The following is a 113766-nucleotide window of genomic DNA, read 5'->3' on the forward strand; positions in this document are numbered from 1 at the left end:
GGGCCGGTCGTTTGGTGCGGTGTCTGAGAAGACGATGAAAGGGCTGTATCCGCGTCTCATCGGATTCTCATGCGGGCTGAACATCGCATGAGACTTCGTCGGATTGAAAGACCTGCCCTGCTGGGGCGATCCGAGTCCGAACGGCCGCTCTGAGCTGGCACCATGTGAATCGCATAAGCGGTTCGCCGTGGCTGTTCGAATATCCAAGGATCGTCTCGGCCGCGAGAAATGCCGCTACGTTCTCCGGTGACGGCGAAATCCGGTGCGGACATTCTCTCTGTTCATCGAAACCGCGCCGGTGGTTATCCCGAGGAGGAAACAATGCGTGCAAAAGTGGCCGCCGGACTGCTGACCGCCACCGTCGGCGCCTGCGTGCTCGTCCCGACGGCGTCGGCGTTCGCGGCGCCCGGCGCGCCGGGCGCTCCGCGACCCGCGCCCACCACGATCCCGAAGCAGGACACCACGCAGGCCTCGAAGCAGGCCTCGAAGCAGGCCCCCACGCGGGCTCCGAAGCGCGACGACGGCGAGAAGGGCTCCCGGTCCGCGGCCACTTCGCTGACCATCACCGCCCTCACGGGTGAGACGGCGAATCGGTCCCGGCGCGCGCGGGCCGCCAAGCAGTTGACGCTCTCGGGTTCGCTGACCTCCGGCCGCTCGGGCCTGGCCGCCCAGACCGTCGCCGTCTACTTCCGCAAGGCCGGATCCGCCCGCTACACGTACGTCGCCTCGGCACGTACGGGGTCACGCGGGCAGTACAGCGTGAAGGTGGACAAGTGGGGCGCGGGCACCTGGAAGGCCGCGTTCGCCGGCACGTCCGGCAAGCGGCAGAGCTCGGCCACGGTGAACGTGGCCTGACGTCCACGGCATGACCGGGCGCGTTCCAGGAAGCGGGAACGCGCCCACGTCCGGAACGACGGGCGTCGTCGCCGGTCCCCGGCCTTGACCCTGACGCGACAGGAGGCTCGACGATCAGGGCATGAGCGAGTACATCAGCCCCGTTCCCACGCCCGCGCTCGACGCGGCCGCACCCGACGTCTACCGCGACTACTACGGCATGCCGATGTTCGTCACCATTCCCACCCACGACCTCGCGGCGTCGGAGGATTTCTGGACCCGCGGGCTCGGCTTCGTCGACCTGTTCTCCATACCGGACCGACTGATCCACCTGCGACGCTGGGCCTTCCAGGATGTCCTGCTCGTACCGGCGGAACGCGTGGGCGAGGTCCCGGCGATGAGCGTCAGCTTCGCCTGCGTCCTCGGCCAGCTCGACCAGATCGCCGCACGCTGCGAAGAACTCGTGCCGGGATGCACCAGCGGCCCGAGGGAGATGCCGTGGAACTCCATCGAGCTGACGGTCGTCACGCCGGAGAACGCCCGGGTCGTGATGACGGCCGCTCAGCCGCTCGATCCGCACAGTGCCCGAGCGGACGAGCTGCGGGCGGTTGGCATCGAGATCCCAGGCGACTGATCACTCCGTACGGTCGCCGGGCCTTGGGCGGGGTCGGCGATACTGGACCGGTGACAACCGGCGCCCGCGAAGGGGAACCGGCCGCCGGCGGGCCGGCCGGGGCCGGCGAACTCACCGTCGGCCGGGCGGCCGCGCTCGTCGGGGTCAGCGTGAAGACCCTCCACCACTGGGACGCGATCGGTCTCGTCCGGCCGAGCGGGCGCACCTGGGCGGGATATCGGGTGTACTCGGGCGACGACGTCGCACGGATCCACCGCGTCCTCGTCTACCGGGAGCTCGGGTTCCCGCTCGCCGAGATCGGCCGGATCCTCGACGAGCCGGGCGCCGGCACCCGCGACCACCTGCGCCGGCAGCGTGCGCTGCTCGTCGAGCGCATCTCCCGCCTGCGGAAGATGGTCGGCGCGGTCGACCGCATGCTGGGAGCGTCGAGCACCGGCATGCGGCTGACCCCGGAGGAGCAGGTCGAGATCTTCGGTGACGACTGGCAGCCCGCCTGGACCGACGAGGCCGAGGACCGCTGGGGCGACAGCGCCCAGTGGACCCAGTACGTCGAGCGGGCCGGTGTGATGACACCGGAGGACTGGAAGAAGGTCGCGGCCGAGACCGACGCACTGAACGCCGACTTCGCGGCCGCGAAGCACGCCGGCGTCACGCCCGGATCGGCCGGCGCGAACGCCCTCGCGGAGCGGCATCGCGCGTTGATGTCGACCTATTTCGACTGCTCGCATTCGATGCACGCCTGCATCGGGCGGATGTTCGCCGCCGACTCCCGGTTCGCGGGCCACTACGACGCGATCACGCCGGGCCTGGCCCTCTGGCTGCGCGATGTGATCTGCGCGAACGCCGCGGCCCACGGCATCGACCCGGAATCCGCGACCTGGCGCTAGCCACGGGCGTCATCTGTGGGTCCCCTCGTTCCTGTCACAGCTCGCCGCGCTGTCCTGTCAGAGGGGGTGACCACCGGCGGCGGCAAACAGTGCGGGAGGAGTGCCTGACAGGTGAAAGCCGAGATCCCCTGATGCGGGCGTTCCTCCACACGGTGGCGGTGTCGGCCGGCTGCTTCCTGGCCCTCGCACCAGCCCTGCTGCCCCCCGCGCGTTCCGCCAGGAGGTGGCCGCACATCGTGGTTGCTCTGCGGCGAAGTCGCGCTACGGCCTTGAGCTGCGCCGATGAGGCTCCCGCTGAATGTCCGCCCGGCGCGGTGTCCGGGGGTGTTGTCACGTATCGGGGCGCTGTCTTGTCTGAGCTGGTGCACGACCGGGTGGAGCCGGTCACCGTTTCGTGAAGGACACCGATGAGCACCGATCACGCTCACGCGCACCACCTCGAGAACCCCGACAAGAGCGGGCCGGCCCCGAAGATCGACGTCGTCGGCACCGTGCCCGGAGCGCCTCCTGCGCCCGAGGGGGCCGAGGCGATGACGATCCTGGTCACGCTGCCGCCGAACAGCCCCGGCGCGCCGCCCCACCGGCACTCCGGGCCCGCGTTCGGGTTCGTGATCAAGGGGGCCGTCGACTTCGAGCTCGAAGGCGAGCCCGCGCGGGTCGTCCGGGCCGGTGAGACGTTCTGGGAGCCGGGTGGGGACGTGATCCACTACCAGGACGGCAACCACCTCGCCGACGAGGAGTCGGCGTTCGTGGTGACGATGTTCTGCGCGCCCGGGCAGCCGATGCTGACCGTGGTCAGCCCGGAGGAGCTGGAAGAGCGGCGGGATCGTCGGGCGCCGCGGTCATGACCAAGGTCGCGCTGACCGCGCTCGTCCGTGACCTGCTCACACGCGCCCGTACGACGGACAACGGTCGCAGCGCCACCACCGTCCACGGCGGGCACGACCGTTCGCTGCGGCAGACCGTGATGGCGTTGCGGCAGGGCGAGCACATCCACGAACACGAGCATCCCGGCGAGGTCACGGTGCACGTGCTGCACGGACGGGTGCGGCTTGTCGCCGGGCCCGACTCGTGGGACGGGCTGCCCGGCGATCTGCTCGTCATGCCCCAACGCCGCCATCGCGTGGAGGCCGTACAGGACTGCGCGTTCCTGTTCACCACCGCGCGTTGAAGCGCGGAAAGGCGGGAACGGTTCCGGTTCCCGCCTTTCCGCGGTGCCCGAGGTCATCACACGCGCACTGCCGATGTCTCAAGATACGATTTCGCCGCCGAGGACGGCATGCATCGGTAGATTCCCGCGAAGGTGACGCCGTGACCGAAACCGCGCCACTGCGGGGACGTCATCACGGGCTGGCGGAGCTGGACGCGCCGGTGGATCGTGCCCGTGCCGGTCACAGCCGCGCGCTGGTCGTCGCCGGAGAGGCCGGCGTCGGCAAGACCTCGCTCCCGCCCGCACGCCGAGGCGCGCGGTTGTTCACGCGCCCGCACCGCCGGATACCACCTGCGCAAGGTCGTCGCGAAGCTCGGCATCAGGGGGCGCCGAGCTGAGGACCGCGCTCGCCGAGATCTGACCGCGCTGAACGCTCACGAGCGCGACTCCGGAGGCACGTATTCGAACGTGGGGCCGGCCGTGGTGCCGTCCGCGTCGGGCACCGGCAGCAGGGCGTCGGCCTGGGCCTTGAGCGCGTACATCGTGCCGACGGCGGCCCCGAGCAGTTTCGGTTCGCCGTTGAAGGCGAGCTCCAGCTGGTTCAACAGCGTGCAGTAGATGCGGTTGAACTCGTCCTGCGCGGTACGGACAGGGCTGCCAGGGACGTGATCGGACAGCCGCGGGTTGGGCCGCATCGGGTGCACGGCGGCGAAGTCCACCGAGATCGGCTCGCCTGTCGGCCCCGACTGCGGGGTGTCACCGCGCCGGTAGCGCCGGCCGAGCTGGAGCTCCCGGAAGCGGTAATAGTGGGCGACCTCGTCCCTGTCGGGATGGAACACGTCCTGGTCGCCGTCCCAGACCTCGCCCCGGGCCGTGCCCTCGCCCTGCTCGACGATCTCGTCCAGCGCCCCCACCGCCGACTCCAGGTCCTCCACCGCGAACAGCGACCCCGCGGTGTGCCGGAAGTGGGCGCCGTTCACCTGGCGGGCGGGATCGCCGCAGAAGACCTCCCGCTCGCCGAGCCGCTCGCACAGGTGACGAAGTCCCTGCCCGATCGCGTCGTAGAACTGCCCGATCGTCTCGTAGCCGTCGCCTTCCGCGGGTGCGCCGGGCGGGGCCGGCCGTTCCAGGCGCAGGAACATCTCCAGGGCCTCCGGGCCGAACGGGAGCAGCGACAGCTCCAGGTCGCTGTGGGGCAGCCGCCGCGGGTACGGCGGCAGCATTTCCGGCATGTCGAGGCGCGGCCGCCCGCCGACGGCGTTGAGCAGGTTCGCGGCCAGTGCCAGGTGCAGCATCTCCTCGGCGAAGACGCTGCCCACCACCTCCACGGCCTCCGGGTTGCTCTCGGCCTTCAGGGAGTACAGCGCGCACAGGTACGGCGGCAAGGTGGCGTGTTCCAGCTCCACCGCCCACTGCAGGTGCTCACGCAAACTGTCGAGAGAGTCGATCGGTGCAGGTCCGGGGACAGCGAGGGTTCCCCGTGGTTCCAAGTCGTTCGTCACAGTCCTACCTCACGTGTTCGTGCGTCCGTGTTAAGACCGGACAGCCGTCGGACCTGTGACAGCCGCCGGGAATTCCTCCGCGATCCGCGGGCTGCGCGTCCCGCGCGGTCAGGCGATGAGGATCGCGGGCAGGGGAGCGCCACACCCGCGCGGCGCGGGTGCCGCGGAGCGGGTTGAGCATCATGAAGTCGTGCAGCGTGCCGTTGTAACGGACGCTGGTGGTGGGAACGCCCGCCTCGGTGAGCTTGCGGGCGTAGGCCTCGCCCTCGTCGCGCAGCACGTCGTTCTCGTCGATGACCACGAATGCGGGCGGCAGGCCGGCCAGGTCGTCGAGGGTGGCGCGCAGCGGGGAGGCGGTGATTTCGGCGCGCCGGGCGGGATCGGTGGTGTAGGCGTCCCAGAACCAGGCCGTCGCCTTGGCCGTCAGGTAGGGGCCCTCCTGTTGACGGGCGGTGCGACATTTCGTACGTTCCGCTTAGGCCGTCCAGGGGAGGGGTTGCGGTGACCACCGAACCGGATGCCAACGGGACCGCTCCTACCAGTGGGCCTGCGAGTGGGCCGGATGCCTGGCCGGATATCGTGCCGGGTCCCCTCGCCACGCCGTCGCCGGAGTTCGCCCGCAGACGTGAGTCGGGGCCGCTGGAGCCGGCGACCATGCCCAGTGGCGACCGTGTCCTGATGGCCGTCCGCTACGAGGACGTCCGCGCCCTGCTGGCCTCGCCCGCGTCCAGCCGCAATCTGCGCCTTCCCGGGTTGCCGCGGTTCGTGAGCGGCGTCGGCATCGACGACGACCCGGACGCGCTGATCAATCAGGATCCGCCGGAGCACACGCGCTACCGCCGGATCATGCAGGGCACCTTCACCCCCCGCCGGATCGAACCGTGGCGTCCCCGGATCGCGAGGATCGCCGAGGAGCTCCTCGACGGCCTGGGCGACCGCTTCGACCTCGTACGGGGGTACGCGCTGCCGCTACCGGGCCGCGTCATCTGCGAGATGCTCGGCGTGCCGACGGACCACTACGAGCAGTTCGTCCGGTGGACGGACATGTTCCTGACCACCTCCACGGCCACCGAGCAGGCGCGTTACGAGGGCTACACCGACTTCATGGCCTATGCCGCCGAACTCGTCGCCCGGCATCGCCGCTCGCCCGGCGGGGACCTCATCGACCTGCTCATCGAGGCCAGGGACGCCGGCGACCGGTTGTCGGAGGGCGAGCTCGTCAACACCGTCTTCTCTTTGATCACGGCCGGTTACGAGACGACGGCCTCGATGATCGCCCGTGGGGTGTTCCGGTTGCTCCTCCACCCGGGCCAGTGGGACGAGCTGGTCGCGGATCCGGCCCTGACGGCCACCGCCGCCGAGGAGGTCCTGCGCTTCGACGGGCCGCCCGCCAATGCCTTCATGCGCCGGATCACCGAGGACACCGACCTGCCCGGCGGCTCGCTGAGCGCGGGGACGGTCGTCATGCCGAACCTGAACGCGGCCAACCACGACCCGCGGGCCTTTCCCGAGCCCGGCCGGTTCGACATCCACCGTTTCACCGGCCATCCCCCCAACCCCCATGTGGCGTTCGGTTACGGCCCGCACCGCTGCCTGGCCGCCAGTCTCGGCAGGGTCGAGCTCACCGAGGCGATCAGAGCCCTGGTCACCCGCCGGCCCGCCCTCCGCCTGACCACCTCGCCCGAGTCGGTGACCTGGACCGACGGCCTGGTCCTGCGGCCGGTCGCCCTGCACGTCACCTCGGCGGCGGCGACCGCCTGACCAGGGACGCCGCAGTCACGGGACGCGGCAGTCACGGACGCGGCAGTCGCCGCACCCGTGCGGCCTCCCGGGTGAGGTGGTCGCGCTCCGGCACGCTGGTGGCGGCGCGGGCGGCCTCGGCGTAAAGCTCGGCGGCGTGCTCGAGGTCACCGGCGCGTTCACGCAGATACGCCGTGACCGCGGCGTAGCGGGGCAGGGCGGGATCCACGCCGGCCAGCGCCGCCAGCCCGGCCCGCGGTCCGTCGGCCTCGCCGACCGCCACCGCGCGGTTGAGGCGCACCACCGGGTTGCCGGTGAGGAGCAGCAGTTCGTCGTACCACTCCACGATCTGCACCCAGTCGGTCTCGGAGGCGCTCCCGGCGTCCGCGTGCAGGGCGGCGATCGCGGCCTGCGCCTGGTATTCGCCCAGCCGGTCGCGGGCCAGCGCGGCCTGCAGGATCGCCACTCCCTCGGTGATCAGGCCGGTGTCCCAGCGAGACCGGTCCTGCTCGGCGAGCGGCACCAGACGGCCTCCCGGGCCGGTACGCGACGCGCGGCGCGCATGGTGCAGCAGCATGAGCGCGAGCAGCCCAGCGACCTCGGGCTCGCCGGTCAACGCGACGAGCTGGCGGGTGAGGCGGATCGCCTCGGCCGCCAGGTCGACGTTTCCGCCGTACCCCTCGTTGAAGACGAGGTAGAGCACGCGCAGCACCGTCCCGAGATCGCCGGGTTGGTCGAGCGGCAGCCCGGAGATCCGCCGCTTGGCCCGGCTGATCCGCTGCGCCATGGTCGCCTCGGGGACGAGGTACGCCGTCGCGATCTGCCGCGTGGTCAGGCCGCCGACCGCGCGCAGTGTCAGCGCGACGGCCGAGCTCTGCGGCAGGGCGGGGTGCGCGCACAGGAAGTAGAGCCGCAGGGTGTCGTCCGCGGCGGGCGCCGGACCGGCGGGGGGCTCGGCCTCCACGGCGAGCTCCCGCCCCCGCCGCGACGCCTCGGCACGGGCGGCGTCGAGGAACCTGCGCCACGCGACCGCGACGAGCCACGCCTTCGGGTCGCGCGGCGGGTCGTCCGGCCAGGTGTCCAACGCCCGGAGCAGGGCCTCCTGCACGGCGTCCTCGGCCGACGCGAAGTCGGCTCCGCGCCGGGCGAGGACACCGATGACCGCGGGCACGAGCTCCCGCAGCAGCGACTCGTTCACTCGGTGACCGTGGGCGGCTCGGTGAGGAACGGCCGGACCTCGAGCCACTCGTGGATCGGCTCGCCGCCGGGCCCGGGAGCCGAGGACAGCTCCCCGGCCAGCTCGAGCGCGCGATCCCACGAGTCCACGTCGATGATCATCCAGCCCGCGATGAGGTCCTTGGTCTCGGCGAACGGACCGTCGGTCACCGGAGGGCGGCCCTCGCCGTCATACCGCACGAACGTGCCCTCGGGCGCGAGCGCCTGTTCGCCGACGAACTCACCCGTCTCCTCCAGACGGGCCGCGAAGTCGCGCATGAACTGGATGTGCGCGTCGACCTCCTCCGGCGTCCACTGGTCCAACGACCCGTAGTCGACGACGGGGGCCGGGCCGCCTCGGTAGTGCTTCAGCAGCAGGTACTTCATGCTGGTTCTCCCTTTCGTCGCGCGGCCCGTGGTGGCCGCTCGTGTCCCTGGGACGGAGCCGGCTCCGCGTTCTCGACACCCGCGACGAACTTTCTCAGGCGATTTTCGGCGGGATCGCCGTAGGGGAGGCCGCCGAGACTCAGGCCGTGACCCCCGTGCCCGCGAGCAGCGCGGTGCTGATCTGCCTGCGGGACCCGATGCCGAGCTTTGTGAAGACCTTGCGCAGGTGCCACTCGACGGTGTGCGGGCTGATGAAGAGCTGAGCGCCGATCTCGGGGTTCGTCAGCCCGTCACCGGCCAAACGCGCTATTTGTGCCTCCTGAGCGGTAAGAGTGGCACGTGCCTCGACGCTGCGCTTGCGTACCGTCTCGCCGGTGGCCTGAAGCTCTCGCCGGGCGCGTTCCGCGAACGCCTCGATCCCCATCTGGCTGAGCGCCTCGTACGCGACGGCCAGGTGCTCGCGCGCGTCGACGCGGCGGTTCTCCCGGCGCAGCCACTCGCCGTAGAGCAGCCGGGCGCGGGCGTACGTCACCCGGACCCTGGTGCGGCCGAGCCGCTCGATCGCCTCGCGGTACCCGGCTTCGGCGGCGGGTCCGTCGCTCACCTGGGCACGCACGGCCGCCGACATGCCGAGGGCGTAGTCGGTGCCACTGGCCTGTGCGAGCTCGTCGAGTCGCCGGGCCATTTCGGCGGCGCGTGCCCGCCTTCCGCTCCGGGCGGCGGCCTCGGCGAGCTCGACCATGGACCTGATGGACAGTCCGAGTTCCTGGGGATTCCCGTAGCCTTGCTCGGCCGCGACGTACGCCTCCTCGTAACGGCCGAGGCCGTTGTACAGCACCGCGCGCGCCCACTGGGTGGCGGTCAGCACCTTTCCCTCGCCCTGGAGGACCGTGTCGCGGACGACCGCGTCGATGGCCTGGCGTGCCGCGGCTTCCCGTCCCCTCCACGGCTCGATCACCATGGCCACATACTGGGGGATGAAGCGGCTGCCCGTCGCCTCACCGATCGCCGCGGCCTCGGCGGCCAGCGAATCCGCGACGGCCAGCTCGCCGGCCAGCACCCGAGCCGACACGTGCAGCAAGATGGCCGACGGCAGCACCGACAGCGCTCCCGTCTCGCGGGCCAGGTCGACCAGCCTGGCCGAGAGCGCCAAGTAGCTGTCGAACTCCCAGATGTTGAAGGCCATGCGGCTGGCGAGCGGGAGCCAGCCCAGGCCCTCTTCCCGGGAGACGTCTTCGGCGCGGAACGCGTCCAGGGCCTGCCGCACCATCGGCACGCCTGCCGCGAAACCCTCAGCGGTCATCAGGGCCAAGCCGTTCACGAGCAGATCGTTGCGCGCCGGCGGGGGTCCCAGCGGTGCGGCGAGCGCCGCCTTGGCGACATCCGGTAACTGAACGCCGCTCGGCAGGCGCCCGGCGGTCATGGCCGCGTACAGCGCGTCACGATAGGTCTCGCGAGCCAGCCCGGCGTCCAGCGGCTCCAGCCGCTTGGCGGCTCTGAGCAGCAGGGGCAGGGCGGGGCCGGCGCTTCTGGCCGCGAACACGATCTGACCGCGCAGCAGGTCGGCCTGGGCGCGTTCGCGTGGGTTCAGGGGGCTGAGCTCCGCGGCGTCCAGCAGTTCGAGCGCGGCGTCGAACCCACCGGCCTGATGCTTGGCCCGTGCCGCCGCCAGCGCCCTGGCGCCGCGGCGGGCGGGATCTGGGGTCAGCTCGGCCGCCCGTTCCAGGAACGCGGCCGCCGCGGCGACTCCGCCGCGTGCCTGCGCCCGGTCGGCGCAGCGCTCCAGCTCGGCGGCCACCGTCTCGTCGGGGACGGTCGTGGCGTTGGCGAAATGCCACGCTCGACGATCGGGATCCGTTTGAGGATCTGTCGCGTCGGCCAGCGCGCGGTGCACGTTCTGCCGATCCTCCGGGGCCAGGCGGTAGGCCGCCGAGCGCATGAGCGGATGGCGAAAACGCACCCGGGTCCCGATGGTGATCAGTCCCGCCGCTTCGGCCGGCGATGCGGCGGACGCCTGGATTCCCAGCAGCTCCGCCGCTCGCGTCAGCAACGTCACATCGCCGACCGGCTCGGCCGCCGCGAGGAGCAGCAGCTGCTGCGCCTCGGCCGGCAACGACTGCATCCGCCGCAGGAAGCTCTGCTCGATCCGGCTCGCCAGCGGCCGCGCGTCGGGCCGCCCGAACCCACCCGCCAGCTCCGCCGCCGTCAACCCCCTCGGCAGCTCGAGCAGGGCCAGCGGGTTTCCCTGCGTCTCGGCGACGATCCGGTCGCGGACCCGCTCGTCGAGACGCCCGGGGATCACGGAGTCCAGCAGGGCGCGGGCGTCGCTGTCGCTCAACCGTCCCACTTCGAGGTGCGGCAGCCCTCTCAGCTCTCGTTCGAGGTGGTGCTCGCGCACCGCGAGCACCAGCCCGATCGGCTCCGCGAGCAGGCGTCGTGCGACGAAGGCGAGGGTCTGCGCGGAGACTTCGTCCAGCCACTGCGCGTCATCGACGAGGCAGACCAGTGGCCCTTTCCCGGCCACGTCGGCGAGCAGGTTGAGCAGCGCGAGCCCGACCAGGAAGCGATCGGGCGGAGGTCCCGCGCTCAGGCCGAACACCGTACCGAGCGCGTCGCGTTGAGGGCCCGGAAGGTGACCGAGGTGATCGAGGAACGGGGCGCACAGCTGGTGCAGGCCGCCGAAGGCCAGCTCCATCTCGGACTCGACGCCCACCGCTCTGACCGTCCGGCAGCCGGACGCGCTGCCCCGCGCGTACTCGAGCAGGGCCGTCTTGCCGATGCCTGCCTCGCCGTGCAGGACCAGGACCGAGCTGTGGCCGGCCTGCACCGTCGCCACGAGCTGGTCCAGCGTCTCGCACTCGATCTGCCGCCCGCGAAGCGGCGACTCGGAACCTCTGCTCGCCATGGGCACCGCCCCGCCGACCCTTCACCCGTTGACCGTCGACTGCCGAACGTCGGAGGCCACCGGCGCTACACCTCGGATCGCCGCGCGGCCTACCTTTCCGCTGTCAACCCGGCAATCAACGCCGGTCTGGTCATTATCGGCTGTAAGGGTGATCTTGCCTATAACGACCAGGGCCACGATCCCGGTGCGAAGCCGCGCCCCCGCACCCGGGGCACCCCCTGACATCCGGGGCCAGGGTATGGACCACGCTCTTTCCGGGGCGCGATGAGGGGGTCTCGGAGGCGACCGTGAGCACAGCGGCATCACCGGATGCCGTGAGTGAACGGAGCCGAGATCGTGACCATGAACCTGTTGGAGTCGCAGGGAGACCACGCGAACCCGATCGATGACGGGCCGATCAAAAGAGGGGACGGAGCCGCGTCGGCGTTCGCCGGCGTCGCGCCCCGGCTGTTCGCGATCGGCCTGCGCGTCCTGCACGACGTGGGCGAGGCCGAGGACGTGGTGCAGGAGACGTGGCTGCGATGGGCCCGCACCGACCGCTCGATCGTCGCCGACCCTCCCGCGTTCCTCGCGCTGACCACCACCAGGCTCGCCATCAACATCGCCCAGTCCGCCCGCAGGCGCCGCGAGACCTCCACGGGTTCCTGGCTGCCCGAGACGAGGGACCCCTCCGCCGGCCCCGAGACGGCAGCCGAACGGCACGAGGCGGTCGACACCGCGATCCGGATGCTTCTGGAGAGGCTGACCCCCGCCGAACGAGCGGTCTACCTGCTGCGCATGGCCTTCGACTACCCCTACCGCAGGATCTCCGAGGTCCTGCACCTGAGCGAAGACCACGCGCGGCAACTCGTGCGACGCGCCCGCGACCACCTCGCCACCGAGCGGCGCAACCCGGTCAGCGCCGTCGGGCACCGGCGCCTCGTACGGACGTTCCTCGCCGCCGCGCAGACCGGCGACCTCGCCGAACTGGAAGAACTGCTCGCCGCCGCGACCGCGGCGACGGAGCGTCGAGGGCGCGGCCGACGATGACGCCCGCGGCCGGGCACGCAGCCCGGCGCGCGACGGGGGCCCTCTACTGGGCGGGATCGCCGGACCGGGGGCCGTCTTCCAGCACCTCGACCGCGTCGAGCAGACCTCGCAGGCCGATCGCTTCGCGCTCGACGTCCGTCGGATCGAACAGCCAGTCGGTGACCGGCAGGCCGACGCCCTCCTCCGGGTGGCTGGACTCGACCCGGATCACCTCCGCCTCGATGTCGATCTCGAGCTCGTGCAGGAATTCGTTGTCGTTGCCCGGAGCGGTCATCGTTCCTCTCTCCGTGTCTCGTGGATCACTCGGCGTCTCGTGGAGCACTCGGCGTCGTGTGGCCGGCTCGGCCGGGGCGGCCTGCTCGGTGTGCGACCAGGACGGCGGCGCGGCGGCCCGGGCGGTCCGCTCGAGGGACCCGCCCGGGTGCCGCCTGCCGCGCCGCCGCTACTTCGTGGTCACGGTCATCGCGTGCGCACCTGTGAACGGCGTCGGTCTACTTGCCGCCGCCGGCGCGGCCGAGCCAGTCGTGGTAGCGGATCGTGCCGAGGGTGGCGTCGTCGTCGATCGGAACCAGCGACCGCTCGCTCAGCTCACTGCCGAAGTAACGCGCGTGCGGGTCGGTGACCACCTCGCGCGGGTCGCCCCAGGCGGCCAGCGCCTGCCGGAAGAACTCGTCCATCCGGAACTGCTCGGGCCCGGCGATCTCGACCCTGCCGTTCAGCGGCGACCCCACCGCGGCCCGGCCGACCGCCTGGGCGACGTCGTCGCCCGCGATGGGCTGGAAGAGCACCGGCGGCATGTGCACCTTGCCGTCCACCGTGGCATCGTCGGCGATGCCGCGGGCGAACTCGAAGAACTGGGTCGAGTGCACGAGCGAGAACGGGATCCCCGACTTCTCGATCAGCTGCTCCTGGGCGATCTTCGCGGCGAAGTAGCCGTTGTCCGGCATCCGCTCAGTTCCCACGATCGACACCGCGACGTGGTGACCCACCCCCGCCGCCGCCTCCGCCGCGAGCAGGTTGCCCGTGGAGGTCTCGAAGAACCTCAGCACCGCGGTCCTCTCGAACGACGGTGAGTTCGACACGTCGACCACCACCTGCGCACCGGCCAGCACCTCGGCCAGTCCCTCGCCGGTCAGCGTGTTGACGCCGGTGTTCGGCGAGGCCGCCACCGCCTCGTGGCCGTGCTCGCCCAGCCTCTTCACCAGCTTCGACCCGATCAGGCCGGTGCCGCCGATTACCACGATCTTCATCGCGCTCTCTTTCTGTCCGCCGGGCCACCTGGCTGCCACCCGGTCGTCAGCTAAGACCGGACAGCCTCCCGGCGTGTGACGGGTGCCGCGACGTTCTTCTCAATTCGGGTCATGGCCACGCGTTCCAGAGCTGCCCCCGATGGCCGCCGTCCAGATGGTGACGGCGACCAGAAGGACGCAGACGGCCGCGATCGCGCCGACCACGGCGGCCACGCCGATCCAGGGCGCCGCGAGCGGCAGCACCAGGACGATGAGCACGCACGCCGGCACCGCGGCGGGCGACATGACCGACTCTGCGACGACGAGCACGTGCACCGACCACAGCAGGGCCAGATACGCCGCCACCGGAACGGCGACCGCGTAGCCGAGCGCCGTCGGCGACGCCACAACGTCGTGCCCGCTCGTCTCCACCGCCACCTCGAGCCCGGCGCCGAGGGCGGCGAGAGCGGCGAAAATGCCGTAGTGGCCGTATCCCCACAGATAGGACCGATGGCGGCGGTCGGTGAGACCGTCCCCCGCAGGTCCGAGGAAGTACAGCCACCAAAGAGCGAACAGCAGGATGAGACCGGCGGCGGCGATCACGACGAAGCGGCCGCCGACAGCGTCCGCATCGAGTGCTCTTCCGACTCCCCTGCTCGCGGCCAGCACGCTCTCGCCGAGCAGGATGATCGTGAACAGGCCGTAGCGCTCGGCGATGTGATGCGGGTGCCAGTTGGTGGCCATGGCCCGCTCCGCCCACCACGGCACCGCGAGCTCCAGGGCGGCCAGGCAGACGAAGAACGGCAGGCCGAAGGAGGAGGGCAGGATTCCCGTCTCCACCAGGGCGAGCCGCGACAGCCAGCCCATCTGCAGAAGGGTGATGCCCCCGGCGTAGCGGAGCGCGGTGCGGCGCCTCACCGGGTCTTCGAGACCGGCCCGCAGCCATTGGGCGACGAGGCCGAGCCTCATGACGAGGTAGCCCAGGGTGATGACCCGATAGTCGGAGTGGCTCGCCGCGGCGGGGACGCCGGCGGCGAGGACCAGCACACCGGCCATCTGCACCATGGTCAGCAGCCGGTAGGCGACATCGTCGGTGTCGTAGGACGAGGCGAACCACGTGAAGTTCATCCACGCCCACCAGATCGCGAAGAACACCTGGAGGAACGGCACCAGCCCGGCCAGGCCGTGACCGTCGGCGATGTCGTGCGCGAACTGCGCGGTGACGGCCGCGACCGCGACCACGAAGGTGAGATCGAACAGAAGTTCGAGCTGGCTCGACACGCGGTGCGGCTCGTCGATGGCGCGTGCGTTCATCCGGATTCGGATCCGGATCGTGGTGCCTGCTGGGGGCAAGGTCTGCTCCTGTCACCTCGCGACGTACGGTCGTCTCGAAGACAGGGCGACGTGCCGAACTGTGACACCTCCTGTGACACCTCGGCGCGGACCGGGCGCCGCTCGGGGGCGGCGCCGTTCGTGCGGCCGGGGCGCTGTTCCGTCAGCGCGCGAGCCACTCCCGATAGGTGGTTTCGGCGATGACGGCGCCGTCCTTGGCGACGAGGGCGTGGCCGGAGGCGGCCGCGTACATGCCGGCGCCGTCGTCGGTGAGGACGGCGCGATGGTCGCCACGGGCGGCGAGGGTGATCCTGCCCAGCTCGTCGAGCGCGAAGACCTCGGGGCCGGCGATGTCCAGGGTGCCGCGCAGCGGGACGCCCACGCTGACATCGGCCACGGCCCGGGCGACGTCGTCCGCGGCGATGGGCTGCATGAGGGTGGCGGGCAGGCGGACCGTGTCCTCGTCGGAGGTCCAGGACAACACCGTGTCGATGAACTCGAAGAACTGGGTGGAACGCACGATCGAGTACGGAACGGGGCCGGCCTTGAGGATGTCCTCCTGCAGCACCTTCGCCCGGTAGTAGACCGACCCGGGCACCAGGTCGGCGCCCACGATCGACAATATGACCGCATGGCCGACGCCGGCCGCCTCGGCTCCGGTCAGCAGGTTGTCCATCGTCTCCCGGAAGAAGGCGGGCGAGGCCTCGTCGAAGGTCCGCGGCTTCGTCACGTTGACGACGACGTCGGCCCCCGTCAGCGCCTCCGGCAGGCCCCTGCCGCTGAGCAGGTCCAGGCCGGTGGACGTCGAGTGCGGCACCGCCTCGTGCCCGCGGGTGCTCAAGATCTTGACGACCCGGGATCCGATGAGGCCGGTCCCGCCGATGACAGCGATCTTCATCTTCTGACCTTCCCGGCTGCCACGACGATACGCGCCGGCCCCTCCTCCGGACCCGGCGCTATCGGCACTTCAGCCAGGCCACGATGGGCAGGCTCACTCCATCCGGTGTCCTGACCCATCGGTAGCCCGCCTCGACCCTGGCACCCGTGGGTCGTGGGCTGTTCGTCCGGTCGTCCCAGAGACACGAGGGGCGACCGCCCACCGTGGGCTGACCGGCGTCCGTCCACACCACGTTGTCATAAAAGCTTGCGCTTATTCCGTTGTCTGCCTGGAAAGCTCCCTTCCTGCCCTCTGCCATGAGGAACGCGTGACCCTCGGCCACGCGGAGCGGCACGGCGCCGAAAGGCAGGCGGGTCGCGATGAAACCGCCGACGAAGAGGGCGGCGAGAACGACAACGGCAAGCCACGCTCGGCTCAGCGAGACGGTTTTTGCCAGCGGGGGGAGGGACATGGCCGGACTGTATCGCGGCAATCACCCCGATATGTCTGTGCTTTTGTGCGCGGCGGCTATGCGTGAGGCGCCGGACTGCGCCGGCGCGGAGGCCCGCGGCCGGGAAGTCGACGGCCGCTTCCATCTCGGATCCCACGGATGCCGCCGTCACCGCGCCCCAAGTCGCGGCGCGCGACAGGACGCGGACGCTTGGTAATTGATTGATGACAGTGAGTGATGTCATGGTGCTTCCATCTCGATCAACTCTCTTGGAGAAAAACCATGCTTGCTCACCGTCTGCTCGCCGTCGCCGTCGTCTCCGCCGCAGTGGGTGCGGTCACCACCGTGCCCGCCATGGCCTCCGCCGGCCGGCACACCGGCGACCCCGCCCGGGTCGGTCCCCCGGCGTGCGTCGACGTCAGCAACAATCGCGGCAACGGTACGCAGATGTACCTGTGGGAGTGCCAGAACAACAACGCCAACCAGAAGTTCGTCTTCCAGGACGGCCTCATCAAGGTGGAAGACACCATCGGTAAGGCCCAGGAGATGTGTCTGGACGCCTCCAACGGCCGCGCCAACGGCACCCGCGTGTACCAGTGGCAGTGCCTGGGGAACGCCAACCAGCTCTGGGTCCTCCAGAGGGGTCAGATCATCCTCAAGTCCACCCTCAACACGGGCAACCGCATCTGTCTGGACGTCACCAACAGCCGCGCCAACCTCGCGCCGGTGTACCTGTGGCAGTGCGTGCCCAACAACAACCAGAAATTCGTGATCGACGACGGCCAGATCGTGGTCAAGGACACCCTCTCCTGACCTGGCCGCACCCGGCGCCCTCCGGCATGCCGAAGGGCGCCGGCGGCGGGCGGGATGGCGTCCGCCCGGCCGGAGGACGTGCCGGCCCGCCGGGTGACGCCGTCCGACCGCCGACGCGGGTCCGGGATCGGACCCCGCTCGCCCAAGGGCGGGCGGGGCCCGATTCCGGACCACTCGTCACCTGCACGGTCGGCAGGCACCACGACGAGGTGTTTCACCGGCGGAGCCGGACACTCCGTACGGGCGCCTCAGCGGGCCGTGAGAGTCCAGAGGTGGTCGGCGGTGCCGTTGTCCTCCCACTGGAGGACCTGGGCGCCGGAGGACTTGCTCATGCCGTTCACGCCGAGCAGCAGGCCACTGTTGTAGTTGCGGATCTTGTAGTGACCGGCCCCGTCGGATATGAACGACCACAGGTGATCGGCGGTGCCGCTGTCGCCCCAGATCAGGGCCGTCCCGCCGTTGCCGGTGCTCATGTTGGTGATGCCGAGGACCAGGCCGCTAGCCCTGTTGACGATCTTGTAGAGGCCGGAGCCGGCGTCGACGAGGGTCCAGGTCTGGGTGTTGCCGGACGAGGGCGTGGCCTGGTCGACCAGGGTGCCCTGGGCGGTGCCGGAATTCTGCGTGTCCAGGGCGAGGCCGCTGTTCACGTTCTTGATCTGGTAGGACCCGGCCAGCGAGGTGCCGGGGTTGCCGCTGCCCGGAGTGACGACCAGGTGGTATCCGTAGGTGGCGTTCATCGCCGGGATGGGCACGGTGACGGAGCCGTTGTTCACGGTGTAGTTCGACTCGGCCAGCGTGCTGGGGCCGGAGACGGCCACCGTACGCCCGGGCGAGGGGGTGTACTCGACCTTCACGTGGACGGTTCCGCCGAAGGAGCCGAGCCCGTTGATCGCCACGGCGCTGTCGCCGGAGCCGCCTCCGACGATGACGCTGAGCTGGTTGCCCGCGCTGTTCATGGCCGCGGCGCCGTCGATGCCGGTCTGCGCGGGCGGGGTGGTCGTGACCATGTTGCCGCTCATGTCGCCGTACCACTTGTAGAGCCAGTAGGCGCCGTTGGGGGAGCCGCCCCGGCCGGTGAGCAGGTCGCCGAGCGTGCCGGACTGGTTCCAGAACGCCAGCTCCGCGTCGCGGACGCCCAGCCGCTCGAACTTGGCGATGTAACCGACGAGGGCGCCGGGGACGCCGACCTCGGACGGAGCGGCGTACTCCTCGATGGCGATCGGGCGCGGGCTGATGCCGTACTTCTTCTCGAGGTTGACGACCGTGGCGATGTCACCGGCGATCTTCGACGACCTGATCAGCTCGTGCCAGGCGATGATGTCGGGGACGGTGTTGGTCGCGACCGCGTTCCGCAGGAAGTTGTCCATGTCGCTGATGTTGTCCGAGAAGCTCGGCCCCTGGATCGGGGTCGTCGGGTCCTTGGCCCGCACCTCTCGGTAGGTCCTGGTCCAGAAGTCCTCGTACGTGCCGTTGGACGACTTCCAGGTGTTGTCCGACTCGTTCCACAGCTCGTAGGCGGCCAGGTTGGTGATGCCTGACGCCTTCGTCTGCGCGATCTGCTGGTCGACCAGGCTGAACCAGTTGCTCCAGCTGAACTGGTACGGCCAGCCCGCGTAGACGTCGGACAGCCGGTTCACGACCTTCGCGCCGGCCCTGGCCGCTTTCGGGGCGACGGTCAGGATGTCACCCGTCGGCTGCTGCTTGCCGCCCTGCGGCTTCTGGACGAAGGTGTTCGGCTTGATGGCCTGGGCGAGGTTGTCCGCCGGCGCCGACGCGTCCGCCAGGCCGTACAGCGAGCCGCTGGCCACATGCGTCACCGGGCGGAAAGGCTGGTTCGCGCTGACCACCAGGGTGGTCGAGGCACTCGCGGCGGCGTGGGCGGGAGCGGCGGCGATGGTGGCGCCGGCTGCGGTCACCGCGAGCGAGGTGAGCAGGGCTGCGGCCTGCCCGGCTCTGGTTTTGGTCGTCTTCACTGCGCTCTCCTGAGGAGTGGTTGGGGGGTGGTCGTGTGGGGAGCGGACCACAGGGGTCGGCGGCCGGTGACGAGGGTGGCTCGACGCCGACCGCCGACCGCCGATCGCCGGCGGCCGCGTCCACGGGTACCGGCCGGGTAACCATGGCCTCAGTCCTCGACCGCGCCGGTCGCGGAGAGGACGGCAGATTCGCGGGACATGGAATTCCCCAGATCGGTGCCTGTGCGGCGGTCACGACGACGCAGCGCACAATCCGAGTTGAGCAACTATGCGCAAACGTTTTTCAAGCCGGAAACGTACGGTGAACCTGTCTGGGCGTCAAGACTGCCAGCCAGGTGAGTTCTCATCCGCACATGATTGGCCAAGACGAGAAAGCGGTGGGATCATGGCCGCAGCGGGGATGAAGAGCAAAGGATTGCGTGTGTCGGAGTCGGGCCGTACGGTCACCAAGGCGAGGGCCACGCTCAGCGACGTCGCCGCACTGGCCGGCGTCAGCGTGGGCACGGCGTCGAAGGCCCTCAGCGGAACCGGGCGTATGCGTCCAGAAACGCGCCAGCGGGTCCTCGACGCCGTCCAGACTCTCGATTTCCGCCCCAACCAGCAGGCGCAGAGCCTGCAAACCGGCCGCAGTTGGACGGTGGGTCTGATGACCACCGACGGCATCGGCCGGTTCAGCATCCCGGTCCTGCTCGGCGCGGAGGACGCGCTGGGTGCCGGCAAGATCTCCGTGCTGCTGTGCGACACCCGTGGCGACCTGATCCGCGAGCAGCACCACCTGCGGAACCTGATGGACCGCCGCGTCGACGGGATCATCGTGACCGGCCGGCGGACGGACCCTCGCCCCCCGCTCGGCGGTGTCCACGACGGCGTGCCGGTGGTCTACGCCCTCTCTCCCTCGACCGACTCCGGCGACATCTCGGTGGTGTCGGATGACGTGCAGGGGTGCCGGCTGGCCGTCGACCACCTGCTGGCCACCGGGCACACCCGCATCGCGCACGTCACGGGACCGGCCCACCACGCCGCCGCCACCGATCGGGCGCGCATCACCGAGCAGTTCCTCGCGGACGCCTCACTTCGGCTGGTCACCGGCAAGCCCCACTTCGGCGACTGGAGCGAGGCCTGGGGGCGGCGTGTCGCGGAGATGGTGCTGCGTATGGCGCCGGACACCGATGCCTTCTTCTGCGGCAACGATCAGATCGCCCGCGGCGTCACCGACACGCTTCGCGAACGCGGCGTTCCGGTCCCCGAGCAGGTCGCCGTCATCGGCTACGACAACTGGGACACCATGACCCTCGCCGCCCGTCCACCCCTCACCACGATCGACAGCAACCTGACCGAGATCGGCCGCGTCGCCGCCCTGCGCCTCCTGGAGGCCATCGACGACAACCCCGCACCCGGTGTCCACAGGGTCCCCTGCAGGCTGGTCATCCGCGACTCCGCCTGAGCCCGCAAAGGACCTGCGGCGGATTCCGCTGGCGGAAGCGGGGGTGAGAGCTCCACGAAACCCGCGTTCCGGCACAACTGTCCCCCAATCCGGTCAAGCACAGTCGGGTCAGGCACAGTCCGGCCAGGCCCCACGGCACGCGGTCCGCTGATGGGCGTCACGAGTCGGCGAGGCGCGAGGCTCCGGCCGCCGCACCGGGGCGGGGCGAAGTTTCTTCAGAGAGCAGGGGCGACGCGTTTGAGGTAGGCGGTGACGGGGCTGGTTTCGGCGCGTTCGACGCCGTCCAAAGAGCCGATCCGGTCACTGAGGTAGGCGTAGAGGGCGTCCTCGTCCCGGCACACGGCGATGGCGATCAGGTTGTGCGGGCCGGTGATGGCGCCCACGAACGCCGCCTCGGCGTCCCGGGACAGGTCCCGGGCGACGGCGGCGAGCCGGGCGGGTGTGACGGTCAGCCAGAGCAGGCATTGCACGGTGTAGCCGAACAGCCCGGGGTCCGTCTCGACGGTGAACCGGACCGCTCCGGACCGGCACAGTTCGTCCAGGCGGCGCCGGACGGCGGACTCGGACCAGCCGACGTGGCGGGCGAGCCGTGGATAGGCGGCCCGGCCGTCGACGGCCAGAGCGGGCAGCAGGAGACGGTCGAGGTCGTGCGGGCCGACCGGAGCGGCGCCATCGGCAGGTGCGGGCGGCCGTAGCGCGACGATCTGTTCCGCGGTGAGAGCCGAGGTCCGGCCGCGCCAGCAGTCGTCCATCAGGTGGCGCAGCAGCCGATAAGCCGCCACATCACGGATGCGCGGGTGGCGGGTCAACTCCTGGAGCGGTGCCGGCCCGGGAGTGCGGAGGACGAACACGATCTCGGTCCCGCTCGACACAACGGTCACCCAGGCGGTCTCCGGACGACGTGCCAATGCCTGGGCGAGGTCCGCGGAGTCGGACGGCACGACGCGAAGGCGCACCAGCCACTCGCCATGACCGGTCCTGCTGCTGGCGACGACCCCGGAGACCCGGGCGGCACCGGTAGCGCGCAGCCGCGCGAAGCGCCGGGCCACGGTGCGGTCGGAGACTTCGAGGACTTCGGCGATCTTGCTGAACGAAGCGCGCCCGTCGAGTTGGAGTGCATGGAGCAGTTTCAGGTCGAGCGAATCGAGCGTGACCGAATCCACCTATTCAGGGTATCCCGGTGTCGGATCACGGCGTCGTATTCGTTCCTGAGGGACGGCAGACAGCGGCCGACGCAGGATGGCCGCATGAAAGGTGACATCCACGGTTTCCACCACGTCGGAATTCTGACCCGCGACCTGGAGCGGCTGGAGCAGGCCTACATTTCGTGTGGCTTCACCCTGAGCCCGCGTTCCCGGCACCTGCTGAGTGAGCGTCCCGGTGACGAGCCGGTGCCCGGGTGCACGGCCAACCGGTGCGTCCTGTTCGGCGGAGGTTACATCGAACTGCTGGGCATCGTGGACGAGACCGCGCCCGACCCCTGGCATACCAGGGAGATCGCCGACCAGTACGAGGGGTTCCGGCTCCTGAACTTCGATACGGACGACGCCGAGATTGCCGGCCTGCGGCTGACCGGCACCGGATTGCGGACCTCAGGCGTCCTGGACCTGAAGCGCGAAGTCGACACCGAGGACGGCCCCCGCACCGTACGTGCCCGCGCCCTGCACCTCGATCCCCGTACGACCTCCGAGGGATATCTCGGCATCGCCCAGCACCTCACCCGTCAGTACGTGCACCAGCCGCGCTACCTCGTCCACCCCAACGGGGCCCGGAGCCTGGACGCGGTGCTGATCGTGGCCGGTGATTCTGAGTTCGATGTGATCAGGGACCGGTATGTACGCCTGCTCAGGGCCGAGCCCCGGCAGCAGGGCTCAATGACCGTGCTGGAACTGCCGGCCGGCCGGCTGGAGATCGTCCGGGCATCGGACGCGGGCGAGGTGCTACCCGGGGAGCCCGCACCGGCTCTGTCCTACCTGGCCGCCGTGACCGTCCGGGTCGAGGACGTCACCGCAGCCCGTAAGACCGTCGAAGACGGCGGTATCACGACCCGGACGACCGGCGGAGGGTTCCTCGTGTCCGCACATGACGCCTCCGGCGCCACCGTCTTCTTCACCGCCTAGCGATCGCCGCGACGGCCGCCGCCCGGTCGGCGGCCCATCACTCGCCCCATTCGGGTCCCGCCGAGCGGCCGGCTCTGCCAAGTCATCGGCTCGGTCACACGACGACTCACCGACAGAAAGCACGATCATGCTCGTAAGCCTCATGTTTCTCCTCGCCCCCTGGCTGGGGTTTCGTCTGTTGGGCCTGCTCGGCCTCACCCGTTTCGCCACTTGGCGGATCAGCGCGGCGCACGCGCTGGCTGTGATGCTCGTGCTCACCGGAAGCGCGCACTTCGTCCCCGACACCGTTACGGTGATGCCGAGTCATGCGGACCTGACAGCCATGGTTCCGCCCTTCGTGCCGTTCCCGGATTTGATGGTCTACGCGACCGGTGTGCTCGAATTGCTCGGCGCCCTGGGGTTGGTCGTCACCGCGACCCGCTCCGCCGCAGGCGTCTGCCTTGCGCTGCTGTTCGTTGTGCTTGTTCCGGCGAACGTCTACGCCGCGATCGAGGGCGTACCGCTGAACGGCGATCCGGCCACACCCTTGTGGCTCAGAATCCCGGAGCAGATTGTCTACATCACGATCGCTCTCTGGGCGACCAGGCCCGTCGGGACCACCGAGGATCACCGCGCGGTGACGCCGCCCCTGTGGCCCTCACAGACGAGTGGCGAGTGAAAACGCCAGTGGCATGTCGTGAGGCAAGCTGATGACGTGAGTGTCCATGTGCCCCCGGACGATGTCGGAGCCCCCCGGGCGCAGGCCGGTCCCAATCCGCAGCACCTGTTGACGACCTTGCTCGGCGAGTACCTCGACTCCTCGGATGCGGGCCTTCCCTCGATGGCGGTGGTCGCGATGCTCGGGGAATTCGGCATCAGCGAGCCCAGCGCGCGGGCCGCGTTGTCCCGCCTGACCAAGCGTGGCCTGATCGCCGTGCGGGGATCCGGACGGCCGCCCGTGTATCACCTCACGCCTCAGGCGATCGCCAGGCATCGCTCCCGCATGGATCACTTCCTGAGCTTCGGCGCACGCCCACCGCAATGGACCGGCGACTGGGTGACCGTCTCCTTCTCGATCCCCCAATCCGGTCACGCACAGTCGGGTCAGGCACAGTCCGGTCAGGCCCCACGGCACGCGGTCCGCAAGGCGCTGGGCTCGCTGGGTTTCGCGCGGCTGTACGACAGCGTGTGGATCCGGCCGGGAACCGACTCCGGCCCGGTGACCCAGGCGCTGCACGCCATCCTGGACGACGTCGACGGTGGTCGATGGTCGGTGATGCACACCCGGTTCGACGAGGAGGCCGGCCCGCACGGTCCGGCCGCCGCCTACGATCTGGCCGGCCTCGCCTCGGCCTACGAGGATTTCATCGCGCAGTACTCGGACCTGCGTACGGCCGTCCGCAACGGGCAGATCGACGCGACGGGGGCGCTGGTGGCCAGGACCTCCGTCATGGATTCCTGGCGGAAGTTTCCGGACATCGACCCGAACCTTCCCGAGCATCTCCTGCCGGCACCGTGGCCCCGCCAGGCTGCCAGGGAGCTCATGCTGGAGATCCATTCCGCTCTCGGCTCGCTCGCCGAGGCGCGGCTCATCCAGGTTGTGACGCCGTACTGGCCGGACGCCGCCTCCTGGATCACCCACTTCCAGGCATCGGAGAATTCAATATCGGCCCCGGCCGGCGGGGACGGCTAAAAGAAACTTTCACGCCCCCGAACGGCTGCCCGGCCGACGGGGCGCGTTTCGTGACCGCCGTGGCGTGACGGATTCCCGCCTGGCCGCCGCCCGCCGGGACTCCGCCGGAGCGTCAGCCGGCCAGGCGCTGTGACCTGCGCCGGAGCCGCCTGCACCGGTCCGTCCTCCCGGCGCTGGGCAGGGGAACGCCGACACCGGCCCGGAGGTTGACCGGCCACCCCCGGATTCGAGTGCGTCAGTGGCGTTTCCGGTCTGCGCGCGCACCACCTGACGTGCCGAGTGCGGTCGCTTGACACTTTGTATTACCGCAGTGATAGTAACTGCACGCTGTTCCCCATCGGCTCGTTCCGCCCGACACAGGCGCAAACTCGCGGTCGATGGTCCGCCATATCGATCTGCAAATCCGGTTGGCGCCGATGAGCCTGACCGCGGTGGACGTTGTCGTGCCATTGGCGGGATCCATCGGCGTGCGCCGCGCATGCCACATCCGACATAGAGCGCCGTTGTGACACCTCGGAGGGCGAAATGAGAAAACGCTCGTTCATCAGCGCAGTGCTGGCGGCCGCGGTCGCCCCACTCTGCGCCGGAATAGTGGCGCTCACCATGACGCCGGCCGCCGCGGCGGCCGGCGGCTCGGGCCCCTATCCGGCCGATTACGAGACCTCCACCAGCCTGCCCAATCACACCATCTACCGGCCCGGGACCCTCCCGTCCGAGAAGCTCCCCATTTTCGTCTGGGGCAACGGCGGCTGTTCCGCGAACGGGACGGGGCAGTTGAACTTCCTCCGCGAGATCGCCTCGCACGGGTTCCTGGTCATCGCCAGCGGCAGCCCGAACGGCTCCGGTTCGACGACGTCCCAAATGCTCACGCAGTCCATGGACTGGGCGGTCGCGGAGAACAGCCGCCAGGGCAGCAAATACAACGGCAGGCTCGACACCAGCAAGATCGCCGTGGGGGGCTGGTCATGCGGAGGGCTGGAGGCCTACGCCGTCTCCAACGACTCACGTGTCACCACGACCACCATCTTCAGCAGCGGGTTGCTGAACGACTCCGACGACTACCAGCTCCGCCGGCTGACGAAGCCGATCGCCTACTTCATCGGCGGGCCCAGCGACATCGCCTACCCGAACGCCATCGACGACTGGGGCAAGTTGCCGGCGGGGCTGCCCGCGTTCATGGGCAATCTGAACGTCGGACACGGCGGCACCTACGACCAGACCAACGGCGGCGAGTTCGGCCGCGTGGCGGTGCTGTACCTCAAGTGGCGGCTCAAGGGCGACACGACGGCCGGCGCCAACTTCGTCGGCCCCAACTGCGGCCTGTGCAACACCCAGTGGCAGGTGCAGCAGAAAAACCTCACGCTCGACGGTGGTACCTCGTCCCCGTCCCCCAGCCCGTCTCCCGGTGGCCCGTCACCCAGCCCGACCGTGACCCCGACCTCTGGTGGTGGCAGCGGGCCGATCAGGGGAACGGCCTCCGGCCGCTGCCTGGACGTGACCGGGGCGAGCACCGCGGACGGCACCCAGGTGCAGCTGTGGGACTGCAACGGCCAGACCAACCAGACCTGGACGTCCACCTCCGCCGGTGAAATCCGGGTGTACGGCAACAAGTGCCTGGACGCGGCCGGCACCGGCAACGGCGCCAAGATCCAGGCTTACGGCTGCTGGGGCGGCGACAACCAGAAGTGGCGCGTCAACTCCGACGGCACCATCCAAGGTGTCCAGTCCGGACTGTGCCTCGACGCCGTCGGACAGGGCACCGGCAACGGCACCAAGATCCAGCTGTACTCCTGCCACGGCGGCACCAACCAGAAGTGGGCCTGGACCAGATAGCCCGCACCTGTGGCCTGCGGCGCGGAACACCTCGCCGCAGGCCACGACCCGGCATCGCTGCCGCTCTCAAGAGACGGGGAGCGGCAGCAGATGACAATGGCGGTGTCGAAGCGCACCGCGCAGGCTTACCGCGGAGCTCGTGCGATCATCTGGGACGTGCCTACCGATCTGCGCAGCCGATGGAATCACAACACGCATTACCATCACCTGGCTTTGCAGGCCGTGGCGCCCGGAGCGAAGACGGCTCTGGACGTAGGCACAGGCGACGGTCTGCTGGCGGCCGATCTACGCGAGCTGGTGCCACAGGTGACTGCCATCGATCTGGATCCTGCAGTCCTCGACCGGGCTCGCGCCACAGGGGCGGACGTGGACTGGGTCGTGGGCGACGTCATGAGCACTCCCGCATTTTCATCCCCGAGCTCGATGACGAATGCGTTGGCCATGCGGGTGCGACGCTGCATCAGACTGCTCCCACCGTTCTCACCCACGCCGAGTCGTTGATCGCGTTGGACCAACTGGCCGTGGCCCCGCTGGGGGCGCCGTGGAGTCGCGACTGCCTTACTGGAGGCTGTTCGAGCCGCGGGGCGGGAGGCCGCATCCTGGCCGCCGAGCGTGATCAGTCGGAGGATGTGCTTGTGAAGAGACAACCGCAGATCCTGGCATGTTCGGGGGTGCTGTATCCCCCTGAAGGCTTCCGGCATCCAGGCGTTCAGATTTGGCAGGCGATGCAGTTGGCAGGCGTACGCAAGCCGCGAATGTGCCTTATCGCCACGGCTGTCGGGGACTCACGAGAGCACATCGATAGTTGGTACGTGCGGGGGAGTTCATTCGGAGACGCGGACCTGACTCATCTTCAGTTGTTCACTCAGCCGAACGTCCCCGACGTACGGTCCCATCTTCTGTCCCAAGATGTGATCTTCGTAGCCGGGGGCAGTGTGGTGAATCTGCTGGCGGTGTGGCGGGCTCACGGCCTCGATGCGATCCTGCGAGAGTGCTGGGAGGCGGGTGTGGTGCTGGCCGGTCAGAGCGCGGGCAGCCTGTGTTGGCACCTGGGCGGAGTGACCGACTCCTTCGGGGACGACCTGGATCCCATCGATGACGGTTTGGGCTTCCTGCCGTTCAGCAACGGCGTCCACGACGATTTGGGCGACCAGCCCAGGCGGTCTCGTTTCCGCCGGCTCATCGGCGAAGGCGTTCTCCCCGCCGGTTACGCAACTGAAGACGGCGTCGCTCTCCACTATGTGGGCACCCGGCTTCATGATGTCCTCAGCGTCCTTCCCGGCCGGAACGCATGGTTCGTCGAGGCCGACGGTGAAGGAAAGCACCGGGAAACAGCCATTCCCGCACGTTGCTGGCTCCCCTGAACACAGGGTGCGTCAAATCTGAGGCGTGCCTCACCGCGTGGACGGGTGGATAGGGCGAGGTCTGCGCACGGGACGGTCCGGGCCTCTGACGGCCGGGGCCGGCCCCCAGACATCCCATGCGCTCAGATGTCAAGCTGCAATCTCGATGTCTTCTTCGGTTCGCCTCCCGCGCGATGCGACCACGCGGTTGCTTCGTCGTATTTGGCGCCTGTTTTCAGGCAACCGTGGAGGATTCCCACCAGCCGGTTGGCGAGTTGGCGGAGAGCCGCATGATGACCGACCTCGTGTGCGTGAGATGTATGCGCGGCCAGCTGTTCGCCCGGACACCTCAGCGCTCCTCTCCGGGTTCGCCGTCGCCCTGTTGCTAGCGGTCGCGAGATCGGTTCTTCTTGAGGTGGCGCCAGAAGATCTTGAAGTGATGCCACCAGATGTAGGCGGCGGCGGTGCCGCCGATTACTCCCCCCACGAAGTCGTCGCCGGCCAGGAGATCGTGAAGGCAAACGAACAAGACAACTGGGCCGCCGATGAGAATGAACCATCCCGTCCATGCGTCATCACAGCGGCCCTGCTTGTGCCCGGATTCGTCGGAGGGGTCGGCCACAACAGCAATCTAGCTGGCGCTGATTGACTGTGCACTGGCCGCCGAGCCGTCCAGGTCAGGCTGTCGGCATGTGGGCCGTGCTCAGGACGTCGGCACGCGAGGATGACCCGCGGCGTCGCCTCTCAAGGTTGTACAGACTTTTCGTCGGACCCGCATGCCAGAATCCCCATGATCTGTCTCTAGAGAGAACGGGATTTTCATGAGCGGCTACGACTGGCTCGATGACGATGCGTTCTGCGCGACATTCGTCCGCGGCCTTACCCCGCACGAGGCGCTGGCCCGCCTTGGCATTGACGTATTCGACGGCGATGACGAGGAAGGCGAAATCGAGGAGGGCCTCATCTCTGCCCGGTCAGCCGAGGGTGGCACCATTCTGAGCGAAGACAACGGCTACGCCGGCACGCTGGACGAGGTGCTGCGATCCTTGTCGGCCGGGACGGTTACGGCGAGCGTCTTCGTCAACGTGAACAGGCTCGCGTCCTTCGAGCATTACGCCGACGGCCGTAGGATCCTGTCCTTCGATCCGCTGTTTCCCGGCGACGAGGACGGCATCCCGGAGGACTACCTGGCCGACCGGCTCGAGTTCGGGCTGGTTGGTGACGAGTCGGAGGGCGGGCTTGCCGCTGCGCTGCTGCTGGCCGAGCGCATCACCGAGGTGCGGCCTAACGCGTCGAGTGACATCGTGGCCGCTCACGGCGTTCTCGAGTACTGAGCCGCTTCCGCCCTGTTTCCACGGCGAACACAAGGTGCACGATATGCCCGTGACCGGAGGATCTCGGTTGCCGCCGGGGCCCTTCGCTGTGCTCGGGAGGGCTCGGAATCAATCCGGAAGCTGCCGGGATCCGCCTGGCGACCTGTGGAAACGTGGTCAAGATCATCCGGATATGTTCCGGGAGTGGTCGCCTGGGGCTGCATCCGGCGGCGTACGGCTGCGCATGCGATCAGGGCGTGATCAAGCGCAGAAGCCCAGCTCAGAGGGCATCTGGGCTGGATGGAGGAGCGCGCCCTGAGGGATTCGAACCCCCGACCGTCGGATCAGAAGTAGATCGCCGTTCCTCGCCCCCATGGCGGTTTGACTTGCGGCAGGTCTCTCGCTTCCACCCGGCTGAGGGCAGATCATTCCGAGTATGTTCCGGATCTTGCCGGATACACCTACGCGTAGAAGCCTCGCCCGTACTCCTCCCGAGACTTTCCGTAGCCCGATGTGACGTCAAAACTGCTCGCGTTCCCAGGACGGTCCCGCAATGTTCGGCGGCGTAGTCACCCAGCCCTTGACGCAATGCCAAGTGGCGGGCCACTCATGAGGAGGACGCGCCAGGATCTCGCAGACCTCGCGCGCCAGTTCGGTCGGGCTGCGGCCGCGCCAGGGAGTGGCGACGAAGATCTGGTAGTCATCCTCGCTCTCAAGCCAGACCTCGAACAGATCAGGATCTCGGGGGACGGCTCTCTTGGCGCTGAGGCCGTAAGTCAGCAGTCGGTCATGGTCAATGGTCGTCAGGACCAGCCGCCCCGCGGTGCGCATCGGGGTCTCCCACGAATGATCCGCGGCGACCCGCGCGACCTCCAGCTCGTACTGAGTGGCCGAGAAGCAGGCGCCTCGGTCCGCGGGCACCTCTCTCGACCATTCCCAGCGCACCAGGTCCCCATCACGGGTGATGGTGACGTCCGTACCCCCGCAGTCGTAGACGCCGCATGCGCCGCAACGAGCGATCGCGACAGTGTGCGACCGGGCATCGGCCAGCAGTCGATCGGCCGGGACCAGAACGTCGTACGGATCCATTCCCAGCCCCGCCCCGGCGGAGGTCATCTCCGCTCCGTTGACGTAGACCTGCAGCTGGAATGATTCGCTGCCTGGCCTGCTGGACGCGGGCGCGACCGCCAAACGGAGAAGGTCGACGCCCAGTTCTCGGCCGCTCCCGTTCACACCACTCATGATCCTCCATCACGACGGCCTGACCGTCCGCTTTCAGCGATAACCCCTGGGGAGACGGCTCGCGGCAGGACTGGGAGGAGCGGAAATCGACTGGCCCCGGCTTCAGCGTCAAGTCATCGAGCCGTTGCGGGACGGGCGCAAAGCAGCTTACGAGCGATACGACTGGCCAGCCGATTCGCTTGCCGAGACGCTGACTGTATCAGCTCGGGGATACATCGTTATCGAAGGCGTCTCGGTCACCCGTGAAGAGCTACGCGGTGCATACGACCTGCGCGTATGGGTGGAGGCTCCCTATGAGGTGCGGCTGGTACGCGGCACCGAGCGCGACGCGAGCGCACGGGATATATGGGAGAAGGAGTGGACCCGCCGACGCCGACAATGCGAGACGTTCCTATCCCGCCGGAACTGGTGAAGATCCTGCGCCCCCACCTGGAGACCTTCGGGATGGCGAAGGACGGCCGGCTGTTCCGGACGAGGACAGACGGCGTGATCTCGGGCTCGGCGTACGCGAAGATCTGGGAGGAGGCCCGTAGCTAGGGAAGCAGTTGGTAAGGACGAGGCTCGGGAAGAGTGCGCCGCGGTATTCCTCGTCAAGGCGGTGCACCAGCCGCCCGAGATCACGACGATCTGCGGGCGGCAGCCGACGCAGTGCGAGTTCCAGGGCGTCGCGCGCCGCTGCGGGATCACAGCATGGACACTGATATGGCGAGAGATACAGGTTGCGGCCCCGGCGTCGCAGGAAGCTCTTGTATTGATCAAGGGATTGAGCCACGAAGTCCGTCCCCAGCCCTTGGGCCTCCAGCCGCGCGATCGCCGCGAGAGTCCGGCTGGATATACCGGGAATCTGACGAGCCGATCGCTCCCGTCTCGGGACTGCTGCCTGGTGGAAGCTGGCGAAATCTGCCGGACGACCTGTGGAAACGTGGTCAAGATCATCCGAATATGTTCCGGGAGTGGTCGCCTGGGGCTGCATCCGGCGGCGTACGGCTGCGCATGCGATCAGGGCGTGATCAAGCGCAGAAACCCAGCTCAGAGGGCATCTGGGCTGGTGAGAGGAGCGCGCCCTGAGGGATTCGAACCCCCGACCGTCGGATTAGAAGCGGAATGCCGACTGCCACGCCCACTGCACCTCCGACCTGCACCGCAACCTGTCGGCAACCGATCGACCAGCGGCTCCATCCCGCGCATATCCCGCAACGGTGCCCAGCCCCCGTTACCCGGTGGGCCGGGGTCTGGCGAAGCCCCCAGCGGTAACGGCGGCTGGCGGGTGTGGCCAGACCCAGGCCGCTGCGGACCGCTGGATTGTAGGGAGGTCGCCGTGGCCATTGCGCCGACTGTGGTGAGCGCGGGCGCCGGGTGAGGTGGTCAGGGCCGCAGGTCGGCCGTCGGATGCGCGTTTGCTATCCCCTGGGCGCTCACGAGCGCTGCATGGAAGTGCACATCTTGTCAACATCCCACTTGGGAGCGAGAGTTACGGTGTCGGGTTCGTCATTGAGGGAAGAGGCGGTTGGAGTGCCAGATAAGCTACGTAAATCGTCCAACCAATTCCGGTGGCTGTGGGTATGGCTAGCATTGATCATTGGCCTTGCATCGGGCTCGTCCGCGACTGTTCTTTTATGGGGCAAAGGCACGGCTGACCACAAAGACGCCATCGACTTGGGCTGGAAGATTGCGGCGGCCGCACTAGCAATTCTTGCCACCTTTATTACTGTGCAGCGCCTACGTCTAGGACAACAGGAGCATCTCCACAAGGTCGATGTAGATCAAGCCGTCGGACATGACGCCGCTGAGCGCAGAATCACCGATCTGTATGCGAAAGCCGCGGAACACATCGGCCACGAAAAGGCAGCCGTTAGGTTGGCCGGCATGTACGCATTAGAGCGCATCGCCCAGAATTACCAAGAGCACAGACAAACCATTGTTGACGTGATCTGTGCATATCTGCGCATGCCGTACACTCCGCCACCAGGAACCAGCGTGCGATCGGTGGCAGAACGGATCTCCCCTTCCCTGGCAAAAGTAAGTAAGAACACTCAAGAGAGTGGCCAGGAAGAAGTAATCGAGGTTGTGCAGGAGCTTCAAGTCCGACTAGCTGCACAAGACATACTCTGCCGACACCTTAGATGCGAAGACTCGGAGACCTCCAATAATTCCAACTTCTGGAAGGGGATGCGAGTAAATCTAATCGGCGCATACCTAGAAGATCTGGATTTTGAGAATTGCCGACCCGAGTCAATCGAATGCAACAATGCAACCTTTGCTGGCGTCACAAACTTCAATGGAGCGCAATTTGAGGGCGACGCCGACTTTTATGATGCAGTTTTCCATAGTGCCACATGGTTTGGGGCCGCACGATTTTGCGGTACGGCTGGCTTTGGAGGAGCCAAGTTTATGCACACGGCATCTTTCATGCCAAGCACATTCTTTAAAGATGCAGTATTTACGGAGGTTGAGTTTCGAGGCGATACAGTATTTGCGAAGACGCTGTTTAGGGGCGATGCCATTTTTGCTGGCGCCACTTTCGCTCCCCATACCCAATTCGTGGTTGTGAATTTCACTAAAGGTGCAACCTTTGAAGATGCGAAAGTTGACAAGTCTGCTACATTTGAAGGAATTTCGATTTCCGGAGAATCGCAACAGATATGGCCTCTAGGATGGCGCCTCGAACCCTATCCCGACGGGCGTGATGAGCAGCACCTTGTCTATTACTCGCAGCAGAAGGAGGTCGACAGCATGTCCAATCCCTACTGAAACTCCGGTCTTGCTGTAGCCCGACGATGTGCGAACTTGGTCGAGGAATACCCGGCGGAAGGTTAGTTTTCCCTCCAGAAGGTATTTCTTGCAGATCGCGCGGTGTCCGCCGCAGCGCACCCAAACGCCAGCCGCTCAGAGTCTTCTTACATCCCTACTCGCTTCTGACCGAGACTGGCGCACCACACGACAAGACGACAGCGCGGTTGCGGCGTTGACATCTAACCGTCACCTTGGCTTCAACCTCAGCCGGGCATCTCGGTGGGCCGGGACTGAGGAACGAAGTCCCGGACCTTCGATCGCCCCTAATCAGGTGCGGAGACCGGCTATAGCAGGGCGATCGTAAGGGCCGCATGAGACGGCGGCGAGGACCTCAGATATGGGCCAGTGGGAACAGATGGTGCGTGCGCCTGGCGTGGCTTGGAGCCGCCGGCGGCCGGGACCGGCCCCCAGGCCGCACGCCCGGCCGCCGAGCGGGCGTAGGGCCGCGAGGCGGCGCGAAGCGCCGCTCTTGATATCTATGAGTGTAATTCGGCAACACCTAGGCCCGATACTTGCCCTGTCCCGGAACATACTTGACAAGTGCCGTGTTCGGTCTTGCTCAGCCTCGGTACTCGGTAGCAAGGCCGGATGGAGAAAGGCCGCGCGGCAGCACTCTTATCGCCCGTACAGCTACGGATGAGAAGGCGTAGCTAGGCCACAGTCATCCATGGCTGAGTCACGACTCCACAGAAACATTGTGATCAACGCCGAGTTGGCGGAGTCCTTCGTTAACCACCAGGTCGAGAGTCTGACGCGAGATCCCTCCAGCAGCGTCGGTAGTGATGGTGAAGTTGATCTCAAGAGTCGCTCCTTGAGCCGCGAGTGGCAGCACGGCGACCTTGAGCACGTCTCGCGCTTTGTCTGCTGGCACGTGGTTTACCTGGATGGTCAACCGCGTCGGATCAGCAGAGGCTGGCGGAGGGGAAGGAGCCGGCCCAGTGTCCGATCCTGGGCTACCAATGGCAGGCCCGCCCTCTACTGGAGGCTCGTTCACGGTAGGAGGGGCTGGGGGAGGCGATACCGGCGGCTCGGGGGCCCGCTGTTCGAGGAGTGTCTTGGCCACAGTGGCTCGGATGAGCCAGGTTCCTGGCTGGAACTGGACCTCAGTGGGATCTACGTGGGTGCCGAACTTAATGATCGAGTCGTCGGCGTCCCATGCCGATCCTGATGCTAAGGCGAAGACCTTCTGCTGGACACCGTTGATGAGACAGGTCCGCAGAACCTCTGTCGAAGCGATTTTGGGCAGGCGCGGGTACCTGTGAAATGCGTCAAGAAGCTTTGAGATCTCGACAATCTTTTGGTCGGCAGGCACGAGCGCGAAGCGTTCGGAGAGTAGGGCGGCAGGTGCTAGCCCATCGAGAAGCCTGTCGGTGGCTTTTAAGTGTTCAGTTACCCTGGCTGGGATCGTGTCATTCACCTTGGCTGGGCCGAGGTCAATGTGGTCGACGACGACCCCTCCGCTTCCATTTGTATCTGCGGCGAGTACTAATACGTGCCGGTAGGCCATCACCAACTGTGACGGGAGCCGGTCCTCGTACTTCTTGATGCGCGATAACAGGTCCTCGCGCTGTTCCTCGTTGAACCTCTTGAGTCGGTGCTTGTCCTCACGCAGGTCTATCATCGCTGCTAATGTGCGCGCTGTGGCACGGGCTTTGGATAGCGCATTGCCGTCGGCAGCGATGAGGACGCTAGCGTTCTTGTTAGTGCGCCCCGCTGGGCCGCGCTGGGTCAGGACCGTTTGGGCGTGTGCCTTAGTTGTTTCGGTGGCACCGATGCCAATGGTGTGCTCGTAGTCGAGGACGCCCAGAAAGAGGCGGCCTTCATCGGGGAGGTCAGAGCTCTCATCGACATGGAGCTCTACTCGCCAGGGGGCCTGGCTAGGGGCCACTCTTGATAAGGCGCGGTTGAGAAGTTCGACTATCGGCTCTTCGCCGATTGCTCCTTCCCGTTCGACGATGACCTTGTTGAGATTGGGATCAGTTGTGAATCGGTATCGGCCCCCTTCGTAGCGCATATACCACGCGGCGTTCTTGAAGGCGTCGCGCACGTCCTCGATTACACCTCGCGACAGGCCAGGCCGTCCGACTCCGAGTAGCATCTGGGGCGCGGACGCGCCAACAACTCGGTCGGCGCCAAACGAGTTGAGGAAAGCAGTGGTGCCTAGTCCCACGGCAATGCGGTTTGCGGCGACCTCACCACCACGCCGCTTGTCCTCCTGGACGGCCCGCGAGTCATCCCGGATGAGGTCGGCGTTCAGGGCAGCCTTGTAGGACTCACCAGCGAAACGAATCACCTCGGCGCGGACCCCAGCGTCGCGCAGCGGGACATCGCCGGGATGGATGAGTGGGGCTTTGTGCTTGGCCTGGGCGAGCGCCTTGACCGTGTGCGCGAGGGAGCGCAGGGCACCCCGTGTGCGTTGGAAACCGGAGAGCGATCCCCAGCGATTCGTGAGGATATCGATCAATTCTGGATGGAACGGGTAGGCCGCTTCGATCCGGTCTCGATATTCCGCATCTCGGAAGGTCGAGGGAAGCACATCGCCGAGCTGCTCATAGTAAGCGCCATAGGCATCGGCCACTGCACGGCGATCCTTGGGGTCACCGACGGTGTCGAACAGCCGCGTGTGCAGGATCGGGAAGATGTCGTCTCCCTCGACTGGGGTGACGATGCTTTCGGTACGGCCCACCACCTTGGAAAGACGCTCCTGCATTTCCTGGCCGGCAACAGTCGCGTAATCCTCCATACGAGATGAGGTCAGCGTTGCTAAGAGGCAGGCACCCTTCACGTTGGACGCCGCGGTAGCGAGTTCCTTGATGACCGTTAGTGTGGTGGCCGCCAGCGACCCTTCGTGGCTGCGAGCTTCAAGCGCCTTGTTGAGGTACTCCAGCGTCTCGTCCATAAGGATCAAGCACGGTGAGTAGCGCTCAAGAAGTTCGACCATCTGCGCGGTGGACGTGCCACGAAGTCCCTCATCCTGTGCCTTAATAAGCGCGAACCCATCAGCGCCGCCAAGCTGCCAAGCCAAATGCCCAAGGAACGAGTGGACAACGGTGCCATCGGGCATAGTCTCAGGATCAACAAGCATCGCGGAGCCATCGAGGACCACTGTCTGGGCCTTCGGCAGTGTCCCCGTCTTGAGCAAGGCCGCGAGGCCACGGGCGAGCTTGGTGTGCGCAACCTTGTCGGGTGAGTGAAACAGGTGATAGGCCGCGAGCAATGTGTGCGTCTTTCCGCCGCCGAACTCCGTCTGCATCCGATGAACGGCTGCCGCCGAGGGGTCGCCGCCGAGGCGGTTGCCGATCTCGACTAGGGCCGCCCGCAGGTTGGCAGTGAGAAACGTCTTGGCCGCGAATAGCGCTGGATCAAGGTAGTCGATAGGGCCCTTGCCTCGCGCAACAAGCCCAAGGTCCGCCGCGAACAGGGATTCGTCGAACGATCCGTCAGCGATATCTCCATGAGGTACTGCGACGTTCAGCCAGCTCTTCAGGTTCGCCATGATGATCTCCGTTCAGAACAGCTGATTGTCGGAAGGCCCGACATGCTTGGCCGCCGCTTCCGACAAACCCTCGCGATTGCCCCCCAATCCGAGTAATAAGGTACGTTCTCGATCGCCTTCTGGGAGGGCCTGCGTGATCGCCGAGACCATCGCCCAGAAGCCGGGTTCGTTGCCGGCCCCGGTAGCACTCAAGAGCTCCACGAGTTCATTGCGACGTCCTTGATCGTGAAGTTGGGCAGCCAGATGAAGCACATCCACCAACGCTGGAGATGGGCCAAGCACAATCTTCTTGCGCTCGTCCGGGCCAGCCAGGCGGTAGCTGACGTCCTTACCGGCACCCTGCTTCTGGACGAGACCGTTGGGACGGGTGAGCTCTTCGAGATCGATCTCAAAGGCGCGGCAGAGCATGTACGCCTCGTCAGCTGGAATGGCAATGCCGTCGTAGGCCCAGCGCCAGGTCAGATAAAACAGCGAGCGGCTGTCGAGCGCTACGAGCGACTCACCGCCAAGAAGCCGCCGCATGGCATGCCGGGCCACCGCTTGACGTGCGAGCACCATGAGCTGGTCGACATCGACCTCCTCGCCAGACAGGCGCACCACGCGGGAATACCGAGCGAACACCTCGAAGGCGGGGCCAACTGCCGAGACGAAATAGTCAGCCCCGGAGAGCTGCATCTCCTCGAATGTCGCCAGGCGCTGTTCCAGACGGGCTTCGAGCTCACGGACGACGTCGTCGTAGAACCCTTCCTGGCGCGTACCGGCCTTGCGACATACGAGCACGACGGAGGATCCCAGGACGGACCCAACATTGGCCGTCGTCCGCCCTTCCCGCTCGGACTGCATCGGCCATGACGTCGTAACGACAAGCCCTGCACCACGGAGGGCTTTAAGAAGTCGCTCCCATGCTTCGACATCAGTGTGCGCGAAAACGATAGATACGATGCCGTCGTCCTTGACGACGCGGGCGACCTCATTGAGCGCGTTCTGGAGACGCCGCTCAAACTCTTCGTGTGAGATGTACTCAGGCGATTTCTTGTCTGCCCGGTTCTCGATGATCTCGGCCTGCTTAGGCGTCAGGGGGGTCAGGAACAGATCTGGATAAAGATGTCCGATGCTCCGCTTGAGCCAGACATAGAAGAAATCGGACAGGTCGCCATACTGGAAGGCGTCATAGTAGGGCGGATCGATGATGACCGCGTCGAACTCTCCATCCCGGAATGGTAGATCTTGGGCGTTGGCCCGCTGCACACGGGATGGGTTGCCCAGGGTTGCATTGGCGCAGTGGACGAGTGCCTTAAGAATCCAATCAATGGCACCATCCCAGTTGCTTGGTCCGTCGGCCATCGGATCGATCTCTGTGAAATCCCAAGCCATTCGAATGGATTGCTGGGGAAAGGTGCTCCTGGGAGCTTCCACTGTAGGTCGCCACGAGGTAAATGAGGAGTTGTAGTCAGCGACTCGGTCCACTGCTAGGCCAAGGTATGTCGTAAGGGCCTTAGCGCGGTTGGCGGCCATTCCCTCGTTGAGCATCTCCTGGTGTGCCTTGCGAACGGTCTGTGCCAGGACCGCCGAGGTGTAGCACTGTCTGGGGGTGTACATCGCCGCCCAGGTATCAATGCCGTAGGTCAGAGGCCGGAGTGTCCTGTATTGCGACTTGACCACGAGCTCATCAGGGACAGCGGTTGTGCCCTCGGGATACTCATCAAGTTCCTCAAGAAGAAAAGTTGCCTTGTCTACAGCATCGATCTCTTCCTTAGTTGGCTCGCGATAAGAACGGTCCCCGTTACGGATCTCCATGATGGCGTAGAGATAGCGCCCGAAGCCGTTCTCCCGGGCATAGCTTCGCAGTTCTTTGTCGGGCCACGACGCCGGGCAGACAGGGCAGGACACGGTGACGGTGGAGCCGCGGCTCGTCTTCGTCCCCTTGGACCAGTCGGTGCCGTCCTCTGGTGCTCCATCTGCCAAACGCAGCTCGACGCGGTCGGGCAGCACGTCGTAATCCACGCGAACCTTGCGACGTGATGAGTCAGCCAACTTCCGGGACGAGATGATAGGGATGATTCGCCCACAGTTTAAGTCTGGGCACGGGATGGTACGCGCCCAAAAGTAAGCCGCTACACGCGCGCCATCGCCGCCCGTACGAGGGAAAACAGTGGCGAGCCGTTGATCCGCCTTCTTCTTCACCCATTCGGCCCAGCGAGTGAGGTCGTCGACAAAGGGGCGTGCCCCATGTTCGTCGACGTCACCGTACAGAGCCGGGTACTCAAGGACACAACGCTGAATCAGATGGGCCACGGGGTTGATGTCGGTGGCGGTGACGTCACACCCGAGCCGAGAGGCTTCAAGCGGGATAGCACCACCCCCAGCGAAACAATCCAGGACTTTGGGGCGCGCAACCGGCCATGCCTTATTGAGAGCCTCACGAAGGGGTGCCATACGCCCACGATCTTGGTTGGCCGCCTCGAATGAGGCGGTGTGTGCGATGGCATGGAGCAGGCCCTTTCGCTCCACCTCGTCATCGGGATCGGGAACGAGACTGGCGAAGACAACTGTCCGTGACATGGCGAGCGGACGACGTGCCCACCACAGGTGCATCGTCGAGATATTGCCGTGTCGAAGATGCTTCTCTCGTCCGGACTGCGCGTTGACCTCGACAAGAGGAAGCTTCTCCTCGATGAGTGCACGTTTCATTCGCTCTCCGATGCGTCGATCACAGGTTGGGGGGCTACACCGAAGCGCACGTCAAGATGAGGCTTGATGCTCCCGCTGAGGGTCTTGGCGGGGTTCTGCACGCGGTAGAGCCGCGGGTTCTCGCTTGCGCAGTCGAGGACGACGTAGAGCCAGTAGTCGTCACCAAGCTCGACCGCCTTGGCATACTCCGACCACGTGAGTACGACGTCCCCCACGCCGCCGCGCCCCTTGACCTCAATGCAGCGACGCTGGATCCCGCGTACGGAGAGCACGTCGAAGCCGACGTTGTCGGCCTCCACGGACTTGATCAGGACAGCGCCGTTCGCATGCTCGTGCGCCATCGTGATCTGGACCGCGATCTGTTCGACTTCCTCATTGCTCATGCCGCGGTCTGGAGTCGTCGAGGCTCCACTCTCATCCGTCTGGTGCGGCGTGATCAAGCATGTAGCGACCACTCGGACAGGCCCACGGCGCACGGTGCGCCCCCGGAGAGCCTCGGCTAGGCGCCGATCGCGCCGCTCCTGGGTCTGGGCTTTGGCGATTTCAGCCTTTCGGAGCCTGCCTTCGGCTCCGATCACACCGCGTTCGACGTCGTCCTCAATGCTGAGGATCTCCTGATCTTGACGTGCTAGGACCGCCTGAAATGATCTGGTGAGGAAATCGTCCTGCACGGCTGCGACCTGGTCGCGCTCCGCCTTCGCCTGCTGGTATCGGTGCTCGAAAAGGTTCCTGCGTGCCCATGCCACAAGACCGTCAGATCCTTCTGGAGCGGGCTCATTCCCTGTTAGGGCTGTCTTGTTGGCGGTGACAAGATCGTAGAGAAACTGCCGGGAAACGTCATAGCCAGACGCTGTCTCAGTAATCGTCGCTAAGGCCCTGTGGACAAGCTCACCATTGCCATCAACCGCGTCGCCGGTGATGACATGTAGCAACGTTGCCTCGCGAGCGTCAGGATCTTGGAAGACACAGCCGCGGTCGAGATCGTGTTCGGTTCGCTCGATAACGAAGTCAACGAGCGCATCGAAGAGCGGATGACCGGGGCCGCACAGCTCAGCTTGGGGGGCGCCCTGATCTCCGTTCGCACCTGGAGGGCGCATGGCAATGGACTTCTCAAACGTGAGACGCGCGTACTCGGGAGCCACGCGCCGGGTGGCGTTCCCGACTCGAGAGCGGGCGACCAGCATGTCCGGCGTGCGGGTCACACGCAGCGTTCCGGGATCCAAGCGCTCCGCGACCTGTCCGCCGGCATAGGTAATTGCGTCGCGGAAGAAGCGCTCCAGGTAGTGAGGGGGCAGACGACGCTCTTCAGCACGGTTCGCTCGATCGCGTTCTGCCTGCCAGTCGATGTGCTCGGTGGCCAGCGCTCGGTCCAGGAGCTCCCGAGCGCGGGCGACTGTGGCTGGATCGAACTCATCAGGGTCGGATCCGAAAGCGTTGACGGCGTCGGCCATGGAGACAGATCCTGCGATCACGTCTTCCAGAAGATCGCGAAGGCGGTATCCGTCGAAGATCTCGCCGATCACATCGAACACCGGGTCGCCTAGCGACTGGCCCATGCGCTCCAGCTTGCGCAGCAGCGTGGCGAGGACTGCGCCTTCTCGCGTGTTGCTCGCGACCAGGTTGAAGATGTGAACATCCTGGGTCTGGCCGATCCGGTGGATGCGGCCCATGCGTTGTTCGAGCCGGTTTGGGTTCCACGGGATGTCGTAGTTGACCATCAGGTGGCAGAACTGGAGGTTGATGCCTTCGCCTGCCGCCTCGGTTGCGATCATGATCTGTGCGCGCTCGCGGAAACGGCGCTCGGCCTCGATCCGTTCGGGAAGCTTGAGACCGCCGTGGATGACTGCCACGTCGAAGTCTCCTGAGAGCTTCTCGACCAGATAGTCGAGCGTGTCCTTGTGCTCAGTGAAGATCAGCAGTTTCTTGGATGGGTCGTCGCGCAGGCCCTGCTCGGTGACAACATCGAGAAGTTCGTTGAGTTTGCGCTCCACGCCACTTGCTTCGGTCTGCTGCGCCTGGATCAGCAATGGCTCCAGGGCTTCAAGCTCCATCCGCAATTCGGTCTCGGTTTGTGGAAGCCACTCCTCCAGAGCGCGCTCCTCAAGGGCCCACCGTTCATCTTCGGTGAGGTCTCCGGACTCCTCGGTCCCGTTGGCAAGTACGGAATCACGGAAGTCGCGGCGTCCACGCAGGTACTGCGCAGGGTCCTCCAGCGCTTTCTCCAGGCGGTCGACACGGCGCTGTAGGGTGCGGCTGATGGCACGCACCGATGACGCCAGCCGGCGCTGCATTGTCGTGAGGGCGAATCCGGCGGTGGAGCTGCCATTGCCCTCACCCCGGATTTCGGCAAGTTCTCTGGAGACGAAGTTGGTGACCGCGCGATAGAGGTCCCACTCTGCGCCCTTGAGGTCGTAGGCGACGGTGTGCGGGTGGCGCGGCTTGAACAGACGCTCGCCTCGCAGGTCGACCATCTGCTCCTTGGAGGTCTTGGAATAGTGGCGAGGGCTGAGCTCAATACGTTTGGGGCACCGGTCTCCGTACGCGTCGGAGTCGAGCAGACGAAGAAGTCCCCACAGCGATTCGTTGCGACCAGAGTGAGGGGTGGCGGTCAGGAGGACGAGCCTGTGCGCGCGGTCGGCAATCTGCTCGGCCGCCTTGTACCGCTCTGACTTCTTCGAGATCAACCCTTTAGCGTCCACCTGCAGGGTGAACCCGTGGGCCTCGTCAATCACAGCGAGGTCCCAGTCCTTCTCGGCTGCAACGAAAGCCGACAAGACCTCCTCGGAGCGCATAAAATCCCGCGAGACGATGACAAAATCGTGAACGTCCCATGGGTTCTGCGTTGGGGCGGAATCGAACACCGCCCGGTCGAAGAGGACCGCATCGATCTGGAATCGCTCCGCCAATTCGCGCTGCCACTGGGGACGCAGGTTGGCGGGAGTGATGATGAGGACGCGGTCTGCCGCCCGGCGAAGCTGAAGCTCCTTGATGTAGAGCCCCGTCATGATCGTTTTACCTGCGCCCGGATCGTCACCGAGCAGGAATCGAAGGCGGGGCTGCTCAAGGAAGTGTCCATAGACCGCCTCCAGCTGATGTGGAAGCGGCGTGATGTTCGAGACTGCAAGAGCCGCCATGTCGTGTTGGAACCCGATTCGGATACGGCGGGCTTCGACTCCAAGGCGAAAGGAGTTGGGGTCTGCATCGAACGAACGAGCGTCCCCGGCGTCCACGAGCTGGACGTCATGAAGCTCATCCTCGGCAAGGGTGACCTCACCGAGAACGCCCTCCACGTCGCGGTACACGAAGTCCCAAAACGGGCCGGGCTTGACTTGCACCAAGGTCACAGGAGTGATGTGACCGGGAAATCGAACACGTGCGTCGGCACGAAGTCGGGCTGGATCGTGCACGCCAGGTGACCCCACACATGCTCCCTGAGGGCCTAGTCAGACAAAACGTGAGCCGCCGGGGGCCGGTCTGCGTGACGATGGCACGCTCCAACCAGCTTCGGCCCGGCGGCCTCTTTGAGGCAGTTCAAAACAGTGTTATCGCATCCTTTCCCATTTGGAACACAGGTTCAACACAGTTGCATATCATAAGCCACCTTGTCCGGAAATGGTCTTTCGGGCTTCCGTAAATGCTGCCCAGGCTGCCCGGAATCCCAAGGAAGGCGCCGTCAGGCCACCTTGAAGGTGATGGGCGACGGCATCAAACAAACGAAATATTGGCCCACTGTCAGACTTGGCTCTGCCTATCCAAATAGGACTTCAATTCCTATATCTATGCAAATCTCCTACGCGAGGTAGTAGGAGAGGTGGGCATCCCTCCTCCGGACGTGCTGAAGATCGACACGCTAGCTGCCAGAGGTCCTGTCTGATCCGTCGGCGGTGCCGTCGATGTTCCCGTGTACGTCGGTGATGTTGGGCGGTAGCTTCGCTGTGTGGCTACCAACGAAGAGCGGTCGCGGTGGGTCGTGCATGGTGAGCGGCTGATCTACGACAACGAGTGGATCCGGCTGGGCCTGGTCGACGTCGAGATCCCTGATGGGGAGCGCTTCGAGCATCACGCGGTGCATCTGGGCCGGGCCGCCATGACGGTGCTGGTAGATGACGAACAGCGCGTGCTGATGATGTGGCGCCACCGCTTCCTCTTTGATAGGTGGGGCTGGGAGCTGCCCGGGGGCCTGGTGGAGGTCGGTGAAGACCCGAAGGACACTGCCGTCCGTGAGGTGGAAGAAGAGACCGGTTACCGGCCTAAGGAGATCGAGCACCTGATCACGTTTCAGCCGATGGTCGGCATGGTCGACTCAGAGCACCTCGTGTTCCTCGGCCGTGGCGCTGAACTCGTCGGTGAGCCGGTCGGCGAGGTGGAGGCCGATCGGCTGGAGTGGATCCCGATGAAGGAGATCCCGGACATGATCGCCCGTGGAGACGTTTGGAACTCCGGGGTGTTGATCGGGCTGTTGTACGCGCGGGAGCGCCTCAACGGGCCGCGCGGGTAGCCGCCCTGGTCAGTTCAGCGATGCGTCGCGCGTGTCGGCGAGACCCGATCATCGTGGCGAGTTGCTCGGCTCGGTAGAGGTGTGGTTGCGCGGCGTCCGGCTGCCCCATGGCCAAAAGGGCGTGGGCAAGGTCGCAGCGCAATCCGGCCTCGGCCCGGTTGTAGGTCCCGTCCATGCCTGCGAGGGCTGAACGTAGGTCCTCAATGGTCTCGGGGTCACCGAAGCGGACGAGGCAGTTGCCGCGCCACCGTGCGAGGTGGTGACGGTTGAGGGAGACGTACGGCAGGGTCGGATCGGCGTCCCCTTCGGGGAGCAGTGCGGCGGCCTGGTCGAGAGCGGTCCGGCAGGTTGTCTCGTCCCCCAGCATGGCGGCGGCCTCTGCTTCAGCGGCTGCAAGCCACGTGCGTAGATGGCCGGGGACGCGGCGATCATACGAGGCCCGGGTGTGCTGCAGTAGTTCGGTGGCCTCTGCCGGCCTTCCAAGATCAACGAGAACGTATGCCTGCTGGCCGCAGGCATAGGCGAGTAGCGCCGGGTCTTCGGCTTCGCGTGCTGCGGCTATTGCACGCTCGTGGTAGTCCCAGGCGTCTTTCAGGGCACAGGTGTCGATGGCCTGCCATCCGGCGAGAGCCGCGGTTTCGGACAGCACATGCGCCAATTTCGCCCGTATGCCGGGTCGTATGGCGTGATGGTGGGCGCGCTCTATTTGGGAGATCTGGGCGCGCATTTTGTCGGCGATGGCGGCGCTGCCAAGTCGGCGATCGAGCAGGCGCAGGTTGTTGGTGTCGGTACTGAGGATCATCGCCATGGCGGCGTCGATGGCGGCGGCGGCCTCGATGCGGGCGGTGAGTTCCTCGGTCTGCTCCTGGTGCTCGTCGCCGCGGTTGCCGGTGGGTGAGGCGATGTCGAGTGGGGCCAGGCCGAGCAGCATGCGTGCGTGGTCGGGTAGGCCGAGGCCGGCGGCGATGCGCTCATAGACCTCAAGGTCGGTGACCTGGCGCTGCCCGCGCATGAGCTGACTGATCCGGCCCTGGGCGATGCCGGTGGCGGCACTGAGGCGGATCTGACTGGCACCTGCGTACTTGACGGCGAGGTTGAAAACCCCTGCCATGTCACGTTTCTTGAGGATTTCCCTGCTTTCGTCTCGGTCCCATACCCATTCGGGTAGCTGGATCGGCTCGAAAGCGTTCCCGTGCATTCCGGCCTCCGGTTGTTCGCCCAGGCTGGTGGTGCATGGCTCGTGCTGAGAACTCTATATCTCCCGGTGATATATCCCGTGGGAATAGGACTGGAATCGTCTGCGATCCATTCTTTCCGGCATGACCACACCAGTTGAGTGCACCGCGTGCGACGGTCGCGGCTGGAAGATCGTCACCCGGCGCGGGCAGGTCGCGGCCGTGTCGCTGGGCCTGGCGACCTCGTCTCGGGAGGACTGCCTGTACTGCGACGGCGGCCAGGTGCCCGTGGAGATGTTCGAGTGGGAAGTCTTCCTCACAGACAACGGGACCGACGAACTCGGGCCGTGCGGCACCAGCGCCGGACAGGCCACCTCGATGGACGAGCTGCGCAAGGCGCTGCGCCGGATGGACCCCGCCCGGCAGCCGTGGGGGAGGATCACGCACCGGGTCTACGACTTCGGCACCGTGCCGGACGACTGGTCCCGCCGGATCATCTTCCGGGCCACCCTCGACGCGGCCGGACAGGTCCGCTTCGAACGGACCGACCGGTGAGCAACCGCACCCCGGCATGGGGCGGGCCGTGCCCATCCCCGCATCTCCCGCCGTTGCGGAACGGGGCCACGCCGCTCGTCTGGCACAAGCCGGGGCGGTTCGCCTGGTCGCGGGTGCTGGCCTGGACGTGCCACGAGCACCGCAACACCTGGTATGAGCTGTGCGCGGCTGGCGGCTTGGCCTACATCCGCCGGTTTAAGGGAGATGTGTTGAAGCCGGAGGTAGCGCACACCCACGCCTGGCGGGAGGCCGAGGCGCGGGCGGTGTGGCTGGCGCTGCTGTCCGGGCGAGCTCAATAGCCTTCCCGCTGGTGGCTGAGGTCCTGACAGGCCTGTACTTAGCCGCTACTGTGCTTATGCAGACAAGTGGAAAAGTGATTGGGCGCTTAACATGAGCATGGACTTCGCCCCGCCGAAGTACGCCCAGGTGATGACGGCGATTCAGCAGCGTATCCGGGACGGGGAGTACGCGCCCGGTGACATGCTGCCCTCGGAGACGCAACTCGTCCGGGAGTTCGGCGTCGGCCGCACCACCGTTGTGCGGGCGCTTCAGACCCTTGCCATGCAAGGCTGGATCGAACGCGAACACGGCCGCGGCTCGTTCGTGAAGGGCCGCCCGGAAAGCCCCGCCGAGCGGGTACGGCCCGGCCTGTCGACGGTCGAGCATCCCGAGAGCGCCGAGAACATCGTCAGCGTTGCCCGGGTGCCGGCCCCCCGGCACGTCGCCAAGCTGATGGGCGTCGACGAGCGAACCCCCGTGATCGCCCGCCACCGTGTGATGCGTCAGGGCGACCGGGTCTCGGCGGCGGAAACGCTGTGGTTCCCCCTGGAAGTCGCCCTCGGCACCGACCTGGACAAGCCCGATCCGCTGCGCCATGGGATCCGTCAGCACCTCCAAGCGGTCAAGCATCTTCGGGTCGACCACGTCACCGAACGCCTGACCGCACGGAAGCCGACCAAGGAGGAAGCCGACCTCCTCGGCTCCTCGTCCCCGGTTCTCGGCGTGCTGGCCACTGTGCACGACCCGGGCGGGACGGTACTCCTCGTGATGAGCGTGGCCTTGCCTGGTGATCTTCATGAGCTAGAAGATGTCTATCCCGTGACATAGACCGACTTCGGGAGGTGCCGTGAAGACTGTGTCCTCTGCCGTGGGTGAGAAGCCGATCATCAAGCGGCCGTTCTGGCGCAGTCGAAAAGGGGCTTATGTCTTTGTGTCGGCGCTGATGATCCTTCTGCCTGCGGTTGGGCTGTTCTTTCTGGTGAAGATCCCTCAGTGGGCGGACGACGCGAAGCTGGCCGCCCTGGTGGACCGGTTCGAGAGCTATCCGCTTCCTCCGAAGACGGAGCGACTGGACTATAGCGAACCCGATGCTTCGATCGCCCTTCGCGGGAATGGCAATCATTGCGACTATCGCGCCAGATGGACATTCAGGACCCAGCTCACCGGCCCTGAGCTCGCCGAGTACTACGAGCACGCCAGGATCGAGGGGGTCGAGAAGAGGGCGCCGAGCATCACGGTCTGGCTCGCGGAGCCGTCCAAGCGATCGGCTTACCCGGGCGAGTCGGTAGCGATCGTGGAACTCTACGACGGGACCAGCGCAGGGCTCGACCTTCGCTGCACCTGAGCGTCGGGCTAGTCCAATGGATACCTAAGTCTTACCGCGCTCGTTTCACTCGGTTACTTGTGCGGACGAGTGGATAAGACTTACAGTGGAACTCAATCGGACAAGTGGACGAGCGTATGAGCTGCTCGTCCCGAGAGTAAGGATCACTTCTCATGGCCATTGCAGGACCCATCCCGATCGCCTTCGAGCACGTCTTCCCGCACGGCTGCTACCTGGTGGGGGAGGTGGAGCAGGTCAAGGACTTCACCGCCTCGACCGGCGGGCGCACCGTCTACGCCAAGGACAAGACCACCGGGGAACTGGTCTGGCAGGTCGCCGTCATGGACGCCGACCGGGCCGCCAAGATCGCCCAGAAGACGGTCGCGGTGAAGATCATCGCCCCGGTGCAGCCGGTCCCGCCGACCCCCACGCCCGGCCTGCCCATCACGCCGGTCGAGTTCGAGGGGATGACGGTCACCCCGTACGTCCACCAGACCACCGGACGCCTGGCCTACTCCCTGCGAGCGAGGGCGATGCGCGCTCCCCGCACCGCGACCGCCTCGACCAAGCAGACCGGCGCGGCCGGTAAGGAGGTGGCGGCCTGATGCTCCGCAACCCCTACACCTACGTCACGCTCTCGCTCAGCCCCGGCAACCCGGCCAACGTCGGCATCTCGTTCTACTCGCCCGAGCTGCGGGCCGGGGCATCGGTGCTGGACTCCGGGCGGCCCTACTTCGCCATCACCAGCCCGAGCGTGGACGTGACCGTCTCGACCACCGCGGCCGGGCCGGTCACCCCTAGGGACGTCGAGATCGCCCGGCAGATTTGCCAGGCCGCCTCGCGCTACCTGGCCGACTGTGAGCGCCTCGTCGAGCAGCAGCCGGCCGACTCCGATCAGCTCGCCCTTCCGGTCGGCGACTCGGCGGCCTGACACGCAAGCGGGGCCGCTGGAAGCGGCAACTTCCGGCGGCCCCTCGGATCTCCCACGCACGCCAATGCTTGAGAGGACTCCAGCCTAATGCTGAGAAGACTGCCCGGAGACGAGGCGCGTAACCTCGTCTCCACCACCCCCGACACGGCCGTCGTCTTCCGCCCGGCCGTCATGCAAACCCCCGCCATCGTCACCATCGTGATCTGGCTGGCCCGCCTGCTACGCGGGCTGATCCGAACCCTGTGGCGGCACCCGATCGCCTGCACCGCCGCCGTGTCCCCAGCCGTGGTCACCCTGACCTACGGCTGGCGCATGGCCGTGGTCCTGGCCGGGTTCCTGCCCGCGATGGGCCTGTCATGGGCGCCGCTGGAGCGGGACTCCTTCCTGCGCGTGATCGGCTGGCCGCTGCTCGCCTGGTGGCGCCTGGTCTGGGTCTACCGGCGGCACTGGCAACCCGTAATGATCGTCTCCGGCCTCGGCCGTCACCTGCGCGGCCGGGCTACCTGCCCCGCCTAGTCAAGGTGCGGTGTACCTCCTGGGCCGACCTGGTCACCGTGAAGATGCTCAACGGGCAGGCGGTCAAGGACTGGACCGACCGGGCCGACCACCTCGCCCACGGCTTCGGCGCCCGGAGCTGCCGGGTGTCGATCGCCCGCGCCGGTCGCCTGGTGCTGACCCTGCCCCGGCACGACCCCCTCGCCGAGCCGTTGCCGGCCGTCCCCATCCCCGAGACACCTTCGGTGGGGCCGGTCGAGATCGGCCGGTGCGAGGACGGCACGCCGTACCGGCTCAAGGTCCACGGCACGCATGTGCTGATCGCGGGCGCGACCGGGGCCGGTAAGGGCTCCTACCTGTGGTCGGCGATCCGCGGCCTGCTCCCGGCGATGCGGGCGGGCCTGGTGCAGGTCTGGGCGCTCGATCCCAAGCGGATGGAGCTGTCCTTCGGCCGGGCACTGTTTGGTGCCCGCTACGCGGCGACACCTGCTGAGTGCGCCGACCTGCTTGAGGCGGCTGTAACCGTGATGCAGGAGCGAGCCGACCGGTTCGGCGGCAACCAGCGCTCCCACACACCTACCGTGGCGGACCCCTTCGTCCTGGTCGTCGTCGACGAGGTCGCCTTCCTGACCGCCTACCAGTCAGACAAAGGACTCCGCGAGCGAACCAAAGCGGCCCTCGCCACGCTCACCACCCAAGGCCGCGCGGTCGGCGTCGGCGTCATGGCCGCACTCCAAGACCCGCGCAAGGAGGTCATGAACATCCGCAACCTGTTCCCCGACAAGATCGCACTCCGGCTCGACGAGTCCGAACAGGTGGACATGGTCCTCGGCGACGGCGCACGCGACCGGGGCGCACTCGCCGATCACATCTCACCGATCCCCGAACTCGGCGCGGGCATCGGCTACGTCCGGCTCGAAACCTCACCCGACCCGATCCGCGTCCGCGCGGCCTACGTCTCCGATGAGGACATCCGCGCCATGGCCGCCACCTTCTCCACCGGCAGGGCGGGGGCGCATGCCCGTGGTTGAAATCTCTCATCTCCTGGACGAGCTCACCTGCGCGGCCTGCGGCACCCGCAACGCGCTGTGGCTCTACCCCATCCGGGGCGTCGTCGAGTGCCGCGAGTGCGGCGAGAAGGCAACCGTGATCGTCGAGCCCTCCGGCGGTGACCAATGACAGTCACCAGCGACAGGGCCACCCCGCGCGCCGTCCGCATGGCGATGCCACTGGCCCGGGACGTCGTCGAGGAGATCGCCAAACAGTACGGCGTGTGCATCCGTCCGGTTCCGCTCCGGCGGCAGGACATCCTCACCGGGCAGGCTGAGGTCATCGACGTGCCGTGCGGGGCAACGTTGGAGAGCAAGTGCCCGCCGTGCGCCAAGCGCAACCGGCAACTCCGTAGGGCGCAGTGCCGGGAGGGCTGGCACCTCGACCACGAGCCGGTCAACCTGCCGGACAACGCTGATGAGTATCAGCGTCACCTCGTGGAGCTGCGGGCCGACGCCCAGGCGTGGCGGGATGAGGTGGAAAAGGCCGGCGGCGACACCACCGACCTGGACGCCGCGATCGAGGACCTGGACGAGGAGATCAACCGGGCCGGGATGCGCGGCAACGTCCTCGGCCGTACCTCCGGCAAGCGCTCGCGGTCCACGAAGCGGCGGCAGGACGCCCCGGACCTGCCCAAGTGGCAGATGACCAAGAGCACGTTGGGGCGGACCTTCACCGGGTCGGACGGCAAGACCTACCGGCCTTCGATGTTCGTGACCCTGACTCTGCCGTCCTATGGGCGGGTACTTGAGGGTGCGCCCCTCGACCCGGACCGATACGACTACGCACGGGCGGCCCGCGACGCGCTGCACTTCTCCAAGCTTGTCGATCGCTTCGTTCAGAACCTCCGCCGCGTGGCGGGCTATGACGTGCAGTACTTCGCCACCGTCGAGCCGCAAAAGCGGCTCGCGCCGCATCTGCACATGGCGATCCGCGGCACGCTCCCGCGTGCGGAGCTGCGGCAGATCATCGCCGCCACGTATCACCAAGTGTGGTGGCCCTCGACCGATGTCGTGCGGTTCGAGGGTGACCACGCGCCGGTCTGGGAGGACGGGGCCGGCTACCTCGACCCCGAGACCGGGGAAGTGCTGCCGACCTGGGAACAGGCCCTCGACCAGCTCGACCAGGACGACGAGGCCGAACCCCTGCACGTGCTCCGCTTCGGCGACCAGCTCGACATTCAAAGCGTCCTCGCGGGCACCACGGACGCCGACCAGCTCATCGGCTACCTGTCGAAGTACCTGACCAAGAGCCTCAGCGACGCGCTCGGCACCGACGATTCCCGCCGGAAGGCTCATGCGGAGCGGCTGCTGGAGGCGTTGCGATTCGAGCCGTGTGCGCCTACCTGCCCGAACTGGCTGCGGTACGGGGTTCAGCCCAAGGGCGCCAAGCGCGGGATGGCCCCGGGCCGGTGCAAGGGCAAGGCGCACAAGCCCGATCACCTCGGCTACGCGGGCCGCCGGGTCCTGGTCTCAAGAAAGTGGTCGAACAAGACCCTGACGGAGCACAAGCAGGACCGGCGCACCTGGGTCCTGGAAGCCCTCGGCCTCGAAGACGAGCCGGTCGACCCCCACCGCTACATCTGGAAGCCCGTCAAGCCCGGTGATCCGGACCTGGCCCCGATCGGCGTCCGGCTACTGCGGTCGGTCCACGAGCGCCAGCGCTGGCGCAACCACCTCGACCGGCTCCAATACGAGGCAGACGCACAGCGTCTTTCGGCAACTGAAGGGAGGGCGGCGTGAAGAAGGACGACAAGCTGATGACGGTTCCCGAGATCCTCGCCGAGCTTGGCGGCATCTCCCGCCGCACCTTCTACCGCTGGCGCGAGATCGGCAAGGCCCCCGAGGGCTTCAAGCTCCCGAACGGTGAGATCCGCATCTATCGCAGTGAGTTCACCGCCTGGCTTGAGAGCCTCCGGGAGGCCGCGTGAACGCCTCCTATGCCGTGAAGTTCTGGGAGACCAGGCGGAACAAGTCGAGCAAGAAACCGTCGTACGAGGTGCGCTGGAAGGTCGGCGGCCGGGAGAAGTCCAAGAGCTTCGGGACCAAGGCGCTCGCGGACAACTGGCTGTCCGACCTCCGGCAGGCCGCCAAGCGCGGCGAGGCGTTCGACGTGGAGACCGGCCTCCCGGAATCCATGCTCAAGGCCAAGAAAGCGCGCACCTGGTACGCCTTCGCCGTCGCCTACGTCGAGACCCGCTGGCCGCACTCGGCGGCCAAGAGTCGAGAGGGCATGACAGACGCGCTGTCCAACGTCACGCCCGTGCTCACCAGCGACAGGCCGGGCCGCCCCGATGACGAGACCCTGCGGCGTGCGCTGCGGGAGTTCGCCTTCGTCCCGGCCGACCGTCACCCGGCCCCCTCGCCAGAGATCGCGGCGGCGATGCGCTGGCTGGAAGCGGCCTCGCTGCCGTTGACCGCGTTGGAGGAAGCCAAGCACGTCAGGGCGGCCCTGGAAGCCCTCTCGCTCCTCCTCGACGGCAAGGCCGCGGCGGCCTCCACCTTCCGGCGGAAGAGAGCCGTTTTCCATCACGCCCTGGAGTACGCCGTCGAGCTGGAAGAGCTTTCGGCAAATCCGCTCGACCGGGTGAAGCTGCGAAGGACCAAGACGAACGGCGAGATAGATCGGCGCGCCGTCATCAACCCGGCCCAGGCGCGGGAGCTGCTTGTCGCGCTCACCTACTGCGGCCGTAAGCGCGGGCCGATGCTCGTGGCGATGTTCGCCTGCATGTACTTCGGCGGCCTGCGTCCGGCTGGGGCCTGCTGACGCTGGAGAAGACCCGGCCCCAGAGCAACAAGCGGTTCACCGACTCGGGGGAGGGCCACGACGAGCGGGGACTTAAGCACCGGGATGACACGACGACGCGAGACGTTCCCATCCCGCCGGAACTGGTCGCGATCCTGCGCACGCACCTGGAGACCTTCGGCACAGCGAAGGACGGCCGGCTGTTCCGGACGAGGACGGACGGCGTCATCTCGGGCTCGGCGTACGCGAAGATCTGGAAGCAAGCCCGCAGCTACGCCTTCACTCCCGAGCAGGTCGCCTCGCCACTCGCGGCCCGGCCGTACGACCTACGCCACGCGGCCGTGTCCCTCTGGTTGAACGCAGGTGTCCACGCCCCGGAAGCCGCCGAGCGGGCCGGTCACGGGGTGGACGTCATGCTGCGCGTCTACGCCAAGTGCATCGACGGGCAACGCGAGATCGCCAACCAGCGCATCGAGTCCGCTCTCGTCGCATGACCGCTCTTGTGGCATCGTCTCAGGGTCTCGGATCGCTCCGGGGCCCTTCGGCGTCCTCTGAGCGGTCTCACCCCAAGGGACCGGAACAACAGCGTGACCTGTGGAAACCTGATCAGCACGGCGCGGAGGGGAGCACTGAACGTCTGTCTAATCGAGATGTTCCGACTATGCGTCTCAGTCGCATCTGTTAGAGTGTAGGCGGCGTTATCGGTCGGCAGTCTGTGCCAGATACCCGGTCAAGTTCTGGCGGGCGGACAAACATCCGATGCAGTCATTTACGTGGTACACCATCGTTCGTTCGATTACGACTGAGGCCGGGCAGTCCTGATCGGAGTGCGATGGCTCCCCTGCCGCAACTGTCAGAGGTCCCAATCCCGTCGAGTGCGTGGGCTGGCTACACGAGAGCCATAGTAGCTGTTCTGGCTCATGTGCCCCTTCTGCTGATTGTCGTGCTCTTCGCGCCTGCCCTCGTCGTCCTGCCTTTCCTGAAAAGCCGGCGCCGCGACCTCAAGACTCTGATCGAACTTCTCCGCGGCTGGAGTAGGGATATCCTCGACCGCTGTTCGCCCCTGAGAGTAGATCGATCGTGAGTGCTGCGCCGATCCTGTCTATGGCAAAAAGGCGAGCGTTATACACCGGCGAGCCCCACAGCGCTGCCCTCCAAGAGCTTAGAGGCGCCGAAGTTCATGCCAAGCCCATACCTCGTGCCCATGACCCTCAACAGCTACTCCTTGAAACAAAGTTCCTCCTCGCGATGAATCATACGATTTGGGGGGTGGGTAGTTCGGGAGGTGATGTTACCTCCGAATTCGATGGCTTGATGCTAGTGTCATATGTTATTCCGAGAACGCAGTCCTTAACTATCGCCATCGAGCCGTCGAGATTGTCGGGTATATTGGCCGCGATACTCCCGTGTTCGGAAGGTCCTTCGGACAGTAACGTGCTAGGCATACCTGGGCTGAGAATTGAGATACTTGAAAAAAAGATGCGATTATATAGGCCTGGACATGCGGGGGAGATATTCCTACGAGGTGGTCGCACTAGCATCGCCCGCTCTGAATGGAAGAAGGCTCTCCGAAGGTACCGTGAGGAGTTCAGCGGTGCCTACTACATCTGGGAGCGGTCGCCAAGTGTGTGGACGCGAGAGGAGCAGGGCGTGGAGGAATTATTCCACCGTCAGGACAGAAGTTCTTGGATGTGCAGCGGCATCATCCGTCGAATGAACGTATTTCGTGACTCCAAAAGTCTCGGCCCCGCCTGGGTTGATGTTTGGGATAGCGGGAAAGAGCTTAGAGGAGTTAGGCTTCAGTTAGAGTGGGTTAACGGCCGACCGCCTGGCGATGTTCGTGAATTACTTTTGGACCCTATTTTTGGCATGCGTTTGAGAGCTGTGTCTGAGTCTGCTGATCGAATTGAGCTGGAAGGGGATGGTAGTAAACTTGTCGGCGGAATAGATCTGCGCTACAACCGTGTTCTCAGCCAATAAGGCTGCTGGCTTATGGCGAAGGTCCTGCGCCTCTGTTTGAGGTGTCCCCGCTCGAACGTGCTGGGCATGGCGTTGACGACATGCTCCGGGTCTACACGAAGTGCATCGACGGGCAACGCGAGATCGCCAACCAACGGATCCCGGATGCCCTTGCTGGATGAGGAGAAGGTAAGGGGCGCTGAAAAGCAGGGGTCGGCTCACACCGGGACCCCTGCGCCATGTCCTGACTCGATCAAAGTTCAGAGATCCGGTAATACCACCACGCACCGGGTTGTCGTGGGAGCACGTGCGGCTGCGGCTCTGGGATGGTCCGGCGGTGGAATTCCTGATCCAACCTCGTCACAAGTCGTGCAAGCTCTGCGCGTTCAAGAGCCGGGAGGCGTCGGAGCGTGTACTCCAGAGCGTCTCGGGCGTCTTTCGGATCGCAGCAGGGGCATCCCGCGTTGGGAAGGTAGAGATGCCGGCCGGGTTGTCGGACGAAACGTTCGTACTCGGCGAACGCGCCGACGATGGCGCCGGGCCAGAGACGCTGTTGCTCTATGCGAGCGATGGCGGCACAGGTCCGACTCGACAGTCTCGGGATCTTGGGGGCCGGGCGGTAGCGCCGCCGATTGACCCAGAGCTGCGCACGCAGTGCGCTTGGCCGTCTACACGGCATCAGGCCTTCGGGTGGTCATGGATCGTACGGTGCCACGTCTCTGGCCAAGCAACCAGATGCGGTCTGGTCGAGCTCGAAATCCTTCCGGCAGCTCGTGAAATCTCTGAGCTGACCTGCGGAGACGTGACCAACATCATCCCGTGTATATCCCGCGACTGGCCACAAGCGGCGGCTCTCGGCGGCGTACGGCTGCACACGGCGTCACGGCACGATCAAGCAGAAGCCCAGCTCAGCAGGCAGATCGGCTGAGGAGAGGAGCGCGCCCTGAGGGATTCGAACCCCCGACCGTCGGATTAGAAGTCCGATGCTCTATCCAGCTGAGCTAAGGGCGCTCGTGCCTAATTCTGCATGATCCGGGGACCGGGTACACACCCGGTTTCCCCGACATGGGCCGGAGCGTGCCTCGTGTGGGCCTCCGAACCTGGTGGCCGTGCCCGTCAGGGAGCCGCTCGGCCTGCGCCGATGCGCTCACACGCGTGCCGTGAGGAGCCGCTTCAGCGACCGTCGCCGGCACTCGCCGGGCCTGAGCCCAGGTGGCGACGTCGCCCAGCCATATCACGCAGGTGGTGCTGGATCCGTGCAGCAGGAGCGGCGGCGGGGCCTCCGGAGAGCCGGAGGCGATGATGAAGGTCTCACCCTCCCGGGTCGGGATCCGCAGGCGCTCGCTCGGGACCCGGCCAGCGGGTGAGGAGCTCCCGGTGCCGCTCCCGCAGCTCGCGCTCGCCCTCGCTCGTGACGTAGATGCCGGTGGCAGTCACACCGCCGTTCCCTCCAGGACCAGGGGCGGTCGCAGAACCACGAGAAGATTTCTCGCTATATGGACGATCGTCCGAGAGGCGAGACGTTTTGTCGTCGTTCACGCCTTCGAGCGGAAATCTGATCGCCCGCGGGGCTAGACTCCAGCGCCATGTCCGTGCGCGAGATCCCCCTCATCGGAGACGTCTCCGAGGGGGTCGTGCGGGCGGGAGCGACCGTACGGCGGCCGATGCGTCGCACGTCGCCGTCGGTCCACGCGCTGCTGCGGCATCTGGAGGCCGCCGGGTTCGACCGGGCGCCGCGGTTCCTCGGGGTCGACGAGCGGGGCAGGGCGATCCTCACGTACGTCGAGGGCGTGGTGCCCGCGCATCCCCTGCCGGCGTACGCGGTGAGCGACGAGGCGCTGACCGTGCTGGCCCGGCTGCTGCGGCGCTTCCATGACGCGGCGGCCTCCTTCACCCCGCCTCCGGGCGCCACCTGGGAGGACGGCTCGGCCCCCGAGGGCCCCGCCGAGCTCGTCGGCCACTGCGACGTCACCCCGGCCAACGTCGTCTTCCGGAAGACGACGCGGGAGCTCCTGCCGTACGCGCTGATCGACTTCGACCTGGCCAGGCCGACCACGCGGCTGTTCGACGTGGTCACCACGTTGCGGCACTGGGCCCCGTTCGCCGATCCGCTGGACCGCGACCCGCTGCAGCGGTCCCTGGACGCGGCGGCCCGCGTCCGGTTGTTCTGCGACGCGTACGGCCTGCCGGCGCGGGACCGGCTCATGCTGGTGGAGACGGCCAGGATGCGGTTCGGCCGCTCCTACGCGCTCATGCGAGACCGGGCCAGGACGCTCGGCGGCGGCTGGGCGCGCATGTGGGACGGCGGCGCGGGCGGGCGCATCAGGCGTGCCGCGGCCTGGCTCGACGCCAACGAGGACGCGATCCAGCGCCGTCTCCTCGGCGAGGATCCCGTCCCCTGACAGAGGGCGGCGATCCCGTCCCCTGACGAAGCGACAGAGCCCGTCCTTTGACGAAGCGGCGATCCCGGCTCATGCCGAGGCGACGAGCCCATCGCGTGACAAATGCGCATGTACGGCAGAATGCGTGCGTGACCCGGATCATGGACGGTGCCACGGCGGCGGGGCTGCTCGCCGGGGCCGCGATCGACGCCGCGGTGGGGGATCCCCGGCGGGGTCATCCCGTCGCGGTGTTCGGCGGCCGGGCCGCCTCCCTCGAAAAGCGCATATATCGAGACTCGCGGGTGGCGGGCGTCGCCTACACCACCGTCTGCGTCGGCGCGGCGACGGCCGTGGGAGCGCTCGCCGCGCGGATGACCCGGTCGAGCCCCGTCGCGCGGGCCGCGGTCACCGCCGCCGCCACCTGGGCGGTCCTCGGCGGCACGACGCTGGGCAGGGAGGGCACACTGATGGCCCGGGCCCTGCGCGACGGCGACCTGGCCGCGGCCCGCGCACGCCTCCCGCACCTGTGCGGGCGCGACCCGTCCGGGCTGGACGCCGCGGAGCTCGCGCGGGGCACGGTCGAGTCGATCGCGGAGAACACCTCGGACGCCGTCGTCGCCCCGCTCGTGTGGGGCGCGCTCTTCGGCGTGCCCGGCCTGCTCGGCTACCGCGCGATCAACACGCTCGACGCGATGGTGGGCCACCGGTCGCCGCGCTATGCGAGATTCGGCTGGGCCTCGGCCCGGCTGGACGACGTGGCCAACTACGTGCCGGCCCGGCTGACGGCCCTGCTCACCGTGGGCCTCGCCGGTCTGGCCGGCGGCTCCCCGCGCCGCGCGGCGGCCGTCCTCGCCCGGGACGGGCACCGCCATCCCAGCCCCAACTCCGGACGCTGCGAGGCGGCCTTCGCCGGTGCCCTCGGCGTACGCCTCGGCGGGGCCAACGACTACGGCGGCAGGGTGGAGCACCGCCCGGAGCTGGGCGAAGGCCCCCGCCCGGCAGTCTCCGACATTCCCAGGTCCGTACGGCTAGCGCGCGCGGTGTCCTACGCGTCGGTCGGCCTGGCCGTCGCCGCCCGGCTCGCCCTCACCCGGAACCGCCGAAGGGATCGATGATGACTGCACTCGTCCTGCTGCTGGCCGTCGCGGTCGTCTTCAGTCTCACGGTCGCGGTGATCCTGATCGTCGTGCTGGCGGTGCGCGCGTCACGGCGGCCCGCGCCGCCACCACGAGACCGGAATGATCCGTCCCAGGATTGGTAGGTTCGACGGCATGGGCGGAGAAAGCGGAAAGAACCGGGTCCTGCTGGTCTTCGACGGCGACTGCGCCTTCTGCCAGACGTGCGTGAACACCGGGCATCGGCTCCTGCCGTACATGCCCGCCGTGCGGGCCTGGCAGGGCCTCGACCTCGGCGCGGTGGGCCTGACGCGCGCGGAGGCCGAGACGTCGGTGCAGCTCCTCGGTCCGGATGGACTGCGCGCCCACGGCGCGCGCGCCGTCGCACTGCTCCTCGCCCTGCAGCCGCGCGCGGCCTGGCGCGCGGCCGGCCGGGTGATGCTGACCCCGCCGGTGAGCTGGCTCGCGGAGGCGGGCTACCGGCTGGTCTCCCGCTACCGCCACCTGCTGCCGGGCTCGACCACCTGCGGCACGTCTTGACCTCCGCTTTGCCGGGAGTGGGAACGAACACGACCGGGAAGTGTCCGGAAGCGGGCATACCCCGCGCCTGACGGGAGCGCCACCATTGCGGCATGACAGCAGTGGTGGAGACCGAAGGACTGACGAAGTTCTACGGTACGAGACGGGGCCTCGAGGACCTCACCCTCGAAATCCGGCCGGGCGAGGTCTTCGGCTATCTGGGCCCCAACGGCGCCGGCAAGACGACGACGATCCGGCTGCTCCTCGACGTGATCCGGCCGACGTCCGGCCGGGCGACCGTCCTCGGCGCCGGCACCCGCGACCCGCGCGTACGCGCCCGGATCGGCTACCTCCCGGGCGAGCTCGCGCTGGAGGGCAGGGAGCGGGCCCGCGACTACCTGCAGTTCCTCGCCGACGTACGCGGCGGGGTGAGCCGCGGCAGGATCGACGAACTGGCCGAGCGGCTCGACGCCGACCTGTCGGTCAGGATGGGCGAGCTGTCGAAGGGCAACAAGCAGAAGGTCGGGCTCATCCAGGCGTTCATGCACGAGCCCGAGCTGCTCATCCTGGACGAGCCGACGAGCGGGCTCGACCCGCTGGTGCAGCAGGAGTTCCTGGCCATGGTCCGGGAGGCGCGCACCGCCGGTCACACGGTCCTGATGTCGTCGCACGTGCTCGCCGAGGTGGAGCACGTGGCCGACCGGGTGGGCATCGTGCGCGCGGGCCGCCTCGTCGCGGTCGAGGACATCGCCGCGCTGCGCGAGCGAGCCGTACGGCACGTGGAGCTCCACTTCGACGCGCCGATTCCGAAGGAGTCGTTCGAGGGGCTCCCGGGCGTACGCGACGTGGTCGTCCAGGGCGCGAGCCTGCGCTGCACGATCGACGGCAGGCCCGACGCGCTGATCAAGGCGGCGGCCCGCCACACCGTGGTCCACATGGTCAGTGCCGAGCCGGACCTGGAAGAGATCTTCCTGACCTACTACAGCGAGGAGGAGGGCCGTCATGCCCACGCTGGTGCGTAAGAGCCTCGGGGAGTACCGCCGCGCCCTCATCGGGTGGACGGTCGGGCTGTGCGCGTTCCTCGGGATGTACATCTCGATCTACGCGAGCATGATGAACGACCCCGAGACGTTCAGTAAACAGGCCATCGCCAAGTATCCCGGCGCGTTCAGGGACCTGATGGGCGGCATGTCCGACATCGCGACCGGGCGCGGCTATCTGCAGGCGGTCGCCTACCAGCTCCTCGGCCCGCTGCTGTTCACCATGTGCGCCGCGATCCTCGGCAACCGGGCCATCGCCGGCCCGGAGGAGGCCAAGACGCTGGAGCTCACGCTGACGCTGCCGATCGACCGCAGGCGGCTGCTGCTGGAGCGCTGGGCCGCGCTGGCGCTCGGCCTGCTCGCCGTGGCGCTGGTGACGCTGGCCGTCGCCACCGGGGCCTCGTCCGCCGCCCACATGGACGTGCCGTTCGGCGGCATCCTCGCCGCGCACACCGGGCTGTTCCTGCTCGTGCTGTTCTTCGGGACGCTGACGCTGTGCGTGGGCGCGGCGTTCGGGCGCAAGCAGATCGCGCTCGCCGTGGTCGGCGTCTGGGGCGTGGGCGGGTACATCGTGGAGACCATGGGCAGGAGCATCGACGCGATCTCCTGGCTGCGCTGGCTCTCGCCCGTCCACTACTACCTCGACGGCCGCCCGCTCTACCAGGGCTGGCCGTACGGCGACTACCTTGTGCTGCTGGGTGCGACGGCCGTCCTCCTCATGACGGCGCTGCTCGCCTTCGAACGGCGTGACGTAGGGGTCTGATGGACAGCGTTCTCGCTCGCGTGAGCGAGGCGACCGGGGTGCCCGCCGACTTACTCGGCGGGTTCCTGTCGGTCCTGGCCGCGTCGGCCGCCACCGGCAGGCTGCCCGGCCGCGCCGACATGGACGGCCTGCGCGAGTGCGGCGCCCTCGCCGCCGAGCGCGGCATCCCGCTGCGGGTGCTCGCCGACGCCTGCCTGCACGCCGCCGAGATCACCGCCGGTGGCGCCTTCGGCGCCGTACGCCGGGGCATGGCCGCCTACATCGAGGGATACGAGGAGGCCCAGCGCGCCGCTCTCCGGCAGGAGGAGGAGGCGCGCCGCCTGTTCGTCGACGACCTGTTGCAGGGCAGGGCGGACGCCGAGCGGGCCGAGCACTTCGGCCTGCGGCTCGCCGGGGCGTACGTCGTGACCGTGGTCAAACCCGGCAGCCCGCTCACGCCGGGCGACCCGCTGGCCGGGAGGATCGAACAGGCGCTGGTGGCGAGGTTCGGCTCGCACAACATCCTCGTCGCCGTCCGCGACGGCCTGCTCGTGTGCGCGTCCCCCGGCGAACTGACCGCCGCGAGCGGTGAGTTCACCCACCACGTACGGTCCGCGCTCACGGAGTGGCGGGCAGGGGTGGGCCGCCCCCACCAGGGCCCCGGCGGGATCGTCACCTCCTACCGGGAGGCGGCGGGCGCCATCGACCTCGGCGAGCGGCTGGGCCTGCGGGCCCAGGTGCTGAAAGCGGCCGACCTGCTGGTCTTCCCGGTGCTGCTGCGGGACAGGGAGGCGATCGTGGACCTGGTCTCCACCGTGCTCGGGCCGCTCACCTCCGCCCGCGGCGGGCCGGAGCCGCTGCTGGAGACGCTGGAGGCCGTCTTCGCCTCCCAGGGCAACCACACGGCGGCGGCGCGCAGGCTCGGCATCAGCACCCGGGCGATCACCTATCGGCTGGAGCGGATCCGCAGGCTCACCGGCTTCTCGCCGAGCGACCCGACCCAGCGGTTCACGCTGGAGACGGCCGTGCTCGGGGCCCGGCTCCTGGAGTGGCCGGCCCACCCTCTGGTCTGATCGAGAGCACCCCCGCCACCTTCAACGTATAGGGGACGGGGGGACTTGCGGCAAGACCCTGGTGACGGCGCACAATCGGGGGCCGTGAGCCGGGCCGGTCCACGGCGGACGCCGTATCGAGCCGCGAGCACGCTCACCTCATCCACGCCATTCCAGGGCAAGACACAGGGGAGTGCACATGCGCGTGCTGTTGTCCACGATCGGGACGCGGGGGGAGGTCCAGCCGATGGTGGCGCTGGCCATGGAGCTGCGGGAACTCGGGCAGGAGGCCCGCCTGTGCGTGCCCCCCGACTTCCGCGACCGGATCGAGGGCCTCGGGTTCCCCGTCGTGCCCATCGGGCCCGAGCTGCGCCCGACCGCGTCGGCCGCCCCACGGGAGCAGGCCCCGCCCACGCCCGAGCAACGCCGGCGGATGATCGACGGCACGGTCGCCGTCCAGTTCGCCACCATCTCCGCGGCCGCGGAGGACTGCGACGTCATCGTGGGCGGCGGGGCCATGTCGATGGCGGCGCACTCGGTGGCGGAGCGGCTGGGGATCGGCTACGTGTACGTGAGCTACTGCCCCGTAACCCTGCCGTCGCCGCACCACGCACCCGTGCCCGTCTGGGGGCAGGGGCCGGTGGACGGCACGACCGACAACCGCGCGCTCTGGGCCGAGGACGCGCGGCGCTGGAACGGCACCGTCGGCGCCGCGCTCAACGCCCACCGGGCCGCGGCCGGTCTGGCTCCGGTGGCGGACACGCGAGGTCACATGGTCACCGACCGGCCGTGGCTGGCCGCCGACCCGACGCTGGCGCCCTGGCCCGAACCCGCCGAGCTCGGCGTGGTGCAGACGGGCGCCTGGATCCTGCCGGACCGGCGCCCGCTGCCGCCGGAGCTGGAGAGGTTCCTCGACGACGGCGAGTCGCCGGTCTGCGTCGGCTTCGGCAGCGTCCGCGCTCCCCGGGACATCGCGCAGGTGACGGTCGAGGCGGCCCGCGCACTCGGACGCCGCGTCATCGTGCTCCGCGGCTGGGCCGGCCTGTCCCCGGCGGACGACGGACCCGACTGCCTGGCGATCGACGAGGTCAACCAGCAGGCGCTCTTCCTCCGGGTCGCCGCCGTCGTCCACCACGGCGGCGCGGGCACCACGACCGCCGCCGCGCTGGCCGGGACACCGCAGGTCGTCCTGCCGCAGCACTACGACCAGCACTACTGGGCGGGGCGGGTCGGCGACCTCGGGATCGGGGTCGCGCACCCGCCCGCCGAGCCGACCGCCGAGTCGCTGACCGCGGCTCTCCGCCGGGTCCTCCACCCCGACGTGGTCGCCCGTGCCGGGGCCGTCGCGGGCGAGGTGCGCACCGACGGCGCCGCGGTCGCGGCGCGGCGTCTGATCGCCGCCGCGGGACGGCAGCCGGAGTGAAGACGAGCCGTCCCCGACGCGGGCCCTAAGGCGCGTGGCGGAGGGACGCTCAGGGGATCAGCAGGAGCTTGCCGGTCGTCCGCCTGGCTTCCAGGTCGTCGTGGGCGCGGCGGGCCTCGGCGAGCGGGTAGCGCTGGGACACGTGCACCTTCACCGCGCCGGAGGCGACCCAGCCGAGCAGGTCGTTCGCCCGCGACAGCAACTCCTCGCGGGTGGCCGTGTAATGCCCGAGCGTGGGCCGGGTCAGGAACAGCGAGCCGCCCGCGTTGAGCCGCTGCGGGTCGAACGGCGGGACGGGCCCGCTGGCCGCGCCGTACAACGCCATCATGCCGCGCGGCCGCAGCGACGCGAGCGACCCGTCGAACGTGGCGGCGCCGACCCCGTCGTAGACGACGTGCACTCCGGCGCCGTCGGTGATCTCCTTGACGGCCTCGGCGAAGCCCTCGTAGGCGACGATCTCGTCGGCGCCCGCCTGCCGGGCGAGCTTCTCCTTCTCGGGGCTGGAAACCGTGCCGATCACGCGGGCGCCGCGGAGCTTGGCCATCTGGACGAGCAGCAGGCCCATGCCGCCTGCCGCCGCGTGCACGAGCACGTCGTCGCCCGACCGGACCGCGTACGTGGAGTGGGTCAGGTAGTGGGCGGTCAGCCCCTGCAGCAGCACCGCCGCCGCCAGGTCGGGTGACAGCCCGTCGGGCAGCCGGACCGTCTTCTCCGCCGGCACCACGACCTTGGTCGCGTACGAGCCCATGACGCTGGCCCAGGCCACCCGGTCGCCGGGCACGACGTCGGTCACACCCGGCCCGACGGCCGTGACCGTGCCGGCCCCCTCGTTGCCGGGCACCAGCGGGAGCGGCATCGGGTAGCGGCCCTCGCGGTGGTAGACGTCGATGAAGTTGACGCCCGTCGCCGCGACCTCGACCAGCACCTCACCGGGGCCGGGCTCGGGGTCGGGCCGCTCGGCGTACTCCAGCACCGAGGAATCACCGTAGGCGGGGATGACGATGGCATGCATGCGCGGCTCCTGTTGTCGTCGGCTCGGCTCCTGTGGTCCCCAACCGGCCGGGCCTCATCCGTTGTTCCCGTCCATCCGCCCGGAAAGATCAGAAGCCCGTGAGAGTGATCTTGCCGATCGCGGTGCCCGATTCGAGGATCCGGTGCGCCTCGCGCAGGTTGGCGGCGTTGACCGGGCCGAGGTCACGGGTGGCGGTGGTGGTCACGACCCCGGCGTCGACGAGCCGGGCGACCCGGTCGAGGATGCGGTGCTGGTTCACCTGGTCGCGGGTCTGGAACAGCGAGTGGGTGAACATGAGCTCCCAGTGGAAGGCGATGCTCTTCGGCTTGAGCACGCCGATGTCGAGGGAGTCGTGGTCGTCGATGGCGACGATCCGGCCGAAGGGGGTGAGCGCCTCGGCGTAGGCCGCGAGGTTGCGGTCGGTGCCGGTCGTGCTGAAGACGTAGTCCACGCCGTCAGGCGCGACCTCGGCCAGCTGCTTGGCCAGCGGGGCGCGGTGGTTCACCACGTGGTGGGCGCCCATCCTGCGGGCGAACTCCACCGTCTCGGGGCGGGAGGCCGTGCCGATCACGGTGAGCCCGGTCAGGGCGCGTGCGAGCTGCACGACGATGGAGCCGACGCCGCCCGCGGCCGCGGTCACCAGCAGCGTCCCGGTCTGGTCGAGTGCGTCGCCGCGCAGGCCCAGGCGCTCGAACAGGCCCTCCCAGGCCGTGAGGGAGGTCAGCGGCAGCGCGGCGGCCTCGGTGAAGGACAGCGTGGCGGGCTTGTGGCCGACGATGCGCTCGTCGACGACGTGGAAGCGGGAGTTCGCGCCGGGCCGGTCGATCGCACCGGCGTAGTAGACCTCGTCGCCGACCTCGAACAGCTCCACCTCATCGCCCACGGCGACGACGGTGCCGGCCGCGTCCCAGCCGAGCACCTTGGGCTCGCCGCCCGGATCGCTGCCCCGCCGGACCTTGTAGTCCACCGGGTTCACGGCGACGGCCTCGACCCGGACCAGCAGATCGCGCGGGCCGGGTTGCGGCACCGGCAGCTCCACGTCCAGAAGGCTTTCCGGGTCGTCGACGGGAAGGCTGCGCCGGTAGGCGGCGGCGGGCATGACGGCGGGAATGTCCGTGCTCGGGTGCTCACTCATGACGGTCCTCTCGCGCAGTGGCGGCCGGTGTGGATCGCAGGCCGGCCGCGATGACGATCGGACGGTACCCGCTGGAGCCTGGTTACCCGCAAGGGATACGAGTACCCATCGGGAACCATCCAGGTCGAGGCGTTAGTCGGCGTGGGGGAAGCGGTCGATGTTGCGCTCCACCCACGTTCGCAAATGGGCGAGCGGAACGTTGGCGTCCCGGCCGAGCGGGGTGAGGCTGTATTCCACCCGCAGCGGGACCTCCGGATACACGTCGCGGTGGACGAGTCCGTGGTCCTCCAAACGGCGCAGGGTCTGGGTCAGCACCTTGGGGCTGACGCCCTGGAGCCGGGCCCGCAGTGCGCCGAAACGCTGCGGCCCGTCCTCGAGGGCGCCCAGGGCCAGCGCGCTCCACTTGTTGGCCAGCAGGTCGAGCATGTTGCGGCACGGGCAGGCGGCGGAGTAGACGTCCTTGGGGTCGTCGCAAACGGCGCTCATGGTGTTCATGCTGCGACGATACCCAGAAGAAACTTAGGGTCGCCGAGTGACCGCCGCGGGATCGGGGACGAGTCCGCGCAGCAGCGGCAGGTCGACGCTCTCCAGCGTCGGCACCGCCGTCACCCCGCTGACGGCGCCCGCGGGGCCGACCACGATGACGGCGCACCCGGCCGACCGGGCCGAGGCGACACCGGTCGGGCTGTCCTCGATCGCCACGCACGCGGCCGGGTCGACGCCGAGCCGCGCGGCGGCGGCCAGGTACGGATCGGGGGCCGGCTTGTTCCTGGCGCTGTCCCCGGCGGCCACCGACAGCCGGAAGCGGTGCCCGCCGACGGTCTCGAGCACCAGGTCCACGACCGGCCGGGGGGAGGCGCTGACCAGCCCGGCCGGGATCCCGGCCGCGCGCAGGGCCTCCAGCAGCGCGACCGCGCCGGGGAGCATGGTCACCCCGCTTTCGAGCCGGGTGGTGAACGCGTCGGTCAGCATGGCCTCGACGGGCCGCGCCTCTGAAGCCCCGGCGATGTGCAGGGCGTTGGTGATGTGCAGGGCGGCGTCCTCGACCGACAGGCCGAACAGCGCCTCCCGGTCGGCCTCCCCGAGAGGAAGGCCCAGGCCGTCCGCGACCTCCACGCAGGCGTCCCACCACAGGCCCTCGGTGTCCACCAGCGTGCCGTCCATGTCGAACAGGACCGCCGCCGGGCGGTCACCGGACGACATCGGGTCAGACGACATCGGGTTCGGGGACCGCCGCCGCGGCTCCGGCCTCCGAACGGGCCGACACGAGCACGGGCCGCTCGACCAGCCCGACCCGTACGGCGGTGCCCGGGGCGAAGCGCGCGGACTCGTGGCCCGGGACGTCCGCCAGCACCTCGGTGCCGTCGCCCAAACGGACCCGCAGCCGGGCGGTGGAGCCGCGGAACGACGACACCATGACGATCCCGTCGCCTTCGGGGGTGACCAGCACGGCCTCGGGCCGCACCAGCACGTCCACCTGCGCGGTGCCCGGCACCGGGCCGTCCACGGGCAGCGTCTGCCCGAGGACCGTCACGCGCTCGCCCGACACCAGGCCGGGCAGGTGGTTCATCGCCCCGACGAACTCGGCGACGAACGGGGTGGCCGGCCGGTCGTACAACGTGGCGGGGTCGGCGACCTGCTCCAGGCGGCCGTCGCGCAGCACGGCGACCCGGTCGGCCATCGACAGCGCCTCCTCCTGGTCGTGCGTCACGAAGATCGTCGTGATGCCGAGGGAGAGTTGCAGGCGGCGGATCTCCTCGCGCAGCGTGACCCGCACCTTGGCGTCGAGCGCCGACAGCGGCTCGTCGAGCAGCAGCACCCTGGGCTCCAGGGCGAGCGCGCGGGCCAGCGCCACGCGCTGCTGCTGACCGCCGGACAGCTGGTGGGGGTAGCGGTCGCCGACCGAGGGCAGGCCGACCAGCTCCAGCAGCTCCTGCGCGCGGGCGTGCCGCTTGGCGGCGGGCACCTTGCGCACCCGCATGCCGAAGCCCACGTTGTCGCGGGCGTCGAGGTTGGGGAAGAGGCTGTAGGACTGGAAGACCATGCCGGCGTCGCGCCGGTTGGCCGGCACGCGCGTGATGTCGGCGCCGTCCACCAGGACCTCGCCCTCGTCGGGCTGCTCGAAGCCGGCCAGGCAGCGCAGCGCGGTGGTCTTGCCGCACCCCGACGGGCCGAGCAGCGCGATCAGCTCGCCGGGCTCCACCGTGAGGTCGAGCCCGTCCAGCGCGACCGTGCTGCCGAACCGCCGCCGCAGGCCGCGGAACTCGACCCGGGCGCCGTTCATGATCCACTCCTTTGCCTCGCGCCGGCGGTCGACAGGGCGAGCAGCAGCAGCCAGGTGATCAGCAGGCTGAACACCGAGACGGCCACCGACACCTGCGCCTGTGAGCCGGAGATCCGGTAGATCCAGTTGGGGAAGGTCTCGAAGCTGAGCAGCCGGGCGATGGTGAACTCCCCGAGCACCAGCGCCAGCGTGAGGAACGACGCGCCGGCCATGGCCGACCGCATGTTCGGGATGATCACCCGCAGCAGCACGTGGGGCCACGACGCCCCGAGGTTCCTGGCCGCCTCCGACAGCGTCCGCACGTCGATCGCGCCCAGGCCCGCGTCGAGCGAGCGGTAGGCGAACGGCAGCGCCAGCACGACATAGGCGAGCACGAGCACCACCGGGAAGCCGGGGTTCTGCAGCGCGATCACCGTTTGGTAGAAGGGCGTGCTCGCCAGATAGTCGGGCCCCCACCGCAGCACCGTGCTGATCCCGGCCACGAACGTGATCGGTGGCACGACCAGCGGCAGCGTGCAGACCACCTCCAGCACCGGCCGCAGCCGCGGCGCGCCGAGTCGTACGGCCACCGCCGCGGGCAGGGTCAGCAGCAGGACGAGCACGATCGTGGCGACCCCGAGCCCGAGCGACAGCAGGAGGCTGGTGCCGAAGCCCTCCGCCGAGAAGATCTGGCCGTACGCGTCGAGCGAGAGGCCCTGATCGGGCACCTTCACCGTGAAGACGAACGACGCGATCAGCGGGACGAGGAAGTAGACGGCGGCGAGTACGAGGACCACGCCGCGCCACACCCGGGGACGCCGCGGCCGCCCCCCGCGCGGAGACGCGGGCTCGGGAGTCACCTGTGTGGTTACTTGGGGGGTCAGCGAAGCCATCGGGCGCTCCTTCGCTGCAGCGGGAGGTAGACGGCCATGACCAGGCCCGCCACCACGATCATGTCGAGGCTGAGGGCCAGCGCGACGTTCTCGTGGCCGATCAGGACGTTGCCGGTGAGCGCGTCGGCGATCTTCAGCGTGACCAGCGGGACGGTGGACCCGACCATGGCCTGCGCCGTGGCGTAGGCCGAGAACGCGCCGCCGAACAGCAGCACGACCCCGCCGAGCAGCGCCGGGGTCAACACCGGGATCCCGACGTACCGCCAGAACTGCCAGGTGCTCGCGCCGTTGTTCTGCGCGGCCTCACGCCACTGCGGGCGCAGCCCGTCGAGCGCGGGCACGACCGTGAGCACCTGGAGGGGGATGGAGAAGTACAGGTAGACCAGGGTGAGACCCCAGAAGTTGTACAGGCTCCACCCGTGCTGGCCGAGGCCGAGCGTGGTGGTGACGACGCCCGAGTTGCCGAGCGTCGCGATCCAGGCGAAGGCCAGCGGCACGCCGCCGAAGTTGGCCAGCACGCCGGAGGCGGTCAGCACCGCCTCGCGCAGCGCCCGGAACCTGGAGGTCACCACGGCCTGGGCGAGGAAGGTGCCGAGCACCCCGCCCAGCACCGCCACGAGCGCCGAGATCTTGACGCTCCCGAGCAGGGAGGTCAGGTACGCGCCCTGGAGCGACTCGGTGAGGTTCGCGGTGCTGAGCGTGCCCTCTTTGGTGAACGTGCCACCGAGGAGGACCAGCATCGGCACGCCGAAGACGATGACGACGAAGACCAGCAGCGGCACGGCCGCCCACCGGTTCTTCGATCGCGTACGGCTGTCGCGCACGATCTCAGCCCGAGACCGCCGCGCCCCACCCGCTCGCCAGGACCTCCTTGGCCTTGTTGACCTGGTCGGGCGTGGGGAACGTGGGGGTGCCCTCGACCTTGGGGAGCTGGTCGACCATGGCGGCGTCCGCGCTGCCGTCCTGCTGCATGGAGGGCAGTAGCACCGGGCGGGCGTAGCCCTTCAGCCACAGGTTCTGGCCCTCGGCGCTGTAGAGGAACTCCTGCCAGAGGCGGGCGGCGGCGGGGTGCGGCGCCCACTTGTTGATCGCCTGGGCGTAGAAGTTGGCGTACTGCCCGTCCGCGGGGATGGCGATCTTCCAGTCCACGCCCTTCGACGCGAACTCCTTGGCGTAGCTGGCCTGCAGGTAGTCCCAGTCGAGGGTGATCGGGGTCTCGCCCTTCTCGACCGTGGCGGGGGTGGCCTCCACAGGGTTGAAGTTGCCGTTCTGCTTGAGCTTCTTGAAGAAGTCGATGCCGGGCTGGATGTCGTCGAACGAGCCCTTGTTGGCGAGCGAGGCGGCGTACACGCCCGCGAAGGCGGCGCCCGCCTTGGTCGGGTCGCCGTTCAGCGCGACCTGGCCCTTGTATTCGGGCTTGAGCAGGTCGGCGAACGTCTGCGGGCAGGTCTTGACCCGCTTGGCGTCGCAGCCGATGGAGATGTAGCCGCCGTAGTCGTAGTACCAGGCGCCGCCGGTCTCCTTCTGCCCGTCGGGGATCTTGTCCCAGCTCTGCACCTTGTAGGGCGCGAACAGGCCCTCCTGGGCGCCGCTGAGCGCGAAGGCGCTGCCGAGGTCGAGCACGTCGGGGGCGCGGCCCTGGCCCTTGAGGGTCTTGACCGCGTTGATCTCGTCCTGGCTGGAGCCGTCGGGGTTGTCATTGGTGATCTTGATGCCGTACTTGGCCTCGAACGCCTTGACGACCTCACCGTAGTTGGCCCAGTCCGGCGGCAGCGCGATGGTGTTGAGCTGCCCTTCCTTCTTGGCCGCCTCCACCAGCTTGTCCAGCCCGCCGAAGTCCTGGGCGGAGGTCGCGGAGGCCGCCGTGAAGTCGCCCGGCCCCGAGCCGCCGCCGGTGGTCGTGGGGGCGGCGCCGCACGCCGCGATCACTGAGGTGGTTATCGTGAGCGCGGCCACGAGGTCGGCGGTACGTGTGGACAACGGTCCCTCCCACTATGGTGCGTGGATCGAACTTAAGCGAACTTGTACAAACAAGCCATAGGTAGTAAGTCGCATATCGATGTCGGTCGCGTGAACGGAAGGGCTCAGCACGATGGCGCGCTACGAACAGATCGCGAGTGACCTGCGGGACGCCATCGTCAGGGGGGACTATCCGATAGGCGCCCAGCTCCCCTCCGAGGCTGAGCTGGCCATTCGGTACGCGGCCGCCCGCGGCACCGTCCGCCAGGCCGTCGCCCTGCTCGCCTCCGAAGGGCTGGTCGGGTCCCGGCAGGGCGCGCGGCGCATCGTGCTCGGCAGCGAGCGCAGCCAGAGCTTCGCGGAGTTGCACAGCTTCGCCCAGTGGGCGAGGTCGATGGGCTACCGCGCCAGCGGCTCCGTGCTGGCCTCCCGCCGCCGCCCGTGCTCGTCCTCCGAAGCCGTACGGCTGTCGCTGGAGCCGGGGGAGGAGGTGCTCGACGTGCTGCGGCTGCGGCGGCTCGACGGCGAGCCGGTGCTGGTCGAGCGCACCGTCTACGCCGGCTGGATCGCCCCCGCCGTCGAGAGGCTCGACCCCGACTGCGAGTCGGTGACCCAGGAGCTCTACGAGTCGGTCGGCCTCGTCTTCGCCTACGGCGAGCACCTGATCGACGCGGTGGCGGCCGGCAGCGAGGACGCCCGGCTGCTCGGCGTGCGGCGGGGCAGCCCGCTGCTGCGCCAGCGCCGTGTCACGACCACCCAGGAGGGCCGTCCCGTCGAGTGCTCCGACGACCGTTACCGCGCCGGCAGTGTGACCTTCAGCATCCGCAACTCCACCGCCGCCAACCCCCTCGTCCGCCGCGCCGGAGACTGACCGGAGCGATCCGCCGGGTGTTCGCCGGCCGGCCCGCGGGAGATGCCGTCGAGGGGGCCGTGTGCGGCCACGGTCACTTCTGCGATCGCCGGCCGCCGGTCACCCGGAAACGGATCCGCTGCCCGGGGCGGGCCTGCGCCGCCCGGTCGACGTCGTCGTCGCGCAGCACCGCGATCACGGGATACCCGCCGGTCACGGGGTGATCCGCGAGGAAGAGCGTCGGCTGGCCGGACGGCGGCACCTGCAGTGCGCCCGGAACCATGCCCTCGCTCGGCAGCTCGCCGTCGCGCGCGCGTTCCAGGCGCGGCCCGTGCAGCCGCATGCCCACCCGGTCGCTGCGCGCGGTGACCTCGTACGGCTCGGCGCACAGGGCGGCCAGCGCCCCGGGCCTGAACCAGTCGTGGCGCGGCCCCGCGATCACGCCCAGCAGGAGGACGCCGGACTCGGGCACGGGCACCGGGGCGAGATCGGCCACGGGAAACCCCGCCGGCGCCGGTCCGACCGGCAGCACCGACCCGGGCGCCGGGCGTTCCGGGCCGAGCCCCGAGAGCAGGTCGGTGGCCCGTGACCCCAGCACCTTCGGGACGTCGATCCCGCCGCGCACCGCCAGGTAGGTCCGCAGCCCGCGGGACGGCACGCCGAGCCGTAGCGTGGCCCCGTCCGGCAGGCGCTCGACCGACGCGTGCCCGATGCCGCGCGTGCGTCCCCCGGCGTCGGTGACGGTGGCGGGACAGGGCGCGCCGGTGAGCGTGACGAGCAGGTCGCCGGTGGCGCGCACCTGCAGCCCGCCCAGGGTGACCTCCAGGCAGGCCGCGTCCTCGGGATTGGCCAGCAGCCGGTTGGCCAGCCGCAGCGCGCCGCGGTCCGCGGCGCCGGAACGCCCGACGCCGAGATGGCCGTGCCGGCGCCGCCCGAGGTCCTGGACCGTGGTGAGCGGGCCTGGAGCCAGCACCAGCAGCGCCCGCCGGGGCTCGCTCCCACCGGCGCTCACAGTCGCCTCACTCACCGGGCCTCCGTGAACCGCACCCGGACTCCCGGGCGCAGCAGGGCGGGCGGATCGGCCGCGATGTCCCACACCACGGTCTCGGTGCGCCCGATCAACTGCCACCCGCCCGGCGACTCGCGCGGGTAGACGCCGCTGAACTCCCCGGCGAGCCCCACGGCGCCGGCGGGCACGCGCACGCGCGCCTCCGGCCGCCGGGGCACGGCCAGCCGGGGGTCGCCGCCGATCAGATATCCGAAGCCGGGGGCGAACCCGCAGAAGGCGACGGTCCACGGCGTCCCGGTATGCGCCGCCACGACCTCGCGTTCGGTGAGCCCGGTCAGCCCGGCCACGTCGGCGAGGTCGTCGCCGTCGTACACGACGGGGATCACCACTTCCCCGCTCGTCGCGCCGCGGCCCCCGGCCGGTCGTACGGCCAGGACGGCGGACTCCACCGCGGCACGACAGGCCGGCGGCTCGAACCGCACGAGCACGGTCCGCGCCGCGGGGACGACGTCGACGACTCCCGGCGGGGGATCGGCCGCGAGGGCGTCGTAGAGGGCGACCACCTCCTCGAGACGGTCGAGCTCGACCAAAACCGCATGTTCGCCGCAGCGGTGCACCCGTGCGTTCATCCGTCGCCCTCGACGAACGGGGCCAGGCCGATGCCGTTCGCCCTGAGCGCGTCACGGACCCCGACGGCCATGGCGACAGCGCCGGGGCTGTCGCCGTGCACGCAGATCGACTCCGCCGTGACGGTGATCTTCGTGCCGTCGAGGGCCTCGACCGGCTCGCCCCTGGCCATGCGCACGCTGCGCTCGGCGACCTGGGCGGGATCGTGCAGGACGGCGCCGGGCACGCCGCGTGGCACCAGCGTGCCCTCACGTGTGTACGCGCGGTCGGCGAAGCATTCGGCGATCGTGGTGAGACCGGCGCGGCCGGCCTGGCGCAGCCACGCCGAGCCGGGGAGGCCGAGCACGGGCAGGCCGGGATCGTAGGCCCGCACGGCCGCGACGACCGCGGCGGCCTGCGCCTCGTGGTGCACGATCGCGTTGTAGAGCGCGCCGTGCGGCTTGACATACCTGACCCTGGCGCCCGCGACGCGCGCGAAGGCGTCCAGCGCCCCGATCTGGTAGATGATGTCGTCGGCGAGTTCGACGGGCGGCACGTCGACGAAGCGCCGCCCGAAGCCCGCCAGGTCGCGATAGCCGACCTGGGCGCCGATCACGACCCCGCGCGCGGCCGCGGTCTCACAGGTGCGCCGCATGATCACCGGGTCTCCCGCGTGGAACCCGCAGGCGACGTTGGCGCTCGTGACGATCGACAGCAGCGCCTCGTCGTCTCCGAGCTTCCACTGGCCGAAGCCCTCGCCCAGGTCGGAGTTGAGGTCGATACGCATGGTCTGATAGGGCAACGTCAGCTCCAGAGTGCGCTGATCCCGCTGAGGGAGTTCCAGCCCAAGTAGATGGTAAGCGCCCAGGCGAGCACGCCGGCGCCGAGGAGCCAGGCCGGGTAGCGGTACCCGCCCATGAGATCGCGGCGGCGCGCGGCGACCCAGAGGATCACGGCCAGACCGACGGGCAGGATGAGGCCGTTGAGCGCTCCGGCGAGGATCAGGAGGTTGGCCGGGGCCTTGCCGAGGAGGAGGAAGACCGCGGTCGAGACCAGGATGAAGGCCACCGTGATCCACGAGCGGTAGCGATCCGTCCGGGACGAGAAGCTGGCGAGGAACGAGACCGAGGTGTACGACGCGCCGATGACCGAGGTGATGGCCGCGGCCCACAGGACGACTCCGAACAGCCGCAGGCCCAGCTCGCCCGCCGCGCTCCGGAAGATGTCGGCGGCCGGGTTCGCCGCGTCCGCGGCGAGCCGGAATCCTCCGGCCACCACGCCGAGCGCGGCGAGGAAGAGGATCCCGCGCATGAGTCCGGTGACGAGGATGCCGGAGACCGAGCCGCGGGCGATCTGCCCGGCGTTCCGCGGACCGGTCACGCCCGCGTCGATGAGCCGGTGCGCCCCCGCGTAGGTGATGTAGCCCCCGACCGTGCCGCCGATCAGCGTCGTGACGGCGAGGAAGTCGACGGTGTCCGGCAGGACCGTCTGCCGCAGGGCCTCGCCCACCGGCGGGTGGGAGACGACCGCCACGTACAACGTCAGCGCCACCATCACGACACCGAGGACGACGACGATGCGGTCGACGGCCGCCCCGGCCTTCCCGCTGAGGAAGACGGCGACGGCGATCAGGGCGGACAGGACGCCGCCGATCTTGACGTCGATCCCCGCGAGGGCGTTCAGGCCGAGCGCGGCGCCGCCGACGTTGCCGATGTTGAACACCAGGCCGCCGAATGCCACGAGGACGGACAGCACGTACCCCGAACCGGGCAGCACCCGGTTGGCCAGCGTCTGGGCGCGCATCCCGGAGACACCGATCACCCGCCAGACGTTCAGCTGGACGGCGACGTCGACGAGGATCGACGCGACGATCGCGAACGCGAACGCCGCCCCGAGCCGCGCGGTGAACGTCGTCGTCTGAGTGATGAAGCCGGGGCCGATGGCGCTCGTGGCCATGAGGAACATCGCGCCGAGCAGAGCCGCGCGGGGTCCTCCGCTTCTGGTGCCCTCGGGGGCGGCCGCCTGGATCTTGGGGGGTGGGTTCATTGGGAGACTCCTCTGCTCACCTCCTCGTAAAATTAGAGGATTGTTCAACGATCCATCAATACTCTTGTGGGTTACCTCCGCGCCACACCATGCTGTGAACTCCCGACGCTCGGCGATGATGAGCTCGCTGACGCCCGGCCGACGCGGTTCCGGCCGCCAGCCGCTGCCTAAACTTGGAGTAATCCGGCGGTCGAGAAGGGGTTGCGGATGACGGCTACGGCTGGCTGGGCAGAGCGGCTGAGCGCGGCTCGGCCGGTGCTCGATCGGGCCAGCGCCGCGGAACTGGTCGCCGACGTCCTGCGGGAGAACGTCATCGACGGTTCCCTGCCTCCGGGCACCCGCCTGTCGGAGGAGACGATCGGCAACCTCCTCGGCGTCTCCCGCAACACGCTCCGGGAAGCGTTCAGGCTGCTGTCCCATGAGAACCTGCTGGTGCACGAGCTGCACCGCGGCGTCTTCGTCCGCAAGCTCGCGGCGGCCGACGTGGCGGACATCTACGCGATGCGGCGCGTCCTGGAGACGGCGGGCGTGCGGGCCGTCGTCACGGCCCCGCCCGAGGCCGTACGGGAGGTGGGGCGCCACGTCGAAGAAGGGCAGGCGGCCGCGGACGCCGGCGACTGGGTGGCCGTCGGCACCGCCAACATGCGGTTCCACCGGGCGATCGCCGCGCTGCTCGCCAGCCCGCGTGTGGACGCGACGATGGCGCGCCTGCTCGCGGAGCTGCGGCTGGCCTTCCACGTGATGGGCGAGCTGAGGCTCTTCCACGAGCCCTACTTGGAGGACAACGCGCGCATCGCCGCGCTGCTGGCCGCCGGCGACCACGAGCGGGCCGAGTGGGAGCTGCTCGCGTATTTCGACACCGCGCAGGCCCAGCTGCTGGCAGCCTTCGCCGAACGCGAGGCCTGAGCCCCTCATCCTCAGGGGCGGAATCCCGGCCCGCCCGCCCCGTGCGGCCCCGGCAGGGAAACGGGGGTGTCTTCCCCGGCGGCCGTGCTGCGGAAGTTTTCAAGACGGGCGGTGAGGCGGCGCTCCGCCGGGGCAGCGGGATTTGGTCCCTTCGGCACCCGCTGCCGGACGCGCTTCCTGGGCTTTCGCCCCCCGGAACGGGCCGCGCCGACTTGCGTTCGATCTCCTGGGAACGTATGTTCGAAGTAGCGGCGATTCTGCCCGAATCATCCGCCCGTCTTCCCCCGGGTGGCCAGAAAGCCACAGGGAGAAGGAGTCTTGAGCAGACTTTACGGCGATCCGATCGAGGTGTGGGTCCGGGACGGCCACCCTGCTCAGTTCGTCTGGCGTGACCGGCTCTACACCGTCCGCGAGATCCAGGACCACTGGGTGGTCGCCAGGGAATGGTGGAAGACCTCGGACGCCGATCCCGGCGAACGGCGGTTCTGGCGACTGGGGGCCGCGGCCGGCAAGGAGGTCGGGACCTATGAACTGCGCTTCGACACCGCCAGCGGCGGCTGGCTCCTGCTGAGGGCCTGGGACTGATGGGAACGCTCCAGCCACCCACGATGACCGGGGGACGGGCCGCTGGAGGACGGAACGCCGTACGGGCCGGGGGACGGACGGGGGGACGCCGGTGACGGAACCCTTCGTTCACCTGCACGTGGCGTCCGCCTTCTCTCTGCGGTACGGCACCGCGTTCCCGGCCGCCCTCGTCCGGCGGGCCGCCGAGCACGGCATGGACACACTGGCGCTGACCGACCGCGACGGCCTCTACGGCGTGATCAAGCATGTCATCGCGTGCCACGAGAGGGGTGTCCGCCCGGTCGTCGGGGTCGATCTCGCCCTCGACGGCGCCTCTTCCGCACCTGGCTCTTCGACACCGGGCTCTTCGACGCCCGACGACCTGTTCGGAGGCGGCCTGCCGTCCGGCCGCCGCACCGGACACGGGCATGGGCACGGCCGGGGGACGGCGACCGGACCCGCGCGGGTCGTCGTGCTCGCGCGCACCGGCGGCTGGGCCGCGCTGTGCCGCCTGGTCACGGCCGCCCACCACGCGGGGGAGCGCGGCGAGCCGTACGTCACGCCGGGGATGGTGGCCGAGCACGCGTCCGGCCCGGACGGGGAGCCGCGGCTGACCGTGCTGCTCGGGCCCCGCTCCGGCGTCGGCCGCGCGGTGGCCGAGCGGCGCGACGACCAGGCCCGCGCCCTGCTCGCCGCCTGGCGCGCGGTGGTCCCCGACCTGGTCGTCGAGGTGTCCGACCTGTACGGCTACCGCGACGCGAACACCGCCGCCCGCATGATCGGGCTGGCCGACTCGGCGGGCGTGCCGGTCGTGCTGACCAACGCGGTCCGCTATCTGGACGCCGCCGACCACCAGGTCGGCAACGTGCTCGACGCGGCGCGCAAGCTGGTGCCCCTCGACGGGCGGCATCTGGACGACCCCACGGCCCACGCGTACCTGAAGGACGGCGCCGAGATGGCACGGGTGGCCGCGCGGGTCTGCGGCGGCGACACCGGCCGGGCGGCGCGCCTGCTGGCCGAGACCCGTCGCGTCGCCGAGCGTTGCGTGCTCGATCCCGTCGAGATCGTGCCCCTGCTCGACCCCGAGCGGCCCCGGCTTCACCTGCCGGAGGCCGGCGAGGACCCGGTGCCGCTGCTGCGGCGCCGCTGCGAGGAGGGGCTGGCCCGGCGGGGGCTGGAACGCTCGTCCGAGGCTCGCGACCGGCTGGCCGCCGAGCTCCACGTCATCGAGAAGAAACGGCTGTCGGGCTACTTCACGTCCGTCGTCGGCATCACGGACATGATCCGGGCGATGGGCGTGCGGTGCGCGATCCGCGGCTCGGGGGCGGGCAGCCTGGTCAACTACCTGATCGGCATCGGGGAGGTGAACCCACTCGAACACGGCCTGCTGATGGAACGCTTCCTGTCGGAGGGCCGCAAGGGCCTGCCCGACATCGACATCGACGTGGAGTCGGCCCGGCGCCTCGACTGCTACCGCGCGATCCTCGGCCGGTACGGCGAGGAGCGGGTGGCCTGCGTGTCGATGATGGAGACCTACCGCGCCCGCAGCGCGATCAGGGACGTCGGCGCCGCGATGGGCCTGCCGCCGCACGAGGTCGACGTCATCGCGAAGGCGTTCCCGCAGGTGCGGGCCAGGCAGATCAGGGCCGCGCTGTCCGACCTGCCCGAGCTGCGCGACAGCGGGCTGAACGACCGGTCGCTGCAGACCGTGTTCCGCCTGGCCGAGCGGCTAGACGGGCTGCCCCGGCACATCGCGCTGCACCCCTGCGGCGTGCTGATCGGCAACTCGACGCTGCGCGACCGCACGCCGGTCGAGCGCAGCCTGCTGGACTTCCCGATGTCGCAGTTCGACAAGGACGACGTCGAGGAGGCGGGCCTGCTCAAGCTCGACGTGCTCGGCGTGCGCATGCAGTCGGCGCTCGCCTACGCCCTCCAGGAGGTCGAACGGGTCGAGAACCGGAAGATCGACCTGGACGCCGTGCCACGCGACGACACCGAGACCTACGACATGATCCGCCTCAGCCGCACGATCGGCTGCTTCCAGATCGAGTCGCCGGGGCAGCGCGAGCTGGTCGCCAAGCTGGAGCCGCGCACGATGCACGACCTGATCGTGGACATCTCGCTGTTCCGCCCGGGACCGGTCAACTCCGACATGGTCACGCCCTACCTGGAGACCCGGCACGGCTTCCGTGAGGCGCGCTACCCGCACGAGTCGCTGCGCGAGGCGCTCAGGGAGACCAACGGGGTGGTCGTCTTCCACGAGCAGGTGATGAAGGTCATCGACATCATGACGGGGTCGGGGCTGTCGGAGGCCGACCGGGCCCGCCGCGCCCTCGGGACGCCGGAGGGCCGCGAGGCCGTGCGGGCCTGGTTCGTGCCGCTCGCCCGGGAGAACGGCTATGCCCCCGACGTCGTCGAGCGGGCGTGGAAGGTGCTCGACGCGTTCGGCGGGTTCGGGTTCTGCAAGGCGCACGCGGCGGCGTTCGCGCTGCCCACCTACCAGTCGGCCTGGCTCAAGCGGCACCACACGGCCGCGTTCCTCGCGGGCGTGCTCACCCACGACCCCGGCATGTACCCGAGCCGGGTCATCCTCGACGAGGCCCGGCAGTGCGGGGTGGACGTCCTGCCCCTCGACGTCAACCGTTCGGGGAAGACGTGGCTGGTCGAACGTATGGACTCACCGCGGAGCGGTCCCGGGGAGTTCGGCCGCGGATACGGCCTGCGGGTGCCGTTCTCGGCCGTCCGGGGGGTGAGCGAGGCCGAGGTGGACCGGATGGTCGCCGGCCGGCCGTACACCTCGCTGGCCGACTTCTGGGAGCGGGCCAGGCCCTCACGTCCGGTCGCCGAGCGGATCGTGGAGGTCGGCGGGTTCGACGCGCTGCACGACCTGCGGCCGGGAGAGCCGCGCTGGCGGCCGGGACGCCTGACCAGGCGCGACCTGATCGCCCAGGTCGGCGCGCTCGACCGAGGCTCTCCGGTGGGCGCGGCGGGGCAGCTCCCGATGGGGTTCACCGAACGGGTCACGCCCGGCGAGCTGCCGGAGATGACCGAGGCCGAGGCCGTCGAGGCCGAGCTGGCGATCCTCGGCATGGACGTGAGCCACCACGTCATGGACTTCTACCGCGACCTGCTCGACGCGCTGGGCGTGACCCGGGCCAGGGACCTGCTCAGGCACCGCAACGGCGCGGAGATCCTGGTAGCGGGGGTCAAGGTCGCCACCCAGACGCCCGCCGTGCGGTCGGGGCAGCGGGTCGTCTTCACCACCATCGACGACTCCACCGGCCCGATCGACCTGACGTTCTTCGAGTCGGTGCAGGCGCACACGGCGGCGACCGTGTTCGGGTCGTGGCTGCTGGCCGCCAGGGGAGTGGTGCGGCGCACCGGGGTCAGGGCGGTCTCGCTGCGCGCCGTGCACTGCTGGAACCTCGCCGACCTCGACCGCGTGTGGCGCACGCAGGGGCTCGACGCCGTACGCGCCGTGATCAGCGAGGTGCCCGTGCCCGGCGCCGGAGTGGGCGGACGTCCCATCGAGTACGGCAACGGCTTCCGGGTGTCGCCCTACTCCGACAACGGCGCCCCGCCGGCCGTGCGCGAGGGGCGGTTCCTCGGCCATCCGGAGGAGCCCCAGCGGCGGCTCTGGCACGCCAGCTCCGGCAGCTCGGGCCCGCCGCCCGGCCGGTGATCCTCCCCGCCCTGCCGGTGTTGTCTTCCCGGCGCTTCCGGGTGCGGGACCGGACAGCGCTGTCCGGTCCCGCCGTGTGTTCAGCCGAAGTTGATCCAGGCCCGGGTGGAGCCGGTCTGGGGGTCGACGTCGAGGTAGTCGGCCCGGCCGTCGGCGTTGAGGTCGGCGAACTGGATCCGGGTGCCGTCGACGCCGACACCGCTGGCGATCTGCCCGCCGGGGAACCAGTACCAGTCGCCGCCGCTGGGCTTGGGGCCGCCGTTCTGCCAGACCTGAACGGAGCTGTCGTCGCCCATGAGGATGTAGTCGGCGGACCGGGTCCCGTAGAGCGGGGCGAAGCGGATACGGCTGCCGGGTGCGCCGACGCCACTGGCGATGGTGCCTTGCGGCCACCAGAGCCAGTCGCTGCCAGTGGGCTCCTTGGGGTTGGGGCCGCCGTTCAGCCAGGCCTGCACCGAGCTGTCGTCATTGACTTTCACGTAGTCGGCCTTGCCGTCGCCGTTGAGGTCGGTGAAGCGGATGTTGCCGCCTGGTGCGCCGACGCCGCCGGCGATGGTGCCTTGCGGCCACCAGAGCCAGTCGCTGCCAGTGGGCTCCTTGGGGTTGGGGCCGCCGTTCAGCCAGGCCTGCACCGAGCTGTCGTCATTGACTTTCACGTAGTCGGCCTTGCCGTCGCCGTTGAGGTCGGTGAAGCGGATGTTGCCGCCTGGTGCGCCGACGCCGCCGGCGATGGTGCCTTGCGGCCACCAGAGCCAGTCGCTGCCAGTGGGCTCCTTGGGGTTGGGGCCGCCGTTCAGCCAGGCCTGGACGGAGCCGTTGGAGTTGACCTGGAGGTAGTCGGCCTTATGGTCACCGTCGATGTCGGCGTAGACGACTCTGCCGGTGGCTCCGCCGAAGGTCCCGGACGCGATCGTGTTCTGGGGAAACCAGCCCCTGACGGGGCCGCCGGCCGGGGTCCCGCCGTCGGATGCCGCTATCCATCCGGCCCGCCCCACGTCCACCAGGCCGCGGTAGAACAATGCCGCCATCTTCAGGTAGCCGGAGTCGTTGGGGTGCAGGAGGTCGGCCAGATCGGTGAGCGTCACCGGGTTCATATTGACCATGTAGACGTGCTTGCCGGCGACCCACCGCGCCCCTATCTCCGACCGGATCGCCTTGTTGAACCGCAGGATCCGCTCCTGGGTCGGCCCCCAGTTGGACGGGACGATGGTCGAGACCAGGAGGGTCACCTTGGGGTCGGCCCGGAAGATCTGGTCGATGAGGCCGCCGAGCCTGGCCGGCGCGCCGTCCGGGTTGTCGTTGTTGTTCATGTCGTTGGTGCCGATGTGCAGCAGCACTACGTTGGGCCGATACGTGGCCATCGCCGAGTCCGTGATGCCGGCGATCTGGGAGATCGTCCAGCCGGAGTGCCCCTCGTGGGCGTCGGGCGCCGGGCCCGAGTGCTGTGAGCCGACGAACGTGACGGTGGCCCCGTCTTCTCTCAACATGGTGCTGAGAGCCGGCCGGTAACCGCCTCCGTTCGAACTGCCCGCGCCGTACGTGATCGAGTCGCCCAGCGCCATGATCCGCAGATTCCGCTGAAGGTTCGAGGAAACCCCGGCCCATGCAGCCGTCTCTTCGGCGATGAGGTCTTCCAGCTCCTGGAACCGCCAGCCGAGCTGCTCCACCCTCTGGGCGACCACGCCTCCGAACCAGGAGTCGACCCAGGGCACCTGGGACCTGATCCAGGTGCCGGCCCTCTTGATGGCATCGGCGAGATTGGCCTTCGCCCACGGAGAGAGGTATCTCTCCCAGATGTAGCCCCCGGCCAGTCCGAGTATCCCGGCGATGATGATGTCCCTGGTCGCCTCAGGGGAGCCCAGGTCTCCCGCGAACGCGTGCGACACGAGCGCCGCCATGATGCCGGTGACGGTGGTTTGAAGGGGGGTGCAGATCAGCGGGATGGTCGCGGCGAGCACCCCGCTGGCTGTGAAGGACGCGATGCACAGCATCCTGAGCCCGTATCCGACGACCCAGGCGATCGCCGTGGTGGCGACCTGCTGCCAGAAGCTGGAGGTGGTTATCTCCGCGGCCGGGATGGTCAGGACCAGACCGGCGCCGTCGGGAGTCACGTTCACCGTGCCGCCGAAATTCGGCCACACCGAGGTGTCGACGGTGGGACTCACGGGGGTCGGGCTGTCCGCGACCGCCTCCTTGAGCGTGTCGCCCAGTCCGCCGTGCTCTCTGATCTCCGCCTGCATCTCCGGGACCATGTCCCGAAGGACGGAAGGGGTCACCCCGAGGTCGGAGGCGTTGAGTGTGATGGTGAGGTCCCGGGCCGCCGCTCGCGCCGGAGTGACGGGAGCGAGGGACACCACCATCGCAGTGGCCACCACGATGGACAGCACGGAAATAAGGACACGACGGGACGATAATGCTAATCGGCGTGTGCGATACATATTCCACCTAAAAGAGGGGCATTCTGCCGGTATAGGTAACTGTGGTACATACCGGGACAATGGCTACCCGTGGAAAGGTATCGCTGTTCAACTGACGGCGATCATGCGTCGGATGACCACGATGTGAACCCTGTCTGACGTAAGAGATCTCGGCTCGTCAGCGGCACGACAAGCCGGCCCGGCCCGCGAGAGGCGCCATTCACCGAAAGGGCGATACCGAGGCTGGAAAGCCGAGGTCGGCCCACACCCCCCGGCCGGGTTGAGCTCGGGGCGTGGGCGGGCAGGCGGAAGACGGTCAGCCACGCGTGCGCCTCGACGAAAGGCACGCATGGTCAGCCTGACGTGCGCACCCTGGTTGTCCCACACCGCCGCGATCGGCCCGCCGGGCAGGTGTGCTCGCGCTTGGCGCGGCGGACGCGGGCAGCAGGGTCAGGCCGTCCCCGTCCGCGGCCAGGCGCGCGGCGACGGTCGCGTCGCGGCCCTGGTAGCGGATGCCGGGCCGCGGCCCATCGAGTACGGCAACCGCTGCCGAAATGTCGCCCTACTCCGACAACGGCGCCCCGCCGGCCGTGCGCGAGGGGCGGTTCCTGTGCCGTCCGTCCGCGCCCCAGCGGCGGCTCTGGCACGCCGGCTCCGGCAGCTCGGGCCCGCCGCCCGGCCGGTGATCCTCCCCGCCGTCCGCGCGCCCGGCGTGTGCCGCGCGGGCGGCCGGTGCCGCCGCGACGGGCTTGCCGGACGGCCGTTCGGCCTGGTTGAGGGCAGGGGCGAGGGCCTGGTGGCGGGCAGGGTTGAGGTGGACCTGCGGCCGGGTCGCGGGCCGCGCCGGGCGGCCGTGCCCCGCACCCGTGTGCCGGGCGGTGACCTCGCGGACGGCCGAGGCGCACAGGAGCGCCGCGACGGCGACCGCGGCGGCCTGGGGCATCCCGAGGCCGGTCAGCCCGTCCCCGGCCGGGCCGGCGAACACCAGCCCGAGCGCCGCCAGCCAGCTCACCCACCAGCAGGCGAGGATCGCCAGCCACCGGGTGCGCTCGGCGGAGCCGTCGCCCGGCTCCCCCCGGTCGCGGCCCCGGGGCGCGGGCACGGTGATGCCGCCCGTGTCGTCGCCCGTGGTGTTGCCCGTGGTGCTCCTCGCGACGACCGAGCCGTTCTCCCGCCGCGTACCGTCCGCCGGGCGACCGTGCCGCGGCGCGGGAGCCGCACGCCAGGCCAGGTCGGCCAGGAACGGCGGGGCCACGAGATTCACCCCCGGCACGAGGCACGCCGCCGCGAGCACGGCGGGTGGCGTGGCCGGGCGCACCTGCCGCAGCCAGGACAGGTAGGCGAGGGCGGCGGTCATGGTGGCGGTGAGGAGCGCGAGGACCAGCACGGCGAACGTCGTCGCCGCGCCGCTGACGGCCCGCGCGGCCGGAGAGGCGGGATCCCCGCCGAAGGCCGCGATCTGCGAGGCCAGCCGGCTGCCCCGGGACTCCTCGAACACGGCCAGCGCGGCCACCGAGACGACCTGGGCGGCTAGGGCCGCGTACACGCCGGCCGCCGCCCGGCTCACCGCTGACGACGTGGACCGCATCTGTTCTCCCCCCGCGCCGGGTGTGTGACCTGCCTCACTCTTATCCCATCCGCGCCGCCGCTAATCCGATCTTCGTACGGCCGTGGAAAAGGGCCTCACCCGACCTTCGCGGCGTGCCGCCGGAACGTTTCGGCGGGCGTCGAAACAGCCTGGCCCTAGCCTGCGCGCACACCTGTTCACACGCTTGGAGGCCGCACATGACGGACGCCCCGCTGACCGACGACCGCGAGCCCGCGCTGGTCGTGACCGGGATGATCGACCACGTTCTCCGCCTGGCGGAGACCTGGACCGCCTGGGACGGCCGTCCGGTGTCCTCGGGCGACCGGATCTACACCCCGCACAAAGCGATCCGCCGGGTGGCCGACCATCTCGTGGACCACCTGGCGGAGATCGAGGACCGGCTGGCCGGTCGCGTGCCCCTGCCCGACCACTGGCACGCTTCCATGATCACCACTGCGGCCGACCTCGCCCCGTTCACCGAGCAGGACCTCGACGAGGCCCGCAGCAGGCTCACCCGGCTCGCCCGGATCTGGACGGCCCGCCTGGAGGCGCTGACCCCGGACCGGCTCGACCACTCGCCCGGCGAGGGCTGGACGCTCCGGCAGGTCGCCTTCCACCTCGGCGGATCGGTCTACTACGCGGACGCCGTGGGTGATCTGTCGCTCACGAGGTGAGCGTGCGGACGACCTCGGCGGCGGGGCCGGGCGGCAGGGCCGCGTGCACCAGTTCGACCCGGTGGACGATTCTCGGCGCCGGCAGCGGCACCCGCACCCCGCACCTCGCGGCGGACGCGGGTAGCAGGGCCGTGCCCGGCCGCGGCGAGGTGTGCCGCGACGGCCGGGTCGTGGCCCTCGTGGCGGATGCCGGGCCGCAGCCCGTTGAGCCGTGCCACGGCGCGCAGGCGGTCGAGCGGCATCACATCCGCGGCGTCCACCCACAGGGCGTCCGCCAGGTCGTCCAGTCGCAGGCCGGCACGGCTCGCCAGCGGATGTCCCTCCGGCAGCACGACCACCAGCTCCTCCTCCCGCACGCCGACGGCGGTGAGCGGCCCCGCGTCCGGGAGCTGCAGCGGGTCGGAGGGCGCCGCGGGGCCGTTCACGAGCGCGAGGTCGGCCTCGCCCGAGGCCACCATCGCCACGGCCGCCGCCGCCCCGGCGACGCGCAGCGGGCTCGGCTACACCCAGCCCGCGGTCTCCCAGCAGATCGCGGCGCTGGAGGCCGACGCGGTCGGCCGCCGCCGAGGACGACTCCGCGGCGACCACGGTCACGAACGTGCGCAGCAGATGAGGGTCCACGGACATAGCGAGCGGGGCGCGATCACGGCGCGCGGACCGCCAGGGAGAACGCGCTCCCGCTGCTCGGCACCTGCGCGGGTTTCCAGCACGCGCTGCTGGAATACGCCCGCCACGTTCGCGGGCTGACCGTGAGCCACGCGGAGAACGACCCGGGCGCCCCCAACCCCTTGATCAGGCAGCTCGCCTGCTCCCTCGCCGGTCACGAGGCGACGGTCCGGCCCGTCCCCGGCTCGCTCGCCGAGCGGATCGTCGGCGCGGACCGGACGGTGGAGCGGTACTTCTGCTCCTACGGCCCGGATCCCGCCTACCTGGAGACGCTGGAGGCGCACGGCCTGCGCTTCACCGGCCACGACGAGGAGGGGGAGGCGCGGGTGGCGGAGCTGCCCGGCCATCCCTTCTATCTGGTCACGCTGTTCCAGCCCGAGCTTGCCGAGCGCCCGCCCCATCCGCTCGTGCGCGCGTTCGCCGAGGCCGCCGCCGAGCGGGCCGCGTTCAGCCGAGGACCAGATCCCGTACGGCTCTGAGCGTGGGCTCGTCGCGGGGGCCCATGACGAGCAGTGTGGTGACCGGGCTGCGCCGCCACAGGTCCAGCCGCTCCCGGATGCGGCCGAGCGGCCCGAGCAGCGCGATGCCGTCGGCCAGCTCGTCGGGGATCGCGGCGAACGCCTCGTCGCGGCGGCCGCTCAGATACAGCTCCTGGATGCGGCGGGCCTGCTCGGCGTACCCCATGCGGCCGATGATGTCCGCGTGGAAGTTGCGGGTCTTCGCCCCCATGCCGCCGATGTAGAGCATCAGCATCATCTTCACGCCGTCCAGCGCGGCCCGCAGGTCGTGGGTGACGACCACCATGACCATGGCGGCGACGTCGAAGCCGGGCTTCGCGCCGGCCAGCGCGTCGCCGTACATCGCCTCGATCTTCTCCGGAAAGGCGAACAGCGGCAGCCAGCCCTGCCCGATCTCGGCGGCGAGCGCGACGTTCTTCGGGCCCTCGGCGCCCAGGTAGACCGGGATTCCTGGCCGCAGCGGATGAGTGATCAGCTTGAGCGGCTTGCCGAGGCCGCCGGGCAGCGGCAGCGGGTAGTGCGGGCCGGGGCTGGTCACCGGCTCCTCCCGGCGCCATACCCTGCGCATGATCTCGACGTACTCACGGGTGCGGGCGAGCGGCGCCGCGAACGGCTGGCCGTACCAGCCCTCGACGACCTGCGGGCCCGAGGCGCCGACGCCGAGCAGCAGCCGCCCGCCGGTGAGGTGGTCGAGCGTCATCGCGGTCATCGCGGTCGTCACCGGGGGCCGGGCGGACAGCTGGGCGACGCTGGTGCCGAGCTTGATGCGGCTGGTCCTCGCGCCGTACCAGGCCAGCGGGGTGAACGCGTCGCTGCCGTACGCCTCCGCGGTCCACACCGAGTCGTAGCCGAGCCGCTCGGCGGCCAGCACGAGATCGGTGGCGTCGGCGGGGTCTCGCTGCCAGTAACCAAGGTTGAGCCCGAGTCTCAGATCGTCGGCCACACGCGTGATTAGAACACGTTCTATGTGGACGGGCCAGAGCGGGGACAGCGCTCGGCCGTCCGAAGCGGACGAGGGGAACGAGGGCCGGCCGCCGGGAGGTCGCGGGCGGTGGACCCCGCTATCGGGAGACGAGCGCCGTGCCGATCGCGATGACCAGGATGGCCTCGGCCAGCGTGAGCGCGGCGACCACACCGATCCAGATCGTCCCGAACAGGCGCCGTGACCGTCCGGGCCTGCGCCCGAAGCCGGTGTTCCTCGCCGACGAATACGCGGCGGCGACGACGATGACGCTCGCGAGCACGGGGCCGGGGAAGACCTGCCATTTCGAACCGGTCTCCGTGACCTGCCCTCCGCTGTCGAAGTGAGCCGGAACCGTGTCAGGGCTCGCCGTCAGGTCGTAGACCATGAGTGCCGCTTGCAGAGCGAGCAGGATGAGGCTGGTGACGAGGAGTCCGCGCAAGGGCCGCTCCGTCTCCTGCCGGGGCCGCCGTGCCGGACTCCCGCCGGCCGCCGTCGTCGTCCGCCGAAGTCACCGAGACGGCGAAGCGGTGAGCACGCCCGCCGGGACCGGGTCGGTGATGAGGATCCTCTGGTGCAGGGATGCCAGGTGGTGGCTCGGCTCGACTCCGAGCGCCTCCGACAGGACGGCCCGGCACTGCGCGTACGCCATCAACGCGTCACCGCGGCGCCCCTCCTGGCAGAGCGCGACCATGAGGTCGCCCCACAGGCTCTCGTTGACCGGGTTGCCGGAGACCGCGACCCGAAGATGGTCGATCGCCTCGGGGCCGCGGCCGAGCCGCAGGAACGTGGACGCCAGCGTTCTGACGACCGTGATCCGCCGCTCGTTCAGCATCTCCGCCATGCTGCTCAGCACGTCCGAGCCCTCGACGATGTCCTGCAACGCGGATCCGCGCCACAGGCGCAAGGCGTCGCCCAGATGCCCGACCGCCGCCTCGTCGTCCCCGCCGGCGATGCTCATGGTCCCCAGTTCGCGAAGCGCGTCGAACGACGCGACGTCGAGATGCCCGGGGGAGAGGTCGAGCCGATAGCCGTTCGGCACGGTGACCAATGAGGCGCCGGTGCCGGCAAGTTTCTCCCGGAGCATCGAGACATATGTCTTCACGTTGCCCCTGGCGGAGACTGGCGGCAGGTCGCTCCACAGCATCGTCACAATGCGGTCGACTGTCAGGGCGACCCCCGAATTGAGCAGCATCAGGGCCAGAAGCTGACGTACTTTCAGCCGTGCGAGATGAACAGGAGTGCCATCGTTCCGGTGAATCTCCATCTGACCTAAGAGGAGAAATCTCACGATTCCCTTCCTGGCGTGCGTTCTGGTCTTCGCATTGCGAAGCTGGTTGTCGTGCCGGTCAAGGGGAGGCTTATATCCCCTTGGCCGGGAGGGTAGCACCGGCGACTAGATAAAAACTATATGAATATATCGAGCGGAAATCGTGATTGCGGCGCCACGCTCGGTGGCTGTTTCCGTGGCCGGTCCCGGCCGCGCTCGGCGGCCGCTTCCCGCTCCTCGTGTCGTCGCCTCGGGCCCCGGGCGCATCGGAAGCAGGGGTGCAATCGGAAGCAGGGGCGCGGCCGGTACGGCGCCGGCCTGGTCGCCGTCGGCGCGCCGCGGCGGAATCGCGTGAGGAGACGTCGTCGCGCTCCGCCATTCATTCTCGCTTCTCGCATAAGCGATATATGCTGAATTTCCTGCGAAGAATGCCCATCCTCGTGGAAGGATCTCAGGAGCCGGCGCATTCTTGAAGGGAATGCCGGTGTGCGCCGCGACGGCGAACCGGCCACCGTTGCGGAGCCTGGCGGAGGGATTCGCGAAGAATCCGGGACCGCGATCCTTGACGGCTCCGCCCGTGCCTCATCGGCGACGAGCCGATGGGAACACGTTCTATGCGGGGAGGCCGGAATCCGGATAGGCGCGGGCCAGGTGCGCGGCGACCGCGGCCGCCGCGGCTTCGGCGTCGCCGTCCTCGATCGCCCGGTGGATGCGCCGATGGTCGTCCTGCAGGCCGCCGGTGTCGCCGAGCCGTACGACGGCGTCCACGGCGTAGCGGCGCAGGACGTCGCGCAGCGCCCGCATGACCGCCACGGTCAGCCGGTTGCCCGACGCCTCGGCAAGGGCCAGGTGGAACGCGATGTCGTGCTCGACGAACTCGACGGGGTCGCGGGCGGCGTCCATGGCCGCGATCGCCTCCGCCATCCGCGCCGTCGCCGTTCCCGCCGTCGCCGTGCGCGTGGAAGCCGTGTCCGCGGAAGCCGCCGCCCGGGCCGCGGCCAACTGCTCGATCATCAGCCGGGTGTCGATCACCTCGTCCAGCGAGACGGCGGCGAGACCGAGATGCAGCCGGAGCAGGTCGGTGAGGGCGCTTCCCGGGCGGGAGGTGAGCACCGCGCCGGCGTCGGGCCCCCGGCCGGCCTGCGACGCGACCACCCCGAGGGTCTCCAGCACGCGCAGCGCCTCCCGGACCGACGACCGGCCGACCCCGAGCTGCTCGGCGAGCTGCCGTTCGCCCGGCAGGCGGTCGCCCACGGTCAGGCCGTCGGCCGCGATCCGCTCCTCGATGCGGGCGAGCACCTCCTCGAAGGCGCGCGGGCGGGCGTCCGGACGCCGGCGTTCTTCGGTGGTCACCGCGGCTCCTCACGATGCCGATGTCGCCCGGGGCGAACCAGGATGTATGGTCTGACCATATTTGGTCTGACCATACACGCCGGGAGGGCACGTGCGGGTAGCCCTGTTCGTCACCTGCGTCAACGACACGCTCTTCCCGGACACCGGGCGGGCGGTCGTGCGCCTGCTGCGCCGCCTCGGCGTCGAGGCCGACTTCCCCCGCGCCCAGACCTGCTGCGGGCAGATGCACGCCAACACCGGCTACCGGGACGAGGCCGTACGGCTGGCCCGGCGCAGCGTGGCGGCGCTGCGCGGCTACGACGCGGTCGTCGTCCCCTCGGGCTCGTGCGCGGCCATGATGCGCGAGCAGTACCCGAAGCTGGCCGGGCCGTCCGGACCCTTCGCGGAGGCGGTGGCACAGGTCGTGCCCAGGACGTACGAGCTGACCGAGTTCCTGGCCGACGTGCTGGGGGTGACCGACGTCGGGGCCTACTTTCCGCACCGGGTCACCTACCACCCGACGTGCCACTCGCTGCGCGGCATCCACCTGGGAGACCGCCCCCTGACGCTGTTACGCCAGGTCAAAGGGCTGGAACTGGTGCCGCTGCCGGGCGCCGAGGAGTGCTGCGGCTTCGGCGGCACCTTCGCGGTCAAGAACGCCGACGTGTCGGCGGCGATGTGCGCCGACAAGGTGCGTGCCGTCCTCGACACCGGCGCCGAAGTGCTGTGCGCTGCCGACAACTCCTGCCTGATGCACATCGGCGGCATGCTCGGCCGGCAGAAGTCCGGCGTGCGGGTGATGCACCTGGCCGAGATCCTCTGCTCGACCGAGACGGCGGGGGCCCGATGAGCGTCACCTTCCTCGGCATGCCGGCGGACCGCCCCTTCTCCCGCAACGCCGCGAGAGCCGTACGGGACTCGCAGCTGCGGTTCAACCTCCGCAAGGCGACTCAGGCGATCAGGACCAGGCGGGCGAGCGTCGTGGCGGAGGCGCCCGACTGGGCCGGGCTGCGCGAGGCCGGCCGGGCGATCAAGGAGCACACGCTCCGCAACCTCGACAGATACCTGATCCAGCTGGAGGAGGCCGTCACGGCGGCCGGAGGCCACGTGCATTGGGCCGCAGACGCGGCGGAGGCCAACCGGATCGTCGCCGACCTGGTGAAGGCCACGGGCGAGACGGAGGTCGTCAAGGTCAAGTCGATGGCCACCCAGGAGATCGGCCTCAACGAGGCGCTGCTGGAGCAGGGCATCACCGCGTACGAGACCGACCTCGCCGAGCTCATCGTGCAGCTGGGCGACGACCGGCCCTCGCACATCCTCGTCCCGGCGATCCACCGCAACCGCGCGGAGATCCGCGAGGTCTTCGCCGAGCACATGGCCGGCTGGGGCCGCCCCGCCCCCGACGATCTGACCGACGACCCCGCGGCGCTGGCCGAGGCGGCCCGGCTCCACCTGCGCGAGCGCTTCCTGAAGACGAAGGTGGCGATCTCCGGGGCCAACTTCGCGATCGCCGAGACCGGCACGCTGGTCGTGCTGGAGTCCGAGGGCAACGGCCGCATGTGCCTCACGCTGCCGCGCACGCTGATCAGCGTGGTCGGCATCGAGAAGGTGCTGCCGGCCTGGCGCGACCTGGAGGTCTTCCTCCAGCTCCTGCCGCGCAGCTCGACCGGGGAGCGGATGAACCCCTACACCTCGACGTGGACCGGCGCGACGGAGGGCCAGGAGTTCCACCTCGTGCTGCTCGACAACGGCCGCACCGGCGTCCTCGCCGACGAGGTCGGGCGGCAGGCGCTGCGCTGCATCCGCTGCTCGGCCTGCCTCAACGCCTGCCCCGTGTACGAACGGACGGGCGGCCACGCGTACGGGTCGGTCTATCCCGGGCCGATCGGGGCGATCCTGACGCCGCAGCTTCGCGGCATGGGCTCCGAGCTGGACCGCTCGCTGCCGTACGCCTCCTCGCTGTGCGGCGCCTGCTACGAGGTCTGCCCGGTGGCCATCGACATCCCGTCCGTACTGGTCGACCTGCGGGCCCGGGCCCGCCACCCCTGGCCGGAGCGCGCCGGAATGGCGGCGGCCGGATGGGTGCTCGAACGGTCGGGACGGCTGGCGCGTCTGCAGCGGGCCGGAGGACGGCTGCGCCGGTTCGTGCCCCGGCGGCTGCCGGGGCCGCTCGCCGGGTGGACCGACACCAGGGACCTTCCCGAGGTGCCGGGAGAGTCGTTCCGCGAATGGTGGGACCGCACGGACGGAGGACGCCGATGAGCTCCCGCGACCTGATCCTCGCCCGGGTCCGCCGCGCCCTGGCGGGCGTGCCCGACGCCGAGATCACCCGCGACTACCGCGGGCCTTCGCGGACGCCGGGCGACATCCGCCTGTTCGAGCAGCGGGTCCGCGACTACCGCGCCGTGGTCCACCTCGTGGACGAGGCAGGCGTGGCCGGGCGCGTCGCGCGGTCCCTCACGGAGCGCGGGGCGCGGCGGGTCGTCGTGCCCGCCGGGTTCCCCGCGTCGTGGCTCGCCGCCGCGGACGTGGAGACGGCCGCCGACGACCCGCCGCTGAGCGCCGCCGGCCTCGACGCCGTGGACGGCGTGCTCACCACCTGCGCGGTCGCCGTCGCGGAGACCGGCACGATCGTCCTCGACGCCGGGCCCGGCCAGGGCAGGCGGGCGCTCACACTCGTGCCCGACTATCACCTGTGCGTGGTGCGGGCCGCCCAGATCGTCGCCGGGGTGCCGGACGCCGTCGCCCGGCTCGACCCCGCGCGTCCCCTCACCTGGATCAGCGGCCCCTCGGCGACCAGCGACATCGAGCTCAACCGGGTCGAGGGCGTCCACGGGCCCCGCACGCTCCACGTGCTGATCGTGACCTGAGCCTCCGCCCGAGTCCGCCCGAGTCCGCCCGAGTCCCCGAGTCCGCCTGACTCTGCCCGGAGCCGTCCGGATTCGCCCGTATCCCGCCGGCGCCCCGCGAGTCAGAAGCGCAGCAGCGCGCCGATCCCGTCGGGTGATTCGAGGCGCGGGACGAACCACAGCTCGGCGTCGGTCGCGGCCACCGCCCGGGCGAGGGCGGAGTCCACGCGTTCCCGCACGGGCTCCTCGACGCCCCAGGCGGCCAGCTCCGCCGGGTCGGTGGACAACTGGGTGGGCTCGGGCCCGATCCACATCGTGGCCGTGGAGGACGGGTCGTCGTGCATCAGCACCGCCCCCACCCGCCGGTCGCGCAGCGCGCGGGCCGTCTCCGTCAGGCCGGTGACCGCGTTGCCCGCCGCGTAGGTGTTCAGCAGCTCCTCGCAGCGCCGGTCGGTCCAGGCCCGGCAGGCCCCTTCGACCTCCCGCCGGAAGTGCTCCAGGTCGGCGCCCGGGGCGCGGCTGCCGTGCTCGGCCACGGTCAGCCGTCGTACGACGTCCTTGCCGAGGTAGTCGGTCACGAGCGCGCGGGCCTTGGGATCACCGGCCAGCACCACGACCTGCGCGCCGATGCCGTGCGCCTCCTTCTCCACGACTTCGGCGACGGCCACGGCGTTGCGGCGCCAGGTCTCCTCGACCTCCCGCTCGAAGTTGCCCTGCGACCAGCCGCCCGCGCCGGTCTTCTGGATCGGCCCTTCCGTCGCCTCCACGGTCAGCTCGCGCCGCCGCCCGTCGGCCACGACGGCGACGTCGCCCCCGGCCCGGTCGGCCAGCACCTCGAGATGCGGGACGTGCTCGCCGCGTTGCGCGAGCAGCGGCACCACGTGGGGGAGCGGCGACCACCGCGCGGTCTGGCGGCGCGGCCGGTGCGCGAGCGGCTCGGTGAGCACGATCTCGCCCTCCCGGGAGAACGCGGCCCGCCCGGGCGCGGCCCACACGGGATCGAGCATCAGCTCGCCGATGGGATCGAGGGCCGAGGGCGGCGCCCCCTCCTCGGCGAGCCGCTCCCTGAGATGGGCCCACCGGCGCTGGATCACGTTGGACGCGCCCTCCGACGACCGGTCGGTGTCCACGTATACCGAGGCGTACGGGCCGTTGCGCGCGTACAGCCCGCGGATGAAGTCCAGTCTCACGGGCCCTCCTCACCAGCGCTGGCGTTCCACTCCGAGTCCGAGTGCCTCGGCCACCTCCGCGATGTTGTGGAAGGTCATCTCGGGCAGCCGCCGTACGGCGTCGACCACGGCGTCGGGGGCGTTCTTGCGTTCGGCATGGGCGAGCAGCTTGGCCGGATCGGCGGGGAAGCCGGCGTCGCTGAGCCAGGTGGCGAGGTGGCTGCGGCGCTCCACATCGGCGGGGGTGATGCCGAGCGGCGTGCCGGGCTCGCGGCCGGGCGGGTGCCGGCGAGGCGGTGACATGTCCTCTTCGGGCTGTTGCGTCGGCTCGGGCTCGCGCCACTCCTCGACCCGGGTGCGTCCGGCGCCCTGCACGAGGCCTTGCGTCTCGTGCTTCTGCTCCTCGTCGAGCCGGCGGCCGTGCTTGTCGCTGCCGCGTTGGATACTCATGACCTCACCTCCCGATTAGGGTCACTGACGTGCCTCGTACCCGGACCGCCTGCCCCAAACATCGAGAGCGGTGAGGCCGATGTCCCACATAATCTGCGGCGGGCGACGAACTCGCTTGTGTGATGGAGTGACGCATTGTTCGACGAGCGGCTGACGATCAACACCGAACGGCTGATCCTGCGGCCGTTCGGCCCCGGGGACGCGGGCCAGGTACGCGCGATCATCGAGGACGGCGCGCACCTCACCGCGCTGCCGCCGGGCGCGCCCGGGCACGCGTCCGGCATCGCTCAGTGGCTGTCGTACGGCGTGCACGAGCTGTGGCGCTCGGGCCAGGGCATCCACCTCGCGATGCACGCGCGGCACGGCGTGGTCGGGTCGATCAGCGTCTTCAAGGCCCAGTGGGGCACGGGCACCGCGGAGGTGGGATACGGCGTGCATCCCGCCTACCGCCGCAGGGGATACGCGACCGAGGCGGTCCGCGGGCTCACCGGATGCCTGCTCGGGCAGGGCCCGCTGCGCCGGATCGAGCTGCGGGCCGACGCCGGCAACCTCGCGTCGATCAGGGTCGCGGAGAAGGCCGGCTTCACCCGCGAGGGACTGCTGCGCGGCGCCGGATTCGAGGACGACGGCCCGCGCGACCTGGTGGTCTTCGGCCGGCTGCGCGGTGACGAGAGGCTCGTGCCGCGCCGCAGGATCGAGAGCGAGCGGCTGGTCCTGCGGCCGTTCGCCCGCCAGGACGCGTTCGACGTCGTGGACGCGGTCAAGGGCGATCCTGAGATCGCCCGCTGGATGACGTGGGCCGAGGGCTACACGCTGGAGCGCGCCCTGGAGTGGTGCACCCGGCTCGCGCACGCCAACGGTCCCGGCTATGGTGGCAACTTCGCGATACAGCCGAAGGACGGGGAACGGCTCGCCGGAGCCATCGGCGTGCAGCGCGAGGACCACGAGCGCGGGGACGCCGAACTGGGCTACTGGATCGCGCCGTGGGCCCGCCGCAAGGGGTACGCGGTGGAGGCCGCGCGCCTGGCCACGGCCTACCTGTTCGACCTCGGTTTCCACCGGGTCCACCTGCTGGTCGCGACGGGCAACCGCGCAAGCCAGGCGGTCGCGAGGAAGGCCGGGTTCATCGAGGAGGGCATCATGCGGCAGGCGCTGCCGGTTCCGGGAGGCTGGGCCGATGCCGTCCTGTTCGGCATGCTCAACGGGGAAATTTCCTGGCAATAGGTAAAGAATCCCCCTAGTCGCTGGGCCCATCGGTCAAGTGGCCACCATGATTGAGGGCCGTAAGGCTATCCTCGCCAGCCGTGAGCCTCCCGCCGGCCGGTGAGCGCGCGTCCTCGATGCGGGAGACCCCTCCCCGGCATGCACACGGGCGGCGCCGGCCCGACCGGGGCGAGGGATCGCGAACGACACGCAGGTCAACTGCAGGGAGATCAGCCAGATGAAACCGCCGCTGCTGCTCATCGGCCACGGCACCCACGATGAGACCGGCGTCGCCGAGTTCGGCAGGTTCGTTCACCGCCTCCGCTGCCGCCTCGACGGGCTTCCCGCCGAGGTGAGCGGTGGTTTCATCACGAACGCCCGCCCTCCGCTCGGCGACTCCATCGCCTCGCTCGTGGCCCGGGGGCACCACCACCTGATCGCGGTGCCGCTCAGCCTGACCGGCGACCGGCGCGCGCTCGGGGACATTCCCGGCACCATGGCTCTCGAGCAGGAGCGGCACCCGACGCTCGAATACGACCTCGGCCGCCCCCTCGGGCCCGACCCGCGCGTGCTCAAGCTCCTCGCGGAGCGGCTCGCCGACGCTCGCGCGGAGATGCCGCGGTTCGTGACCGACGAGCCGCCCGCCGAGATCTCGCCCGGCGAGACCGCGGTCGTCCTGGTCGGGCACGGCTCCACCGACCCCGCCGTCAACGCCGAGGTCCACCGGGTCTCGCGGCTGTTCTGGGAGACCCACGCCCCCGACCTGCTGACCGTGGAGACCGCCTACGTCTCGCACACCCGCCCCGGCGTGCCCGGCGGCCTGGAGCGCTGCCGCAGGCTCGGCGCCAAGCGCGTGATCGTCCTGCCGTACGTGCTGTTCGCGGGCGGGGTCCTCGAACGCATCTGGGCGCAGGCGCTGGCGTACGGCGCCAACCACGAGGGCCTCGACATCCGCTGCGCCGAGGTGATCGGCGACTGCGAGGGCCTCGCCGACGTGGTGATCGACAGATACGAGGAGGCGCTCGCCGGGGGCGGGCAGTCCTCGGCGCCGGCCGTGCAGGAACCGTCCGCGGTGCTGACCGCGACCCGGCCGTTCCCCGCGGGGCACGCGCTGGACGTGGCCGCGGCGGCGGGGACCGGCGCCGGGCTCGTGACCGCCGTCGCCCCCCGGCTGAACACGATCCGGGCCGTCCGCCCCGAGCCGCTGAGCTCCGATTCCCCGGAACTGGAGTCCCTCGACGTGGAGTCCCTGGATCTGGAGTCGCCGGAGCTGGAGGCGCTCGACGTGGAGGTCTTCGAACCGGAGACGGAAGGCGAGATCGAGGCCGATACCATGATCGGCATGACCGGCCGCGGCGAGGCGGGGGACAAACCCCGCGGCGATGCGCCGGACGGGCCGCTCGCTCAGCCCGGAGTCGCCAGCGTGGTGTAGGCCACCGCGCAGAAGGAGAGAACATGACGTCCCTCGGCGAGACGATCGGCGCCATCCGCCCGGTCGAGCCCGGCCCCATGGCGGAGGCAAGGGCCCACCAGGACAGGCTCACCAAACCGAGCGGCTCGCTCGGGGTGCTCGAGGACGTCGCGGTTCGGCTCGCCGGCATCGCCGGGACGTGCCCGCCGCCGCTCCCGGCCCCGGTGGCACTGGCGATCTTCGCCGCCGACCACGGCGTGCACGCGCAGGGGGTGAGTCCCTGGCCGCAGGAGGTCACCGCGCAGATGGTGGCCAACTTCACGGCGGGAGGAGCCGTCGCCAACGCCTTCGCGGCGCAGGTGGGCGCGTCGGTCACCGTGGTGGACGTGGGCGTCGCGGCCGACCTGCCGCCCGCGCCCCTGCTGCTCGCCCGCAAGGTGGCGTACGGCACGGCCGACCTGTCGCAGGGCCCCGCGATGACGCGGGAGCAGGCCACCGCCGCCCTGACGGCGGGGATCGAGGTGGCCCGCGACCTGGTCGAGGCGGGCGGGCGCTGCCTGGTCACCGGCGACATGGGCATCGCGAACACCACCGCGTCGGCCGCCCTGATCTGCGCCTTCACCGGCAGGCCCGCCGCCGGGGTCACCGGGCGGGGGACCGGCGTCGACGACGCCACCTACGAGCGGAAGATCGAGATCGTACGGCGGGGGCTGCGGGCCAACGGGATCACCGAGGCGGAAGCCGTACCGGACGGGCCGGACGAGGCGCTGCGCGTGCTCGCGGCGGTCGGCGGGCTGGAGCACGCGGCGATCGCCGGTTTCGTGCTCGGCGCCGCCGCGGCCCGGGTGCCGGTCATCCTCGACGGGGTGATCGCCGGAGCGGCGGCCCTGGCGGCCGGCGCGCTCGCGCCCGACGCGATCGGCTACTGCCTGGCCGGGCACCGCTCGGCCGAGCCCGGCCACGCGGCCGCGCTGGCCCATCTGGGCCTCGAACCACTCGTCGACCTGCGGCTTCGCCTCGGAGAGGGAACCGGCGGGCTGCTCGCCCACCCTCTGGTCAGCGCGGCGGCACGGGTCATGCACGAGGTCGCCACCTTCGACTCCGCCGGTGTGGCGGACAAGAGGGAGTGACCTCCGGGGACCGGCCCGTGGACTCACAAGTCTCAACTGGCGAATGTCGCCCGAGCCCACCGGGTAGGTTTGCCTCCTAACAATGCACGTTTGACGCAATAGGGAGACTGGGGTCATGGCGCCCTACCTGCTCGGCCTTCGCCTCGATGGACGGCGTGTGCTCGTGGTCGGCGGCGGACGCGTCGCTCAGCGACGGGTTCCCGCACTGCTCGACGCCGGAGCCTCCGTGACCCTGATCTCGCCCAGTGTCACCCCGGCGCTGGACGACCTCATCGCCGCCGGGCGGGTGATCTGGGAGCAGCGGCCGTACGAGGTCGGCGACTGCGACGGCGCCTGGCTGGTGCACGCCTGCACCGATCACCGCGACGTCAACACCGCGGTGGCCGCAGAGGCAGAGGCCAAGCGCATCTGGTGCGTGCGGGCGGACGACAAGGACGCCTCCGCGGCCTGGACCCCCGCCAGCGGACGGGTGGACGAGGTCGGCGTGGCGGTCACCGCCGGCGGCGACCCCCGCCGCGCGGCCGGCATCAGGGACGCCATCGTCGGCGCGCTGCGCGACGGCACCGTGGACGCCCGGCGGCACCGCACCAAGCCGGTCGGCGTCGCGCTCGTGGGCGGTGGCCCCGGCGATCCCGGCCTGATCACCGTCCGGGGACGTCAGCTCCTGGCCCAGGCCGACGTGGTCGTGGCCGACCGTCTCGCACCGCGCGCGCTGCTGGACGAACTGTCCCCCGACGTCGAGCTGATCGACGCCGCGAAGGTGCCGTACGGCCGGTCGCTGTCCCAGGAGAAGATCAACGAACTGCTCGTCGAGCACGCCCGTAAGGGCAGGTTCGTCGTACGGCTGAAGGGCGGCGACCCGTTCGTCTTCGGCCGCGGCGGCGAGGAGATGATCGCCTGTGCCCGGGCGGGGATCCCGGTGACCGTGGTGCCCGGCATCACCAGCGCGGTCGCGGTTCCGAGCGCCGCCGGAGTCCCGGTCACCCACCGCGGGGTGAGCCAGGAGTTCCACGTCATCTCCGTGCACGTCGCGCCCGGCGACCCCAGGTCCACCGTCGACTGGTCCGGATTGGCGCGATCGACGGGAACCCTGATACTCCTCATGGCCGTCGAACGGATCAAGGAGATCGCCGAAACGCTGGTTCGGGACGGACGTTCCCCGGAAACTCCCGTGATGGTGGTACAGGACGGTACTCTTCCGACCCAGCGAGCCGTTGCCGCCACGTTGTCGACCGTGGCGGAACGGATGACCGCGGCCGGAGTACGGCCTCCGGCGATCGTGATCGTCGGCGAGGTCGTCAAGGTCGGCCAGGAGATCGAGATGGTGCGAGCGGAGCGGGTCCCGTGAGATCGGCAGCCAGGAACACGCCCGACCACGGGACCGGTGCGGGTTCCGGCGACGCCGTGACCGAGGAGCCGGACGCCGAGGAGCCGGACGTCAGGGCTCCGCACATCGGGGGGCCGGGCCTCGGGGAGCACCCGGAGTCGCCCGGGGAGCAGACCATCGCGTTCCGCCCGATCCGCGACGACGAGCCCGCGCCGAGATCCGCACCGGAACCCGCCACGACATCGGCCGCGGAGTCCGCTTCGCGTCCATCGGGCCCGCGCGGGCCGCTGCCCGCCGCGTCCGCGACCGTTTCGGGAGGGACCGCGGACGACGTCGTACGGCCCGGTGGGGATCGCGAGGGCGAGGCGGCGGACGGCCACGGCGAACAGGACGCGCAACGTGAGGACGCGCGGGACCTTGAGGACGACTCCGAGGGTCCGGAGGGCGCGAAGGACGCCGAAGGCGCCGCGGACGGCGAAGACGCCGACGGCGCGGAGCACGCCGGGAACGCCGAGGACGCCGCGAACGCTGGCCGTGCCGAGCTTGATGACACGGACGACGCGGAGGACGGGGATCGGGTCCGCTCGTTCCCGATGCCGGAGCCGGTCTCGGCGGCGCTGACCGAAGCGCTCAACCAGCTCCGCACGGCCGTGAAGGGCCTGCACTTCGGTCTCGACGTGCCGGGCTCGGAGGAGGCGCGCAAGGCGCAGGCGGCGGTCCTGGCGCAGCTCGACGACTACGTCATCCCGCGCGTGCACATGAGCACCGCGCCCGCCCTGATCGTCGTGGCCGGTTCGACGGGGGCGGGCAAGTCCACCATCGTCAACTCGCTGGCCGGGCGGAAGGTCTCGGCCACCGGCGTGCGTCGCCCGACCACGGCGACGCCGGTGCTCGCCTGCCATCCCGACGAGTACGAGTGGTACGCACGGGGCGATCTTCTCGGCGGCCTGAACAGGCTCGACGAAGCCACGCGGGACGCCCCGCCCGGCAGCGTGGTGCTGACGTCGAGCCCGTCCCTGCCCCGGGGACTCGCGCTGCTCGACACGCCCGACATCGACTCCGTCGTGGAGGAGCACCACGAGATCGCGCACCGCATGCTGGACGCCGCCGACCTGTGGGTGTTCGTCACCACGGCGTCCCGGTACGCCGACGCCCCGTCCTGGGGCCTGCTGCGCCGGGCCAAGGAACGCGGCGCCCGCCTGGTCATCGTGCTGTCCCGCGTGCCGCCGAAGTCCCGCGAGGTCGTCGTCAAGCACTTCGGCCGGATGCTGAAGGAGTACGGCCTGGGCGAGGTCGAGTGCTTCGTCATCAACGAGACGGTCGTACGGGACGGGCACCTGCCCGAGATCGAGATCGCCGATCTGCGCATGTGGCTGTCGACCCTGTCGGCCGACGACGAGCGGCGGGAGACGGCGGTCAAGGCGACGCTCAACGGCGTGCTGAACAGCTTCCGCACCCGGTTGCCCGCGCTCGCCCGGCATCTCGAGACCCAGGTCGCCCTGCGCGCCGATCTGCGCTCCGACGTCGACGCGGCCTACATGGGCGCTCTGACGCGGATCGACGAGGCGACCAGGGACGGCTCGCTGCTGCGGGGCGAGGTGCTCGCGCGGTGGCAGGACTTCGCCGGCTCGGGCGACCTCATGCGCACGCTCCGGTTGCGCCGCGGCGCCAAGGGGCACCAGCAGGGGCCCGAGCGGGTGGCGGGGCTGAAGGCCGCCCTGCGGGCGGGCCTCGAAGCGCTGGTCAATTCGGCCGTTCAGCAGGCCGCCGAGGAAGTCGTGGCGCGCTGGCGGCAGCGGGCCGGCGCGGGCGACCGGCTGGCCACGACACCGGGGCTCGGCCGCCCGTCGGAGGAGGTCGCCCGCAGGACCACCAGGACCGTCACCGCCTGGCAGGACCACGTCACCGAACTGATCCGCACCGAGGGCGTGACCAAGCGGTCGGTGGCCAAGCTGGTCTCCTTCGACGTGGAGTCGCTCTCGCTGATCTTCATGATCGCCCTGCTCGGGTACGGCGCCACGGACGCGCCGGCGGGCACGGGGGCCGGCGCACTGCCGCAGCGGCTGCTGCGCGGCCTGCTCGGCGCCGAGTCGCTGCGCAACATCAGCGCCAAGGCCCGCAGCGATCTGCGCGCCCGCGTCGGCCTGCTCTTCGACGAGGAGACCCTCCGGTACGTCGACGCGCTCGACAGCGCCGGAATCCCGGACGAGGCCGCGGCGACGCGGCTGTACCAGGCAACCTACAACCTGGAAATCGCACGATGACGGAGCCGATCCGGCCAGACCCGCTCGGGTACGCCTCGGGCACCACGGTGAGGAATCCATGACGGCTGTCAGCACCGCCGAAACGCAGCACGGGCTCGGCTCCAGGCTCGCCGCCCTGGCCAAGATCGTCGAGTTGGGGCAGGGCCGCCTCGACCCGGCGCTGGTCACGGAGGCGGCCCAGCTCCTGCTGCGCGCGGGTGACCGGCTCAAGCTGTCGTCAGGCCACACGGTCGTCGCGCTCGCCGGTGGCACGGGCAGCGGGAAGTCGTCCCTGTTCAACGCCATCTCCGGGCTGGAGCTTTCGCCCATCGGGGTACGCAGGCCGACCACGGCGCGCACCCACGCCTGCGTCTGGGGGATCGACGGCGCGGGCCCGCTGCTCGACTGGCTGCAGATCCAGTGGCGGCACCGGTTCGCCCGCGCCAGCGCCCTCGACAAGGGCGAGAGCCAGTTGCACGGGCTGATCCTGCTCGACCTGCCCGACCACGACTCGATCCGCGCGCTCACCGACCACGAGGCCCACCGGCTGATCCAGGTGGCCGACCTCGTCGTGTGGGTGCTGGACCCGCAGAAGTACGCCGACGCCTCGGTGCATCGGCGCTACGTGGCCGAGCTGACCGGGCACGACGCGGTGACGGTCTTCGTGCTGAACCAGTCCGACCGGCTCTCCCCGGAGGAGCAGGCCGAATGCGTGACCGATCTGGAGGATCTCCTCCGGCGTGAGGGCATCGCCCATCCCCGGGTGGTCGCGACGTCCGCCACCACCGGCAAGGGCGTGGACGGCCTGAAGGCCGTTCTGGCCGAGTCCGTCGCCGCCAGGCGGGCGGCGTACCAGCGCCTCGAAGCCGACCTCGACCGGCTGGTGCTGCGCCTGGTGAAGGACATGCCGAAGTTGCTGCGGGTGGAGCCCGCGGTGGACGGCGCGCGGCGCTCCGGCCTGGTCGAGGCGCTGTGCGACGCGATCGGCGTGTCCGCTCTCGGCGAGGCCCTCGAGAACGTGTACGCCGTCCGCTCGGCCGACTGGGTCGGCTGGCCGTACGCGCGCTGGGCGGCCCGGCTGCGGCCCGATCCGCTCAAGAGTCTGCGCCTCGGGGCCGTGAAGGACGACATCCGCGGCCTCGTCGCGAGTTCGGTAACCGCTCAGCCCGCCGAGGTGGAAAACGCGGTGCAGACGCTCGCCGACGGGCTCACGGCCGGCATGCCCGAGGTGTGGCGCAGCGGTGTGCGCGAGGCCGCCCGCTCCCGGGCGGACGAGCTTCCCGAGGCGCTGTCGGACGAGTTGTCGCAGGTCGCCCCGCCGCTCGACCGGGTGCCCGCCTGGTGGTGGCTGCTGAAGCTCTGGCAGTACCTCCTTGTGGTCATGTTCGTGGCGAGTCTCGCCTGGGCGGGCGCCATCGTCGCGTACGGCGTGTTCAAGGCCGGCAGGCCGCCGGCCGCGGTCCTCGGCGACGTGGCCGTGCTGCCCTGGGTGGGACTGATGGTGATCAGCGTCCTCGGGCTCGGCCTGTTCTCGGCCATGGCGAGCAGGAATTTCGTGGTGCTCGCGGCGGGCAAGGAACGCGACCGGCTGGAGCATGACATGAGACGCCGGGTGGGCGTCCTGGCACAGGACATGGTCGTCCAGCCGGTCGAACGCGAGCTGAACCGCTACAACGAGTTCTTCGGCGCGATGGCGGCCACCCGGCGCTGAAGGCCTTCCTGCCCGTGCGCGGACGACCCGCGCCCACGGCGGACCGCCGTTTCCGATGCGTCGGCCGGGAGCGTCGTCCACAGGCGCGGGTTCGTCCACAGAACGCGTTTCTGGGCCGTGCGAGGGTGCCGGCGGCGGCCAGGGTGTCACCCGGGCCCGGCGAGTGACCGGGCCGGGGAGGCACTTCCATGAACGACATCTACGTCACGCTGAGCGGGAACGTCACCGACGACCCCCGGCAGTACCAGTTCCGCGACGGGTCGCGTGTCACCTCGATGCGGATGGCCGTCAACAGGCGCGTCCTCGACCAGCAGACCAACACCTGGCAGACCAGGGACACCACTTACTACACCGTGCGCTGCTATCGGGGCCTGGCGGACAACGTGCAGCAGTCGGTACGCAAGGGACACCCGATCGTGGTGTACGGCAAGCTGCGGATCAAGCAGTTCGAGCGCGACGGTGAGCAGCGGTTCTGGGCGGAGATCGAGGCCGGGTCCGTGGGCCATGACCTGAAGTGGGGCATCGCCACGTTCGAGAAGCCGATCCGGGCCTACTCGGCGGGCGCGCCGAGCGACGGCGAGCGCCGAGCGATGGAGGACGCGACGCGGGAGTGGGAGCTGACCGGCCCCTCCGACCTCGGCGCGGCGCCCATCGCCGACGGGGGCGCCGACGGGGGCGGTGATGGGGGCGGGGACGAGGCATTCGACACGCTCGTCGGCGTACGAGGCACGAACGACGCCGCCCTGCCGGCCGCCGGAGCGTGGGGATTCGCCGACACCCGCCATGACGCCGACACCCGCCACGCCGGCAGTGCCCGGCAGGCCGGCGACGCGCGACGAGCCACGGGAACGAGCGAGACGGACACGGTGGACGCCCCGGAGGCGACGCCGGAGGCGGCTGCTCTGGCCGACTCGGCCGGTCCGGCACACGCGACGGACGGGCCCGATCCGGGACACGCGGACGACGACGCCCAGGACGGCGGGGGCGCCTGGGTCCCGAGCACTGTGGCTGCCTGAACCATGCGGGCCCATGAACCACGGCGACCGCCTGAACCATCAGGGCTGCCTGGGCGCTGTGGTATTCCGAACCACGCGCGCCGCGTGAACCACTGGCCGCCTGAACCACGCGCGCCGCGTGAACCATGGAGGCCGCCTGAAGCACCAGCGCTGCCTGAACCACTGTGGCCGCCTGATCACTTCCGTCGGCCGCTGCGCGCCGGGAGCGGTCCGCGGGCAAACCGCCGCAGACGCCCGCCGGCCCCTCAGATGCAGATGGCCAACGTGCCAAGGTAGTGGTTCCCGTCGCGCATGGCACACTCCGCAACTATTGTGTTACTCATCGTGAGAAGGAGCTGTGGCTACTGGGGGGCGCGATGACGGCAACCGGTCAGACCTCGGCCAGGCCGCGAAGCGCGATCTGCTCGCGAAGTCGCTGGCCACTGCTGGCCCAGCCGCCTGCTCTCGTGTCCTACGTGTGCGCGATCGTGGCGCTCGACGTGGTCCTGATCGCGGTGCTGGCGAAGTCGACCGCGTTTCACGCCCCCCACCTCGCCATGTTCGGCGCGCTCACGGTGTGCGGTGCGGTGTGCATCGAGGCGACCCGCCGCCTCGGCATGCCCGCCGGCGTGTCCCGCGACCTGCTGTCCGCCTGGTGGTTGCCGGTGGCGTTCCTGCTTCCGCCGGTCTTCGCCCTGCTGGCGCCCATCCCGATGCAGATCCTGCTGCAGCTCAGGGTCCGGGCGACCGTGCTGTACCGCCGCGTGTTCAGCGCGGCGGCGATCGGGCTCGCGGCGGCCGCCGCCTCGGCCGTCTTCCACCGCTGGGTCCCCGTCCCCACGCATCTGTCCTCGGGGGAGGGAAGGCCGATCGCCGTCGCGGCGGCCTGCGCGGTGCTGTTCACGGTGCTCAACACCGCGCTGATCGCGGTCGCGGCGCACGCGTCGGACCCGGAGGGCCGCTGGGGGGAGGTCCTGTGGGACCGCGAACGCGTCCTCCTCGACGCGGTCGAGCTCTGCCTCGGCGTGCTCGTCGCGGTCGTCTGCGGGCTCAACCTGGCGCTGCTGCTCCTCGTGTTGCCGCCCGTCGTACTGCTCCAGCGGAGCCTGCTGCACGCCCAGCTCCAGGCCGCCGCCCGTACGGACCCGAAGACGGGCCTGCTGAACGCCGCCGCCTGGCAGCGGGAGGCGGACACGGAGATCGTCAGGGCCCAGCGGACCGGGGACGCCCTCGCGCTGGTCCTGGTGGACATCGACCACTTCAAGAAGGTCAACGACACCTACGGCCACCTGGTCGGCGACCAGGTCCTCGCCCAGGTGGCGGCCACCCTCCGCACCCAACTGCGCGAGTACGACGTGGTGGGGCGGTTCGGCGGCGAGGAGTTCGTCGTGCTGCTGCCGGGCGCCGACGTGCACGAGGCGCGGCGGGTGGCCGAGCGGCTGCGCGCCCGGGTGGGCCGCACGGTGATCCCCGCCGAGCAGGCGACGGTCACGGTCACGGTCTCCGCCGGGGTGGCCATCATGAACGTGCACGGTGAGGATCTCATCGAGTTGCTGGCCGCCGCCGACCTCGCCCTCTATCGCGCCAAAGAGCTCGGGAGGGACAGGGTCTGCCTCCCCGCCGCTCCCGTGGCCCCGCCTCCCCGCAGCGCGGACGGCGCTGCCGGTGCTATCCCCTAGGCTTGAAGGTATGCCGGAGTACATCTACACGTTGCAGCGCGTGCGCAAAGCGCACGGTGACAAGGTGGTCCTCGACGACGTCACGCTGTCGTTCCTCCCGGGGGCCAAGATCGGTGTCCTGGGCCCGAACGGCACGGGCAAGTCGACGCTGCTCAAGATGATGGCGGGGCTGGAGCAGCCGTCCAACGGCGAGGCCCGGCTGATGCCCGGCTTCACGGTCGGCATCCTGCTGCAGGAGCCGTCGCTCAACGAGTCGAAGACCGTGCTCGGAAACGTCGAGGAGGGCGTCGCCGAGACCAAGGCGATGCTCGACCGGTTCAACGAGATCGCCGAGCAGATGGCCACCGACTACAGCGACGAGTTGCTGGAGGAGATGGGCCGCCTGCAGGACGCGCTCGACCACCGCAACGCGTGGGACCTCGACAGCCAGCTCGAGCAGGCCATGGACGCGCTGCGCTGCCCGCCGCCCGACGCCGAGGTGACCACGCTCAGCGGTGGCGAGCGGCGCCGGGTCGCGCTGTGCAAGCTGCTGCTGGAGCAGCCCGACCTGCTGCTGCTCGACGAGCCCACCAACCACCTCGACGCCGAGAGCGTCCAGTGGCTGGAGCAGCACCTGGAGAAGTACCCCGGCACCGTCCTGGCCGTCACCCACGACCGATACTTCCTCGACAACGTGGCCGGCTGGATCCTGGAGCTCGACCGCGGCCGGTGCTACGCCTACGAGGGCAACTACTCCACCTACCTTGAGGCCAAGGCCGCGCGTCTGAAGGTCGAGGGCCAGAAGGACGTCAAGCGCAAGAAGCGCCTGGAGGAGGAGCTGGAGTGGGTGCGCTCCAACGCGCGCGCCCGCCAGACCAAGAGCCGAGCCCGTCTCCAGCGCTACGAGGAGATGGCCGCCGAAGCCGACAAGTACCGCAAGCTCGACTTCGAGGAGATCCAGATCCCGCCGGGCCCGCGCCTGGGCACGACGGTCATCCGGGCCGAGAAGCTGAGCAAGGGCTTCAGCGACCGGCTGCTCATGGACGAACTGTCCTTCGACCTGCCGCGCAACGGCATCGTCGGCATCATCGGCCCGAACGGCGTCGGCAAGACCACGCTGTTCCGGATGATCACGGGCTCCGAGACTCCGGACACCGGATCCATCACGGTCGGCGAGACCGTCAAGATCTCGTACGTGGACCAGGGCAGGGCCGGCATCGACCCGAGCAAGAACGTCTGGCAGGTCGTCTCCGACGGGCTCGACCACATCAAGGTCGGCAACGTCGAGATGCCCTCGCGGGCGTACGTCGCGGCGTTCGGCTTCAAGGGCCCCGACCAGCAGAAGCTCGCGGGCGTCCTGTCCGGTGGCGAGCGCAACCGGCTCAACCTGGCGCTCACCCTCAAGCAGGGCGGCAACGTGCTGCTCCTGGACGAGCCCACCAACGACCTCGACACCGAGACGCTGTCCAGCCTCGAGAACGCGCTGCTCGACTTCCCGGGCTGCGCCGTCATCACCTCGCACGACCGGTGGTTCCTCGACCGCATCGCCACCCACATCCTGGCGTGGGAGGAGGGCTCGAACTGGTTCTGGTTCGAGGGCAACTACGCCGACTACGAGAAGAACAAGGTCGAGCGCCTGGGCGCGGAGGCGGCCCGCCCGCACCGCGTCACCTACCGCAAGCTCACCCGCGACTGAGCCGCGTTTCCTTCCGCGGGCCTTCCGTCTGCGTCCCCCGCCGCCCGGCGGGGGACGGGCGCCCGTTAGGTTTGACCGGTGACCGAGCTACACCATTCCCCAGAGCAGCTGACCCGTTACGTCTTCGAACGCAAGGTGCGCTTCGCCGACATCGACAGCTTCGGCCACGTCAACAACGTCCGGTTCTTCGACTACCTCGAAGACGCGCGGGTGTCCATGCTGTGGGAGCGGCCGCGTGAGGTCGACGGCCGCCGTCAGGACCTGGTGGTCGCCCGGCATGAGATCGACTACCGGCGGCCGCTGACCTTCCGCGCCGACCCCGTACGCGTGGAGATGTGGGTGACCGAGATCTCCAGTGTTCGTTTCACTCTGGCGTACGAGATCCGCGACGACGAGACGCTCTACGTCGAGGCGCGCACCGTTCTGGTCGCCTACGACGCCGCGGCGGCCCGCCCCCGCAGGCTCGACGAGGACGAGCTCGCCTTCCTCAGGCGCTTCTCCGCCGTCGCCGTGTGACCGGCCGCGACGGCCGGAGCCGGGGCCGGTCGGGGCACGGCGAGGTCAGGCGGTGAGCAGCCAGGCCGCGGTGTCGGCGGGAAGGGCGGTGCCGTCGAGCGGGCCACTGCTGATCAGCACCTTGTCGTGGGGCGGCAGCGCGACCGCGCCTTCACCGCAGTTGATCACGCAGATGAGCCGGCCTCGCTGGAAGAACAGCGTCTCCTCCGGCGACTCCAGCCAGGTGATCGCGTCCGGCAGCGTGCCGCGCAACTCCCGCCGCGTCTGCAGCGCCCGGCGATAGAACCACAGCGTCGAGGACGGGTCGGCCGCCTGCCGCTCGGCCGTGAGGTCCGCCCAGTCCCGCGGCTGCGGCAGCCAGGACCCGCCGGATCCGAAGCCGTACGGCGGCTCCGTGCCCGACCAGGGCAGCGGCACGCGGCAGCCGTCGCGGCCCGGCACCTCGCCGTTCGAGCGCGCGAAGATCGGGTCCTGCCGGGACTCGGGGGGGAGATCGGTGACCTCCGGCAGCCCGAGCTCCTCACCCTGGTACAGGTAGGCCGAGCCCGGCAGGGCGAGCATGGCGAGCAACGCCGCGCGGGCCCGGGCCAGACCGGCCCCCGGGTCGAGCGACCCCTGGCCGTAGCGGGTCACGTGCCGTACGACGTCGTGGTTGGACAGCACCCAGGTCGGCGAGGCGACGGCGACGAGGGTGTCGTCGATGACCTTCCGGAAGGCCGTGGCCGACCAGGGGGCCTCCAGCCAGGCGAAGTTGAAGCTCTGGTGCAGCTCGTCCGGCCGCACGTACAACGCGAGGTCCTCGGCCGAGTCGGTCCAGACCTCGCCGACGGCGACGCGGACGCCGGGGTAGGAGTCGAGCACCCGCCGCCAGTCGCGGTAGATGTCGTGCACGCCCGGTTGGCTCCAGATCGGCGACTTCGAGGTGAAGCCCGGGTCGGTGTCGGGCAGCCCGTCCGCCTTGATCAGGCCCATCGCGACGTCGATGCGGAAACCGTCCACGCCCCGGTCGAGCCAGAACCGCAGGATGTCGAGGAACTCCTCGCGCACCTCCGGGTTGCGCCAGTTGAAGTCGGGCTGTTCGGGCGCGAACAGATGGAGGTACCACTGCCCGTCGGGCACCTGGGTCCAGGCCGGGCCCCCGAACGTCGACAGCCAGTTGTTCGGCTCTCCGTGGCCGCTTCCGCCGCCCTCGGGGCCGCCGTCGCGGAACATGTACCGCTCACGCTCCTGCGAGCCCCTGGGGGACGCCAGGGCCTTCTGGAACCAGGGGTGGGCCGACGAGCTGTGGTTCGGCACGATGTCCACCATCAGCCGCAGGCCGTGCGCGTGCGCGTCGGCGACCAGGTCGTCGAAGTCGGCCAGCGACCCGAACAACGGATCGACGTCGCGGTAGTCGGCGACGTCGTAGCCGCCGTCGGCCATGGGGGAGGGGTAGAAGGGGGTCAGCCAGATCGCGTCGACGCCGAGCTCGGCGAGGTACGGCAGGCGGTCCCTGATTCCCGCCAGGTCGCCCGTACCGTCGCCGGAGGCGTCGGCGAAACTGCGGACGTAGATCTCATAGACAACGGCATCACGCCACCAGGGGGTTGCTTCCATGAGTCTTGGGCTGCCCGCTGTTTCCGTTACTTATGCGTTGACCATGCTGTGGGCGGCGTAGACGAGGTAGTCCCACAGCTGCTTCTCATGCTCGGCCGGCAGGTCCAGGGAACGCACGGCGTCGCCCATGTGCCTGAGCCAGGCGTCCCGGGCCGCCTCGTCGATCACGAACGGCACATGGCGCATCCGCAGCCGGGGATGGCCGCGCTGGTCGCTGTAGGTCCTCGGGCCGCCCCAGTACTGCATGAGGAACAGGCGCAGCCGCTCCTCCGCCCCGGTGAGGTCCTCCTCGGGGTACATCGGACGCAGCAGGGGGTCCTCCGCGACGCCCTGGTAGAACCGGTGGACGAGCCGCTCGAAGGCCTCCTCGCCGCCGATCGCCTCGAAGAAGGAGAGGGTCTGCTCGCTGGTCACGGTTTCAGCCTAAGGCAGTTACCGATCGGTAAGGTCAGGCCGCGAAGGCGAGGCTCTTGTCGTCGAAGGCCCGCTTCACCCGCAGGCGCAGCTCACGGGCGACCTCCAGATGCCGCGCGGGCACGGTCTTGGCGCTGATCCGGAAGATGACGGACGAGCCCGACACCGATTCCAGGCCGAAGACCTGCGGCTCCTCGACGATGACGACGTCGCGGTACTCCGGGTCCTCCCACATGTCGCGCACGATGTCCGTCAGGAGCTCGCGGACCGTCGCCACGTCGCTGTCGTACGGCACCGGCACGTCCACCAGGGCCCTCGACCAGCCCTGCGACTCGTTGCCGATCCGGGTGATCGTGCCGTTGCGCACGTACCAGACCTTGCCGTCGGCGTCGCGCAGGCGGGTGATGCGGAGCGTGACGGCCTCCACCGTGCCGACCGCCACGCCGGTGTCGATCACGTCGCCCACGCCGTACTGGTCCTCCAGCAGCATGAACATGCCGGCGATGAAGTCCTTGACCAGTTCCTGGGCGCCGAACCCGACCGCCACGCCGATGATGCCGACGCTGGTGAGCAGCGGCGCCAGCTCGACACCGAGCTTCGCGAAGATCATCAACGCCGCCGTGCCCAGGATCACGACCGATGCGAGGCTCCGCAGCACCGAGCCCATGGTCTCGGCGCGTGCCCTGCGGCGCTCCGTCATGATCGCCGCCGCGGCCTCCGTGCTGGTCAGCACACTCTTGCCGCGCAGCCGTTCCGGCAGCACGCCGACGCTGGCCCGCACGGTGAGCCGGGTGATCAGCCGGTGCACGACATTACGGATGATCAGCGCTCCGGCCAGGATGAGGGCGATCAGCAGCAGCACGTCCACGATGCCCGCCACGAGCTGCACCCAGGCGGGGAAGTCCTTCTCGGGGAAGGCGCTGTTCAGAACCGTGCAGAAGATGCCGTCGTTGTTCTCACACGCTTTCGCCACCTGCTGTCCGATCACTTCGAGATCCGGCACGGACGGGTCTGGACTGGGCGTCGCGGGTGACAGCGGCAACACGAGGTGGATCCCCCCCGGATCGGATCAACGGCAGTTTTGAACGTAGCCAATACTGCCGACTGATCCGGCCTCCGTCACATCGCCGGGGAAGACGGAAGTGTGTCCCGTCCGGGGCCGCGGAGGGCGGACCGGACACGCTCCAGTGACGGTGTGGCAGGGCGCGGGCGCGCACCCGGAAGCGCGCCCGGCGTCGTTCTCCACGTGGGGGATCCCCCTCGATCGCCGTCCGGCCCCACCTGCTCGACGGGGCCGGACGGCGGTCCATGACGACCGGCGGGCCGAGGGCCGCCGGTCGCGCCACGGTGCGGACGAGGTCGGGGCGGGCGGGACGCCGCAGCGTCGCCGTCATGCCGGGGCGGCACGACGGCCACGCTCCGCACCGGACGTCCAGCCCGCCCCCCGAGGCCGCGGTGGATGCGGCGGCCCACAGCGAGAGCGCTTTCACCGTGCTTTCACCATGGGGCCCGCCGCCTTCCCCTACTCGCTCACCGCGGCAAGCACGCGGGCCACCTTCGTGGCCGCTCCGGCGGGGTCGTCCGCCCGGTGCATCCGCTCACCCCACGACCACCAGTAGTCGGACGCCTGGCAGACCACGTTCTCCGTGAGGCTCGTCGCGTCGGGGTTGATCACGCGCACGTAGGCGCGGCCCGACGGGGTGCGCACGACTCGCGCGAGCAATCCCCGCGCGTCGAGTTCGGCCACCAGATGTTCCAGGCGCCGGAAATCGTCCTCCCCCACCGTAGGTCCTCCTTCATTTCCGTTGCGGGCGGAATGTGTACTTTGCGTTCCCGTCTGTTCACTGTGGTGCGCCCAAGATGGCTCACAGAAGTGCTCGGGTCAACGAGGGCGAGAAGCGGCCGCGGTGAAGGAAAACCCCTGTTGGTTGAAAGAAAACCCCTATCGGGAGACGATCCTTAGTCGGCACGTTCAAGTTGGGGACTTGGCCGCACCAACCTTGGTCCATCATTATGGTGAGGGCGGAGCGCGACGAGCAGATCACTCTCCGTCACCAGTTGAGGACCGGTCGAGACCACGGGCTGCGAGTGCGGCCGGCCACGAGAGAGGGGCCGGAATGTCCGGCAGGCAACACAGGGAGACGGAAATCGCGCGCCGCATCAGGGCGCGGGGCCTGGCCGCCGGGCGCGGCCTGGCCCAAATCGCCGAGGAGATTCACAACGACTGCGGGCCACAGTTCGGCACGACCCGGATCAAGGCACATCGCCTCTCGCACGGTGTGGCGCTCGCCGACGTGATCGAGCAGGTGCGCGCTCTCTTCGAGAGGGACGGAAAACCCGTTCCCGGCATCGGCGAGACGCTACTGTCCGCGTACGAGTCGGGCATGAAAAGGCCCGGCCCGGAGTATCTCCACTACCTGTGTTCGGTCTACCGGGTAGAACCGCTGGCCCTCGGATTCGAAAGCCCATGCATCTGCGGCCACGGACACCTAGCCGAATTAGGTGACGGGGCCCCAGAGAAGGACAGACCTGACACTTCACCCGTTCCGTGGGGTGCACCGGCACCCTGGGGCGGCGGCACCCCTTCGGTGGACGGGGGCGAGGAGGACGAAAACGTGCTAAGGAGGACGCTGTTGAGGCTCCTCGCCGGCGGCACCGTCGGGGCGGCTGGGCTCAAGGAGCTCAACGCGGAGGTGCTCGGCGCGGTGGAGAACCTTCGGCGGCGGATGGACGAAACCATGGTGACGGCCACCGTCTCGCCGGCGATGCTCGACCAGTGGGAGCAGGCCACGGCCGGCTTCGGGCGGCAGTACATGAACACCCCGCCCGTACGGCTGCTCTGCGACGTGATGCTGGAGTTCGGCGCCGTACGCAAGGCACTGGACCGCCGCCAGCCCGTCGACGTGCAGGAGCGGCTGTGCCGGATGGCCGCCCAGCTCGCCGGGCTCTCCGGCATGATCATGATCGACCTGGGAGACCAGCGGATGGCGCGCTCGTTCTTCCGTACGGGCCGGCTGGCGGCGGACGAGACCGGAGACCGGGCTCTGCGTGCCTGGGTCACCGCCCGCGAGGCGCTGGTCCCGCTCTACTACGGCGACCCGCGCGAGGCGCTCACGCTGGCGAAGAAGAGCCGTGACCTGGCCGGCCACACCCCCTGCGCCGCGCGGACCATGGCGCCGGTCGTCGAGGCGAGGGCGCTGGCGAAGATCGCGGGCGTCAACGGTTCGCGGCACGAAGTGGTCGAACAGGCCAAACGGGCTCTGCATCGCGCCAGGGCGGCCTTCCAGCAGATGAACGACAGCGACCGGGAGGACCCGGCCTTCGGCTACACCGAGCGGCAGCTCTACTTCTACCAGGGCGACGTCCTGGTGAAGCTGGGGCAGACGGTGGAGGCCGACGTGATCCTGGAGCAGGCGCTCGCCAAGTACTCCGACGAGGACCTGCTCGACCAGACGCTGATCCGCTTCGACCAGGCGCAGTGCCGGCTGATCGAGGGCGACGTCGACGCCGCGCTCAAGCTGGGGCAGGCGGCCATCGAGATGGTCGACAAGGATCACCGGACCGACCTCCTGCTCAAGCCCGCCTACGACCTGGAGAAGGCCGTTAAAGCGAAATTCGGCGATTCGCCCCAGCTCAAGGCCTTCCGCGAAGTGATCAACCAGAGCCGGGTCGAGATTCCGCCCGGCCTGTTCCAGGACATCGGGTGACGTGGGGACCGAGGAGGACGTGTGGCAGGAGACGCGCCGGCGGGAGATCCCGAGCCGGGGGATCCCATGAGAGGCGGGGAGAGCGGGATCGCGCCGCTCCGGATCCGGCGCTACCGCTGGTCCGACCTCGACGCGGTGTGGTCCCTCCATCAGATCGGTCTGGCCCAGGTGGGCGTCGTTCCGGGTGACGGCGTCTACTACGACGACGACTTCCCCCGGATCACCGAGGTCTATCTGGCGGCCGGGGGGGACTTCCTGATCGGGGAGGTGCCCGGGGCGGGGCTCGTCGCGATGGGCGGCCTGCGGCGCATCGACGCCGACACCGCCGAGATGTGCCGGCTCCGGGTCCACCCGGAGCACCAGCGGCGCGGCTACGGCGCGCGGATCACCCGTGAGCTCGAGGATCGTGCGCGCCGGCTCGGATACACGACGTTGCGCGGTGACACCACCCTGCGCCAGGTCGCCGCGCTGGAGCTCTACCGCAAATCCGGGTGGCGGGAGTTACGGCGCGAGGTTCGCGGCGACAATGTGGTGATTTATATCGAGAAGCAGCTAAATGCCGTGGTCTCCCCACTTTTCCCCCGATAGATAATGCTTCCATCCCTTGGCGGATAGCTGATCCCTGCCAATACTTGTGCCTTGTCCGCAAGAGTGGGGAAAGAGGCATGATGAAGAAGATCATTATCCGTAAGCCGGGAACTACCAAGCTCAGCGGCACCTCGAGCGTCATCCACAAGGGGTGAGGGACCACCCGAACCACATCTGGGTCCGGGGAGGCCTCTCCCGGGACCGCGTGGCGGCCCTCCATGCGCTTGCTCTGGAGGTGCCGCCTCCCGTGGCGCCCGTCGTCAACGGGCACCGCAGGCTACGCGGTCCGTACACGGTCGGTGGCGTGATCCTGCGCGCCCTCGTCCCGGTCGCCTTGGAGCGTTCCCCGGGCCTGGTGGCGGAACACGACATCGAGATCCGCGCCGTCGCTCCCAGCCTGCGTCCTCTGGTGCCGCCGCGGCGGCAGATCATCGAGGCCCGCCTGCCGGAGGACGAGCGGATCCTGGTGCCCGCGCCGCGCCGCACGCTGCGGATCGCCAACGGGATCGCCGAGTTCGTCCGCGACTGCCTGGACGGGCCGCGGACGCTGCTGGCCGACAACGT

107 protein-coding genes, 1 tRNA gene and 1 pseudogene (1 of these 109 cut by a window edge) are annotated in these 113766 nt (G+C 69.4%); 64 read left to right on the top strand and 45 right to left on the bottom strand.

What is annotated here, in order from left to right:
- Positions 1-321 precede the first annotated feature (321 nt).
- The 5 genes from AB0O28_RS16085 (at position 322) to AB0O28_RS16105 (ending at position 3526) form a co-directional block, all read left to right on the top strand.
- Positions 322-855, top strand: coding sequence for a hypothetical protein (locus AB0O28_RS16085; RefSeq protein ID WP_363640671.1), 534 nt, complete (start codon positions 322-324; stop codon positions 853-855).
- A gap of 121 nt (positions 856-976) precedes the next feature.
- Positions 977-1468: a VOC family protein gene (locus tag AB0O28_RS16090; RefSeq protein WP_363640673.1), complete on the top strand. Its 492-nt coding sequence runs from the start codon at positions 977-979 to the stop codon at positions 1466-1468.
- A 50-nt stretch (positions 1469-1518) separates the two neighbouring features.
- Entirely contained in the window at positions 1519-2355 is an 837-nt protein-coding gene (locus AB0O28_RS16095; protein ID WP_363640675.1) for a MerR family transcriptional regulator, read from the top strand.
- A 407-nt stretch (positions 2356-2762) separates the two neighbouring features.
- Positions 2763-3203, top strand: a complete 441-nt coding sequence (locus AB0O28_RS16100; RefSeq protein WP_363640677.1) for a cupin domain-containing protein — start codon at positions 2763-2765, stop codon at positions 3201-3203.
- The gene (locus AB0O28_RS16105) at positions 3200-3526 is read left to right on the top strand and encodes a LuxR family transcriptional regulator (RefSeq protein ID WP_363640679.1); all 327 of its coding nucleotides are present in this window, start codon (positions 3200-3202) and stop codon (positions 3524-3526) included. Before AB0O28_RS16100 ends, AB0O28_RS16105 begins: the two co-directional genes overlap by 4 nt.
- A 413-nt stretch (positions 3527-3939) precedes the next feature.
- Here the strand turns inward: AB0O28_RS16105 and AB0O28_RS16110 are convergent, their stop codons facing one another.
- Together AB0O28_RS16110 and AB0O28_RS16115 are read right to left on the bottom strand one after the other, a co-directional pair.
- Positions 3940-4935, bottom strand: coding sequence for a ferritin-like protein (locus AB0O28_RS16110; RefSeq protein ID WP_363640681.1), 996 nt, complete (start codon positions 4933-4935; stop codon positions 3940-3942).
- Between the two features lie 76 nt (positions 4936-5011).
- Positions 5012-5446: pseudogene (locus AB0O28_RS16115) on the bottom strand (alpha/beta hydrolase fold domain-containing protein); the annotation flags it as partial.
- Between the two features lie 140 nt (positions 5447-5586).
- Between AB0O28_RS16115 and AB0O28_RS16120 the strand changes: the two are divergent.
- On the top strand, positions 5587-6768 hold the full coding sequence (locus AB0O28_RS16120; protein ID WP_363640683.1) for a cytochrome P450: 1182 nt from the start codon (positions 5587-5589) through the stop codon (positions 6766-6768).
- 31 nt (positions 6769-6799) lie between these two features.
- Here the strand turns inward: AB0O28_RS16120 and AB0O28_RS16125 are convergent, their stop codons facing one another.
- From AB0O28_RS16125 to AB0O28_RS16135, 3 genes are all read right to left on the bottom strand, one after another.
- A complete protein-coding gene (locus tag AB0O28_RS16125; protein ID WP_363640685.1) occupies positions 6800-7945 on the bottom strand; it encodes a DUF6596 domain-containing protein in 1146 nt (381 codons plus the stop codon).
- A complete protein-coding gene (locus tag AB0O28_RS16130; protein WP_363640687.1) occupies positions 7942-8349 on the bottom strand; it encodes a YciI family protein in 408 nt (135 codons plus the stop codon). Before AB0O28_RS16130 ends, AB0O28_RS16125 begins: the two co-directional genes overlap by 4 nt.
- A 139-nt stretch (positions 8350-8488) precedes the next feature.
- The gene (locus AB0O28_RS16135) at positions 8489-11254 is read right to left on the bottom strand and encodes an AAA family ATPase (protein WP_363640689.1); all 2766 of its coding nucleotides are present in this window, start codon (positions 11252-11254) and stop codon (positions 8489-8491) included.
- Positions 11255-11596: 342 nt separating this feature from the next.
- On the opposite strand from AB0O28_RS16135, the gene AB0O28_RS16140 reads away from it, so the two are divergent.
- Positions 11597-12283, top strand: coding sequence for a sigma-70 family RNA polymerase sigma factor (locus tag AB0O28_RS16140; protein WP_363640969.1), 687 nt, complete (start codon positions 11597-11599; stop codon positions 12281-12283).
- A gap of 43 nt (positions 12284-12326) precedes the next feature.
- On the opposite strand, the gene AB0O28_RS16145 is transcribed toward AB0O28_RS16140, so the two are convergent.
- The 5 genes from AB0O28_RS16145 to AB0O28_RS16165 all read right to left on the bottom strand — a co-directional run bounded on the left by AB0O28_RS16145 (position 12327) and on the right by AB0O28_RS16165 (position 16193).
- A complete protein-coding gene (locus tag AB0O28_RS16145; protein WP_363640691.1) occupies positions 12327-12557 on the bottom strand; it encodes a hypothetical protein in 231 nt (76 codons plus the stop codon).
- A 217-nt stretch (positions 12558-12774) separates the two neighbouring features.
- On the bottom strand, positions 12775-13533 hold the full coding sequence (locus tag AB0O28_RS16150) for an SDR family oxidoreductase (protein WP_363640693.1): 759 nt from the start codon (positions 13531-13533) through the stop codon (positions 12775-12777).
- A gap of 99 nt (positions 13534-13632) precedes the next feature.
- Positions 13633-14826 carry a low temperature requirement protein A gene (locus AB0O28_RS16155; protein ID WP_363640695.1) on the bottom strand — a complete coding sequence of 398 codons (1194 nt, stop codon included), beginning with the start codon at positions 14824-14826 and terminating at the stop codon, positions 13633-13635.
- Between the two features lie 181 nt (positions 14827-15007).
- A complete protein-coding gene (locus AB0O28_RS16160) occupies positions 15008-15742 on the bottom strand; it encodes an NAD(P)H-binding protein (protein WP_363640697.1) in 735 nt (244 codons plus the stop codon).
- Between the two features lie 58 nt (positions 15743-15800).
- Positions 15801-16193 carry a hypothetical protein gene (locus AB0O28_RS16165; RefSeq protein WP_363640699.1) on the bottom strand — a complete coding sequence of 131 codons (393 nt, stop codon included), beginning with the start codon at positions 16191-16193 and terminating at the stop codon, positions 15801-15803.
- A gap of 261 nt (positions 16194-16454) precedes the next feature.
- On the opposite strand from AB0O28_RS16165, the gene AB0O28_RS16170 reads away from it, so the two are divergent.
- Positions 16455-16985: an RICIN domain-containing protein gene (locus AB0O28_RS16170; protein ID WP_363640701.1), complete on the top strand. Its 531-nt coding sequence runs from the start codon at positions 16455-16457 to the stop codon at positions 16983-16985.
- A gap of 248 nt (positions 16986-17233) precedes the next feature.
- Here AB0O28_RS16170 and AB0O28_RS16175 read toward each other — a convergent pair whose 3' ends face one another.
- Complete coding sequence (locus AB0O28_RS16175; protein WP_363640703.1) at positions 17234-18958, bottom strand: RICIN domain-containing protein; 1725 nt, start codon at positions 18956-18958, stop codon at positions 17234-17236.
- A gap of 421 nt (positions 18959-19379) precedes the next feature.
- On the opposite strand from AB0O28_RS16175, the gene AB0O28_RS16180 reads away from it, so the two are divergent.
- Positions 19380-20402, top strand: coding sequence for a LacI family DNA-binding transcriptional regulator (locus AB0O28_RS16180; RefSeq protein ID WP_363640705.1), 1023 nt, complete (start codon positions 19380-19382; stop codon positions 20400-20402).
- 215 nt (positions 20403-20617) lie between these two features.
- Here AB0O28_RS16180 and AB0O28_RS16185 read toward each other — a convergent pair whose 3' ends face one another.
- Positions 20618-21565, bottom strand: coding sequence for an Lrp/AsnC family transcriptional regulator (locus AB0O28_RS16185; protein WP_363640707.1), 948 nt, complete (start codon positions 21563-21565; stop codon positions 20618-20620).
- Positions 21566-21649: 84 nt separating this feature from the next.
- On the opposite strand from AB0O28_RS16185, the gene AB0O28_RS16190 reads away from it, so the two are divergent.
- The 6 genes from AB0O28_RS16190 (at position 21650) to AB0O28_RS16215 (ending at position 27391) form a co-directional block, all read left to right on the top strand.
- Positions 21650-22522, top strand: a complete 873-nt coding sequence (locus AB0O28_RS16190; protein WP_363640709.1) for a VOC family protein — start codon at positions 21650-21652, stop codon at positions 22520-22522.
- Positions 22523-22649: 127 nt separating this feature from the next.
- Positions 22650-23180 (top strand): hypothetical protein, encoded by a 531-nt coding sequence (locus AB0O28_RS16195; RefSeq protein ID WP_363640711.1) that lies wholly within the window; start codon positions 22650-22652, stop codon positions 23178-23180.
- 36 nt (positions 23181-23216) lie between these two features.
- Positions 23217-24194: a PaaX family transcriptional regulator C-terminal domain-containing protein gene (locus AB0O28_RS16200; protein WP_363640713.1), complete on the top strand. Its 978-nt coding sequence runs from the start codon at positions 23217-23219 to the stop codon at positions 24192-24194.
- Positions 24195-24719: 525 nt separating this feature from the next.
- The gene (locus AB0O28_RS16205; RefSeq protein WP_363640715.1) at positions 24720-26027 is read left to right on the top strand and encodes an RICIN domain-containing protein; all 1308 of its coding nucleotides are present in this window, start codon (positions 24720-24722) and stop codon (positions 26025-26027) included.
- Between the two features lie 90 nt (positions 26028-26117).
- On the top strand, positions 26118-26528 hold the full coding sequence (locus AB0O28_RS16210; RefSeq protein WP_363640717.1) for a class I SAM-dependent methyltransferase: 411 nt from the start codon (positions 26118-26120) through the stop codon (positions 26526-26528).
- 224 nt (positions 26529-26752) lie between these two features.
- Entirely contained in the window at positions 26753-27391 is a 639-nt protein-coding gene (locus AB0O28_RS16215; RefSeq protein WP_363640971.1) for a peptidase E, read from the top strand.
- Positions 27392-27755: 364 nt separating this feature from the next.
- On the opposite strand, the gene AB0O28_RS16220 is transcribed toward AB0O28_RS16215, so the two are convergent.
- Positions 27756-27992 (bottom strand): hypothetical protein, encoded by a 237-nt coding sequence (locus AB0O28_RS16220; protein ID WP_363640981.1) that lies wholly within the window; start codon positions 27990-27992, stop codon positions 27756-27758.
- Positions 27993-28191: 199 nt separating this feature from the next.
- On the opposite strand from AB0O28_RS16220, the gene AB0O28_RS16225 reads away from it, so the two are divergent.
- Positions 28192-28704, top strand: coding sequence for a DUF6461 domain-containing protein (locus AB0O28_RS16225; protein WP_363640719.1), 513 nt, complete (start codon positions 28192-28194; stop codon positions 28702-28704).
- Between the two features lie 498 nt (positions 28705-29202).
- On the opposite strand, the gene AB0O28_RS16230 is transcribed toward AB0O28_RS16225, so the two are convergent.
- Positions 29203-29925, bottom strand: a complete 723-nt coding sequence (locus AB0O28_RS16230; RefSeq protein WP_363640721.1) for a hypothetical protein — start codon at positions 29923-29925, stop codon at positions 29203-29205.
- A gap of 85 nt (positions 29926-30010) precedes the next feature.
- On the opposite strand from AB0O28_RS16230, the gene AB0O28_RS16235 reads away from it, so the two are divergent.
- From AB0O28_RS16235 to AB0O28_RS16245, 3 genes are all read left to right on the top strand, one after another.
- Positions 30011-30337 carry a hypothetical protein gene (locus AB0O28_RS16235; RefSeq protein WP_363640973.1) on the top strand — a complete coding sequence of 109 codons (327 nt, stop codon included), beginning with the start codon at positions 30011-30013 and terminating at the stop codon, positions 30335-30337.
- Entirely contained in the window at positions 30304-30462 is a 159-nt protein-coding gene (locus tag AB0O28_RS16240) for a hypothetical protein (RefSeq protein ID WP_363640723.1), read from the top strand. The genes AB0O28_RS16235 and AB0O28_RS16240 overlap by 34 nt, the downstream gene beginning before the upstream one ends.
- Positions 30463-31353: 891 nt before the next feature.
- Complete coding sequence (locus tag AB0O28_RS16245) at positions 31354-32676, top strand: pentapeptide repeat-containing protein (RefSeq protein ID WP_363640725.1); 1323 nt, start codon at positions 31354-31356, stop codon at positions 32674-32676.
- A gap of 718 nt (positions 32677-33394) precedes the next feature.
- Here AB0O28_RS16245 and AB0O28_RS16250 read toward each other — a convergent pair.
- From AB0O28_RS16250 to AB0O28_RS16260, 3 genes are read right to left on the bottom strand one after another with little or no spacing between them, the layout of a single operon-like run.
- A complete protein-coding gene (locus AB0O28_RS16250; protein WP_363640727.1) occupies positions 33395-36214 on the bottom strand; it encodes a DUF499 domain-containing protein in 2820 nt (939 codons plus the stop codon).
- Positions 36215-36226: 12 nt separating this feature from the next.
- Positions 36227-38905, bottom strand: a complete 2679-nt coding sequence (locus AB0O28_RS16255; protein WP_363640729.1) for a DUF1156 domain-containing protein — start codon at positions 38903-38905, stop codon at positions 36227-36229.
- Complete coding sequence (locus AB0O28_RS16260; RefSeq protein ID WP_363640731.1) at positions 38902-42249, bottom strand: helicase-related protein; 3348 nt, start codon at positions 42247-42249, stop codon at positions 38902-38904. Before AB0O28_RS16260 ends, AB0O28_RS16255 begins: the two co-directional genes overlap by 4 nt.
- 593 nt (positions 42250-42842) lie before the next feature.
- Between AB0O28_RS16260 and AB0O28_RS16265 the strand changes: the two genes are divergently transcribed.
- Positions 42843-43403 carry an NUDIX hydrolase gene (locus AB0O28_RS16265; RefSeq protein ID WP_363640733.1) on the top strand — a complete coding sequence of 187 codons (561 nt, stop codon included), beginning with the start codon at positions 42843-42845 and terminating at the stop codon, positions 43401-43403.
- Here AB0O28_RS16265 and AB0O28_RS16270 read toward each other — a convergent pair.
- Positions 43384-44601 carry an XRE family transcriptional regulator gene (locus tag AB0O28_RS16270; RefSeq protein ID WP_363640735.1) on the bottom strand — a complete coding sequence of 406 codons (1218 nt, stop codon included), beginning with the start codon at positions 44599-44601 and terminating at the stop codon, positions 43384-43386. The genes AB0O28_RS16265 and AB0O28_RS16270 overlap by 20 nt on opposite strands.
- A gap of 121 nt (positions 44602-44722) precedes the next feature.
- Between AB0O28_RS16270 and AB0O28_RS16275 the strand changes: the two genes are divergently transcribed.
- From AB0O28_RS16275 to AB0O28_RS16340, 14 genes are all read left to right on the top strand, one after another.
- Complete coding sequence (locus AB0O28_RS16275; RefSeq protein ID WP_363640737.1) at positions 44723-45133, top strand: hypothetical protein; 411 nt, start codon at positions 44723-44725, stop codon at positions 45131-45133.
- On the top strand, positions 45130-45432 hold the full coding sequence (locus AB0O28_RS16280) for a hypothetical protein (protein WP_363640739.1): 303 nt from the start codon (positions 45130-45132) through the stop codon (positions 45430-45432). Before AB0O28_RS16275 ends, AB0O28_RS16280 begins: the two co-directional genes overlap by 4 nt.
- Before the next feature lie 91 nt (positions 45433-45523).
- A complete protein-coding gene (locus AB0O28_RS16285) occupies positions 45524-46240 on the top strand; it encodes a GntR family transcriptional regulator (RefSeq protein ID WP_363640741.1) in 717 nt (238 codons plus the stop codon).
- Positions 46241-46259: 19 nt separating this feature from the next.
- A complete protein-coding gene (locus AB0O28_RS16290; RefSeq protein ID WP_363640743.1) occupies positions 46260-46757 on the top strand; it encodes a hypothetical protein in 498 nt (165 codons plus the stop codon).
- A gap of 152 nt (positions 46758-46909) precedes the next feature.
- Positions 46910-47341, top strand: a complete 432-nt coding sequence (locus AB0O28_RS16295; protein ID WP_363640745.1) for a plasmid replication, integration and excision activator — start codon at positions 46910-46912, stop codon at positions 47339-47341.
- Entirely contained in the window at positions 47341-47667 is a 327-nt protein-coding gene (locus AB0O28_RS16300; protein WP_363640747.1) for a hypothetical protein, read from the top strand. Before AB0O28_RS16295 ends, AB0O28_RS16300 begins: the two co-directional genes overlap by 1 nt.
- 87 nt (positions 47668-47754) lie before the next feature.
- On the top strand, positions 47755-48183 hold the full coding sequence (locus tag AB0O28_RS16305; protein WP_363640749.1) for a hypothetical protein: 429 nt from the start codon (positions 47755-47757) through the stop codon (positions 48181-48183).
- A 5-nt stretch (positions 48184-48188) separates the two neighbouring features.
- On the top strand, positions 48189-49193 hold the full coding sequence (locus tag AB0O28_RS16310) for an FtsK/SpoIIIE domain-containing protein (RefSeq protein ID WP_363640751.1): 1005 nt from the start codon (positions 48189-48191) through the stop codon (positions 49191-49193).
- Positions 49180-49341: a hypothetical protein gene (locus AB0O28_RS16315; protein ID WP_363640753.1), complete on the top strand. Its 162-nt coding sequence runs from the start codon at positions 49180-49182 to the stop codon at positions 49339-49341. The genes AB0O28_RS16310 and AB0O28_RS16315 overlap by 14 nt, the downstream gene beginning before the upstream one ends.
- A complete protein-coding gene (locus tag AB0O28_RS16320; protein WP_363640755.1) occupies positions 49338-50954 on the top strand; it encodes a replication initiator in 1617 nt (538 codons plus the stop codon). Before AB0O28_RS16315 ends, AB0O28_RS16320 begins: the two co-directional genes overlap by 4 nt.
- Positions 50951-51142, top strand: a complete 192-nt coding sequence (locus AB0O28_RS16325; protein WP_363416385.1) for a helix-turn-helix domain-containing protein — start codon at positions 50951-50953, stop codon at positions 51140-51142. Before AB0O28_RS16320 ends, AB0O28_RS16325 begins: the two co-directional genes overlap by 4 nt.
- Positions 51139-51978, top strand: coding sequence for a hypothetical protein (locus tag AB0O28_RS16330; RefSeq protein WP_363640758.1), 840 nt, complete (start codon positions 51139-51141; stop codon positions 51976-51978). The genes AB0O28_RS16325 and AB0O28_RS16330 overlap by 4 nt, the downstream gene beginning before the upstream one ends.
- Before the next feature lie 320 nt (positions 51979-52298).
- Positions 52299-52451: a hypothetical protein gene (locus tag AB0O28_RS16335; protein WP_363640760.1), complete on the top strand. Its 153-nt coding sequence runs from the start codon at positions 52299-52301 to the stop codon at positions 52449-52451.
- A gap of 1156 nt (positions 52452-53607) precedes the next feature.
- Complete coding sequence (locus AB0O28_RS16340; RefSeq protein ID WP_363640762.1) at positions 53608-53937, top strand: hypothetical protein; 330 nt, start codon at positions 53608-53610, stop codon at positions 53935-53937.
- 916 nt (positions 53938-54853) lie between these two features.
- Here AB0O28_RS16340 and AB0O28_RS16345 read toward each other — a convergent pair.
- A tRNA-Arg gene (locus AB0O28_RS16345) sits at positions 54854-54927 on the bottom strand.
- Between the two features lie 300 nt (positions 54928-55227).
- Entirely contained in the window at positions 55228-55353 is a 126-nt protein-coding gene (locus tag AB0O28_RS16350; RefSeq protein WP_363640764.1) for a hypothetical protein, read from the bottom strand.
- A 149-nt stretch (positions 55354-55502) separates the two neighbouring features.
- Between AB0O28_RS16350 and AB0O28_RS16355 the strand changes: the two genes are divergently transcribed.
- The 8 genes from AB0O28_RS16355 to AB0O28_RS16390 all read left to right on the top strand — a co-directional run bounded on the left by AB0O28_RS16355 (position 55503) and on the right by AB0O28_RS16390 (position 62188).
- Positions 55503-56318, top strand: coding sequence for an aminoglycoside phosphotransferase family protein (locus tag AB0O28_RS16355; protein WP_363640766.1), 816 nt, complete (start codon positions 55503-55505; stop codon positions 56316-56318).
- 140 nt (positions 56319-56458) lie between these two features.
- Complete coding sequence (locus tag AB0O28_RS16360; RefSeq protein WP_363640975.1) at positions 56459-57412, top strand: cobalamin biosynthesis protein; 954 nt, start codon at positions 56459-56461, stop codon at positions 57410-57412.
- Entirely contained in the window at positions 57412-57558 is a 147-nt protein-coding gene (locus AB0O28_RS16365) for a hypothetical protein (protein WP_363640768.1), read from the top strand. The genes AB0O28_RS16360 and AB0O28_RS16365 overlap by 1 nt, the downstream gene beginning before the upstream one ends.
- Positions 57559-57568: 10 nt before the next feature.
- Positions 57569-57952 carry a DCC1-like thiol-disulfide oxidoreductase family protein gene (locus AB0O28_RS16370; protein WP_363640770.1) on the top strand — a complete coding sequence of 128 codons (384 nt, stop codon included), beginning with the start codon at positions 57569-57571 and terminating at the stop codon, positions 57950-57952.
- Between the two features lie 92 nt (positions 57953-58044).
- On the top strand, positions 58045-58953 hold the full coding sequence (locus AB0O28_RS16375; protein ID WP_363640772.1) for an ABC transporter ATP-binding protein: 909 nt from the start codon (positions 58045-58047) through the stop codon (positions 58951-58953).
- Positions 58934-59734 (top strand): ABC transporter permease subunit, encoded by an 801-nt coding sequence (locus AB0O28_RS16380; protein WP_363640774.1) that lies wholly within the window; start codon positions 58934-58936, stop codon positions 59732-59734. The genes AB0O28_RS16375 and AB0O28_RS16380 overlap by 20 nt, the downstream gene beginning before the upstream one ends.
- Positions 59734-60786, top strand: a complete 1053-nt coding sequence (locus AB0O28_RS16385) for a helix-turn-helix domain-containing protein (protein ID WP_363640775.1) — start codon at positions 59734-59736, stop codon at positions 60784-60786. The genes AB0O28_RS16380 and AB0O28_RS16385 overlap by 1 nt, the downstream gene beginning before the upstream one ends.
- Positions 60787-60964: 178 nt before the next feature.
- Positions 60965-62188, top strand: coding sequence for a glycosyltransferase (locus AB0O28_RS16390; protein WP_363640777.1), 1224 nt, complete (start codon positions 60965-60967; stop codon positions 62186-62188).
- 49 nt (positions 62189-62237) lie between these two features.
- Here the strand turns inward: AB0O28_RS16390 and AB0O28_RS16395 are convergent, their stop codons facing one another.
- The 8 genes from AB0O28_RS16395 to AB0O28_RS16430 form a co-directional block, all read right to left on the bottom strand.
- Complete coding sequence (locus AB0O28_RS16395; RefSeq protein ID WP_363640779.1) at positions 62238-63200, bottom strand: quinone oxidoreductase; 963 nt, start codon at positions 63198-63200, stop codon at positions 62238-62240.
- A gap of 88 nt (positions 63201-63288) precedes the next feature.
- The gene (locus AB0O28_RS16400; RefSeq protein ID WP_363640781.1) at positions 63289-64335 is read right to left on the bottom strand and encodes a zinc-binding alcohol dehydrogenase family protein; all 1047 of its coding nucleotides are present in this window, start codon (positions 64333-64335) and stop codon (positions 63289-63291) included.
- 132 nt (positions 64336-64467) lie between these two features.
- Positions 64468-64830 carry a helix-turn-helix domain-containing protein gene (locus tag AB0O28_RS16405; RefSeq protein ID WP_363640783.1) on the bottom strand — a complete coding sequence of 121 codons (363 nt, stop codon included), beginning with the start codon at positions 64828-64830 and terminating at the stop codon, positions 64468-64470.
- Between the two features lie 24 nt (positions 64831-64854).
- The gene (locus tag AB0O28_RS16410; RefSeq protein ID WP_363640785.1) at positions 64855-65538 is read right to left on the bottom strand and encodes an HAD family phosphatase; all 684 of its coding nucleotides are present in this window, start codon (positions 65536-65538) and stop codon (positions 64855-64857) included.
- Between the two features lie 4 nt (positions 65539-65542).
- On the bottom strand, positions 65543-66619 hold the full coding sequence (locus AB0O28_RS16415) for an ABC transporter ATP-binding protein (protein WP_363640787.1): 1077 nt from the start codon (positions 66617-66619) through the stop codon (positions 65543-65545).
- Positions 66616-67491 (bottom strand): ABC transporter permease, encoded by an 876-nt coding sequence (locus tag AB0O28_RS16420; protein WP_363640789.1) that lies wholly within the window; start codon positions 67489-67491, stop codon positions 66616-66618. The genes AB0O28_RS16415 and AB0O28_RS16420 overlap by 4 nt, the downstream gene beginning before the upstream one ends.
- A complete protein-coding gene (locus AB0O28_RS16425) occupies positions 67479-68315 on the bottom strand; it encodes an ABC transporter permease (RefSeq protein WP_363640791.1) in 837 nt (278 codons plus the stop codon). The genes AB0O28_RS16420 and AB0O28_RS16425 overlap by 13 nt, the downstream gene beginning before the upstream one ends.
- Positions 68316-68319: 4 nt before the next feature.
- Positions 68320-69471, bottom strand: a complete 1152-nt coding sequence (locus AB0O28_RS16430) for an extracellular solute-binding protein (RefSeq protein WP_363640793.1) — start codon at positions 69469-69471, stop codon at positions 68320-68322.
- Positions 69472-69583: 112 nt separating this feature from the next.
- On the opposite strand from AB0O28_RS16430, the gene AB0O28_RS16435 reads away from it, so the two are divergent.
- Complete coding sequence (locus tag AB0O28_RS16435; protein ID WP_363640796.1) at positions 69584-70321, top strand: GntR family transcriptional regulator; 738 nt, start codon at positions 69584-69586, stop codon at positions 70319-70321.
- A 73-nt stretch (positions 70322-70394) separates the two neighbouring features.
- Here the strand turns inward: AB0O28_RS16435 and AB0O28_RS16440 are convergent, their stop codons facing one another.
- Genes AB0O28_RS16440 through AB0O28_RS16455 form a run of 4 tightly spaced genes read right to left on the bottom strand, consistent with a single transcriptional unit; the run spans position 70395 to position 73880 of the window.
- On the bottom strand, positions 70395-71327 hold the full coding sequence (locus AB0O28_RS16440; RefSeq protein ID WP_363640798.1) for a biotin-dependent carboxyltransferase family protein: 933 nt from the start codon (positions 71325-71327) through the stop codon (positions 70395-70397).
- The gene (locus AB0O28_RS16445; RefSeq protein ID WP_363640800.1) at positions 71324-71938 is read right to left on the bottom strand and encodes an allophanate hydrolase subunit 1; all 615 of its coding nucleotides are present in this window, start codon (positions 71936-71938) and stop codon (positions 71324-71326) included. Before AB0O28_RS16445 ends, AB0O28_RS16440 begins: the two co-directional genes overlap by 4 nt.
- The gene (locus AB0O28_RS16450) at positions 71935-72702 is read right to left on the bottom strand and encodes a 5-oxoprolinase subunit PxpA (RefSeq protein WP_363640802.1); all 768 of its coding nucleotides are present in this window, start codon (positions 72700-72702) and stop codon (positions 71935-71937) included. Before AB0O28_RS16450 ends, AB0O28_RS16445 begins: the two co-directional genes overlap by 4 nt.
- A 17-nt stretch (positions 72703-72719) precedes the next feature.
- Positions 72720-73880: an NRAMP family divalent metal transporter gene (locus AB0O28_RS16455; RefSeq protein WP_363640977.1), complete on the bottom strand. Its 1161-nt coding sequence runs from the start codon at positions 73878-73880 to the stop codon at positions 72720-72722.
- A gap of 288 nt (positions 73881-74168) precedes the next feature.
- Between AB0O28_RS16455 and AB0O28_RS16460 the strand changes: the two genes are divergently transcribed.
- From AB0O28_RS16460 to dnaE, 3 genes are all read left to right on the top strand, one after another.
- A complete protein-coding gene (locus AB0O28_RS16460) occupies positions 74169-74867 on the top strand; it encodes a GntR family transcriptional regulator (protein ID WP_363640804.1) in 699 nt (232 codons plus the stop codon).
- A gap of 318 nt (positions 74868-75185) precedes the next feature.
- Entirely contained in the window at positions 75186-75452 is a 267-nt protein-coding gene (locus AB0O28_RS16465) for a DUF6504 family protein (RefSeq protein ID WP_079314666.1), read from the top strand.
- A 91-nt stretch (positions 75453-75543) separates the two neighbouring features.
- Positions 75544-79113 carry a DNA polymerase III subunit alpha gene (dnaE, locus tag AB0O28_RS16470; protein WP_363640806.1) on the top strand — a complete coding sequence of 1190 codons (3570 nt, stop codon included), beginning with the start codon at positions 75544-75546 and terminating at the stop codon, positions 79111-79113.
- 80 nt (positions 79114-79193) lie between these two features.
- Here the strand turns inward: dnaE and AB0O28_RS16475 are convergent, their stop codons facing one another.
- Together AB0O28_RS16475 and AB0O28_RS16480 are read right to left on the bottom strand one after the other, a co-directional pair.
- On the bottom strand, positions 79194-81500 hold the full coding sequence (locus AB0O28_RS16475) for a GDSL-type esterase/lipase family protein (RefSeq protein ID WP_363640809.1): 2307 nt from the start codon (positions 81498-81500) through the stop codon (positions 79194-79196).
- 592 nt (positions 81501-82092) lie between these two features.
- Positions 82093-83118 (bottom strand): hypothetical protein, encoded by a 1026-nt coding sequence (locus tag AB0O28_RS16480; RefSeq protein WP_363640811.1) that lies wholly within the window; start codon positions 83116-83118, stop codon positions 82093-82095.
- A gap of 197 nt (positions 83119-83315) precedes the next feature.
- Between AB0O28_RS16480 and AB0O28_RS16485 the strand changes: the two genes are divergently transcribed.
- Positions 83316-83792 carry a hypothetical protein gene (locus AB0O28_RS16485; protein ID WP_363640813.1) on the top strand — a complete coding sequence of 159 codons (477 nt, stop codon included), beginning with the start codon at positions 83316-83318 and terminating at the stop codon, positions 83790-83792.
- Here AB0O28_RS16485 and AB0O28_RS16490 read toward each other — a convergent pair.
- Positions 83753-84250, bottom strand: a complete 498-nt coding sequence (locus AB0O28_RS16490; protein ID WP_363640979.1) for a LysR substrate-binding domain-containing protein — start codon at positions 84248-84250, stop codon at positions 83753-83755. The genes AB0O28_RS16485 and AB0O28_RS16490 overlap by 40 nt on opposite strands.
- A 291-nt stretch (positions 84251-84541) precedes the next feature.
- Here AB0O28_RS16490 and AB0O28_RS16495 point away from each other — a divergent pair, with 291 nt between their 5' ends.
- Entirely contained in the window at positions 84542-84937 is a 396-nt protein-coding gene (locus AB0O28_RS16495; protein ID WP_363640815.1) for a hypothetical protein, read from the top strand.
- On the opposite strand, the gene AB0O28_RS16500 is transcribed toward AB0O28_RS16495, so the two are convergent.
- The 4 genes from AB0O28_RS16500 to AB0O28_RS16515 all read right to left on the bottom strand — a co-directional run bounded on the left by AB0O28_RS16500 (position 84906) and on the right by AB0O28_RS16515 (position 88560).
- A complete protein-coding gene (locus AB0O28_RS16500; protein WP_363640817.1) occupies positions 84906-85919 on the bottom strand; it encodes an LLM class F420-dependent oxidoreductase in 1014 nt (337 codons plus the stop codon). The genes AB0O28_RS16495 and AB0O28_RS16500 overlap by 32 nt on opposite strands.
- Before the next feature lie 118 nt (positions 85920-86037).
- Entirely contained in the window at positions 86038-86379 is a 342-nt protein-coding gene (locus tag AB0O28_RS16505; RefSeq protein ID WP_363640819.1) for a DUF1648 domain-containing protein, read from the bottom strand.
- A gap of 69 nt (positions 86380-86448) precedes the next feature.
- Positions 86449-87204, bottom strand: coding sequence for an AfsR/SARP family transcriptional regulator (locus AB0O28_RS16510; protein WP_363640821.1), 756 nt, complete (start codon positions 87202-87204; stop codon positions 86449-86451).
- A 615-nt stretch (positions 87205-87819) separates the two neighbouring features.
- Positions 87820-88560 (bottom strand): FCD domain-containing protein, encoded by a 741-nt coding sequence (locus tag AB0O28_RS16515; protein ID WP_363640823.1) that lies wholly within the window; start codon positions 88558-88560, stop codon positions 87820-87822.
- 91 nt (positions 88561-88651) lie between these two features.
- On the opposite strand from AB0O28_RS16515, the gene AB0O28_RS16520 reads away from it, so the two are divergent.
- From AB0O28_RS16520 to AB0O28_RS16530, 3 genes are read left to right on the top strand one after another with little or no spacing between them, the layout of a single operon-like run.
- Positions 88652-89389: a (Fe-S)-binding protein gene (locus AB0O28_RS16520; protein WP_363640825.1), complete on the top strand. Its 738-nt coding sequence runs from the start codon at positions 88652-88654 to the stop codon at positions 89387-89389.
- Positions 89386-90801, top strand: coding sequence for a lactate utilization protein B (locus AB0O28_RS16525; protein ID WP_363640827.1), 1416 nt, complete (start codon positions 89386-89388; stop codon positions 90799-90801). Before AB0O28_RS16520 ends, AB0O28_RS16525 begins: the two co-directional genes overlap by 4 nt.
- A complete protein-coding gene (locus AB0O28_RS16530) occupies positions 90798-91409 on the top strand; it encodes an LUD domain-containing protein (RefSeq protein ID WP_363640829.1) in 612 nt (203 codons plus the stop codon). Before AB0O28_RS16525 ends, AB0O28_RS16530 begins: the two co-directional genes overlap by 4 nt.
- A 101-nt stretch (positions 91410-91510) precedes the next feature.
- Here the strand turns inward: AB0O28_RS16530 and AB0O28_RS16535 are convergent, their stop codons facing one another.
- Entirely contained in the window at positions 91511-92578 is a 1068-nt protein-coding gene (locus AB0O28_RS16535; protein WP_363640831.1) for a Vms1/Ankzf1 family peptidyl-tRNA hydrolase, read from the bottom strand.
- A gap of 9 nt (positions 92579-92587) precedes the next feature.
- The gene (locus AB0O28_RS16540; RefSeq protein ID WP_363640833.1) at positions 92588-93007 is read right to left on the bottom strand and encodes a DUF2795 domain-containing protein; all 420 of its coding nucleotides are present in this window, start codon (positions 93005-93007) and stop codon (positions 92588-92590) included.
- Between the two features lie 135 nt (positions 93008-93142).
- Between AB0O28_RS16540 and AB0O28_RS16545 the strand changes: the two genes are divergently transcribed.
- From AB0O28_RS16545 to AB0O28_RS16590, 10 genes are all read left to right on the top strand, one after another.
- Positions 93143-94231 carry a GNAT family N-acetyltransferase gene (locus AB0O28_RS16545; protein ID WP_363640835.1) on the top strand — a complete coding sequence of 363 codons (1089 nt, stop codon included), beginning with the start codon at positions 93143-93145 and terminating at the stop codon, positions 94229-94231.
- 217 nt (positions 94232-94448) lie between these two features.
- Positions 94449-95642 (top strand): sirohydrochlorin chelatase, encoded by a 1194-nt coding sequence (locus AB0O28_RS16550; RefSeq protein WP_363640837.1) that lies wholly within the window; start codon positions 94449-94451, stop codon positions 95640-95642.
- Positions 95643-95665: 23 nt separating this feature from the next.
- The gene (gene cobT / locus AB0O28_RS16555) at positions 95666-96751 is read left to right on the top strand and encodes a nicotinate-nucleotide--dimethylbenzimidazole phosphoribosyltransferase (protein WP_363640839.1); all 1086 of its coding nucleotides are present in this window, start codon (positions 95666-95668) and stop codon (positions 96749-96751) included.
- A 115-nt stretch (positions 96752-96866) separates the two neighbouring features.
- The gene (cobA, locus tag AB0O28_RS16560; RefSeq protein ID WP_363640841.1) at positions 96867-98099 is read left to right on the top strand and encodes a uroporphyrinogen-III C-methyltransferase; all 1233 of its coding nucleotides are present in this window, start codon (positions 96867-96869) and stop codon (positions 98097-98099) included.
- Positions 98096-100342 (top strand): dynamin family protein, encoded by a 2247-nt coding sequence (locus AB0O28_RS16565; protein ID WP_363640843.1) that lies wholly within the window; start codon positions 98096-98098, stop codon positions 100340-100342. Before cobA ends, AB0O28_RS16565 begins: the two co-directional genes overlap by 4 nt.
- A gap of 58 nt (positions 100343-100400) precedes the next feature.
- On the top strand, positions 100401-102032 hold the full coding sequence (locus AB0O28_RS16570; protein WP_363640845.1) for a GTPase: 1632 nt from the start codon (positions 100401-100403) through the stop codon (positions 102030-102032).
- Positions 102033-102220: 188 nt separating this feature from the next.
- Positions 102221-103048, top strand: coding sequence for a single-stranded DNA-binding protein (locus AB0O28_RS16575; RefSeq protein ID WP_363640847.1), 828 nt, complete (start codon positions 102221-102223; stop codon positions 103046-103048).
- Between the two features lie 356 nt (positions 103049-103404).
- Complete coding sequence (locus AB0O28_RS16580; RefSeq protein ID WP_363640849.1) at positions 103405-104706, top strand: GGDEF domain-containing protein; 1302 nt, start codon at positions 103405-103407, stop codon at positions 104704-104706.
- Positions 104707-104716: 10 nt separating this feature from the next.
- On the top strand, positions 104717-106381 hold the full coding sequence (ettA, locus tag AB0O28_RS16585; RefSeq protein ID WP_363640851.1) for an energy-dependent translational throttle protein EttA: 1665 nt from the start codon (positions 104717-104719) through the stop codon (positions 106379-106381).
- 78 nt (positions 106382-106459) lie between these two features.
- On the top strand, positions 106460-106897 hold the full coding sequence (locus tag AB0O28_RS16590) for a thioesterase family protein (RefSeq protein WP_363640853.1): 438 nt from the start codon (positions 106460-106462) through the stop codon (positions 106895-106897).
- Between the two features lie 45 nt (positions 106898-106942).
- Here the strand turns inward: AB0O28_RS16590 and AB0O28_RS16595 are convergent, their stop codons facing one another.
- The 4 genes from AB0O28_RS16595 to AB0O28_RS16610 all read right to left on the bottom strand — a co-directional run bounded on the left by AB0O28_RS16595 (position 106943) and on the right by AB0O28_RS16610 (position 110690).
- On the bottom strand, positions 106943-108493 hold the full coding sequence (locus AB0O28_RS16595) for an alpha-amylase family glycosyl hydrolase (protein ID WP_363640855.1): 1551 nt from the start codon (positions 108491-108493) through the stop codon (positions 106943-106945).
- Positions 108494-108523: 30 nt separating this feature from the next.
- Complete coding sequence (locus AB0O28_RS16600) at positions 108524-108907, bottom strand: globin (RefSeq protein ID WP_363640857.1); 384 nt, start codon at positions 108905-108907, stop codon at positions 108524-108526.
- Positions 108908-108941: 34 nt separating this feature from the next.
- Positions 108942-109910 carry a mechanosensitive ion channel family protein gene (locus AB0O28_RS16605; RefSeq protein ID WP_363640859.1) on the bottom strand — a complete coding sequence of 323 codons (969 nt, stop codon included), beginning with the start codon at positions 109908-109910 and terminating at the stop codon, positions 108942-108944.
- A gap of 519 nt (positions 109911-110429) precedes the next feature.
- Positions 110430-110690, bottom strand: coding sequence for a hypothetical protein (locus tag AB0O28_RS16610; RefSeq protein WP_363640861.1), 261 nt, complete (start codon positions 110688-110690; stop codon positions 110430-110432).
- 850 nt (positions 110691-111540) lie between these two features.
- Here AB0O28_RS16610 and AB0O28_RS16615 point away from each other — a divergent pair.
- The 3 genes from AB0O28_RS16615 to AB0O28_RS16625 all read left to right on the top strand — a co-directional run.
- Positions 111541-112614, top strand: a complete 1074-nt coding sequence (locus AB0O28_RS16615) for a hypothetical protein (RefSeq protein ID WP_363640863.1) — start codon at positions 111541-111543, stop codon at positions 112612-112614.
- Positions 112615-112635: 21 nt separating this feature from the next.
- Entirely contained in the window at positions 112636-113202 is a 567-nt protein-coding gene (locus AB0O28_RS16620) for a GNAT family N-acetyltransferase (RefSeq protein WP_363640865.1), read from the top strand.
- Positions 113203-113449: 247 nt separating this feature from the next.
- Positions 113450-113766 carry the 5' end (the start) of a tetratricopeptide repeat protein gene (locus tag AB0O28_RS16625; protein ID WP_363640867.1) on the top strand. 1597 nt of this gene lie beyond the right edge of the window, so only the first 317 of its 1914 coding nucleotides appear in the window; the start codon lies at positions 113450-113452; its stop codon lies off the right edge, out of view.

It is taken from the genome of Microbispora sp. NPDC088329 (genome assembly GCF_040685655.1).
Taxonomy (GTDB): Bacteria; Actinomycetota; Actinomycetes; order Streptosporangiales; family Streptosporangiaceae; genus Microbispora.

Excerpts from the sequence above, each read along its gene's own strand:
- AB0O28_RS16085 (WP_363640671.1), top strand. The coding sequence starts at position 322 with ATGCGTGCAAAAGTGGCCGCCGGACTGCTGACCGCCACCGTCGGCGCC.
- AB0O28_RS16090 (WP_363640673.1), top strand. The coding sequence starts at position 977 with ATGAGCGAGTACATCAGCCCCGTTCCCACGCCCGCGCTCGACGCGGCC.
- AB0O28_RS16100 (WP_363640677.1), top strand. The coding sequence starts at position 2,763 with ATGAGCACCGATCACGCTCACGCGCACCACCTCGAGAACCCCGACAAG.
- AB0O28_RS16105 (WP_363640679.1), top strand. The coding sequence starts at position 3,200 with ATGACCAAGGTCGCGCTGACCGCGCTCGTCCGTGACCTGCTCACACGC.
- AB0O28_RS16130 (WP_363640687.1), bottom strand. The coding sequence starts at position 8,349 with ATGAAGTACCTGCTGCTGAAGCACTACCGAGGCGGCCCGGCCCCCGTC.
- AB0O28_RS16135 (WP_363640689.1), bottom strand. The coding sequence starts at position 11,254 with ATGGCGAGCAGAGGTTCCGAGTCGCCGCTTCGCGGGCGGCAGATCGAG.
- AB0O28_RS16140 (WP_363640969.1), top strand. The coding sequence starts at position 11,597 with ATGAACCTGTTGGAGTCGCAGGGAGACCACGCGAACCCGATCGATGAC.
- AB0O28_RS16145 (WP_363640691.1), bottom strand. The coding sequence starts at position 12,557 with ATGACCGCTCCGGGCAACGACAACGAATTCCTGCACGAGCTCGAGATC.
- AB0O28_RS16150 (WP_363640693.1), bottom strand. The coding sequence starts at position 13,533 with ATGAAGATCGTGGTAATCGGCGGCACCGGCCTGATCGGGTCGAAGCTG.
- AB0O28_RS16155 (WP_363640695.1), bottom strand. The coding sequence starts at position 14,826 with ATGAACGCACGCGCCATCGACGAGCCGCACCGCGTGTCGAGCCAGCTC.
- AB0O28_RS16160 (WP_363640697.1), bottom strand. The coding sequence starts at position 15,742 with ATGAAGATCGCTGTCATCGGCGGGACCGGCCTCATCGGATCCCGGGTC.
- AB0O28_RS16165 (WP_363640699.1), bottom strand. The coding sequence starts at position 16,193 with ATGTCCCTCCCCCCGCTGGCAAAAACCGTCTCGCTGAGCCGAGCGTGG.
- AB0O28_RS16170 (WP_363640701.1), top strand. The coding sequence starts at position 16,455 with ATGCTTGCTCACCGTCTGCTCGCCGTCGCCGTCGTCTCCGCCGCAGTG.
- AB0O28_RS16190 (WP_363640709.1), top strand. The coding sequence starts at position 21,650 with ATGAAAGGTGACATCCACGGTTTCCACCACGTCGGAATTCTGACCCGC.
- AB0O28_RS16195 (WP_363640711.1), top strand. The coding sequence starts at position 22,650 with ATGCTCGTAAGCCTCATGTTTCTCCTCGCCCCCTGGCTGGGGTTTCGT.
- AB0O28_RS16205 (WP_363640715.1), top strand. The coding sequence starts at position 24,720 with ATGAGAAAACGCTCGTTCATCAGCGCAGTGCTGGCGGCCGCGGTCGCC.
- AB0O28_RS16210 (WP_363640717.1), top strand. The coding sequence starts at position 26,118 with ATGACAATGGCGGTGTCGAAGCGCACCGCGCAGGCTTACCGCGGAGCT.
- AB0O28_RS16215 (WP_363640971.1), top strand. The coding sequence starts at position 26,753 with ATGCAGTTGGCAGGCGTACGCAAGCCGCGAATGTGCCTTATCGCCACG.
- AB0O28_RS16225 (WP_363640719.1), top strand. The coding sequence starts at position 28,192 with ATGAGCGGCTACGACTGGCTCGATGACGATGCGTTCTGCGCGACATTC.
- AB0O28_RS16230 (WP_363640721.1), bottom strand. The coding sequence starts at position 29,925 with ATGAGTGGTGTGAACGGGAGCGGCCGAGAACTGGGCGTCGACCTTCTC.
- AB0O28_RS16240 (WP_363640723.1), top strand. The coding sequence starts at position 30,304 with ATGCGAGACGTTCCTATCCCGCCGGAACTGGTGAAGATCCTGCGCCCC.
- AB0O28_RS16245 (WP_363640725.1), top strand. The coding sequence starts at position 31,354 with ATGGAAGTGCACATCTTGTCAACATCCCACTTGGGAGCGAGAGTTACG.
- AB0O28_RS16250 (WP_363640727.1), bottom strand. The coding sequence starts at position 36,214 with ATGGCGAACCTGAAGAGCTGGCTGAACGTCGCAGTACCTCATGGAGAT.
- AB0O28_RS16255 (WP_363640729.1), bottom strand. The coding sequence starts at position 38,905 with ATGAAACGTGCACTCATCGAGGAGAAGCTTCCTCTTGTCGAGGTCAAC.
- AB0O28_RS16270 (WP_363640735.1), bottom strand. The coding sequence starts at position 44,601 with ATGCACGGGAACGCTTTCGAGCCGATCCAGCTACCCGAATGGGTATGG.
- AB0O28_RS16275 (WP_363640737.1), top strand. The coding sequence starts at position 44,723 with ATGACCACACCAGTTGAGTGCACCGCGTGCGACGGTCGCGGCTGGAAG.
- AB0O28_RS16285 (WP_363640741.1), top strand. The coding sequence starts at position 45,524 with ATGAGCATGGACTTCGCCCCGCCGAAGTACGCCCAGGTGATGACGGCG.
- AB0O28_RS16295 (WP_363640745.1), top strand. The coding sequence starts at position 46,910 with ATGGCCATTGCAGGACCCATCCCGATCGCCTTCGAGCACGTCTTCCCG.
- AB0O28_RS16300 (WP_363640747.1), top strand. The coding sequence starts at position 47,341 with ATGCTCCGCAACCCCTACACCTACGTCACGCTCTCGCTCAGCCCCGGC.
- AB0O28_RS16305 (WP_363640749.1), top strand. The coding sequence starts at position 47,755 with ATGCTGAGAAGACTGCCCGGAGACGAGGCGCGTAACCTCGTCTCCACC.
- AB0O28_RS16315 (WP_363640753.1), top strand. The coding sequence starts at position 49,180 with ATGCCCGTGGTTGAAATCTCTCATCTCCTGGACGAGCTCACCTGCGCG.
- AB0O28_RS16320 (WP_363640755.1), top strand. The coding sequence starts at position 49,338 with ATGACAGTCACCAGCGACAGGGCCACCCCGCGCGCCGTCCGCATGGCG.
- AB0O28_RS16355 (WP_363640766.1), top strand. The coding sequence starts at position 55,503 with ATGTCCGTGCGCGAGATCCCCCTCATCGGAGACGTCTCCGAGGGGGTC.
- AB0O28_RS16360 (WP_363640975.1), top strand. The coding sequence starts at position 56,459 with ATGGACGGTGCCACGGCGGCGGGGCTGCTCGCCGGGGCCGCGATCGAC.
- AB0O28_RS16365 (WP_363640768.1), top strand. The coding sequence starts at position 57,412 with ATGACTGCACTCGTCCTGCTGCTGGCCGTCGCGGTCGTCTTCAGTCTC.
- AB0O28_RS16370 (WP_363640770.1), top strand. The coding sequence starts at position 57,569 with ATGGGCGGAGAAAGCGGAAAGAACCGGGTCCTGCTGGTCTTCGACGGC.
- AB0O28_RS16375 (WP_363640772.1), top strand. The coding sequence starts at position 58,045 with ATGACAGCAGTGGTGGAGACCGAAGGACTGACGAAGTTCTACGGTACG.
- AB0O28_RS16380 (WP_363640774.1), top strand. The coding sequence starts at position 58,934 with ATGCCCACGCTGGTGCGTAAGAGCCTCGGGGAGTACCGCCGCGCCCTC.
- AB0O28_RS16385 (WP_363640775.1), top strand. The coding sequence starts at position 59,734 with ATGGACAGCGTTCTCGCTCGCGTGAGCGAGGCGACCGGGGTGCCCGCC.
- AB0O28_RS16390 (WP_363640777.1), top strand. The coding sequence starts at position 60,965 with ATGCGCGTGCTGTTGTCCACGATCGGGACGCGGGGGGAGGTCCAGCCG.
- AB0O28_RS16395 (WP_363640779.1), bottom strand. The coding sequence starts at position 63,200 with ATGCATGCCATCGTCATCCCCGCCTACGGTGATTCCTCGGTGCTGGAG.
- AB0O28_RS16400 (WP_363640781.1), bottom strand. The coding sequence starts at position 64,335 with ATGAGTGAGCACCCGAGCACGGACATTCCCGCCGTCATGCCCGCCGCC.
- AB0O28_RS16405 (WP_363640783.1), bottom strand. The coding sequence starts at position 64,830 with ATGAACACCATGAGCGCCGTTTGCGACGACCCCAAGGACGTCTACTCC.
- AB0O28_RS16410 (WP_363640785.1), bottom strand. The coding sequence starts at position 65,538 with ATGTCGTCCGGTGACCGCCCGGCGGCGGTCCTGTTCGACATGGACGGC.
- AB0O28_RS16415 (WP_363640787.1), bottom strand. The coding sequence starts at position 66,619 with ATGAACGGCGCCCGGGTCGAGTTCCGCGGCCTGCGGCGGCGGTTCGGC.
- AB0O28_RS16420 (WP_363640789.1), bottom strand. The coding sequence starts at position 67,491 with ATGGCTTCGCTGACCCCCCAAGTAACCACACAGGTGACTCCCGAGCCC.
- AB0O28_RS16435 (WP_363640796.1), top strand. The coding sequence starts at position 69,584 with ATGGCGCGCTACGAACAGATCGCGAGTGACCTGCGGGACGCCATCGTC.
- AB0O28_RS16445 (WP_363640800.1), bottom strand. The coding sequence starts at position 71,938 with ATGAACGCACGGGTGCACCGCTGCGGCGAACATGCGGTTTTGGTCGAG.
- AB0O28_RS16450 (WP_363640802.1), bottom strand. The coding sequence starts at position 72,702 with ATGCGTATCGACCTCAACTCCGACCTGGGCGAGGGCTTCGGCCAGTGG.
- AB0O28_RS16455 (WP_363640977.1), bottom strand. The coding sequence starts at position 73,880 with ATGTTCCTCATGGCCACGAGCGCCATCGGCCCCGGCTTCATCACTCAG.
- AB0O28_RS16460 (WP_363640804.1), top strand. The coding sequence starts at position 74,169 with ATGACGGCTACGGCTGGCTGGGCAGAGCGGCTGAGCGCGGCTCGGCCG.
- AB0O28_RS16480 (WP_363640811.1), bottom strand. The coding sequence starts at position 83,118 with ATGCGGTCCACGTCGTCAGCGGTGAGCCGGGCGGCGGCCGGCGTGTAC.
- AB0O28_RS16485 (WP_363640813.1), top strand. The coding sequence starts at position 83,316 with ATGACGGACGCCCCGCTGACCGACGACCGCGAGCCCGCGCTGGTCGTG.
- AB0O28_RS16490 (WP_363640979.1), bottom strand. The coding sequence starts at position 84,250 with ATGGTGGCCTCGGGCGAGGCCGACCTCGCGCTCGTGAACGGCCCCGCG.
- AB0O28_RS16510 (WP_363640821.1), bottom strand. The coding sequence starts at position 87,204 with ATGGAGATTCACCGGAACGATGGCACTCCTGTTCATCTCGCACGGCTG.
- AB0O28_RS16525 (WP_363640827.1), top strand. The coding sequence starts at position 89,386 with ATGAGCGTCACCTTCCTCGGCATGCCGGCGGACCGCCCCTTCTCCCGC.
- AB0O28_RS16530 (WP_363640829.1), top strand. The coding sequence starts at position 90,798 with ATGAGCTCCCGCGACCTGATCCTCGCCCGGGTCCGCCGCGCCCTGGCG.
- AB0O28_RS16540 (WP_363640833.1), bottom strand. The coding sequence starts at position 93,007 with ATGAGTATCCAACGCGGCAGCGACAAGCACGGCCGCCGGCTCGACGAG.
- AB0O28_RS16550 (WP_363640837.1), top strand. The coding sequence starts at position 94,449 with ATGAAACCGCCGCTGCTGCTCATCGGCCACGGCACCCACGATGAGACC.
- cobT (WP_363640839.1), top strand. The coding sequence starts at position 95,666 with ATGACGTCCCTCGGCGAGACGATCGGCGCCATCCGCCCGGTCGAGCCC.
- cobA (WP_363640841.1), top strand. The coding sequence starts at position 96,867 with ATGGCGCCCTACCTGCTCGGCCTTCGCCTCGATGGACGGCGTGTGCTC.
- AB0O28_RS16570 (WP_363640845.1), top strand. The coding sequence starts at position 100,401 with ATGACGGCTGTCAGCACCGCCGAAACGCAGCACGGGCTCGGCTCCAGG.
- AB0O28_RS16575 (WP_363640847.1), top strand. The coding sequence starts at position 102,221 with ATGAACGACATCTACGTCACGCTGAGCGGGAACGTCACCGACGACCCC.
- AB0O28_RS16580 (WP_363640849.1), top strand. The coding sequence starts at position 103,405 with ATGACGGCAACCGGTCAGACCTCGGCCAGGCCGCGAAGCGCGATCTGC.
- ettA (WP_363640851.1), top strand. The coding sequence starts at position 104,717 with ATGCCGGAGTACATCTACACGTTGCAGCGCGTGCGCAAAGCGCACGGT.
- AB0O28_RS16595 (WP_363640855.1), bottom strand. The coding sequence starts at position 108,493 with ATGGAAGCAACCCCCTGGTGGCGTGATGCCGTTGTCTATGAGATCTAC.